The following is a 115343-nucleotide window of genomic DNA, read 5'->3' as shown; positions in this document are numbered from 1 at the left end:
CAAGCGCAGTTACATCAGTTACTGGTCAAAACCTTAAAAACGGATACATTAGCCTCGCAGCAAATGGTGTTGAAGCCGGACAGGCAAAAGCGGTTATCATTCCTTTTGACAACCACGAGAACCTGCTGAAAAATGCAGACGGCACGCCACAGGTGAACACGGTTCCCGGCAAAGCAAAAGTTGCGGGCACCCAGGTTGACGTAACCGTTCTGTTTACCTCACCAGTTGCACAGGGAACGCTGGTAAATACAGCTATCAACCCGTTCCTGATCAGCAACAAACGCCGCGGTTACGAGGTTCACCTGTCAAACTATGCGCCGACCGACAAAGCCGACAAGACTCTGTTCCGCACAGGTGCTGATAACAGCGTTCCGGCAAGCAACCGTTATTACATGGATGCCAACAACGCGCCATGGGCACTGAATTTCCCTGATGCCTTTGCCTACCCTACAGAAGCGAAGTCGATCAAAACAGCCTATCTGAACTTTGATGCATGGGCAAAATCAGGCGGCACACAGTTCACTGACTGGTATATTTCGACCGCAGCCGGATACCGCAACGACAGCAACCTCTTTAAATAGTTTCAATAGAGCCAAAAAAAATCCCCGGGCAGATTGCCCGGGGATTTTTTTATTTGTACATGATCAGCACGTATGGCGTAGGAAAAGGCAGTGCGTAGATGAGGGAAGACTGGAGATATGAGTAGTGAGACGCGCCTGTTCTTTCAGCTGATTATAGCCTGGTAGGCTGTTTCGCCCGTTGCCGGAGGATAGACTCCAGGCTCTGCGCCACGGTCTTTCATCTTTTTTCTTTTCTCCCTATTTTCTTTTCACACTGCCGGTTGCCGGCTACGCAAGTTTTGCAAGGTTCTCTTTCATACGCACCAGGTACTTTAGCCGGTAATGGCTGTCTTTGATCGATTGAAGCAGTGCGTTTTGCTCATTCGCATCGGCCGACGCGTCGTACCGCTGCGTAAGCGTCTGGAGCTCGCCAGTCATCTCCTCTTCAATCCCGGCTACCTGGGTACGGATACTTACTACCTTTTCGGCATCCGGATCAAACTGAAGGTCCATAATAGCTTCGTTTATTTCCATCATATCCATCAGGAAAGTTTGCGGAAGCACGTAATTCTCATTAGCAACAAGGACCCCTTTTAGCTCCAGCAGATATGCCAAACGCCGGGCGGGATCGCTCAGCGTTTTATAGGCATTTGTATTCAGCGTACTGAGGTGCAGCACCTCATCCTGCTTCTCTGCACTTTCATTAGCAAAAAAGTCGGGATGGTATTTGCGGCTCAGCTCAAAAAATTTCGTTTTTACAGCGGCAGCATCCAGGTTGAAAACGACCGGCAGTCCGTAAAAAGCAAAGTAATCTTCCATGTTATTTGCCCATAAAGGCCTTAAAGATGTCATTACCCAGCACAAAGACCATGAGCGACAGCAGGATCACGAAACCGGCGATCTGCGCACGCTCCAGGAATTTATCGCTTACCGGTTTGCCCTTAACCATCTCAATCAGCAGGAACACAACGTGTCCGCCGTCGAGGGCCGGAATTGGCAGGAGGTTCATAAAGGCCAGGGCAATGGAGATAAACCCGGTTGATGCCCAGAATCTTGCCCATATCCATTCGCCGCCATAAATTTTGCGCGCAATCTCAACCGGACCCGAAAACGCTTTCTGTGCCTGTACTTTACCCGTTATAACTTTCCAGATGCCCTTGGCATTGTCGCTGAACGTTTTCCATGCCTTGTCTGCTCCGATCGGCAGCGACTCAAGAAATCCGTAATTGAGGGTTTGTGTTCTGATCTCGTCTACATTGAATGCAACGCCAAAGACACCCGTTGCGTCAAGTTTTGCGGTCAGGTTAACCCTTTCGCCGGCACGGTCTACCACAAGCGGAACGGTCTTGTTTTTCGAAAGCTGAAGCTGATCAGTAAGCTGATCGCGGAACAGCGCGGGTTTGCCGTTTACAGACAACAGCCGGTCGCCGGCTTTTACACCTGCTTTTGCAGCCGGCGTATTCGGCGCCACTTGGCGGATGCGGGTACTGATACGCGGGTCCGGACTGATGAACTCAGCCAGGCCGAGATCAGAAACCTGATTCAGGATGTTGTCAGGCACACGAATATTGAGGGCCTTACCGTCGCGCATCACCGTCAGGGTGGTATTGCCCATTAGTACTTTCGGACTGATCACTTCCTCAAAGCGGATTACTTTCTTGCCGTTAATGGCAATTACTTTATCGCCGTCTTTCAGGCCAACTTCTTTACCAATGCTTCCCGGATGAATACCGTTCTGCACCGAACTGTTTGGAATAAACGTTTCCCCGTATCTGAACGTCAGCATCCAGAATATGATGATACCGACAATGATGTTTACAATGATACCGCCAAGCATTACGATAAGACGCTGCCAGGCCGGTTTAGAACGGAACTCCCAGGGCTGCGGCGGTAATTTCATCTGCTCGGTATCCATCGACTCGTCGATCATACCGGCAATCTTGACGTAACCGCCAAGCGGCAGCCAGCCAATACCATACTCCACATCGCCTTTTTTAAAACTGAACAGTTTTACACCCCAGGCATCAAAGAAAAGATAAAACTTTTCGACCTTGATTCCAAAGGCGCGTGCTGCAAGAAAATGTCCAAGCTCATGCAGGATAACCAAAATCGATAATCCCAGCAGCAACTGCCCCGCCATAATCAATCCATTCATAAATTTCTTCTGTTATAGTTTTTAAATTAGATGTACCTTCTGTTGCTTTGTTACCAAATCTGCGGCAAAGATACGGGTATGTTCATCAGTTTCTAAATAATTCGACAGTGATGGCTGCTGAACAAAAGGCAGGTCATCCATGCATCTTTCAACTACATCGCTCATTTCCAGGAAGCCAATACGTTTTTCCAGAAAGGCTGCTACAACAACCTCATTTGCGGCATTCAGCACGCAGGGCTTATTGCCACCGGTCTGAAGCGCCTGGTAGGCCAGTTTAAGATTGCGGAAGGTATCCATATCGGGTTTACTGAAACTCAGTTCCGGGTAGTCGAAAAAATTGAAACGCGGGAAATCGGTTTTTATTCTCTCGGGATAGGTCAGCGCATATTGAATCGGCAGCTTCATATCCGGAAGACCCATCTGTGCTTTGATTGAGCCGTCGCTAAACTGCACGAGCGAGTGGACGATAGATTGCGGATGAACGATCACTTCGATCTGCCCGGCAGTCAGCCCAAACAGCCAGCTTGCTTCAATGACTTCAAGCCCCTTGTTCATTAGCGAGGCCGAGTCAATGGTGATCTTGGCACCCATGACCCAATTAGGGTGGCGCAAAGCCTCGTCGCGCGTAACGGTAGCCAGAAAGTCCCTGCTCCGCCCGCGAAATGGGCCGCCGGAAGCTGTTAAAATGATCTTTTCGATCTCATTGCCGGTTTCGCCGCTCAGGCATTGAAAAATAGCGGAGTGCTCTGAGTCTACCGGCAGGATGTTGACGCCGTGTTTGGAAGCAAGTGCGGTAACAATTTCGCCCGCAACCACGAGTGTTTCTTTGTTGGCAAGGGCTATATCCTTCCCCGCTTGTATCGCCGCAATTGTGGGTTTTAAGCCCGCCGCCCCTACCAGGGCAGTTAGTACGATATCTGTTCCCGGCCACGCAGCCGCCTCAGACAAGGCTTCTTCGCCGCAAAGCACCTGGATACCTGTACCAGAAAGATCTGCCCGCAGCTGTCCATACAGCGACTCGTTGCCAATTACAACCAGCCCAGGCTTAAATTCCAGTGCCTGCTCAAGCAACAGGGTAGCATTGTTTTGCGCAGTCAGCACCTGAACGTTGAAACGTTCCGGATTGCTGCGTACCACCTCCAGCGCCTGCTTTCCAATCGATCCTGTGGCACCTAATATTGCAATGTTCTTCAATTCTTGTCAGTTATAATTTACAGCATCCAGCCTGAAAGTGCATCGGCAATTTTTCTGTCATTGCTTAACCTGGGAACCTTATTCTGGCCCCCCAGTTTCCCTTCCTGCTTCATGTAACCTACAAACGCATCTTTGGCCAGGCTGCGCATGACCAGCGGACGCAAAATCCTGCCGTCAATCAGGTCAAAATAGTAAATATTTTTCTTTTGAAGCGCCTCGTCTACCTTTTTGGCAAAAGCCTCAGGATTGGCGGGCGGAACGGAAAATTCAACAAACCATTCATGGTAAGGAAGTTCGCCTGCCGGCGGATTAACCTGCGGAGCTACCGTAAACTCGGTAATGCCAACCTGTTCTTCAGCTGCTACGCTCAGCAGCGCCTGCTCAACCTCCTCCCCGATCACGTGTTCGCCAAAGGCGGATATGAAATGTTTAATCCGACCCGTTACCACAATGCGATAAGGGTCTTTTGAAACGAACTTAACCGTATCGCCAATGCTGTATCCCCACAAACCCGCCGAGGTATTCAGAATAAGCGCATAATTTACATCCAGTTCTACGTCGGCAAGGCTTAAACGCGGCGGGTTTTCATCATAATAATTTGCGGCAGGGATAAACTCATAAAAGATCCCGGCATCGGCCAGCAACAGCAGCCCTTTCTCGGTCTGTGAGTCCTGGTAAGCAATAAACCCTTCAGAGGCAGGGTACGTTTCTATCGAATCCACACGACGCCCGATGCTCGCTTCAATCTTCGCCCGGTAGGGCTCAAAATTTACGCCGCCGTATACAAACAGGCTGAAATTGGGAAAAATGTCTTTGATTGGCTTTCCGCCGGAGACAGCAGTCAACCGGTCAAAATACATCTGCACCCAGGGCGGTATGCCTGAAATCAGCGTCATGTCCTCATGCAGCGTTTCCTTAACGATGGCGTCTACCTTCTCCTCCCAGTCTTCAATACAATTGGTCTGGTATGATGGCAGGCGGTTTCGCTGCAGGTATCCTGGCACATGGTGCGCAACGATGCCTGACAGGCGGCCTACAGAAATGCCATGTTTTTCGGTCATCTCCGGACTGCCCTGCAGAAAGATCATTTTTCCGTTAACAAAGTCGGCCTTCCCCGTTTCGTTAATATAGGTAAGTAAGGCATTTCGTGCAGCTTTGATATGCTCGGGCATCGATTCCTTTGATATGGGAATGTATTTTACACCCGATGTTGTACCTGAAGTTTTTGCAAAGTACAGCGGTTTTCCCGGCCAGGTCACGTCGCGCTCGCCATTTACCACACGGTCTATATAGGGCCTCAGCTGTTCGTAGTCGCGTATGGGTACCCGTACCCGGAAGTCTGCATGCTTATGAATAGACGCAAAATCATGATCGCGTCCAAATGCCGTATGTTTTGCTTTCTCAATCAGTTTGGCAAGCGTACGTTCCTGTGCAGCAACTGCATTCTTCTTCCATTTATTGATGCCCCTTACCACGAAGGCGGCGAGCGGCTTGCTTAAACTTGCTTTTATTCCCATGTCGGCGATAAAAAAATCAAACGGAGAAAACCCCGCAGGTAGCTAAACAACGTTCCTTAAACAATGTTGTGCAAGATATCGGGTTGGGCATCGCCCTTGTATTCCTGCATCATTTTGCGATAGGCAACCGTGAGGGAGACCGCCGATAAAGGCACTATGATAAATGAGCTGAGCACATTGATGATAAATGAAACAATGGGCCAGTGCAGGTAACTGAAGGCCAGGTACAACAGCTGGAAACCACCAAGCACCAACAGCAAGAGCAGGATCTTTGTAAAGTTACCTTTTGTTGTTGCCAGGCTGAGTTTGATTGATTCAAACGGCTGGGCTCCCTTGTCCAGAATAAAAAACGGGAAAAATGAAATACGCAGCCAGGTTATAAAAATAGCCAGGATTCCGATCGAGATAAAGATGCCGGAGATCAGATGAATGGTTTTTTGTGTCGTGATGACGTGCGTTTTGATCAGCAGAAATATGATTGGGAAGGGCACCAGTGTAACAAGCAGGTAAACGCCGATGATACACATCATGAAATAAAGCGTGGCAATCAGAAACCTGACAATCTGCAGCTTGGTGGGAATGGTGCCTACAATCGTAACATCGTTATCCTCATTGTCCAGCAGATGAAAAATGTACCGCAGCATGGAAAGGTTGATCGTAAAGTACATCAGGATAAACAAAAAAACCATCAGGATGCTCAGCGGCCGGCTCACTTCATTCAGAAAAAAAGCCATCAGGCTGCTCGCACTCGACGTAAGGAACATCAGAAAACACAGCGTGGCAATAGACAGGTAATGTTTTTTTGTAATTCCCCAGGCGCGCTGAATTACTTCATTAACTGCGAATGTGCTTTCCTTTAAAAACTCTATCATGATTGTTTAAACACAACTCTTTTGAAAAAGTCCTGAATAAAACCAAGACCATAGGCGACCAGTTGTGTAAAGGCCGCGATTACGCTCAAAAATGCAACTTTTAACGATTTATTTTGCAGCAGGGCGTGAAAAAATATCAACAAAAAATAAATACCAAATACGATATCGCCGGCAAGGGCAAGCGGCAGGTAGATGCCATGCAGCACCAGTACCCCGGCCAGGCCCAGCGTAAAAACAGCCGGAAAAAAATGTACCGCCTTAAGTTCGCCGGGGAAATGTTTGTAGATATTGATCCTTGCCCGGCCAAAGAAATGCAGTTGTTTATAAAACTGCCCGAAGCTTGTGCGCCGCTTGTGGTAAACATGCGCTTCGGGAATCAGCCCTATCTTAAAACCATTTTGCTGGATACGGATGCTGTACTCGATATCTTCTCCAAGCCTCGTTAAAATGAAGCCGCCGGTTTTCTCCCATACTTCGCGACTAAGCCCCATATTAAAACTGCGCGGATGAAACTGGCCGATGTGTTTTTTATTGCCTCTGATACCGCCTGTTGTAAACGGCGAGGTCATGGCGTAACTGATCGCCTTCTGAACGGGTGTAAAACTCTTATGTGCTGCATCCGGACCGCCGAAGGCGTCCAGGTCGTGTTCAAAAAGATAGTTACGTACCTTTTCAAGGTACTGTTTTGGGATCAGGCAGTCTGAGTCGAAAATGATAAAGTAATCGCCCTTTGCTTCGCGGAAGCCAAAATTCCGCGTGAAGCCCTGCCCTTCGTTCGGTTTATAAAAATACCGGATGTCCAGCTGACTTGCATATCCCTCCACAATCTCACGGGCGTCATGCGTTGAGCCATCTTCGATAACAAGCACCTCAAACTGCATATACGTTTGCCTGGTCAGCGTGTACAGCAGTTCTTTGATTTCCTGCGGACGGTTGTAGAGCGGAATGATGATCGAAAAGAACACGGCTGCTTGTATAAGGATTAATCGATCGTGGTCTCGATCAGGTATTCGTTTCGTTCAGGCGCATTCCGGGAAACCAGCTCGGCGATAAAGCCGGTCAGAAAAAGCTGCGAACCGACAACGATTGCTACCAGCGCGATATAAAAAAGCGGCTGGTCTGTGATGTCCCGTTTGTAACTAATGTGCGCTGAAAGATGGTACAGCTTTTCGCCGATGATCCACAGCGACATGGTGACACCGATAAAAAAGCTCAATACACCCAGGGTACCAAAAAAGTGCATAGGGCGCTTGCCGAATTTCCCTACGAAAAAGATAGACAGGAGATCAAGGAAACCGTTAATAAACCGGCTGAAGCCAAATTTTGTCGTGCCGTATTTCCGGGCCCGGTGTTCAACCACCTGTTCGCCGATACGGCTGAAACCGGCCCACTTAGCGATAACCGGTATATACCGGTGCATTTCGCCGTATACTTCGATGGTTTTGATCACATCGCTCCGGTAAGCCTTGAGGCCGCAGTTAAAGTCATTCAGCCTGATTCCGCTCATGCCACGTGTGGCCGCATTAAAAAGTTTCGTCGGAATGGTCTTGGTTATAGGATCATACCGTTTCTTTTTCCAGCCTGACACGATGTCGAACTTCTCCTCGCGAATGCGCCTGTAAAGTTCGGGAATCTCGTCCGGGCTATCCTGCAGATCAGCATCCATGGTGATTACTACATCACCCTGGCAGGCAGCGAAACCTACATTGAGTGCCGCCGATTTGCCGTAATTCCGCCTGAATTTAATGCCTTTCACCGAAGGATACGTTGCCTTCAGTTCGCCGATCACCTCCCAGCTCCGGTCTGTACTGCCGTCATCTATAAGCAAAACCTCATAACTGAACTGATTAGCCAGCATAACCTGGTCTATCCAGGCAACAAGTTCGGGCAGCGACTCATCTTCATTAAAGAGCGGTATGACGACAGATATATCCATTTTATACATAAAACTGTTTACAGGAACGTCCCTGTAAACAGTATATTTCTTTTGGCGCGAAGATCGTTAAAATTTTTGATTCGTGGTATGCAGCCGGCTCAGCCTTCAACAATGCGGTTGTTTTGCGTGTCGATATATACCGGGCGCTCCTTTTTGAAGATAGCCGCACCGATCAGGCTGATGATCGTACCAAAAAATGCAAGGAAGAGAATAACTCCGAAAGCAATCATCCAGATCATGTACTTACTCACCATTTCCACCTCCTGCTCTTCCTGCTCGGTTTTCGCGTTTGCGCGTGCTGTTTCAATGATTTGATCCATAGCACCGGGATCGAGCAATTTATAATAAAGCACCATCAGGATAGCCTGGAACAAACCAGCCAGCAGTGCCATTCTGAAGCCTGCAGAAAATGCCCGGCCAAAGGTCATAAAGCCGCCAAGCTCAGACTTGTGTTTCCATTGGGTGTAAAAAATAGCCAGGATAAACGGCACATACGTAAGCAGCGTGCTCAGCACCTTATGACCTATAGCGAGGTTTTTGTCTTGTGTGTCAATTCCTAATGCTTTAAATACGTACAGCAGGATGAGGGAATAGATCGCATAGATAACAGCAACCTGCAGGGCCAGCTGAGTTGGTTTTTTTTCAGATTCGATGATTTTCTGTTCCATAGTATGGTTTGGTTGAGTGGTTAACGGTTATAAGTGATAAGCAAGGCATAAACCGCGGTTTCGAACCCGCTGTTCCTGCTGTGGCTTGCCAGTTCTGCCAGGGCTTCTTCTCCGCCGTGCGGATTTTGGAAGAATGTCAGAAAGGGCACAAACAGCTCCTCCAGCTCTTCACCCTTGTCTACTTTTTCAGCAGCTTCACAGATTTGCCGGATATTGGTCTCTACAAGTTCCTGGTTACTGATCAGGCTTTCGTAAATCGCAAATTCGTCCTGAAACTCGTCATCTTCCACGAGCAGGAATTCTTTAAGAAAGTCGTCAAGTTCGGGACTGATGCCCTCATCCTGGCATTCCCTTATATATAGCAGAAGGTTAAGTAATTCTGTGCCGCGCTCAATGGTTTCCTCTTCGATGGCAGCCCACTCGTCACTTTCCAGGTAATCATCTTCAAGCTTTTGCACATCGCTGGCAAAAAAGTTGACCATCAGCAGGTCGAAGAATACTTCCCTTAAGGCCTCGAAGCGTGGGTGCTCGTCAAAAACGGCGTCAAACTTTTCGGTTTTTTCAAGAAAACCCTCGTCTCCCGAGAATACTGTCGTCAATTCGGCTTCCAGGTTTCCCGGCGCAGCACCTTCTACGGTAGCGAATCTGTTCAGGCTCGCTGCCAGTGTTGTTTTAATCTTATTATCCATTGCTATAAAGCTGATTGTTGTTGATAACTAGTTGAACCCTGCCCTGAAGCTCCTGTCCAAGCAACGGCGAGTTAACAGACAGCGAATAATTGTTGTCTTCGTTATAGGTCCACTTTTCTGTTGTATTGAACAGGGTAAGACTGGCTTTTGTTCCGGCGGCAATAGCGGGAACGTCGAGGCCAAGCACGTTCCGCGGACCTATAGCCAGACAGCGTACAATTTCTTCGGCCTTCAGTCCGGCCTTTACCAGCAGCGGAAGAACCGTTTGCAGCGCAATGATGCCATAATGAGCTATTTCGAACTCTACGTTTTTAAACTCCGTTTCTTCAGGCCGGTGTTGTGAACATACCGCATCTATTGTTCCGTCTTTCAGACCGGCAAGCAGCGCTTCGACATCAGCCTGACCACGCAGGGGCGGCTTTACTTTATAATGGCTGTCAAATTCGGCCAGGAGATCTTCGGTCATGCTCAGATGATGGGCCGCAACATCACAGGTGATACGAACCCCGTCCTGTTTTGCCTTGCGGATCAATTCTACCGAACCGGCTGTTGATACGGTGCTGATGTGTACACGCGCATCGTTATAGCGGGCCAAAAAGATATCGCGTGCAATTTGCATTTCTTCGGCAAGCGCCGGAAGTCCTTTCATGCCCAGTAACACACTGTTCGCACTTTCATTTATTTTTGCCTTACCGGCGATGGACCCATTCTCCGGGTAAACCATCAGCAAGCCATCAAAGCCTTTAAGGTATTGAAGCGCACGGCTCATAAAACCATCGTCTTTTACGGGACGGTCGCCGTCTGAAAACGCAATGGCCCCTGCAAGACGCATATCATACAGCTCGGCCAGTTCTTTGCCTTCCCGCTCCAGGCTTAGGGCGCCTACCGGAAAAATATCAGTCACCGCCCCCTTCGTCTTATTGAGGATGTACTGTACCTGCGACTTGGATTGCACCACCGGACTGGTATGTGGCATAAGCGCCACGCCGGTAAAACCTCCGGCCCGGGCAGCCGCCACCAGACTGTCTGTGTCTTCGCGGGTTTCAAAACCCGGATCGCCTGCAGCCGCGTTCAGGTCAAAAAATCCCGGCGAAAGGTACGCCCCGGCTCCGTCTATCTCCTGCTCATTGTTTCCGGCAACCAGCCCGCTGCCGATTTCGGCGATTATTCCGTTTTCAATGCGCAGATCTGCTTGCTGCCCGTTGTGACTGTTGCCGGGTTCGGTTATGATAACGTTTTTTAAAAGAAGGTTCATGAAGCTTTTTTGTTTCCTGAGTGGTTTAAAAATCTGATTAAAACGATTTCTGCAGCGATAAAGGCCAGCGCCAAAATTAGACAAAGTTTCCATAACTCTGTCCGGTTATTTTGGTCAGCAATGCCCGCAGACAGCGAATCGTTTCGCATATCTATCAATTGTATCTTGTTGTTGTTTCCCAGTCTGCGCAGTGTTTCATTGTCTGCATAGCGCATATCAGATTCATTTCTCCCTGTGTTGAAGGCGTACGCTGCGAGTGTTTCTGTATTGCGGCGCAGGGTGTAGAAATCCTGTTTCCGGGCCTGGTCGGCGATGTAAAGCGAAGTGTGTCCCGCCTGCCGCTGCAGCTCGGGCAGAATTTTAGTAGTTCCCGAAACCAGCTTGGGCATGTTTTTCTCTGACAGTGTAACCGGTGGCGCAGGCAGCGTGGCATCCCGACCCAGCGTATAATACAATGCCGGCCGGTGTCCGGCAGCAAGCGCCGTATTCAGCAGCATAGGCACAACAACCGGGTGGCGATAAAAGTCGCCGGCTTTTGGATCGGGGCTAACCAGACTCAGATAGACCCGTCCGCTGCCCTGGGGAAAAACGGAAAATGCCGGCCGGTTGCCAGGCATGGTCAATACATCTTCGCGGGCCATCCGTGTGTTCTCAAGCTGAAAAAAACCCTTTATTTCCGGCAACGACATATTTCGCGGCACTGCATCAAATACATTACTGAAAAGGGGATGTCTGAGGTTAATTGCTGTTACCCTTGTCGAACTTGTATCAACGCTCAAAAATCCAGGCAGTTTAAGTGCACGCAAAAATCCGTTATAAGTTTGAGGTGCCGCATCGGCGGCGGGTATAAGAAGCAGACTGCCACCCTGAGCAACAAAATCCCTGAGCCGTATGGCAAGGCCGTCAGATGGCTGCTGCACGCCATTGAGCACCACCAGGCTGTATATATTAAAATCGGCAACGTTAATCGCAGCTTCGCTGACTTCCGCAGTTTTAAAAAACGGCTCGGCAGCGAGTAAGGCACTGATCTGGCTACCCGCATTGCGACCCTGGATCTGCAACACAGACTGGCCCGACTTCACTTCAAACGTGAATAAAAAACGATCGTCGAAAGTGATTGGAAAATCTTTGATGATAAGTTCGCCGCGCTGCCAGCCCGCGCCAGGGCCGCTGAACGATAGGGTATCGGTTATGCTCTTTTCCGCAGGAACCGTCAGGCTGCTTACAGCCTTTTGTGTTCCGTTGAGAAGTAACCTCAACGGCACATGATCGGCGTTTCGTGTCCCGTAATTACGAACGCGCACAATGATCATCTCCGCTGCGGCGGGCCTGTGCACAGGCACTTCGGTCCATACGCTGTCGATAGCCACATTTGGCTGCGGATTGGCCTGCAGTTTTACAAACGCTCCCCGTGTGCCCGCCTCGGTTTGCATGGGTTTGGTACCGGTAAAGGTCTGTTGAAAATCTGAAAGGATATAAAGCTGGCGCGCTGCCCTACCCGAGAAAACAGCCTGCTGCCGGTTCAAAACCTGCTGCAGGGTTCTGCCTGCTGCACTGATCTTCACTTCATCTACGGCAGAAATGAATGCCTCCCGGCTAAGGAGACGCTGGTGAGCACCTTCAAAATCGTTTGTCAATAACTGGAAACGGTCATTCAGGTTGTATGATGCCGCAATTTCCTTTGCACGGCGTTTGGCCTCATCAAGCAGGCTGCCGTCTTTGTTCACGGCATCCATGCTGTAAGAATTGTCGATATAAATGCTTACGGAAATCCCTTCATCCGGACCCGGAGACTGCCCGGAATTTATAAACGGACGGGCAAAAGCCAACACAAGAAAAACGATCGACAGGATTCGCGCAGCAAGAACGAGCAGATTTTTTAGCTTTTCGCGCGACGCGTTGCGCTCTTCGATTTCCCTGATAAAGGCGACGTTGCTGAAATTTACTTTTTTAAATTTCCTGAAATTAAAAAGATGGATGATTACCGGAATGGCCGCCGCAAAGAGTGCAAAAAGAAAACCCGGATAGAGGAAATTCATCAAAAAACAAAGATATGATTTTTCGGGGTTAATGGCGCATTCGCGAAACATGGATTGAAAGCAATCGAGATTTGAGATGTGAGATTTGAGTCCTGAGACCTGCAGTCGTATATAGGCGTTCGTATTTAGACAGGGTGCAAAAACCCTCAGCCGGTTGTGGCGATGGAGGGGTGTGCGCCGCGGTCTTTCGTCCTGGCTCCATTTTCTTTGGTCTCATTCGGTTTCTGCGCCGCGGTCTTTCGTCCTGGTCCTTTTTCTTTGGTCCTCCTGCCCTCCTGCCTAACGGTCGCCGCTACCTCTTCGCAGGAGATCCCCCGCCGTTGCGTTTCAGCAAAAACGGTATGACGCAAACGCGCTTCGGGATGACGGCATGGGGAAACTCCGGTGGCGCTTGGCAAAATATGGGATTGGGCTACCTGGTCCTGACTCATGATTCACTGTTGTCCGGAGAAAGTTTTGCGAAAGCCTATAGTTCTTTGGTTGCCAACTAACGTGAAACTGTGGTATCGGACCGCTCACCGCCGCGGGGGTTCCTTCTTTTTGGCGAAAAAGAAGCAACCTGAGGCATAGCCGAAAGCGTTCGTACCTTTGAAAACCACACAAAAGAGACGAACAAACCGCTCCGGCTGTGTATCTCTTCTTGCATAAAAGCATCAAAAGTCCGACGGCGGCGGGAAAAGGCCCGGCTGTTCTCAGCCTTAGACGCAAAACGGCGTTATGAGTGGTTATGCGCCATGGTCTTGGTTCATGATTCATTGCTCCTTATTCCCAAAGAGTTCCCCTCCTTGGTTCCTCCCGACCTCCTTGGAACAGTGCAAGACTTTTAATACTTTTCTGCGGCGAGAAGATACAAGCCGGTTCGCACCTATCAGTGGCAATAATCAGGCAAAACCGTCATCAAAACCGCCGCCTGTACGTAAAACCCGCAGACATAGAATACAGGGGGGCTTGATCAGAAGACTCAGGCAAATACTGTTTTGAGACTGTTCAGAAGGATCTTATTTCATTAAGCCAATTTTTACCGGACAACAATGACTCATGGTTCATGGTTCCTGCCTTCCGTTGATCCACACAGAGCAGAGGTCGGAAGGATGTAACTGGGACTCTTCGCTGCGCGCTGAATGACCCGTGCGGGGATTCGTATGAGCGGGTTTACGACGCGGTCTTTCCTCCTTATTCTTTCTTCTTTGGTCACACTGAAAGTCCGGGTCTTGTCATTATTCCTGGTTCATGGCTCGACGGAGTCATTCCTACCCCGCAGCGTATTTCTTCAATGATCGCCAAAGAATTTCATCATGGCCATAAACATCCGGACGGAACTCTACCTTTCCATTCTGAGGCCATGCGGTCTGATAATTAATCAGCAGATAGACCGGTTTTTTTGTACCAAACCATTTTGGCCTGAGCTGGTAAGTGTTGGCTGTATCCCGCTTTCTTTCCTGCTTTTTACGGAATAGCGGCATCTTGTTGGTATCGAGCGGCGGCAGATCAACCTCCATTCGGAGGAGATCATATTGCGACTTGTTCCTCACAAGCAATTCAGCAAACTCAAGCGGTTTTTCAATACGTACACAGCCGTGGCTAATGGCGCGGTTACGCAGTTTAAAGCCATATTTATTATTCGTATCATGCAGGTAAATGCTCGACCCGTTGTTAAATATGAACTTAAATTTCCCAAGCGCGTTCCCTTCGCCCGAACCCTGCTTAAACTGATAGGGCAGTTTATTCCGTGGGTATTTGCTCCATTGAATGGTATCGGGCTCGCCAATTTCCACTCCCTTCCTGTACACTTTGATATTGCTGTTCGAGAGGTAATACGGATCTTTCAGCGCCTGGTAATAAATCTCGCTTTGCGCAATGCTGACAGGAATATTCCAGATCGGGTTGGCCTGTATCGAGTTGATGCGGCTTACAAGCAAAGGCGTCTCATGATTTTTAGGCTTGTCGTCAAGGCTGCCGCTCTTCAGGTATCGCTTGATTTTTTCTTCATACGCCCGTTCGCGCCGGCCACCCACACAGACCTTCATAAATGCCAGGGTATCTGTTTTATCAAACCAGGTAAGTGAAAAATCAGGAATATTGACCACGACCATTTCTTCGTCTTCGTTTTTTGGCAGCTGCCAGCGTAATCTTTCCAGATTAACTTTCATGACCTGCAGCGTATTCGCATCTGCGCCCGATCTCCGGTACGCCGCCAGGGCTGCCTGCATTTGCCTGTACTGTTCGCCAGCGGGCTGAACCGACTCAAGTGTTGCAAGAAGATTATCGGTCTGAAGCACCTTTTGCATAAAGGCACTGTCGGGCCTTCCGATCTTGATATAAAATCTGTTTAGCAGTTTGCGCGGGTTGACCGCACCATATTTCAGGAAATTACTGTATTTAAGTAGTCCTTCCGCCACGTTCAGTTCAAGGGCAGCCACAACAGGGTATACCTCGTCAATAGATGTAAAACGGTTGGCATTTAACTGCGACAGGAGCTTGTCGATCTGCTGCAGGCGAAAAATTTTTGGATCAAGTCCGTGTGTATCCGCCCGTTTGATGTAATCCCGAAGGGAATCCAGTCCACCGTCAGCAAAAAACGATTGTACAAGATGCGGTTCATACCCTTGCGATGCATAAACTTCGGCGATCGTTTTCGGGTTGGAAAAGTGTGTAGCCAGACTGTCAGCGATCCGCCTGAATACGGGAATGTAGGCAGCCGTATCAAATTTTTTGTACAGTTTATTATCAAGGTGTTCGGCAAGGACCACGCCAACTTCAGGCACTGGCTTAAACCAGTTACAGGCACTGAGACACAAGACAAGGGGAATGATTAAGCGTAAATTTCTATTCAAAACAGACAAAGATAAGTGACCGGAGGCCGCTCCTGACCTCCCCGCGGCGATTACTCAAATAAAATGCCATATTTTTTTGATTTTGGCCGTGTTTGGCTATATTTGCCGCCACCTACTTATTATTGATAGAGATAGCAGGAACATTAGATGAACCTTATTTTGAAACACCATTTGCATTTCCACCATCGCCGCCAGGCGATGTAATGTGTATGTTTTGTACTTCAAAACGGTTTATCAGAATATTTTCTTGTTTCAATCCATAATCAATATTTAGTGAAGACACTTAAAATTGCCATCCAAAAATCTGGCAGACTCAATGAAAAATCGGTAGAGATCCTTAAAACCTGCGGTCTTTCATTCGAAAACTACAAAAGCTCCCTTATTTCTACAGTTACCAATTTTCCGCTTGAAATCCTTTTCCTGCGCGATGATGATATTCCTGAATACGTACAGGACGGCATTGCCGATCTCGGCATCGTTGGCGAAAATGTAATCGAAGAGACAGGTGCCGATGTCCATTATCTCCAGAAACTCGGCTTTGGTAAATGCACCCTGAAAATTGCCGTACCTGCTACAGAAAACTACACCAGTATCGAACAGCTAAACGGTAAGGCGATCGCTACCTCTTACCCGGTCATTCTGGAAAACTTTTTGAAATCCAAAGGTGTCGAATCTCAGATCCGTGTAATCAGCGGTTCGGTTGAGATCGGTCCGGGCTTGGGTCTGAGCGATGCGATTTGCGACATTGTATCAACGGGCGGCACGTTGAAAAGTAACGGCTTAAAGCCTTTTGCAGATGTGATGCGTTCAGAAGCTGTGCTGATTGCGAACCGCTCGGTTCAGGATGCTCCGGAGGTTGCCGAGCTGCTGCAGCGCATCCGTTCTGTCCTCAAAGCAAAGTCCAATAAATACGTTGTTCTGAACGTTGAAAAGTATAACCTCGATAAAGTTGTCGCATTACTTCCCGGCGTTAAAAGCCCGACAATCGTTCCGCTTTTTGAAGAGAACTGGGTGGCGGTGCACTCCGTAATTGCGGAAGAAGATTTCTGGGATAAAATCAACAGCCTGAAGGCTGCCGGTGCAGAAGGCATCCTGGTAATGCCGATCGAAAAAATTATTGTTTAGATCCGGTTATCCGCCTGAAGCGGACTTAACTTAAAGTTAACTACTAAACTTAACAACTTGAAAATCTATAATTTTAAGGACTTATCTGAACAAGACATTAAGACATTATGTTCGCGCAGCCTTGACGATGATGAGCAGGTCGCAGAAACTGTTCGCGAAATCCTGACGGGAGTGAGCGATGAAGGCGACGCCCTGCTTTATAAACTTGCAGAGCGGTTTGATGGCGTAAAACTTAAGAGTCTGTTTCTTGATCACACTGAGCTGGCTGATATAGCTGCCGCTATCCCGGAGGAGGCACGCGCAGCAATCGATACCGCGGCGGCCAACATTCGCGCCTTCCATGCTTCACAACTGCACGTCGAAGGGAAAACGGAGACGATGCCCGGTGTGACCTGCTGGCGGGAAAGCCGGCCTATTGAATCGGTAGGCCTGTATATTCCCGGAGGTTCTGCCGTGCTTCCCAGCACTTTCCTGATGCTCGTTATTCCGGCTTTACTGGCGGGCTGCAAGGAAATCGTGGTTTGTTCTCCGCCGCAGGCTGACGGTAAGACGAACTGTTACCTGGCCTATTGCGCGGTGTTACTTGGCATAGAGCGAATTTACCTGGTCGGCGGTGCTCAGGCCATTGCAGCGATGGCGTACGGAACGGAAACTATCCCTGCCGTTAGCAAGATCTTCGGTCCGGGCAACCGCTTTGTCACCGCAGCCAAACAGCTTGTGCAGGATCGGGTGGCAATCGACATGCCCGCCGGACCGTCTGAGGTTCTGGTGCTCGCCGACGAGACTGCCAATTCGGCATACCTTGCTTCTGACCTCCTTGCACAGGCCGAACATGGCCCTGATTCCCAGTCAATACTGGTTGCTACTTCAAGTCAGATTTTAGAAGAAACAAAGATTCAGTTGTCGTTACAGCTTGCCTTGTTGCCAAGAAAAGACGTTGCAGCCAAAGCATTGGCAAACTCGTATATGGTACTGGTTGAAAGTCTTGAGGAGGGCATGATCTTCTCCAATCACTATGCGCCCGAGCACTTGATATTGGCAACAGATCGTTTTGAACGCGTTATTCCCATGATAGTCAATGCCGGGTCGGTGTTTCTTGGCAACCTGACCCCCGAAAGTGCTGGCGACTACGCGTCGGGTACAAACCATACACTGCCTACAAGTGGTTTCGCCAGAGGGTACTCGGGCGTATCTGTTGATTCTTTTTTAAAGAAGATCACCTTCCAGCACATTACCGCTGGCGGACTCAAAAATCTTGGTCCGACAGTCGAAACACTTGCATCAGCCGAAGGCCTGGAAGCGCATCGGAATGCCGTTCATATCCGCCTGGAGCGGCTCAGGAAAGCAGATAACAACGCTTAATATCATACACAATGAATATCAACGACCTCGTAAGAGAAAATATACAGAAACTCAGTCCCTACTCGACCGCCCGAGACGAGTTTAAGGGGCAGGCATCGGTATTTCTTGATGCCAACGAAAACAGCTTCGGCTCTCCCCTCCCGGCTGACTACAACCGCTATCCCGATCCATTACAACTCGACCTCAAAGAAGCGATAGGCCGCATTAAAGGAGTCCCGATAGAAAACACTTTCCTTGGAAATGGATCTGATGAAGCCATAGACCTGCTTTACCGTGCTTTTTGTAACCCGGGGAGAGACAACGTTATTCTCGTACCTCCAACCTATGGTATGTACGAGGTGTCAGCGAATATAAATGACGTGGCAGTCAGAAAAGTAAGCTTGTTACCTGATTTTCAGCTTGACCTGAACGGCATCGCAGAATCAATCGACGCAAATACCAAACTGATCTTCGTTTGCTCACCCAATAACCCTACCGGCAATTCAATTAACAGGCAGGATATTGAGACCCTGCTTACGAACTTCAAAGGCTTGGTGGTTATCGATGAGGCATACATCAACTTTTCAAGACAGCATACCTTTATCCGCGAATTGACTGAATATGCTAACCTGGTGATTCTGCAAACCTTCTCAAAAGCCTGGGGCCTGGCGGCGCTGCGTTTAGGGATGGCCTTTGCCTCATCACAGATCATTGATGTGCTCAACAAAATTAAGCCACCATACAACATTAACCAGGCCACGCAGGATCTTGCTCTTGAGGCGCTTAAGAATGTTGATCAGGTGAATGACTGGATTAAACAAACCGTAGCGCAACGTAATGCGCTGAGTGATGCGCTCACAACATTGCCGCTGGTTAAGCAGGTCTACCCTTCTGATGCAAACTTCATCCTGGTAGAAGTCACCGATCCCGGACGAATCTACGACCGGCTGGTAGACGACGGCATCATTGTGCGCGACAGATCAAAGGTAACGCTCTGCGAAGGCTGCCTCCGGATAACGGTCGGCACACCAAAAGAAAATGAGCTGCTGCTGGAGCGGCTGAAAAACTATTGATTGTTAGATATGAGATGTGAGATATGAGATGTTAGATATGAGACTGGGTGCAAAGCCCCTCGACTTTCCAAATTGGCGCGTTGATTTTAGGCGGTAGTCTCACATCTCAGGACTCAAATCTCAAGACTATTGTTAGATATGAGATGTTAGATATGAGATGTTAGATATGACTGGGTGCAAAGCCCCTCGACTTTCCAAATTGACGCAGGATTTTTAGGCGGTAGTCTCAAATCTCAGGACTCAAATCTCAAGACTGAATAACAGCATGAAAAAAATACTCTTTATAGACCGTGATGGAACGCTGATTCTCGAACCGGAGGATGAGCAGATCGACAGTTTTGCAAAACTGAAGTTCTATCCGAAATCGCTGCATTACCTGAGCAAAATTGCGCGTGAACTCGATTTTGACCTCGTTATGGTTACCAATCAGGACGGCCTTGGAACAAGCTCACATCCCGAAGAAAACTTCTGGCCGGTGCACAATTTTATCCTGGATACCTTTTCAGGCGAAGGCGTAGACTTTACGGAGGTAATCATTGACCGGACTTTTGCGCATGAAAATGCCCCTACACGTAAGCCGCAAACAGGGCTATTGTTACATTATCTGGCAGAAGGATACGACCTGGCTAACTCATTCGTTATCGGCGACAGGCTTAATGATGTGATCCTGGCAAAAAATCTCGGTGCCCGCGCTATTTACCTGCGTCAGAACGATCACCTGGGTAAACATGAACTTCTTGATAAATACGAAACACTCGAAGACATCATCGCACTTGAAACCACCGATTGGGCAGAGGTCTATACCTTTCTTCGCTCCGGCAGCCGCTGCATCAGTCACACCCGCGACACGAATGAAACGAAAATCAGTGTAAAGCTTGACCTCGACGGAACCGGTAAAGCTTCTGTCTCAACAGGCCTCCACTTTTTTGACCACATGCTTGACCAGATTGCCCGTCATGGCGGCATTGATCTTCACGTGGAGACAAAAGGCGACCTGCATATCGACGAACACCATACAATCGAAGATACCGGGATTGCGCTCGGTGAAGCGTTTGCCAGGGCCTTAGGCAACAAACTTGGCATTGAACGTTACGGTTTCTGCCTGCCCATGGATGATTGCCTGGCACAGGCGGCGATTGACTTCGGCGGCCGCAACTGGATCGTCTGGGATGCAAAGTTCAGCCGGGAGAAAGTCGGCGATATGCCCACCGAGATGTTCTTCCACTTCTTCAAATCATTCAGCGATGCTGCAAAATGCAACCTGAATATCAAAGCAGAAGGCGAAAACGAGCACCATAAAATCGAAGCGATATTTAAGGCATTCGCAAAAGCCATAAAAATGGCCATTAAACGTGATCCCGAAAAAATGGTCTTACCAAGTACAAAAGGATTGTTATAAACGTATCTGATATGATAGGCATTATAAACTACGGCGCCGGAAACATCTTTTCCCTTACAGCCGCACTGGACAGACTTGGTCTGCAGTTCGACATGGTAAATACTGAGGCTGAACTTGAAAGCTACAGCCACATTATTATACCCGGCGTAGGCCACGCGGGAGCCGCCATGCAAAAACTGCGGGCAACAGGCCTTGTTGAACCGATCTGCAGGCTGACCAAACCCGTACTGGGCATATGCGTTGGCATGCAACTGCTTACAGCGCATTCTGAAGAGGGCGACAGCGATCTGCTGAACATCATCCCGCTGCGTACCCGTTTGTTTGATAAAGAGCTGGGAATCAAAATACCACACATGGGCTGGAACACCGTTCAGCACCAAAACAATTTACTGTTTCAGGGTGTTGATGAATTTGCACAATTCTATTTTGTGCATTCGTATTTTATTGAATATAAGCCTATTTTTGACATCGCTTCGGTAACCTATGGAAACCGGTTCTCTGCGGCAATTAACAGGGATAATTTTTACGGCGTGCAGTTCCACCCAGAAAAGTCTGGTGCTGCCGGCGAGCAACTATTGAAAAACTTCAGCAACATAACTTAGAAAAATGTACATAATTCCCGCCATCGATATCCTGGACGGAAAGGTCGTTCGCCTGCGCGAAGGTGATTACAACCAAAAAACTGAATACGATGTTTCGATCGCAGAGATGATCGAGAAATACCAGTCAAACGGAACCGATTTTATCCATATCATTGACCTGAACGGTGCCAAAGGCGACTTTAGCAACCAGAAAACGCTTTTTGATATTATCAAAAAAACAGAAATGCGCGTTCAGTATGGCGGCGGTATCCGCACCATCGATCAGGTTACAGAGCTGCTTGACTCAGGTATTCAGCGCGTCATTGTAGGTACGCAGGCTATCACCAACCCTTCGTTTCTGGAAGAGCTGAGCCGGGAAGTCGGCAAAAAAGAAGACCATGCCAACCGCATCGTTATCGCCATCGACGTGCTTGACGAAGTGATCAAGTATTCAGGGTGGATGGAAAGCTCGCCCATCAAACTGATGGATTATGTTGACCGCTGTCTGCAACTGGGCTTTTTCAGGTTCCTTTGCACGGATATTAACAAGGACGGAAAACTGGGCGGCGCAGCCATAGAACTTTACGAAAAGTTATTAAACCACTCCCCTTTTATCAAACTGATCGCCTCCGGCGGAATCAGCTCCATGCAGGACATCGAAGATCTGGCAAAGCTGAACATTCGCAGCTGTGTTGTCGGTAAGGCGATCTACGAAAACCGTATCAGTATCGAAGAGATTAAAGCCTGGAATCTCAAGGCCATGACATCGCTCTAATGCTCAGTAAAAGAATTATCCCCTGCCTTGATGTAAAAGACGGGCGTACTGTAAAAGGAATCAATTTTGTCGACCTGCGGGATGCCGGAGACCCGGTAGAACTGGCCGCTCAGTATGCACAGCAGGGCGCTGATGAACTGGTCTTTCTCGACATTACAGCCACACACGAGAAACGCAAAACCACCATCGAGATGGTGAAGTCTGTAGCCCGGCAGCTGAACATTCCCTTCACCATTGGTGGCGGAATAAGTTCTGTTGCGGATGCAGAAGCGCTGCTCAGCGCCGGAGCCGATAAAGTAAGTATCAATTCGGCAGCAGTACGAAATCCGCAGCTCATTGAAGATCTCGCGGAGGCTTTCGGCGTACAGTTCGTGGTTCTCGCTGTCGATACCCGGCAGATTGAAGGCAAAAACCTCGTTCACCTGAACGGCGGCCGACTGGTTACAGCCATCGAGACCGAAACCTGGATCAAAGATGCTGAAACACGCGGTGCGGGCGAGATTCTCCTAACGTCAATGGATCACGATGGAACCAAACAGGGCTTCGATTGTACGCTGCTACGAAAGATCAACGACAGCATCAATATTCCGATCATCGCATCAGGCGGCGCCGGAAAAACGGCCGATTTTACAGATGTGTTTTTAAATGCAAACGTAGATGCCGCCCTTGCTGCATCGGTTTTCCATTATGGCGAGATTCTGATACCTGAACTAAAAAAAGAACTTAAGGCACATAACATTCCGGTCAGGCTGCAGCCTGATCGCATAATACAATAAAAATGAATATATTTTCCGGACCGGCTGAAGCAGATTGGAGCAAGGGCGAAGGCATGCTGCCTGCCGTTGTTCAGGATGCAAGTACCCTTGAAGTGCTGATGCTTGGGTACATGACCAGAGAGGCACTCGAACAAACCATCAGCGAGGGTAAGGTAACATTCTTTTCGCGTTCGAAAAACCGGCTTTGGACTAAAGGCGAAAGCAGCGGAAACTTTTTGCTGCTGAAAGACCTCTATCTCGACTGCGATCGGGATACGATCCTGATCAAAGCCGATCCGATTGGTCCGACATGCCATACCGGAAACCGGAGCTGTTTTGATACTCCATATAATCAGAACTTTGTTTTTGAACTGGAACGTATCATCGAAGACCGCTACACCAACCCTGCTGAAGGCTCTTACGTAAACAAACTGCGAAACAAGGGCCTGAATAAAATTGCCCAAAAGGTTGGCGAAGAAGGTGTTGAAACGGTAATTGCCGCCCTGGCTGAAACCGACGAGGATTTTATCAATGAGGCTTCAGACCTGGTGTTTCACCTTTCTGTGCTGCTGCGCGAGAAAGGCCGCAGCTGGAAAGATGTTGCCCTCAACCTGGAAAAAAGACACCGATAACCTACGCGCATGCTTCACCTGAAGAAAACATTGCCGGGACACCAAAACCCGGTTTATGCCCTGGCGGCAGATTCCTCCCGGCCTTTTTTTTATACGGCAGGGAACGACAAAGGCGTGGTTGAGTGGGCTGCAGACTCGCTTTCTTTTTCTAAGGTACTCATGCCGGTAGCGAGTTCCGTTTATGCCCTTCATGTGTATGAAAACAAATTATTTGCGGGCCAGAAAAGCGGTCTGATCGAAGCATTCGATTTTTCAACCGGCGGAACAACACAAATGCCCGCGCATAACAAAGCGGTGTTCGCCTTGCAGGGAATCCCGCAGAAAAACGAACTGGTATCATGTGGGGAAGACGGCATATTGACTGTATGGTCGGCAGATAGTCTACAGCATTTGTATCAGCTGCAGGTAAGCCCGGCCACAGCGCGTTGCCTGGCCCTGTCGCCCGGCGGACAGGAATTGGCTGTGGGCTCCAAAGACAACCTTATTCGCATCTATGATACGACAGACTACAGCCTGCGTGCAGAAATTGCCGGCCATCAGGGGCCGGTTACATCACTCAGGTACGCCCCGGACGGCACATGGCTGCTGTCGGGTTCCCGCGATGCGCAGGTAAAAAAATGGTCTGCCGGTAATTATGAGGAACTGACAAATCTCCCTGCACACCTCTTTGCCGTATATGGCATCGTCTTTCATCCCTCGCTCCCCTATTTCGCAACCTGCAGTCAGGATAAAAGCATCAAACTTTGGAGCGCTGACGATTTCAGGCTGTTGAAGATTCTTAGCATTGACAAAGCGGGTTCCGGCCATACCCACTCTGTAAACACAATATCATGGACTCCCGACGGAGATTCACTGCTTTCAACCGGCGATGACAAACTTGTCCAGGTCTGGACCTGGAACTAGCCACCGGGCACTCAGTCCCTATTGTATCCGCACGCTTTTTATCCCTTCCCGGCCATAAAAAACAGGGAAGTACATCATTTCGGCCTTCGCCGGATTTAAGACATACCGGCCCTGGTAGCGCGGCATAATCCTGATCTCGAAAGTATGATCGCCCTGTTTGAGCTTGCTGCAAAATATGGCCGTCTTCTCTTTGAAATATTCGCGGTGTGTCTCTTTGCTATAGTCAATGGTCTTATCCATGTACGAGCACCCGGCAGGCACCGGAACCTCAATCATAACATAATCCGCATCGGCACGCGCACTGACGCTTACACGCAGCGTAGCTGCCTCTCCGGCCCTAAGCTGATTTACAGGAAGCCCGTTCTGACACAGCGCCGTTCTTACCTCGAAATCTTTCTCAACACGCGCCGGCCTGGGATTCATTGCCTGCTGATAGGCCGTCAGGTAAACAGGAAGCCCCCCTGTCTTCGCCACCTTTAGCTGGTCAGCCGGAAGCACCGTACCCATGGCGGGAAATTCACCAAATAACTTACCATTCACCTCCAGCTTTGAGGGCTTTCTCGCGCCCGATGCGCCTACCAGATCGGGCAGGATGGTCTCGAGAATCAAAACCGACTCGTATGTGTTTCGCCAGGCGCCGTCGCGGCGTTGTTCAAGAAAGTATTGTCTGATCTTTTGGAGTTCCGCCTCCCTGCCGCCCTGCAGTTTCAGCATTTTGTAAACCAAGAGTGTGTTTTGTATACTGTTATCAAAAAAATGATGCCCGGCATTTCCCCAATAGATGCCGCCGAACATCGTATTTTTCTTCGCAGACAGCAGGCTTTCAGCTGAAATGCGTTCGCCGCCAAGTTGTTTAAAGCGCATCAGCCGGAGCCTTGCAGATGTGCTAACATCTTTCAGACCCTTTAATGCACTTTCTTCACGTTTCAGCCAGTCCTTCAGCGTATAGTGCGGATCAAGTTTATGAAGCAACTCAAAGAGGTGCATGCGTTCGCCGGCAGGGAGCCTGGTTAGTTCGCCCGTCAGCGTGCTGAAAAGTAATTTCCGGTCAAGCTTTGTTTTATAACCCTGTTCTTCAGCCAATAAAAACGCTTCGGCCGCATGCAAGGTGATCCACATACTATGAACCCCGTTTGGCCACCACGACCATGTGCCTTGCCTCAGCCTGTTTTTTTCCAGAAGTGTGATGATCTTCTCGATGTCCCGTTCAAAAGTAAACGGTTCGCCGAGCAGCTTGCGCAATTGTTTTTCCAGCAGCAGGGATTTCAGTTTTGAAGCCAGTTGTTCGTTGCAAAAATAGGGATAGTTCCTGATCCGTTCCATTTCGGCGAGAAGGACGGGAAACACGGAGGCTTCGGCACGCCATCTTACCGGTCCTTTATTCGCATCAAATGACCAGTTTACAACGGTATCAGACTGCAGGGCGGCAAAGTTGCCGGCTGTTTCAGTTACGCCGGCGGCGTAAACCGGAATTTTTCGGTCTTCGCCATCCAGATAGCCGTTTGCCTGTTCAAGCGTATACCGGAACCGCAGGCTGTCAGTGCCCTCGATAAGCACCATCATACTGTCCAGGTGTGCATTTTTTATGCGGATTTCTCCGCTCAGTTCTTCCTTGTCCCCTACCGCAAACTTACGCAGCCCCCTTTCCTCTTTCGGCGTGTAATTCATCACCTTGCCCATGACCTGCATACTGTCTCCTGCTATCGCAAACTGTGGTGACACAAAATTTGAACTCAGCGCTTTGAACGAGCGGATCGTTGTCTGGAGCTGCCCGGTTTGCCGCCGGCCTGTCATAGCCATTATCTGCGTATTCCAGCTTGTTATATCATCAGGAAATGTCACTTTGAACCGGGCCACGCCATCGCCGTCCGTGAGCAGATCAGGCTTGAAAAATCCCATGTCCGAAAAGTTGCGCCGAAGTCCGGACCCCGGCCCGCCCCCGGCCGGCAGTATGATTGAACTGTGTTTTGTTTTGATGATGACAACGCCGTTCGCAGCCATCGCCCCATATATGCCAGTTGCTTCTGCATCCCGAAGAACACTCATGTCTGCAATGTCGTCTGCGGCAATATCTGCAACCTTTCCATTGTAAGGAATACCATCCACAATCAACAGTGGTTCTTTGGAATGCGGTGCTGCTGACCCGCGAATCTGAATCCCGGCAAGCTTCCCCGACAAGGTTGAAACTGCCGATGTGAGATTTCGCTTGTATTGAGCGCCGTAACCTACTACAACCACCTCGTCTAACGCCAGCTGAGCCGCTCGTAGCTCAACCCCGAGATGGCTGCCGGGTCTGATAGAAATCTCTTCTGATTCGTAGCCCAGAGAACTGAATACCAGTCTGCCTTTTTCGGGTACGGCAATTGTAAACGAGCCATCCATGCGCGTCAAAACACCTGCAGAAAATCCTTTTACCTTTACAGCCACCCCGGGCAGGGCTGCATGATTGAGCGCGTCCGTTACCACACCCGTTATGCGAAAAGGGAAATCTGCGCGATTAAAGTGCTGATCATTAAACTGCTCTGCGATACGAACGGGAACAGGAGTGCGATTGCCGTTATCTGCAGCGTTTCTGATTGTATTCGGAATTTTCAGAAGCGAATCAATACCAAGGCTCATCAGATCAGGCTTATGCAGGTCCAGCTTGCTGAATAGAAAATAGTTGCTGCCGCCGGCCTTAACCAAAACCCGTTTAACGAGGTAATAACTATTGTCTTTCAGCAGAAACAGCACCCGGTACAGCCCCGCTGCAAACCGGCCTGAGAGCCCGCTGATCCCCGGCAGGATCCGGACGAAATCAGGTTCATCATGTTTGTAAACGACGACCGTTTTCAGAAAAGGCCTGCCAGCCGTCAACGCAGTGTCGAGCTCAATGGTCAGCGGTGTTGATTCTAAAGGACTGCGGCTCCCGGCAGGAAAAAGCTGGGTGGTCCTGCTTCGCAAATCCAGGTAATCGTTCCAGATGCTGTCCAGTTCCTGCGGCTGAAGCACATGCTGCCTGTAATCTGTATTTCCCCAGGCTGCATCCGGCCGGAGCACCCAATCTGGATTCTCAAACAGCGGTGCCGACTTTTGTCTGATCAGTCCCGGCGAAAAGGTGTAGCTGAAACCCGCCTCTTTCAAAAAAGGCATAGTGAGCGAGGGTCTGGAAAACGTGAGGTAATTTGCCGCTATGGGGCCGATGAGCAGATTTTTTTCATCCCGGCGGGGCATGCTTAACAGCATTTTGTTGCCGTCGTCGTCTTTAATGACCGTTTTCTCAGATTCGAAATTATCGTCTACGCGAAGCATATATTTCGATAGTTCGAACTGCTCGGCCTGATGAAGCTTTGCGGGCTGCACAACAACCCGCGCATCTTTATTTGAGGGATCGGCCAGTATGCTGATCACGTGCCGGTGGCCAGGCCTGATATCCGTAACAAAGTCAGCTTCGAAAGTACTGCTGCGCAGGATAATGCGGTGACGGCCAGGACCAATTTTAAAAGCATAACGCTGAAACTGATCGGACTGCGAGAAAAAAACAGGTACGCCATCCACATATACAATACTGACAGGCTCGATCGCCCCATTACGAACCAGGAACGGCAGCACGCTGGTTGTGCTGTCAGCACTGCGTTCTGCAAGTTCATACCGTGCAGTGGGGTACATAAACTTATAGTATTCAACGGTATCAATAGCGAGTCTTTTCGCCCAGCGCGGCCATTCAAGCGGCAGCTGCCCGCTGGTCAGATCAATGTTCTCACCTTCGAAAAACGAACGTGCTTTGAGTGCCGTATATCGCCGATCGCGGAAATAGGGCATAATAACAGTGTGCTGATCAAATTTTGTGGTATACGCCTGTGCGGTGAGGTCAGCATGGCTGACCGGGCGGTTTGCTGCATCTCTGACAGCAACCCGCATATTAACACTCTGCCCCGGAAAGATTACCTCCGGTGCATCCAGTTTTACGTCAAGAAGGTTTTTGTTATACTGGGTCATCTGCTCCACATGCTTTTCATCCTCGCCCCACCGAAAGCTGCCGCGAACGTGAACAGTTTTCCGGCCGGAAAAACGAATAGTCGTGTCCAGCTTCTGCGCGTAACCTTTAAATAGGGAACCGTTGCCGCTATAGACGGTGTACCACACCGGAATTTGCCGTGGATTGTTCAGCTGAACACGCAAGGAGTCGGCTGTTTGCGTTGCTACGAAAGAAACATCAGGTTCAAAATCTTCTACATCAATTTCGGCCCATAATTTCCCGGCTTTTATTTCAAACCCGGCGAAGCGTGGGTCAAAACCGCTTTTGTATGGCAGCGAAACAGCCAGGCTGTCTGCGTAGCTGCCATCAGGCAGAGAACGGTACAAAACTGCGGGAGCACGATGCGATTTTCCGTGTTTATAGTAATAAAAAGCGATTGAATCTCGTTCAAATCGACCGACAATCTGTTCAGCACCATATTTGTACGTCAGGTTACGTTCTTCCCGGCGGCTTTCATTATTGCTGTTTCTGAACTCGAAGCTAACCCTGAAGCTTAGATCTGCCTGGGGAAATACGTTATCAGGAATGACCAGCTTTGTTTCGCCAACGGGTTCCAGATTGATTTTTTTTTTCCAGAGCGTGTCTCGCACAAAGACCTCGCTGGCGCCGTAGACCTTGACTGCTCCGCTTGTAACGACCACCTCGACGCGGCCGTCGGGTACGGCCAGGCCGTTATCATCTATAGCCTTCATATAGATGGCGGCAGGATTTCCAGGCGACTGTTCAGTTTTGTCAGTACGAACAGCAAACTGGAGCGAACCAAGCTCGTAATCTTCGTAAGCAAAATATTTGGATACCATCGCACTGGCCGAGCCCGGTTTTCGTAGCTCCAGTGTATATTGCTGGTCCAGTTGCAATTTAAGTTTAGCCAGGGGAAACTGTCCGGAATAACTGCCGGCTCTTACGGGCTGAACTGTATCAACAACCTGGTCAGCTTCGCCTGGGCGTTTCAGAACAAGCTCGGCGGCTGTTGCCTGAATCGATCTGCCCTTCGTTGTAACAACCAGTGCCTTCCAGCGCAGCGTGTCAACAGGTTTATACCTGGGCTTACTGAATGTCATGTACCCTGTAAAGGCCGGCTTGCTGGCTTCGAATCTAACTTTCCGCCGGTGTCGTCCGTTAAAGATGTTTTTTACCGGCTGCCAGACATAGCGAAGCGGCTTACCGTAAATTATCTTTCTGAAAAAGCCGGGGCTATAATCACGCTCCTCCTGCGCCAATACAAAAAAGTTGCTTTGACCTTCATATTCAGCCTGGATTACCGCTTGTTTCAGCATACGGCGGGCAACATACAATTGCTGTTTCTCATCGAATCCAACTGTGCGGCGCTGCCCGATCCTGACCAAAGCATGGCTGACCGGCTTTCCCTGCGGGTCGGTCAGGATAAAAGCGGGTTTGCCTGACTGGTTTACGAAAAAAATATCGAGATTCTGAACAGCATGTAACCGGTAATCCAGCTTATTGTGCCGGGCGGTCACAAACAGGTAATGCCCTGGCGATAATTTCGCTTGGTAGGGCCTGTTTATTTGAAAAGAGTCAACCTGGTTATGAAAAAACGATGATGACCTTTTTCCTGTAGCAAAGAGGAACGTTTCAGCATCAGTAAGTTTATACACGCGGGTCAGGCTCGACGAAGTGAGACTGGAAGATAATTTTTGGCCTGAGGCACTTCCTATAACCAATAAAAGGATAAAAACAATATAAATCAGGCTGGTGCGCGCAGACACATTGAAAGAGAGCTTAGGCATAAGATTTCCGGTTTCTCAGATGATGCCGGCTTCTCCGCTATTCCACAAGACGTTTTATAATTCTCAACCTGTGACTATATTTGCCAAGTTCGGCGTTAAAAATTCCTTCGTCGTCTATACGGTCTATCCGTACTTTTCCGGAGGCATGAATGATCGTATCATTCCCCATCATTAGTCCTACATGTGTAATTCGCCCCTGTTCATTATCGAAAAATGCGAGATCGCCGTCGCGGGCTTCGGCCAGAAAAGCAACGAGCGAGCCGTGCTCGGCCTGCTGCGACGCATCGCGCCTCAGGCGGATGCCATTTAGCCGGTAAACCGCCTGGCAAAAGCCTGAACAGTCAATGCCTGAGATATTTCTTCCGCCCCAGAGATAGGGCGTATTTTGAAAAAATCTGGCTGTTTTTACAAGGTCGCTTAAGCCTGGTGTATGTGGTTGGAAGTCTACTGTGAAATGATGGCCGCCAAATTCCAGTTTTCCGTTATCATAAAACGGAAGCGGGCTGCCGGGACTGAGAAACGTTCTGCCCCACTGCGGATGGCTTACACTCAGGCCCGCCTGCAAGGGTACCAGCGGACTGCCGTTCTCAAGTTCTGTATACGTATCTTGAGAGACTGCTGCAAGTTGCCTGAAATCTATCCAACCCTCATACTGATCATATGCATTTCGAACAAGCCACCATTTTTCGGTTTGCCCGATTACTGCAACATGTTCACCGAATAAGACCTGTGACACCATCTCTGAGCGGTCCGATCCTTCTGCCCTGAGAGGTGCAACAGCAACGATACAAATAGCAAATCCTTGGTTTTGTGTTTCCATGTATAGCATCTAAGCTACAAATAATTGGCATGTGCGAACAATAGGCGGGAAACTTTTGTTGTAAATTCGAGGTAAAATCTAAAAAAAGAGTCATGGAATTTAAAAGAATCCTGATCGCAGTAGATAACAGTACGTGCTCAGAAAAAGCGGCGAAGGCCGGTTATGAAATGGCCCGCAGGTTTGGCGCCGAAACGGCCCTGGTCAATATTATTGAACCGGTGGCTGCAAACGTGAACCCCGATCTTACCCTCGCTCCCGTATTTCTTGAAACATACGACAACAGTGAGGAAAACAGTCACATTCTGCTTAAAGAGATTGAGCACAGATATGCAGATGGCGTAGAAACCACCTATCTGAGCACTGTAGACAGTCCCGCTCATGGCATTATTCAACAGGCTGATGAATGGGGCGCGGATCTTATTGTGATCGGCACATATGGCCGGACAGGTATTTATCATTTCCTGATGGGCAGTGTGGCCGAACATGTGGCAAGAAAATCAGCATGCCCGGTATTGATCGTTCCAAATAAGTGTGATGTTTAAAAAATCAATGCAATAAAAAAAAGCCGGTCTGCGCATGCAAACCGGCTTTTTCTGTATATCTTACGGCTATCCTTCCTGATGCAGCCAGGCTTTCTTGGCCAGCAGTTCATCTTCGGTTTCGCGGATGTCTTCATCATCAACACAGCAGTCTACCGGACAAACAGCAGCACACTGTGGCTCGTCATGGAAACCCTTACACTCGGTGCATTTGTCTGAAACGATATAATAAACTTCATCTGATACGGCATCGCGCGCAGCTTCAGCGTCAACCTCTTGTCCGCCAAAGTCAATAATACCATTTAAAGCGGTACCGTCTGAAAAACGCCAGGCCGTGCCTGCATCGTAAATGGCGTTATTCGGACATTCGGGTTCGCAAGCCCCGCAGTTGATACATTCGTCGGTTATTTTAATTGCCATTGTTTTCGTTCTAATCTTGCACTAAAGTTTACCTTTGCGCCTGCAAATATAACACATAAATAGGAAAAATGATTGCCCTAACCCACGAAAAAGTCATTTCCGCGCTCATCGCACTTGGCGATTTTTTCAGGCAGCCTGATGCCGGATGGATGGACCTGGCAGGGCGTGCGCAAAACCGCAATCCCTGGTTTACGCCCGCTGCTGTGAGCCGGGCCGCAGAGGGATTTGCTTCAATGCTGAACGAGGAAGACATCAGGATCTGGGCAAAAGACCTGCAGCTTGCTGCACAGCCCCGCCGGGTCGGACTTATCCTGGCAGGCAACATCCCAATGGTGGGCCTTCATGACCTGCTGTGTGTTCTGGCAAGCGGTCACCACGCACAGGTAAAACTTTCCTCTTCTGATGACTTGCTGCTTCCCTATGCGATACAACAACTTGTACATGCAGAGCCAGCCTTTGATGGTCGTATCCGTTATGTTGAGCGCCTTGAGAACTTTGACGCCGTCATTGCAACAGGAAGCAATAATTCTTCACGGTATTTTGATTATTATTTCGGCCGGGTGCCAAATATCATCAGGAAGAACCGGAACAGCGTCGCGTTGCTTACTGGAAAAGAAACCGATGCTGAGCTGAGCGCACTTGGCCATGACATATTCGACTTTTTCGGTCTCGGCTGCCGCAATGTTTCAAGGTTAATGGTACCGGGCGGTTATGACTTTGGCCAGCTTTTCCGGGCAATTGAACACTATCAGCCTGTCATCAACCACTTCAAATACAACAACAACTACGACTATAATAAATCCATTTTCCTTGTTAACCTGGTTCAGCATCTGGACAATGGTTTTCTGCTCGTAAAAGAAGACGAGGGCATGAGCTCACCGCTGGCTGTGCTGTACTACGGTGAATACCGGGATATTGATGAGGCCCTGGCCGAACTTCACGCACGCAGGGACGATATTCAGTGTGTAGCAGCAGGCATACTGTTGCCCGGGGTTGTAACTGTTGCGTTTGGGCAGACCCAGCAACCGAAGATCTGGGATTATGCCGACAATATAGATACGATGGCCTTTCTTGGTTCGTTGTAGCGCCTGGAGATATTGATGCTTTTACCCGGGAAATTCGTTTTGAAAATCCTATTTTTGAGCAAAATGTATGTAATCAAAGTAAAAGGTATCGCAAAGATTCCGGACTATGTGCAGCTGCGTGATGAGAAATTCACGTTACTTGCATACTTCCGGGTCGACAGGCCCGACAAGTCGCTGGAAAAACTTGGACTTGCAGAAAAACAGGATTACATCATGGAACTGATCAGGGATCTTCCTTTCGGACAGATTCAGAAACTAGAGATTTAACATGGCAGAACACGCAGTAATTCATTTAAAGAACGTAGATATTTTCCAACAGAAACACCTTGTATTATCGAATGTGAACCTTCACATTGATAAAGGTGAATTTGCTTTTCTGATCGGTCAGACTGGTTCAGGAAAAAGCAGCCTGCTGAAGATCATTTACGGAGACCTGCACATCGGCAATGGCGAAGGCATGGTAGCAGATTTTGATCTGAAGACACTCGCCGAAAAAGATGTTCCTTACCTGCGCCGTAAACTTGGCATTGTATTCCAGGATTTCCAGTTATTAACCGATCGCACCATTGAAAAAAACCTGGAGTTTGTACTGAAGGCTACGGGCTGGAAAGACAAGGCGCTGATTGCTGAACGCATCAAAGACGTACTTGATAAAGTAGGCCTGCGGTCGAAAATAAAAAAGATGCCGCACGAAATCTCTGGCGGCGAGCAACAGCGTGTGGTTATTGCGCGCGCGCTCCTGAATGATCCCGAGATCATTCTGGCCGACGAACCCACGGGAAACCTTGATCCGGATACCTCTGAGGAGATCGTGATTTTGCTGAGGCAGATCAGCCAGAACGGAACAGCTGTTCTGATGGCAACGCACGATTACCATATCATCCGCACTTTCCCCTCACGCATCATCAAATGCGAAAGCGGGGTGATCACCGATAACGTACAACTGGTCTGAACCTGACAGGTTTGACGAGGAGGTCCAGCCAGAAATACCAGGGCCTGGCCAAATTGGGTCAAAAAACTGACAGCATGTCGGCTTTTTGCTGCTGGCAAAAAAATTGAAGTTCCCCGAAACCGAAGCAAACGCATATAATCATGTTTGGTAAGAAAAAAAACCAAGAAGCTAAAGAAAGAGAGATGGACACGAATAAAGAGACTACAGACGAAGCATTGAAAGAAACGCAGGACCAGAACGAGGTGGCAGAAGCCCAGGAAGAGCAGGCACCGGTGGCAGAAGAACAATCGGCTGAAGAAAAGCTCAAGCTTGAAAATACGGCATTGAACGACAAGTATCTGCGTCTGTATGCAGAGTTTGACAACTACAAACGCCGTACGCAAAAAGAACGCGTAGAACTTTTGCAAACAGCAGGTAAAGACGTTATCGTTTCCTTACTAACCGTACTCGACGACTTTGACCGGGCGCTTAAAGCAACCGAAAACAGCGAGGACATCAAAGCGCTTCGCGACGGTATTGTGCTTGTACATCAGAAATTCAAGACCGCATTGTCTCAAAAGGGGTTGAAAGAGATGGAAAGCATCAACAAAGATTTTGATACAGATTTTCATGAAGCCATTACCAACATTCCGGCGCCTTCGCCAGAGCTGAAGGGTAAGGTGATCGATGAAGTAGAGAAAGGATATACATTGAATGATAATGTGATCCGCTTTGCAAAAGTCGTAGTGGGTGCATAAAAAATTTAAATGGTCATCTGATGAATGAAGTAACCGGATGTACCATTTGACCAGTAGAATAAGATGAGTAAAAGAGATTATTACGACGTGTTGGGCGTTGGCCGCAGCGCATCAGCGGAAGAAATAAAAAAAGCCTACCGCAAGCTGGCGATCAAATACCACCCTGATAAAAATCCGGGCGATAAAGTTGCGGAAGACAACTTCAAGGAAGCGGCAGAGGCCTATGAGGTGCTCAGCAACCCTGAGAAGAAACAACGCTATGACCAGTATGGCCATGCCGGCGTAGGCAGCAGTGCGGCCGGCGGCGGTTATGGCGGCGGCGGCATGAACATGGACGATATCTTCAGCCAGTTCGGTGATATCTTCGGTGGCCACAATCCGTTTGAAAGCTTTTTTGGCGGCGGCGGTGGCGGACAACGTCAGGGCGGCCGGCGTGTTGCCAAAGGTTCAAACCTCCGAATAAAGGTCAAACTCAGTCTTGAGGAAATTGCACATGGCGCTGAGAAGAAAATAAAGGTAAACAAGCAGGTACCATGTAAAACCTGCGATGGCACCGGCGCTAAAGATAAATCATCGGTTAGCACCTGCCAGACCTGCGGCGGCGCCGGACAGGTACGCCGGGTAACAAACACCATTCTTGGTCAGATGCAAACCACCTCGACCTGCCCTACCTGTAACGGTAGCGGCCAGCAAATCACGTCGAAGTGTAATGTCTGTCATGGCGATGGCGTAGTTCGCGGTGAAGAAACAATTACCATCAACATCCCTGCCGGCGTGAGTGATGGCATGCAGCTGAGCATGAGCGGAAAAGGAAATGCCGCACCAAACGGCGGTATTCCCGGCGATCTGATTATTCTCATTGAAGAGTTGCCGCATGAAACGCTTAAACGTGAAGGAAACAATATCGTTTATGACCTGCATCTGAACTTTATTGATGCCGCGCTTGGCATCACTGCCGAGGTGCCTACTATAGACGGGCGGGCGAAGATCAAGATCGATCCCGGAACACAGAGCGGCAAATTGCTGCGTCTGAAAGGCAAGGGACTTCCCGAGGTGAATTCGTACCACCGTGGCGATGAGATCATCCACGTCAACATCTGGACACCCAAGGCGCTTAGCAGTGAGGAAAAAATTATTCTGGAAAGACTGCGCGAGTCTCCCAACTTCAAACCACAGCCGGGGAAAAATGAAAAAAGTTTCTTCGACAGGATGAAAGAATACTTCGAATAAGACAAATGCCCCGGACGTTCGGGGCATTTGTCTTATAATGCCGAATCAGTTCTTGTGGCTGTTGTTTGGTAACAGGGTCGACAAAACGCCCATCTTCAGATCAAAGGTAGAAAGCCGGAGATTTCCGGGGTTAACCTGCTCAAGTACGTAGTCGGTAAGCAGCGACGCCACGACAATCATGTCCACCCGCAGCGGAATCATTCCTTTCATCCCGGCCCGTTCGGCATGACTGGCCTGCTGCAGTCGCCCGGCGAGTGTGCGGTAAGCCGGAATATCAATATCAGCGGTTGCAATTTCTGCAAGGTCTAAGGAAGTCCCCTGTTCTTCCGCAAGTAGTTGTGCAAAGGTCTCGAAAGCGCCCGCCGATCCGATGAGGGTTTCCGGGCGATGTTCCCGGCATACGGCAACCAGCTCATGCAGTTGTGGCACAAAGTGCGCCTGCATGGCCACTCGTTCCTCAGCCGACAAAGGATCTGAATGAAAGAACCGTTGCATAAGCCTTGCAGCCCCAAGATCGTAACTTTTCTTCCAGATCAGCTGCTCCCGCGTACACAGGATAAACTCTACACTGCCCCCGCCAATATCCATGATCAGGCTCGTGCCGCTGATCGCACCGGCCAGGCGTACGCCGCGATAGATAAACTCGGCTTCCTCATCTCCGCTAAGCACGCGTATCGTTATCCCCGCTTCTGCCTTCGCCCTGGCAACGAAAACACGCCCATTTTCAGCACTGCGCACTGCAGATGTAGCCGTAGCAACGACCTCGGTCACATCATAACTTTTTATGATTGCTGCAAAATTTATGAGCGCGTCGATGCCCCGCTGCATGGCCTCGGGAATAAGCAGGTTTTCATTGATGCGACCCTGCCCCAGTTTCACAGGAACATTTGTCTTAAAAAGCACCTCATATCCCGATGCTCTCGTATCAGCCACCAATAAGTGAAAGGTATTGGTACCCATGTCTATCACTGCTTTACGCATATGCTTTTTTTAGTCTTGAGATTTGAGACTTGAGATGTGAGACTACCGTCTAAAATCCCCGCGCCAATTAGAACGTTGAGGGGCTCTGCGCCCAGTCTCATATCTCATATCTAACATCTCATATCTTACAATAGTCTTGAGATTTGAGTCTTGAGATGTGAGACTACCGTCTAAAATCCCCGCGCCAATTAGAACGTTGAGGGGCTCTGCACCCAGTCTCATGTCTCATATCTAATATCTCATATCTAACAATAGTCTTGAGATTTGAGTCCTGAGATGTGAGACTACCGCCTAAAAATCCTGCGCCAATTTGGAACTTTGACGGGCTCTGCACCCAGTCTCATATCTCACATCTCATATCTCATATCTAACAATAGTCTTGAGATTTGAGACTACCGCCTAAGATCCTGCTCCTGGCTGGCGTATAGAGGGGCTCTCCACCCAGTCTCATATCTAACATCTCATATCTCATATCTTACAATAGTCTTGAGATTTGAGTCCTGAGATATGAGACTACCGCCTAAAATCCTGCGCCTGGCTGGCGTATAGAGGGGGGCTCTTCACCCATCTCATGTCTCATATCTCACATCTCATATCTAACAATAGTCTTGAGATTTGAGTCCTGAGATTTGAGACTACCTCCTAAAATCCTGCGCCTGGCTGGCGTATAGAGGGGCTCTGCACCCAGTCTCATATCTCATATCTAACATCTCATATCTAATTCCGGTATCCAAACCACCTCACCATCTCCCTGAAACTCGCTTTCTTTCCATACATCAGGATCCCCACACGGTAAACGCGTGCCGCAAACCAGACCGTTCCGATAAAACCCAGCACAAGAATGCCCATGCTCAAGGCAAGCTCCCAGACAGGAACACCGTAGGGCATGCGGACTACCATGGCGATAGGCGACGTAAACGGAATCATCGAGAGCCAGAAAGCAACCTGTCCGTACGGATCATTCGTTACTACACTCAGCGACAAGGCGTAACCGAACAGCAGCGGCATCATGACCGGCATCATAAACTGCTGCGTCTCCGTTTCACTGTCAACAGCTGAACCGATCGCAGCATAAAGCGAGCTGTAAAACAGGTATCCGCCAAGGAAAAAGAATACAAATACGGCCAGGATCTTCCCGACTTCAAGATTGGCCAGACTTTTCTGAATGTTTTGCATCGGTCCCTGTTTCACGACCTCCTGACCGGACATTTGTCCCGGCGGCCTGATCTCTGTCTGAGCCATTTTCTTTGCTTCATCTTTGTCAACGAACAATCCCACGGCAACCGTAGAAATTGAAAGCGTAAGAATAATCCAAAGTAAAAACTGTGTCAGTCCGACCAGCGCAATCCCAATGATCTTGCCCATCATCAGTTGAAAAGGTTTTACTGATGATATCATTACCTCGATGATGCGGTTTGTTTTTTCTTCAATCACCCCGCGCATTACCTGAACGCCGTACAACATGATGAACATAAACATCAATACCCCGGCAACAAAGGCAATGACAGTGCTGGCACCGGCACTCGAGTCTTCCTCGCTTCCGGCTTCGCCAAGTTTTTTGACATCTATACTAACACTACTTTTCAGGTTATCCAGCTGCTGCTGCGTAATGCCCGACTGTTTGAGCTTGTAGTTTCTGATCTGTGCTTCCAGATCGTCAGCAACACGGTTATTGAGCGATAGTCCGGCTTGTTTGCTGCCAAGTAACTGAACGCCTTCAGGCTGCTCGATATCAAAGTCCGGCAGATAAAGGATATAGTCAAAATCTTTCCCGTTGATCTCTTTTTTGAGTGCAGCCAGTGATTTCGATGAATAGGTGTAGCTAATATTTTTGTCGGACGGGAGCGGCTCGGTCAGTTTTTTGTTCTCGTTGACAACGACGATCCGGTCATAACTGTCTTTAATCTCCTTGTAAGAGAAATAAAAGATCATTCCATAGAAAAACGCAAAAATAACGGGGGTTAGAAAAGTCATAATAATAAACGACTTTTTTTTGACCCGCGAAAAATACTCCCGCCTGATGATAAGTGATATTTTGCTCATGATTACAGATCGGTTTGTGTTACGTTTTTGATAAATATTTCATTCATGGACGGGATAACTTCCTGCAGACTTTGAACACTAACCCGCGGGAGCAGGATGGCAAGCACATCATTGGTGCTGCAACCGGCTGCTAATTTTATCTTTAACTCCGTGCCGGTCTTCGTAACAGTGCTTTCAAGCAGTTCGAAAATGCCCTGCCCGGCCAGGGGATCTAAGTCCCCGGCGTACGATAAGGTATAGGTATTGTTCCTGTAGCGGTCGCGGATTTCATCAACAGGACCATCGAGGATTTTTCGTGATTTATTAATCAGCGCAATGTTATCGCAAAGTTCCTCCACACTTTCCATGCGGTGCGTCGAAAAAATAAATGTTGTTCCCTGCGCATTCAATTCCAGGATTTCGTTCTTAATAAGTTCAGCGTTTACAGGGTCAAAACCGGAGAAAGGCTCATCAAGAATGATGAGTTCCGGGCTGTGCATCACCGTAGCAACAAACTGAACTTTTTGCTGCATTCCTTTACTCAGGTCCTCGACCTTTTTATCCCACCAGCTACCCATGTCCAGCTTTTCAAACCAGAACCGGATACGTCGCGTGGCCTCGGCTGTACTCAACCCCTTCAGTTTCGATAGATAAAGAACCTGCTCCCCGATCTGCATCTTTTTATAAAGGCCGCGTTCTTCGGGCAGGTAACCAATCTTACTGATGTGATTGGCGTTTAAACGCTCGCCATTTAAAAGCACCTGCCCGCTATCTGGTGCTGTGATTTGGGTAATCACCCTGATTAATGAAGTTTTCCCTGCACCGTTCGGACCAAGCAGCCCGAAGATCTTGCCTCTTTCCACTTCCAGACTTACGTCATCCAGAGCGCGGTGTTCAGCATATTGCTTTACAATATTCTGTACGCTTAACATATTGTTCGTTTAGTTTGATGTTGGATGGGATGATCCGGTAAAAGTTACAGCTTTCTCAGCCTTGCTGCACAATTCCGGCAAAGCGGTTCAAAGCCGCATAGAGCTTTTCTGTTGGCAGCCCCATCACATTGGTATAGGAACCATTGATGCGTTCGACAACGACAAGGCCCCACCAATCCTGGACGCCATAAGAACCCGCCTTATCATAAGGCTGACCAACCGCAAGATAATAATCAATCTCGGCCTGGCTCACCCGCCTGAAATAGACCTCAGACCGGTCTGTAAAACTTTCCGTTTTATCCTGATAGACAAGCGTAACACCGGTGTAAACCTCGTGCATCCGGCCCGACAGGCTGTTAAGCATCCGGCTTGCATCTGCCGCGTCTGCTGGCTTACCAAGAATCGCCCCATCGAGCGCAACAATAGTATCTGAAGTAATAACCAGGCTACCGGCACTGTGTTCGGCAAAGGCAGCTGCTTTTTTGCCGGCTATATAAACGGCAACTTCATGCGGTTGAAGACCGGCGGGAAACTGCTCATCAACTTCTTTTAAAACGCTTTGGTAGGAAATGCCCATGTCGGCAAGAAGCTGCTGCCTGCGTGGCGACTTTGAGGCGAGAATGACAGGCGGAAGATTTTGAATCATGGCCAAAAATAAAAAGACCCGGCGGTTTTGAGAACCTCCGGGTCTTTTTTTTAGCTGCAGCACGTATTAGTTGCTGTTACCACCACCTTGCTGGCGGTTTTGCATGTTGGCACGTTGCTCTTCCCTCCACGCAGTGTATGCTTTTTTCTGATCATCATTCAACAAAGCCTGTACTTTGTCTTCGGTTTCTTTGCGCTGCTTCATCATAGCCTCGCGCATCTTGCTGCGGTCATCACCAGCCTCCTCACGCGCCTTCTGCATTGCTTTCCACTGGTCGGCATAGATGGCGCTTACTTTGGTTTTTTGATCTTCAGTAAGCTTCAGCTTTTCGCTCATCGTTTCAACCATCCTTTTCATACGGTCTTCCGGATTTCCACCGCCCTGCTGTGCATTTGCAAACGCCGTTACCCCAAGCAACAGCGCAAAGATCATTACAATTCTTTTCATGTTTAATGTTGTTTATGTTGACGGATTAGAGCCGGAGCCCGTAGAAAAGTTTAATCATGCTGCGTAACATCGCCGTTGCAATGTCACCTATCCTACTTTCCTGAATCTGCAGCATCAGGCCGGCGGTCAAACCACTGTTCTTGCGCGCGCAGTACTTTTTCAATGATATCCCTCACAGCGGTTCGGCCACCGGTATAGGGGGAAACATACATGGAAACAGCCTTTATTTCAGGAACAGCATCTGCCGGACAGGCGGCAATTCCGGCCAGTTTCATTACCTCAAGATCGGGTATGTCATCGCCCATGTACAACACCTGGTCGCTGCTGATCCCTTTTTCTTTAAGATAGGTTTTAAATAAGATGGTTTTATCGCCTGCTTCCAGGAAAACATCTGTAATCCCAAGACCTGCAAAACGTTTTTCCATCGCTTTGCCTTTCCCACCGGATATAATGCAAATGTTATAACCTTTTTTAACAGCGAGCTGCAGGGCATAACCATCTTTGATATTAAACTGTCTGAGGGCCTCCCCCGTTTCATTAACCAGGATATTGCCGTCTGTCAGAACACCATCTACATCAAATACAAATGTGCTGATGTTTTTGAGCTTTTGCAGAAACACAGCTCTATTGGTTGTCGCGCCATTCGTACACCCATGCAGACTGAATCTGTTCAAGGTGACCTTCATTACATTCCTCGCGGGTGCCCTTGAAGTTTGGCAGTTCAAGTACCCATTGCATCAGTTCAGTAAACCGGATGCGGTAAATTTTGGCTTCGTTAAAATCATCGCCATACTTCTCGTAAAGTTCCTGTGCGATGTCTTCATGATCCTGCCAGTAAATGGGCAGCGCAAATTTGTCCTGCATATTGTATATGTGTAGTAGTTTGAATATCTGTTAATGGCCCATAAAGCCAGACTGGTCGGGAATAGTAACTTCAATGTCGCCATTGATTACCACGCACTGACACCCCAGCCGGGAATTAATGCGGGGACTTTCGGCCCGGTCAATAAAATCTTCTTCTTTGTCTGAGATTTCCTGGATATTGTCCATACCCTTGTTCACGTAAACATGACAGGTACTGCAGCCACAAACACCGCCACAATTGTGCTGAAGTTCGATGCCGTTATCAAGCACAACATCAAGCACCGATTCGCCGGCTGCTATAGGGAGTTCTACCGGCTCGTGTCCTGCCTCCTGAAAGTTTATTTTAAGTTTATAAATACTCATAATTCATTGCAAAAGTAAGAACCTGATACCGCAATTACATCATTTGCCGGTCTTTTTAATGCTAGTGCTCAGGGCATCATAAAGTTGCGCCCATTCGGGCTTGTCCTGCAGCCATTCAAGATGTTTATCTATTGTTAGCTGATCATTACGCCGCGCAGGGCCCGTCTGCATAACAGCAGGAAGTGCTGTCTGGACCTTTGCGGCCGTTTCGAGTATCAACGGACGCAATATATCAAAAGGCAGGGCCTGACCTGCCAGCACCTCTTCGGCGATATGAAACAAGTGATTGGTAAAGTTATTGGCAAACACAGCAGCAACATGAAGCGCCTTCCGCTGTTCAGAATCCGTCTGAAATACCCGTGTGCTTAATTTGTAAGCGAGCTGCTGCAATACGCTCAAAGTTGACGGACTGCCGGCCTCGATACATATAGGCACGTTTGAAAAATCAACAGCCCGTGCTTTTGAAAAAGTCTGCAAAGGATAAAACACGCCATGCTCAGGCAAGCCGTTAAGTACGTTCATCAGGGTTGTGCCAGAGGTATGCACCACAATGGCATTGATGCCGGCAAGCGCTGCCGCTGCCGTTTCAATCGCTTCATCTTTTACGGCCAGAATATACAGGTCGGCAGCGCGGTCTATATCAGCAGGGGCCGAAACCGCCTCCGCATCTACTGTCCTGGCCAGCTCTTCCGCATGTAGCTGTGTCGGGCTCCAGATCTGCCTGATGCGGATACCCGCTTCATACAGGGCCCTCGCAAGATGCGTGGCTACATTTCCTGATCCGGCTATAACGACTTCCATCAGGCTGCCTTAATAGCTTCTTTCCGGCGGCGTAAAATAGACATGACAAAACCGACAATCATAACAACCGTTCCGGACCAGTAAAGATTAATGTAAGGGAAGACCTTAGCCGTAAATACGATCCAGTCTTTGGCCTGCTGCGGCTTTTCGTAAATCATCAGCTCGACCTTTTTCTGATCAGGAAGTACTTTTGAAAACCGCACTTTCAGACCAAGCTCATCGATCTTACGCGCAAAGTCAAATACGTTGTTGCCCTTCATCAGGAAGATAGGCTCCGCGCGATAACTTTTGCCTGCAACCGCCACCTCAACCGGTAGACCAAGCGCAAGGTCGCCCTTCGCAATGGTCAGATTTTTGGCGGTCGGCTGTTTGTTTAGTTCTTTCACCGTTAGGACACCGCTCCCGGTATGGATGGTATCGCCGGGCGCAACCTGCACAATTCGCGGCTGTTTGTAATTCTCATCATCGCTATGCCCTTCATGGTCCTGATGTTCCTCTTTAATTGCAGCACTTGTAATGTGGGTGTAAATATCCTTGGTGAGAAAATGTTTGGTATCGGGCGAGGCGATCAGACCCATGCTTTCATTTACCTGCACCTGAGGATGAAGCGTAAAACTTTCTTTAACTGCACCCGTCTTTTCATCGATTTCCCTGAAACTCAATTCATAGAAAGTATTCGGAGCAATGGTCGTATCACCGGTATAAGTTACGGTATACTTACCCATTTTTTTCGGCTCGTTGAGCACAAGCATAATGTTTTCACCCGGTTTTGCTGTTTTCTCAAAATCCTTAACAGGGATGAAGTTACTTGCGTTGATCGAGATGGATTCGCTTGTGGCAGCTGCTATCAGCGCACCTACCAGCAGCATGGCAAAACCGATGTGCGCCACTGCAGAACCGGCGAGTTTCTTTTTACCTCCTAATGCTTGTGTAAGGATCTGCGCATTGGCAAGAATGGCAAAGACACAGCTGAAGGTCAGCACGATGTACATTGTATTGGTGTATACCTTGGTGATATAGACCACGGCTGCGGTAATGACAACCGAAAAGATCAGGGCAGAGACAAGCTTGCTATAAAACAGGCGGGCATCTGTGCGGCGGTACTTAAGATATTGTGCGAAGCCCGAAACCAGGGTCACAATAACGGCGAAGGGTGCCTGCCATTGGTTGTAGTATTTAATTTTATCGATCGGCGGGGTAAAGTTTGTCCCGAATGCCTTGTTAAAAACAGGTACCGAAGTTGAAAAGATCACCTGGATACATGCTACAGTAAGCACCAGTGAGCCGATAAACAACCAGAACTCGCGTGAGTAAGTTTCCTCATCCTTGCTTGTGATGGGCAGTTCTTTCCATCTCAGCACCAGCAGCACAACCGGTATAGCCAGGAAAACGACATTATAAAGTACCAGGTGCCCGAACATGCCTAAATCGGTAAACGAGTGGACAGACGTTTCGCCCAATACCCCGCTTCTGGTCAGGAAAGATGCATACAGGACAAGCACGAAACTGATAAACACTAGCGCAATAGCGGTAAAATACGCGTGACCCGAATTTTTATAGGCGATCATCACATGTACAGCTGCGATCAGTGTGAGCCACGGAATCATAGAAGCATTCTCAACAGGGTCCCAGGCCCAGAAACCGTTAAAATTCAGCGCTTCGTATGCCCAGAATGAACCCATAATGATACCTGTTCCGAGGATCATCACTGCAAAAAGCGTCCATGGAAGCGCCGGTTTGATCCAGTCTTTATAACGTTTCTGCCACAACGCAGCTATACCGTAAGCAAACGGTACAATCATGCTGGCAAACCCGAGAAATAAGGTAGGCGGGTGAATAACCATCCAGTAATTCTGCAATAATGGATTCAGACCACGGCCATCTGTAATAAACTTCAGATAATTTTTAAGATTTTCAGGGTCAGCGAAAACGGCAGGCGCAAACTTTTTCAACTCCAGCGCTTCGCGCAGCAGGATAAATGGCGAGCTGCCCACACGACTTCCGAATATTTCAACGCCAAGCAGCATCGATGTCAGAAATGCCTGGGAAAAAGCCACCACCGCCATAACGGGGTTCTCCCAGCTTTTGGCTTTCCAGATGAGCAGGCCGCCTAATAAAGCCTGCCAGAAAGCCCATAACCAGAAACTTCCCTCCTGACCTTCCCAGAAAGATGAGATAATATAGTAGACCGGCAGCGCCTTACTGGAATGCGAGTAAACGTAATAATATTCGTAATAATGATTCAGAATCAGATAAAACAGGATTACGCCGATGCCAATTATAGCAGCCCAGTTCGTTAAAAATGAAATTCTGCCAATAAGCTGCCAGGAACGGGCACCTTCTTTATTTCCACTCGCAAAGTAATAGGCTATGGCCGATAAAAGGGAAGCCCCGAAAGCGAGTACAATAAAAAATTGCCCGAATTGCCCCGGTAAAAGTGTTTCTCCTGCGTACTGAATATCCATTAAATAGTTGATTATGATTTAGCTGTCCCGTCCTGATTTATCTCTACTAGTTCATTATTGTATTTTGATGGACACTTCATGAGAATTTTTGAAGCATAAAAGACGTTGTTTTCCATCTTGCCGATCAGCACCAGCTTTTCAGATTTTTCAAAATCCTGAGGTTTGGTTCCATTATAAATAACTTTGTTCACCTTACCTGTCTGGTCTTTCATAAAAAAACCAAAACTGTTGGCATCAACATGCGGGTCGTACTCCATTCCCTTTGTTTTCTCCCAATAGCCCATCACGTGTTCTTCGCGGTCGGAAGCCGCTGCCTCCGTGAAGTTAGCATAGGTATTGGTGTCTGCATTCAGGCTTACAAGGAAGCCGACACAAATGGCGATGGTGATCAATCCGATAATGGCGCTTTTCTTCATCTTAGTTAGAAATTTCGGCAACAAAGATAAAAAAACATCCCCAGCGCGGCGATTTAACGCTGTTCAATGGAACTTAATTGATAGTTCTCTGACAATGGCCGCGGAATGATCAGGATTGCGGTTTGACCAGCCCGGGAAACTTTTTGCGCAGCTTGTCGACTTTTGGTTTAGACACCCGCCTGATATATGGTTCATAGGTATGTGACCGGTAGTAATCCTGGTGTTCGGCTTCTGCCGGAAAGAAGCTGTCGAGCGGCGTAATTTCGGTCGCGACCGGATCAGGAAATGTTCCTGAGAGATCAATACTGTCCCGAAGTTCCCACAAAATTTTCGCTTCCTCCTGATTATTGAAAAAAGCAGCAGATCGGTAGCTTGCGCCAACATCGGGCCCTTGCCGGTCTGTCTGGGTTGGGTCATGCGCAAAGTAAAAGGCTGTAGCCAGACTGCGGTAGCTGATTCTTGCGGGGTCGTAATAAACAAGCACGCTCTCTGCATGCTTGTGCTGATGCGCCGCCACCGATTCATACGTGGGCCGCTCAGCGCCCCCGCCTGCATAACCGCTGATAACAAGATTGACACCCTTTAGCTGCAGCATACATTCCTGCGTAGCCCAAAAGCATCCGCCTGCAAAAACTGCCGTACGCTCGTTTGCGTGGGCCTTTCTCGCTACAGCAAAACCATTTTTAGCCGGTATGTTCTGGCCCTGCCGGCAGGACACAACCAAAATGCTCAAAATCAGGCACAACAAAACCACACTCAAATCCTTTTTCATCTACCTGAATATACGGAAACATACACCGGTGCGGATACGGAAACAGGCTATTTTATGTCTTTTTTTTGCTATTTTTGGAACCATTGAATTACAACCCCCGATGCCTTTCAAAACAAAATTTCTCGTGCTTCTTGGTCTGTCCATGATGCTGTTTACCGGTTGCTTCCAGGTTATTGAAGAAATCAACCTGCATGCCGACGGAAGCGGTTTGGCAACACTCACTGTAAACCTGAGCCAGAGTAAATCAAAAGTAGCATCAATCATGCTTCTGGACAGTGTAAATGGTTATAAAGTGCCAAGCCAGCAAAAAATCAGGCAGGAAATGTCTGAGGCAGTAGCCTATCTGAAAAAGTCGCCCGGCATCACAAACGTAAAAGGATCGACAGATTTTAGCAACTACATTGCAACGATCAGTTTTGAGTTCCGGAATGTTGCCAACATCAGCAACCTGACTAAGAATATACTGAACCGCATGAAGATTCGTGCCACAGACCAGTCGTCATATACATTCAACCCCGCAACGCTGCAGTTCAGGCGAAACTACCAGCATGTGGCGAGTGCCCGGACAGAATATGCCAAACTAAAGGCAAGCGACAAGGCCGTTTTTAAGGATGCCGTCTATATAGCAATTTACCGCTTTGAGAACCAGGTAACCAGCGCATCTAATCGGCAGGCCAGCATATCGCGTTCCGGAAAAGCGGTTATGCTGCGCAGCAATGTACTGGCACTGATTGATGGCCGAAGTAATATCTCAAATACTATTCAACTAAAGAAATAAACCTTCTACATGAAAAAAACCCTTCTTTTTGGCGCTCTCCTGTTCGCCTGCAACCTGCTGCATGCGCAGGATCTCCTGACGCGCATTCCGGCCCGGTCCACCGCTGTTGCCAGTTTTCGTGCGGGCAACTTCTTTAACTTGTTAAGCGCAGGAGAATTCAATGATTCTTTTATCGGAAAGGCAATATTTGACAAGACGAAAAATGATCCGGCTAAGCCGCACGCAATTTCTGATCTTGGGTTCAACTTAAAGGGTGAGGCCTATTATTTTTACCAAACCACTGACAGTGTTTCCTACCATTGCATCTGGCTTCCTATTGAAGACCGCAGCAGGTTTGAAAAACTTTTTACTGCAGACAAAGGCCGGACAACCCGGAACGGAAACCTGAGCAAACATCTGGCAGCAGACAGCAGTGCTGTGCTGACATGGAATGATCAACGCGTATTGGTCGTTACCCCGGGACTGCAATCAGATTTTTTCAGCGATAGCACCAAAGCGGCCAGATATGGCATTAAAGTGCTTAATTACCAGCCGCCCGTTATGGTTGACTCAGTTGCCGTACCTGAAATCTATGACGGAGAGGCAGATTCTGTTGAAGCAGTCTCTGATCCGGTGGTTGTTACGGTCCCCCCGCCTGTCAAATCCGGTGAGACCACCGATGCTGATGCTGCACAGAAAAAAGCAGATGAGTTATATGACACTTATACAAAGGCTTACGCCGAACAGGAGAACCGCAAAAAGGCCCTTGCGCTCAGTTGGGCAGAAGCCGAAGCAGTGAGGTTGTTTGATTTTAAAGGTGCGGGCATTTCCGGAGACTTGTCTTTTGCACGCTCTTCAGACAACAAAGCGGTAGCCAGTATCTGGGTACGAAATCTGAATGATGTGCTTGCACCGGCTTTCTCAATTTTCGGATTCAGGAATCCGCTCGGTTCAAGAAATATGATATCCGGGTTTAAAAGTCTAACCGGCCATCTTTACTTCGAGAAAGAGAAGATGCGACTCACTACTGCTATGGAAATGGATAAGGAAATGGCCAATAATTACAAACGAATTTATAGCCGTAAGCTGAATAAAAAGTTTCTTCGGTATGTAGACAGTCAGCAAACACTGGGCTTCCTGTCGTATGCTGTGAACACACAGGCTTATCTCGAAACAATGCCTGACCTGTTTAAACGTACGGTGCCGTTTTATCTGTTTGGCGAACAGACAGACTTTGCGGAACTGATTTCAGATGTTTTCTCGACCATACTTGATGAAAAAGCTGTGGGTAAAGTGATTAAGGGAGATGCCCTGTTCGTGCTGAATAACATCACCCAGCGTGAAGTGAAATATAAATCGTATGAGTATGACAACGATGATTATGAGACAGCGCCGGTCGAAAAAACACGTACCCAACCCTCACCTGAGTTTTTGTTCATGTTCAGTTCTGAAGACCACCGCATTTTCGACCGCCTGCTGATGATCGGCGAACGAAAAGGAGTCCTTCAGAAAAACGGCAATATCTATCAAGCTATTAAAGGCAATGACTTTGCCGATTTGTACCTGCTCATTCGCGATGGGATTGTTTTTGCCGGCACATCGCCAAGCCAGCTGGAAAAAATTGCGCAGGGATCGCTGAGGCTTAAGCCGTCTCCCAAACACCGGGCTCTTTTAAGTAAAAATGCAATGAGCGCGTTTTTTGGACCAAAAACAATCAGCCAGAAACTCGCTACAGAAGCCTGGATGAAAGACAAGACAATCCTTCGCTTTCAGGAAGTGCTGAAGGGAATGGGCGACGTCTATTTCCAGTCGAATGGTGTTCGCAACAATATCGTCACTGCTGAGCTGGTGGCTGAAAACGGTGCTGACCAACAAAACTCGCTGAAATACCTGTTCAGGTTAATCGAAACTGCTGCAAGATAATGCTTAGAAAGGCGCTGTCGGTCTTCCTTTTGCTGATTAGCCTTGCGCTCGCAGCAGTTCTCGTAATTTTTTATGCACGGTATCTGTCGGCCAGACAGACGCTTGTACCGCCTGAAGCAAAGCGCTTTGTCTCGGTCCATACAGATGAAATAGTCAGAAAACTATTTTTTGACCGGCTTTTCAACCGGCCGCGCAGCGAAACGTTGAATCGTTCTGGTCTTCAGATCCCGGCACGTCTCTACTTCTATGAACTGCGGGACGGTTGGTATACCCTTTTTGAATGCCAGGACGGCGAGGCGTTCGACCGCTTTATAAAAAATCGCCAAACGGGACTTTCGCAGCTGCCTGTCCCTATGCGGTGGTTCAGGCAGGGCAGCAAAGTCGCGCTGGTCGTATTTCCGGGCCCCGCTGCTGCGCGTATGGCACAAGACCTTCTGCAACGCAGCGACCTCCAGCCTGTGTCTGAAAGCATGGCCGGGCGGTTGGAGGGCGCAGACGTGGTGTTCGCGGACCAGAAGAATCGCGTGGTAATGGACAGCGGCGATGGGACGATCACATTTACCGCAGCACTCGCACAAGGTACGTTCGTTCCGCCGGACCACAGCCTTCACCGTGAATTCGCGCGTACGTCGGCCGTCAGATTTTGGCTGCAGGGGGACTTTTCGCAGCTTAACATGCCATCTGAAATAAAATTGGGGCGAAAAGTCTGGTCGAACACCTCGTCGTTGAGCGGACATTTGCCATCCTATATAGATGGTGAATGGTCAGGTACCGTCGTACAGGCCCAACAGGAGGTTCGGTACGTCTTTAACGACGATTTCGAGAAGGTAGCTGAGACTTTGCAGGTCCGCAAAAAGGTTCCTGCATTCTTCATATCGGCAGCGGCTGCCCCCGGAAAAAAGAACCTGCTTTATATGTTATTGGGCGATAAGCAGGCATTATCGCCTGCCGGCAGACTTGAGCAGGATGTATTTCCACTCTATGACCTGGAGTATAGAGACAACGGGCATTTTTACGGCTTGGGTACGGCCCCCGGTCTGTTTTCCCGGCCCAGGCTGGTTAAATCTACCGATTTTATGACCCTGGAAATTGACTTCGACCGCCTTGAAGCGTTAGCCCCTTCCATAAGGTCTGTAGCTGCACCTTTGAATGATTTCAGAATGCGCGGCTTTAAGACAAATGCAGGTATCACGCTGCAGGGCGTTCTTCGTTTCAAGGCTGCTGACAAGAACCCCTTAAACGCCATTTTCTAATCTCAAGCTACCTGCTGCGTCGTTTTTAACTGGATGTGCAAAAATAAACGCGCTGACAATCAGCGTGGTGTTTCAATTTGCCGTATAATAAAAAACAAACGGTTGCCGAGATTGCTTTTTGTAGCAAAACCAAATCGACATGCAGCATACAAACGTCCAAATCAGCGCCGATCTCCAGAAATTTATCAGCAAATTCGAGCCCTCAAAGTTCAAGCTTCTTGCTAAAGGAATCGAAGTTCGCGGAGCCAATAACCTGCATCGGGCGGTAGCAAGCGCCATAGAGTTAATAGACAAAATGAAACTGAACCTTCGCGTAAATCACACCGCAGAAATGGCCATTTATGGAAGTTTTGAAGTGATTGACGCCGCTCAGGCTGAAAATTAATCACTCTTCCAGTCTTGTGTCAAAAACAAAGTCAGTTGTATCAATAACGGTTACAAGCCGCATCTGCAATGACTCGGGATTGATGAGATAATTATATTCTTCGGGAACCAGGATTGAAGGTACACAGATACCGGCCAGTTCCTTGTTGTTAAGATAACGGGTGCCAAATTTCTTGGTAGATACGGGCGCCGGCATCTTTTTCCAGTTGCCGGGTAAGTCAGGCTCGTCAAATTTCAAAAATTGAGATGCATCAATTTCGTAGGTAGTCATGTGCAGCGCCCGTGGTATAAGCTCAAGTGCAGAATGAACAGCAAACTCGAGTACAGCCAGTGCCCGGCTTGAAGAAGTATAGATACAGGGTGTACCTTCAAAGTTCCACCTGCCGCCATATAACTTTGCTCCTACACCTTCAATGTCGCCCCGATATTTGCTTTTCGAAAGTCTGTACACCCGCATTTTATGAGTAAACTCCATGTTCAATACGGCCTATCAGGTTTTTCACTTCCTGCATACCGAAAAAAGTATCCATCAGTTTTAGTGGAACTTCCCCGCCCAAAGCCCTGTTTGGAGTCTGAACCCATTTGTTGAAAGAAGCGTTTTCTTCAAAAACTTCGTACCCATATCGAAATACATCCATGAGCGCAATGATCTTTTCGCTTACAGCCGGGCCAAAACGCTCGCCTTCCTGCTTTTTATGAAGTGTAGCTTTTGTGGTTCCCAAAACAAACGAGAGGCTGTCATAGTCTATACCAATTATATGTTTAAAAGAAACAAGCCTTTCCTTGCTCACACCAGACTTAACAGCTTCAATTTTTTCAAAGTTATCCAGATCTTTCAGGTCTGCGTCATCTTGCTTTAGCCTTTTGATTGCATGTATCGTTTTTCCCATGACTAAAATAAAAAGTATAAAATTATACTAATATATGTATAAAATTATACTTTTAAAATAGTATTTAAAAAAAAACCGGGACTTACTGCCCCGGTTTTTCTATGTACACTTTTTAAGTTAAGGCCAAACGCCAAGGTTCATATAAGATACAGCGATCTTATCAATTGAATTGACAAAAGCCGCTGTGCGCAACGTTTCAGTTGCTGGCTTAATCTTAAGTGTTTCTCTGATTTCGTGATAAGAATGGATCATCGTATCCTCTAAGCCCGAGTTTACAAGTTCCATCTCAGAGGCGCCTTTCACGATCATGAGTCTGTGCTCTGATGGAATGGTTTTGCCTGTAAGCGATTCGAGCGTATTGATCAGGTTGGCATTTGAGTTTTCAGCATACCTGTTTTCCATACGACCAAACGCAACGTGCGACAGGTTTTTAAGCCATTCAAAATAAGAAACGGTAACACCACCGGCATTACAATACATGTCGGGGATAATGATACCGCCCATCTCTGTAAAGATCGCTTCTGCTTCAGGTGTGGTTGGACCATTTGCGCCCTCAGCGATGATTTTGGCTTTGATGTTCCGAATGTTCGCTTCCGTAAATTGATTTTCGAGGGCGGCAGGGACTAGGATATCACAATCCTGCTCCAGGCCTTCCATAGAATTTTTGAATTCGGTTGCTCCGGGAAATCCAAGAATAGACCCGGTATTTTTGCGGTGAGCGAAAACCTCATCCACATTCAGTCCGTTGGCATTGTAGATAGCACCTTCAAATTCGCAAAGACCAACAATCGTTGCACCGAATTCCGCGAGGAATTTTGCGGAATGATAACCCACATTACCAAGCCCCTGAACAATGACACGTTTATCGCCCAGGCCGGTGGTCAGGCCAAGTTTCTGCATGTCTTCGGGAACATTGACGCATTCGCGCACGGCATAGGCCACGCCCCTTCCTGTTGCTTCTTTACGACCGCGTATACCATGCAGTGCGATGGGCTTACCGGTTACACAACCAAGCGCATCAAGCTGACCAGGATTCATGGTCATATAGGTATCAGCAATCCAGCTCATTTCGCGTTCGCCCGAACCATAGTCTGGTGCGGGAACATCGACTGCCGGACCAATAAAATTTTTCTTGATCAGTTCAGTGGTGTACCGCCTGGTGATGGTCTCAAGTTCGCCGATCGTATAGTTTTTTGTATTGATCTTGATACCGCCTTTTGCACCGCCAAAAGGGACGTTTACGATGGCACATTTATAGGTCATCAGGGCTGCAAGGGCCATTACCTCATCTTCATTGACCATATCGCTATACCGGATCCCCCCTTTGGTCGGGTTCATATGGTGCGAGTGTTCCACCCGCCAGGCATCGATCACTTCAAACCCGTTTCCCCTTCTGATCGGGAACTGAAAACGGTAAACGCTGTTACATGCTTTAATTTGACTCAATAAACCTTCCGGATGGGAGGTAAACCGGGCCGCGCTGTCAAAATTTTTACAGACGTCTGTAAAAAAATGAGTCTCTTCTGCTAAAGTAGCCATTGCAAGTTTTTATAATGAATAGATAAGTTTTTGTGTTAACGGGTGCAAAATTGCACTAAAAAGAATGAATAATGCAAACAGCATACCACTTAGTGTACCACAGACACTAAACGCATCAAGCTGCAAAAAATAGCCTTGGAAGCTTTAAAATTAGATTTTACCCGAAGAATTTTTTTCTAATTTTTTTAATCGCCTGTCGAGTGCGAAGAGGAAAGTGAGGAGCCCAAAGAGTACAACGAGTACACAGATCACAACCACATAAATTTTGCCTGACGCGCGAAGGCCATCGGCCATTTCGATACCGGCTTCCTGCGCAAGTGCCGGAATAGTAAGCAGAAGCATTAAAAATGAAACGGTTAACTTCTTCATGAGTTTCTTCTTCTATTATTTTTAATGAATGTTTTTGTTTTCCAGGATACGCAGTCTGAAGCGCAGGCTGTATACCCAGTAACCGACCAGGATCCAGCCCAGGCAGGCCGGATAAAAGACTGCCCGCATCCGGCTGTCAAGATCATAACTGTTAAATCCCGGGTTGCCACCGTTGCCGGGATGCAGCGAGTCCTGCAAACGTGGCAAGACAAAAAGCAGCACGACCATCATCGGGAAGGCAAAAATGTTGTAAATAGCTGATATTTTTCCGCGCTTTTGCTCTTCATCAATTGCATTTCGAAGAACAAAGTAGGCGAAGTACAGCAGAACGGCGATAGCAGCAAAGTTCTGCTTTGGATCAAAGCTCCAGAATTCGCCCCAGGTATAGCCAGCCCATAAGGCACCGGTAATTAGCCCTAGCAAACCAAAAACAATCCCTGCATTAGCGCTTTCTACCGCCCTGACATCGTCAGATTCGGCGCCCGTAGAGAGAAACCTCACACTGTACCAAACCGAGATACTGAATAAAACGATCATTGCAAACCACATGGGTACATGAAAATACAGGTTCCGGATTGTCTCATTCAGTATGGCCAGTCGCGGAACCGGCATCAGGAAACCTGCTACCGTCGAATAGATGACGAGAATGACTGCAAGAATTTTCCACCAGGATCTGTACATATAGTATTGAAATTAATCGCGGTAAAGGTAGGGAAATAACAGTAAAGAGACGCTAACGGCAAGTACATTTATGACCACCAGGATAGACACTTCGTCCATGCTGACGGCCCTGTCAAGGCCATCAATGGCATTTTTTGCAAGTTTGATCAGCATGATGAGCACCGGAACAATGACCGGAAAACTGAGTATAGCCATCAACATGCCGCCGTTGCCTGCCTTTGATGCGATAGCCGATACCATCGTAAAAATCGTTGAGAAACTGAGACTGCCAAGCAGCACCGCAACCAGGAACATCAGCAGGTCTCCAGGCACATAATGAAAAACCAGGGTATAAAAACCAAGCGCCACCAAGGTAAGGAACATCATCAGCGCCACGTTATAAATCATCTTTGACAGCAGAATGGCCGCCGGGCTTGTCAGAAAGTAACTATAGAGCTGCTGACCCCTGCTTTCCTGCAAAAAACTGCGGGAAACACCGTTTATTGATCCGAAAAGCATGATGATCCAAAAAAGTGCATTCCAGGTGATCTTATCAGGAATACTTACAAAAGACAAAAAACATACAAAAACCGTTGACACCACATAGAGCAGGATGCCGTTAATGGCATATTTTGATCGCCATTCAAGTATCATTTCTTTACGAACCAACTCTTTTACCTGTGTTGCCAGTTGCATAGCCGGCAAAGGTAATTGTTTATGTGTATTTTTGAGTGAGAACCCTCTGTTTATACTGATCCAATACCGAATATTGTTTTCTGATGATAAATACATACGCATCCCTTTATGGGTCGCCCATCGGACCCCTGCACATTTTTGCCACTGAAACATACGTCTATAAGGCCAGTTTCGCAGATCACGACCTGACAGGATTTACTGAAAATGAGCTTTCAGCCAGGGCAGCATCAGAATTCCGTGCATACTTTGACGGATCACTGAGAAGTTTCACGTTCCCGGTAGACCAACCTGGCACCGGTTTCCAGAAGTCAGTATGGAATCAGCTCCGCGAAATTCCCTATGCGGAAACGATCTCGTATGCTCGTTTTTCGGCAGACCGACCGCTCGCCATCCGGGCCATGGCGGCTGCGAACGGAAAGAACAATGTGATCATTGCTGTGCCCTGTCACCGGGTAATCGGAAGTGATGGAAAGCTTGTCGGCTTTGCGGCCGGACTCTGGCGTAAAAAGTGGCTGCTGCAGCATGAACGCGATGTTGCAGGAACGGGTCAAAGCACATTAAAGTTTTAAGATGGATACACTTACTGAAGCTGTTTCAGCGCAGCGCAGCATTGCACGTTTTTATGCTGGCTGCCATTCCGGGCGGTCATGCGCGAACACGGGGTGGAACACTACAAAAAAGTCAGGCTGGGCATGCTTGAACTTGACGGCAATAAAGCATTACAGGCGGCCCAAAAGAGCTGGTACAAACCCGTTTCAGGTGCCGCCATACCCGGAAGCGGCTGGTCCAAAATGCCTATACGTTTTGCGGCACCTGGTTACCGAGGTTGCGTCCGCGTTGTACGCTGAATAACATAAACAGCACGCCTACCAGCCATACAATCCAACCCCATTGGTAATGAATGGTCTTTGCCAGTAACCGGTCGGCAAACCCGAAATTGAAATAATGGTTTGATTTAAACCAGACTGCCGCCGCAGCCAATATGAACCATATAAAATGCACCCAGGCAGTAAAACGGAAAAAACCGGCCTTACGGATTACTACTGCAAAGACACCAAGCGCAATGATGGTGTACGTGATAAAAAAAAGCCTTGGGTCTGACTGGTAAAGATTCCAGTTGCCTTTAACAGGAACCTTCAGAAACGGACAGAATCCTGCAATTAAACAGAGAATCAGACCGAGAAAAGCGCGGAACTTATAGAGTGTCAGCATATTTATTTCTGTTCAATGTTCATCTTATCGGCGAAATGCGCACAATAATCGCGCAAATCCTCTACAATATTTTTCTCGCCTGTAGCTTTCAAAAAAGAGTCACCAAGTGTCTGCAGCGTTTCATAAAAAAAACGTTTCATTTCATCTACCGGCATATCTTTAGTCCAGAGGTCCAGCCGCATCGAGTTTTTATAATTATGGTCCCATAGCGCCATGAACATTGCTTTTACCGGCACCTTATCACTGGTCTTTGCATCGGTGCTTTCCCAGGTTATGGTTTCAGGTAGGTTGTGCGCGTCGAGCTCTACGGTAACTTTTACTTCTGCTGTTTTCATTGAGTTTGAACCGGCTACCAGCCGGCGTTAAATATGAGAATAAATATGATTGCCAAAATTATCAATGAAATTTCAATAATCCACAATCTTTTTGCCGACGATACCCGTTGCCTGAATACCAGATCTACAATAAAAAACACGAACAGCAAGAGTAGAAGTAATGCACCACGTAACAGGCTAAACTCACCGGACCTGCCTTCGAAAAGGCTCCAGCCTGCAAATACGATCAGCGCCGCCGCCAGGATATTGAACGGGCTTACCTTCATCGGTTTTTCGGCTTGTCAAAACGTTTATTTTTATGCTTGAGCTTTGGTTTACCGGTATTTACAGGCTTTTTCTGCTGGGTGTTGGCATGTTTCTTTTCATGGAAAGCACCTTTAAAATCCGGATCTTCCTTACGCTTTTGTGCATCTATTTCGCGGGCCATTGCCTGGCGTTCATCAAAGGGCGTTTCTTCCACAAAAACACCTTCCGGCATGGGTTCAACAGGTATCTGCTGGCGGATAAGCTGCTCGATCTTTTTAATGTAATATTTTTCAGCTTCAGTACAGAACGTCAGTGCATCACCTTTGGCGAACGCCCTTCCGGTGCGGCCAATGCGGTGCACGTAATCTTCGATAATGATGGGCACATCAAAATTAATAACGTGACTCACATTACTTACATCAATTCCCCTTGCGGCAACATCGGTAGCCACAAGCACGCGGATGGCGCCCTCCCGGAAATCGTTAATCGAGTTGATTCGCGTATTCTGACCTTTGTTGGCATGAATGACCCGAACGGCATCTGTACCAAAACGCCTTTCGATGAAACTGAAAATATTATCTGCTACCGTCTTGGTTTTGCAGAATATGATGAGGCGGTTAAAGTCCTCGTCGTTACGCAGCAGCTGCTGCAGCAGGTTGATCTTGGTTTTGAAGTTCGGAACGTAATAAAGCTTCTGCGAAACGTTAGATGCCGGCGTGGCCTGCGGGGCTACCTCGATATAGGTAGGAAACTTAAGAAAATCACCGGCAATCTTCTGCACCAGGTCGCTCATTGTAGCCGAAAAAAGCAGGTTTTGCCGTTTTCTCGGAACTACCTCCAGGATGCGATGGATCGAGCCGATAAAGCCCATATCCATCATTTTATCAGCCTCATCAAGCACCAGGAATTTCAGGTTTTTTGTATCGACCTTGCCCGCAAGGTAAATATCCAGGAAGCGGCCCGGTGTGGCAACCAGGATATCCACACCCCTGGCTATGGCTTCTGTTTGTACCTTTGGCCCAATACCACCATAAATCACGAGACTGCGCAGGTCTGTGTACTTGGCAAACACACGTACCTGTTCCTCGATCTGCATGGCCAGTTCCCGCGTAGGCGCCAGAATGAGGGCCCTTGGTGCGGTTTCCTGCGCGTATTTTAGCTTCATGAGCATCGGTAAAACATATGCCGCTGTTTTACCTGTGCCGGTTTCCGCAATTCCGAAAATATCCTGACCGGACAGCACAGGGCCGATGGCTTTCTCCTGTATAGGTGTTGCAACCTCATAACCGGCATCGGCAACCGCATTCAGGATCTGGCGGTTCAGTTTGAATTCTTCGAAACTCTTTGACATGGCGGCAAAGATACGGATTTGTGTTTAGCTCTGGTCTGCACGCAGCTATAAGCACTGTCCTGTATCAGATTAGCATACCAACGATTGCTAAAATGTGCATTTAATCCTAGCTTTGAAGCATGAACACAACCCTGATCAAAGGCGCCACACTTGTAAACGAAGGCAGGCAATTTATAGCTGATGTACTGATAAAAGACGGACTGATCGACAAGATCGGTGAAAACCTTTCTGCCGATGGGGCTGCAGAGATCAATGCTGAAGGCCTGCATCTGCTTCCGGGAATGATCGATGATCAGGTGCATTTCCGCGAGCCGGGATTGACTCACAAAGCCGATATCTTTACCGAGAGTATGGCTGCCGTAGCCGGAGGTATTACCTCTTTCATGGAGATGCCCAATACCGTTCCCAATACGCTCAGCCAGGATCTTCTCGCCGAGAAATACAACATCGCCGCAGAGACCTCCCTCGCCAACTATTCTTTCTATATGGGTGCTTCGAATGATAACCTTGATGAAGTATTACGCACCGATCCGAAAAACGTATGTGGCATAAAGGTATTTATGGGCTCATCAACCGGAAACATGCTCGTTGATAACGAAAAGACGCTCGAGAATATTTTCAGCAAGGCCCCGATACTTGTTGCCACACATTGCGAAGACGAACTCACCATTCGCAATAACCTCGCGGCTTTCAAAGGGCAGTATGGCGAAGCCCTCACAATTGATATGCATCCCCTTATCCGCAGCGCCGAAGCATGTTATAAATCATCTTCACTGGCGGTTGCCCTTGCAAAACAATACAATACAAGACTGCATATTCTCCATATCTCGACGGCGAAGGAGATCGGACTTTTTGATTCAGCTACGCCGCTGCAGGACAAGCGCATCACAGCAGAAGCTTGTGTACATCACCTTTGGTTCAGCGATGCGGATTATGCAGAAAAAGGCAACTTCATCAAGTGGAACCCGGCTGTGAAGACCGCCAATGACCGCTCTGCCATTCTCCGCGGGCTGCTTGACAACCACATTGACGTTGTGGCAACCGACCACGCCCCGCATACCATTGAAGAAAAAAACCAGCCATACGCGCAGGCACCGTCTGGTGGGCCCCTTGTACAACATGCTCTTTCCGCGCTGCTTGAACTCTATCACCAGGGAAAAATGACACTCGAAGACATTGTGCAGAAAAGTGCTCATAACGTAGCCACCTGCTTCAATATTGACCGTCGCGGTTTCTTACGCGAAGGTTATTGGGCAGACCTTGTGCTGGCAGATCTGAATGACCCCGTTCGCGTTACCCGGGCAAATACATTTTATAAGTGCGGATGGTCTCCGTTTGAAGGGCAGACTTTCCGGTCGGCGATTATATACACCTTTATTTCGGGAAATCTTGCCTACCATAAGGGACGGTTCACGACCAGCGAGACCGGCATGCGTTTACAATTTAACCGCTAGGCGCTCATGGCTGCGTTGCTGAAGCGCCCGGGCATGGCCGCCCTGCTGGTTTTGTTTCTGGCTGCCGCCTTTGTGTATTGCTGCGGCCTCTCGCCCCGCCTGGTGCAGGCCTACTATGTAGATGGGCTTTATCCGCCGGTGGCAAATACATTGCGCACACTGACGGGCTGGATCGGAATTTCCGTTGGTGATATTCTCTATGTTGTTCTGATTGTATGGCTGCTTGTTTCACTTTTCAGAACAGGATTAAAGTTGAAAAGAAATCCGGTCAGGCAACTGTGGTTAGCTCTCGGTATAAGGATAGTCAGAACAGTCCTTGTCCTGTACCTTGTTTTCAAAATCAGCTGGGGTTTGAATTACAGCCGGCCGCCCGTCTACCAGGCACTGCACATTGCAAATCATGACTATAGCCCTGAAGAGCTGGCACGGCTCGGCGCTTTCATGGTGCGAAAAACCAACGAAGCTAAATCTGCTGTAAAAAAACTCCCGGAGCTTTCCTGGGAGGATTTGAACCGGCGGGCCATTCAAGCCTACCGGCTGATGGAAAACAAAAACAGGCTTTTTCGTTACGACCATCCCGCCATCAAACCGGTAACCAGCGCATGGCTTATCAGCATGACCGGCGTTGAAGGTTATTATGCACCCCTTACGGGTGAAGCCAATGTAAACACTGCCATACCGACCTTTGTGCTACCCTTTGTAACCTGTCATGAGATTGCCCATCAAACCGGCATTGCTTATGAAGATGAGGCTAATCTGCTTGGGTTTCTGACTGCCGTAAACAGTCCCGATCCGCGCTTCCGGTACGCCGCGTGTTACCAGGCGCTACGCTATATTCTTTTGGAGATGGCCCTCAAATCAGATCCGAACTATCTTAAGCTTAAGACCATGATCCATGCAGATGTCCTTGCTGATTTTAAAAAGGAAAGCGATTTCTGGGAACAGTACAACAGCTCCATGTCAACATATATGTCGGCCACCTTCGACCGTTTTCTTAAACTCAACGATCAGAAGAAAGGGATAAAAAGTTACCAGGACATCGTAGTATGGCTTTGGAATCTGTACGGCCCGTTTTTGGCAGAAGGCCGGCCGAAAGCCTAAACTTCCGGAACGGTCTGTATATCAGCCCGGGCCCGCCGGTTGCGCACTACCCTGCTTACCCTGTAGATCAGAAAGATTGATAAGATCGAGATGGCTACCACACTGTAACCGACGATGTCGTAGTGTTCCAACGGACTCGTTTCCGTCTGCTGTCTAACGATCAGACCGGCAAAAACAGCGGCGATCCCACCTGCCACCTGCTGCAGCGAAGCGTTGATGCTCATGAATGCACCCCGGTCTTTCATCTCCGGAACTGCACTGGTAAGGGCCGTAGCGGGAACCATCCTGCTCATAATTCCAATCATCATCGTAACATTGAACACCATAACCAGCCAGAGCGGGGTAACTGAGAGATTTGTATAAAAGAGCACGACAATGATAAGCCATACCGACGCAATGGAAAACAGCAGAAATTTATCTATCTGATCACTAAATTTACCGATCAGCGGCATCACGACGAGGGCAGCAACACCAGACACCATGAATAACATCGGCAATTGCGTATGGGTAACATGCAGGTTGTTTATAGCGAATGCACTGCTAAATGGCATCATCATGAAACCGCCTACGGCCAGCAGCGCAGTTGCCGTAAAGCCAATGCGATATTCTTTGTTCAGGACAGTCTGCAGCAGGTGCCGGACGGCGGAGCCTTGACGCTGCACCTTCAGATGTTGCGTAAGCGGCTTCATGCGCAAAAAAATCAGAATAAGGATCAGGGCAGCAAGGCCGGCAATCATTAAAAACGTTGCCTGCCAACCCCAGGCGGTAGCCAGATATAGACCGATCGGTATACCCAATACCTGGCTGGCGCCAAAACCCATCTGCACAAAACCCATTACCCGGCCGCGCTGTTCAAGACTAAAGATGTCTGCAACAATAGCAAGGGTAATTGAACCGATTACGCCACCAAACAGGCCGGTAATGATTCGCGCAGCGATGAGCAGGTGATAGTTTACTGCAAGGCCGCAAAAAACAGTGCCGGCCACAAAACCCGTATAGAAAAATAACAGCAGTTTTTTCCGGTCAAAACGGTCAGCAAAGCCGGCTGTCAGCAAACCCGACGCGCCTGCGCTGAATGCATAAGCAGATACCGCCAGACCAAACTGATCGGGCTTGAGGCTGAGCGACTTCATCAGGATATCGCCCATGGGCGACATGACCATAAAATCAAGCACGACTGTAAACTGTGTCATCGCCAGAATGAAGATGACAAGTTTCTGATAGCCGCTTAAAGCGGCAGGTTTATTTGTGGTTTGCATAAATATCGGTAGATAAGCTTATTTGAGTTCTGCGCAGGCATGACCCGCACGGTTCAGGAGCGTAATAATTTCGTCGTGTGTAGCTTTGTATGAAACAACGCGAAGAACAAAATCCTCATCCCAAAGATCAACGTTCCACTGTTCAATATGTTCGAGAGAATCCAATACCGGCCTGATCAGATCAACGGCGCTGCGGCTGCTTAAGTCGGTCTTGAATAAGAGAATGTGATCAAAAGTTGTCATGATTGTAGGGATTAATAAAAAACATCAGATTCAAAGTTTGAGCGCCTTCATTACAAATGTGAACGTCTGCCAGAGTATGGCTTCATTTACCGTGAACGGCTGGCCAGCCATATTCCTGCCTTCTTCGTGAAACCGAAGTAACGCGTACAAGGGTGCAAAAGCAACACACCAGAACGTCTCAATAGACATCTGGCCGATCTCGCCCCGCTTTACCGCGCTCTTTACAAAGGCGCCCATCTTTTCTTTAAAGGCACGCGAAATATCCGGAATAACACGCTGCTGATAGCTTGAACTGCGAAACTGTTCGAGCAAACGTGTAATAACAGGCCGCTCAGTCATAAAACGGTAGCGGTTCTCCCATTGTTTACGCATGCCTGTCTCGAAATCTGCTTCAGGATCAAAATCGCCCAGCACGGCCTCGCTCATTTCCCGGAACTTCTCGGCTGCTATGCTTAAGATCAGGTCATCTTTATCCCGATAATAGATATACAGCGTGGCCACAGATATGCCACAGGCTCTGGCAAGTTTGTTCATGCTAAAACCCTCAAAACCGTCATTGACCAGCATATCAATGGCTTTAGTTTTCACGGCCTCTTCTTTTTCGGGATCCCTTTTTCGCATCGGTATGACTGTTCACTGCAAATATAAATGAATGTTCGCTTTTAAAACAAGTTATTTCTGCTTGTGCTTATGATGCTGTGCTGACCGAATTACCCGCACTTGCTTGCGCAGGGAGTAAAGTAATCTGTAACTTTGCTGCATGGCAAAAATTTCGATTAACCTCGCAACAGGATCGCTTCAGCAGGAAGAGCTTATTGTAGGTATTGACCTGGGCACGACCAACAGCCTGGTTGCGTTTATAAACCCCGAGAAACAACCTCAGGCAATAAATGATACCGGCAAGGGCCTGCTGGTTCCCTCCGTTGTTCACTTCAATGAACATGGCGATGCAGTGGTTGGAAATGAGGCCAAAGCCTTCCTGACTACAGATCCCGCGAATACGATATTTTCGGTAAAACGCCTGCTTGGCCGTTCATACCAGGACGTTGCTGATCATCAGGACCTGCTGTCTTACAAAATTATAGACGACAATACAGATGCCCTTGTTAAGATCAGGGCCGCTAACCGTTTTTACACGCCTGTGGAGCTGTCGGCCGAAATTTTAAAGGAATTGAAACATCGCGCGGAGCATGCTTTGAAGACGCCCGTAAACCGGGCGGTGATTACAGTACCTGCGTATTTCAACGACAGCCAGAGACAGGCTACCCGTGATGCGGGGAAACTTGCCGGGCTCGACGTACTCCGTATCGTTAACGAGCCTACTGCCGCAAGTCTGGCTTATGGAATCGGGCTTAATCCACAGGAGCAAAAGACAATTGCTGTTTACGACCTTGGCGGCGGGACCTTTGATGTGTCGCTGTTATCTATTCAGAATGGCATCTTTGAAGTGCTTGCAACAAATGGTGATACTTTTCTTGGCGGCGATGACTTCGACCGTGCAATCGTGGATTACTGGATCGAAAAAAATGATTTAGACCGCAGCGTTTTACAGGAAGACCAGGTCCAGATGCAGACGCTTCGTTTACAGGCTGAGCTGGCTAAAAAAGCACTTTCTACGCAAAACCTTTATAACGAAAAGGCGGGCGATATCTGGTACAGCATTGATCGTCAGACGTTTGAAAGTCTGATTTCTGAAAATCTTGAAAGAACGCTTAACAGCTGCAGGCTCGCTCTCTCAGATGCGGGGCTTACAGCGGCAGATATTGACGAGGTCATTCTTGTTGGCGGCTCTACGCGCACACCATATGTTAAGCGTAAGGTAGAGGAACTGTTTGGCAGGAAACCGCAGGACCATATCAATCCGGATGAAGTAGTAGCACTTGGGGCGGCTATCCAGGCCGATGTTCTCGCTGGCAATCGCTCAGATATCCTGCTTCTTGACGTGACCCCCCTTTCGCTGGGAATCGAGACCATGGGTGGCTTGATGGATGTGATCATCAGCCGCAACGCGAAAATTCCTACCAAGGCAGGCAGGCAATACACCACGTCTGTAGACGGGCAGGTGAACATGAAGATAGCAGTATTCCAGGGCGAGCGCGACCTGGTACAGGAGAACCGGAAACTTGCTGAATTTGAGCTGAAAGGAATCCCGGCCATGCCGGCGGGCCTGCCAAAGATTGATATCAACTTTATACTGAACGCAGACGGCATTCTTACCGTACAGGCTATAGAACTCAGGTCGGGCGTAAAACAGGAAATAGAGGTTAAGCCAAGTTACGGCCTGACCGACGATGTTGTCGAAAAAATGCTCATTGACAGCGTTACTCACGCGAAGGAAGATGTGCAGCAGCGAATGGTTATTGAGGCGCGCGGCGAAGGTGAACAACTCGCTTATACCGCTGAACGTTTCCTTGAGAAAAACAGCCAGTTCCTCAATGAAGAAGAAATTGAACACACCCGGCTGCTGATTGCTCAGCTTCGCCAGAGCCTGCAAACAGCTGACAAGGATACTATTCTTAAACACACCGATGCCCTGAACGAATACACCCGCCCATTTGCAGAACGTGTTATGGACATCGCAATTTCTTCAGCAATGAAGGGTAAAAAAATAGACGAATAACAAACGTCTAAGAATATTTCATTAACTTCAGGTTAATGAAATGGTTTATGTGTGCGCTTATTATGGGCGGTTTTTTTTGCTGTTCCTGGGGATTTTTCGCCCATCGGAAGATTAATACGATCGCCGTTTACAGCCTGCCTCCCGGGATGCTGCGCTTTTTTAAATCGAATGTTGCTTACCTGGCCGAGCATGCAACGGATGCAGATAAGCGACGTTACGCAGATACACTCGAGGCAGCCAGACATTACCTGGACGCAGAAGATTATGGTCCGCTTGACAGTGTTCCGAGGCGCTATAACTCCGCAAAAGAACGGTTTGGCCTTATGATGCTGCAAAAGAGCGGAATCGTTCCGTGGCAAATCCATTTTTCTTACCTGCAGCTTGTCGCTGCCTTCCGTGACCGGGATTCGCTCAAGATTCTTCGCGTTGCATCAAACCTTGGTCATTACATTGCAGATGCGCATGTACCCCTGCACATGACCAATAATCACAATGGCCAGCTGACAAATCAGCGGGGAATTCACGCATTCTGGGAGAGCCGGCTCCCTGAGTTGTTTTCAGGAGCCTACAATTTTTTTGCGGGGCAGGCGACTTATATCGAAAAACCGCTAGATGAGGCCTGGCGAATTGCAAAAAACACCAGATCAAAAGTAGACAGCGTGTTGTCTATTGAGGCTTCACTCAAAAAAAAATTTCCTTCAGACAGACAGTTCAGTTTCTATCGCCATAAGAACCAGGTTATCCGGGCGTATTCGGTAGACTATTCCCGTGCCTATCATGAGGCGCTGAACGGAATGGTGGAACGGCAGATGCGCGCATCCATTCGGGCTGTAGCCGCTTACTGGTATACCGCATGGGTGGATGCCGGGCAGCCCGCCCTGGAGAATATGCCTCCTGTTAAGCAGCAACAGGCAGCATCAACTCTGGAAGAGCAAACCGAAAAAGCTTATCAGAAGGGAAAAATACTCGGCCGCGAATATTAAACGACAGGTTTCTTGCTAAACTTAGCTCTGAATGCCGCGATAATGGCCGGCAAAAAGGTAAGTATACCAATTGTGGCAATCACAACAGTGAAGTTTTCTTTGATAACGGGAATATTGCCGAACAGGAAACCCGCAAAAAGAAACGCAACGATCCATGAGATGCCTCCAACTACATTAAATAGCGTAAAACGACCAAAGGGCATACGTGCCACACCAGCAACAAAGGGCGCAATGGTACGGAAAATGGGCAGGTATCTGCTGAATACAATCGCTTTCCCACCATGTTTTTCAAAGAAGGCATGCGTCTTATTGTAGTACTCCAGTTTGAGTATCCGGTTGGTGTCTTTAAATACCTTCACGCCAAAAAAGGTTCCCAGAAAATAGTTCAGTGAATTACCTGTTATCGCAGCGATGCACAGGAGCAGGGCCATTACATACACATCAAGTCCCGTTCCGCCTTTAGCCATGAGCGCGCCCATTGCAAACAGCAAAGAATCACCTGGTAAAAAAGGCGTGATCACCAGGCCGGTTTCTGCAAAAATGATCAGAAACATGATCAGGTAAGTCCAGGTCTGATAATCGTTTACAATCTCGACAAGATGTTTGTCGATGTGAAGAATGAAGTCGAAAAGCTGAGAGAAAATATCCAAAACGTGTGTTTGAGCGACAAAAATAAAAATATCACGTCAAAAGGCGTGATATTCTTTATGTTAAATTATAATGATCAGTTAGTTATGAACAACTATATGAGCTTCAGCATTCCCGTTAGCATTCGCGTTGATCCATACGGTATAAATTTTTCCCGCAGCAAAGGTTCCGGTTGGAATATCGGTAGCTGTTATTGCGCCAACGGGCGAAACCTTCAGGGCCGTATTAGGCGGAATCATGAAATACTGAGAAACGTTGCCAAACAAAAGACTGGAGATAAACTGATTGCCCCCGGCAATTTCAGTAACATTGACGCCGTTTGTAAAAGTTGCGCCCAGATTGAGAAATCTTACACGTGCCTGCGTTGATGGTGCTGGAGGGGTAAGATCGTCAAGCAGTGCCAGTACCTGACCGGTGCCCTGTGCATTTTTAACGTAATAGCTGGTAAAGTTCACATCAGCAGGGATATTTAATTGTGAAGATGCAGACAATGTTCCGCTCGTTTGATCTTTGAAAGATAAGGTACGTGTTCCGGCAGAAACGGTAAGATAGTCGCTGCTGTTGTTATATGCAACCGGCGCCGTTGAGACCTTCGTATCACCTATAAACGCCTCCTGGGGCTGCGAACCGGACTGCGCATTTACATACTTCATCTTCGCATTACCTACAACTTCAGGAACTTCGTCAGAAGATTTTTTACACGCATCCAGCGTTACAACAAAAAAGAGGGCCAGCGCCGCTAGTCCGCCTGTATATCTATATTTTTTGAAAAGATTCATCATAATTGGTTTTTCTGAGCTAAAGATAAACAAAAATTGACTTGGCCGGCGAAAACTGTCACATTATTGATATTCGATGAGATGATAACCCAGGTCAGTGGCACCACCATCTACCCAGACCGTATAAACCTTGCCGGATTGTATCTCTGTACCCGGAATCGTCTTCCTGTAAGCCTCTCCCCCGTTAGAATACAAGAGCAGATCAATACCAGGGTCGACGGCAAAATATCCGGATTCAGACTTATAAGTTTGATTGGTTACAAAGTTTATTCCTCCCGCCATGCCCGTGTTCAGACCCAGGAAAACGCCGTTGGCAAGATGCACAATACGAATCATAGCCTTACCCGGCTCAACAGCGCCCTGGCTGTCTCTGATGAGCATAAGTTCGGGTTTATTCTCGCGATTAATAATCGTAAAAGCAGTATAAGAAAAGCCGGGCACAAAGTTTACTTCATTTGATATGGCTACCAAACCATTCTCGGCAACCTGTGCTTTCTGCGGCCCTGATCCGATTTTCATGTAATCACTTGCCTGCCCGTAGGTGATTGCTGATGAGCTGATTTTTATATCGTCCGTATAAAATTCAGCTGATGCTGAATTTTTTGCTGCGTTGACCAGGCGTACTTTGGCTTCGCCTTTCACAACCGGATCGGGATCGACCTTTTTGCAAGACGTGGTGAACACGAAACAAAGCAGAAGAAAAGTCGATATGGCATCGGTCTTCCGCGAACAGAGCATTTTCATGAACGGATGATTTAAAACAAAATAGCCCGGTCAAAAACCAGGCCATTTAGTGTCAAAAAATTTTTTCCTGAGTTAATAACTGTTATTCAGCATGACCGGCATAACAAGCATCAAGACGTCTTCGTTTTCGTCATTGGTTTGAGGGATAAGCAAACCGGCACGATTTGGCGTTGACAGCTCAAGCGTTACCTCCTCGCCGCTCAGGTTGCCGAGCATCTCGATCAGAAAACGAGCATTGAAACCAATTTCAAGGTCTTCACCATTGTACTGGCAGCTCAGACGCTCATGGGCTTCGTTGGCAAAATCAAGATCTTCGGAAGAAATATTCAGTTCGCTTCCATTGATCTTTAGACGCACCTGATGCGTTGTTTTGTTTGCAAAAATTACCACCCGGCGAAGCGTGTTCAAAAATAAGGCCCGGTCTATGGTTAGCCTGTTCGTATTATTGCCCGGGATCACCGCTTCATAGTCGGGATACCTTTCATCAATTAAGCGACAAACAAGATTGATATTTTCGAAGCGGAAAAAGGCACTTGTTGCGTTATAATCTACCGATACATTCAGATCAGAAGCCGGCAGGGCATTTTTTAAAAGTGTTAGTGCTTTCTTAGGCAGGATGAAGGATGCGGCTTTTTCGGCTTTACTGTCTTTCCGCCGATAACGGACAAGCTTATGCGCATCAGTAGCTACGAATGTGATATGTTCGGTAGACAGCTGGCAGAAAACGCCGGTCATTGCAGGACGTAACTCATCGTTGCTCACAGCAAAAATTGTCTTCGTAATCGCTTCCGCCAATACAGAGGCCGGCAGATTAACAGAAGATGCATTTTCTACTATGGGAATTTTCGGAAAGTCATCTCCGTTTTCACCGCTTAGCTTGTATTTACCATCGCCGGCACTGATTTCTATAGCAAACGTATTGTCATCGATATTGAAGGCAATTGGCTGGTCGGGTAAGGTTTTCAGCGTATCAAGAAGAATTTTTGATGGTACAGCCACCTTACCTTCTTCCTTAGACTCAACAGCAAGCGAAGTAGTCATACTGGTCTGCAGGTCAGTTGCCGATATAACCAATTGGCCTTCTTTTATTTCGAACAGAAAGTTCTCCAGTATAGGCAATACCGTACTGCTGCTTGACGCACCATTAACGGTTTGCAGATGCTTTAACAATGTTGACGTAGATACAATAAATCTCATGATACGATTTGTAAGTGCTCAAAAATATAAAAATTATTCAGCGTGTTGATTGCGCTTCAAATAATGTTGAAAAATTCGAGCTATCAACATCGGTGGCAGGAAAAACGGACCGGAAAACAAAAAAGCCTGCCATCTGGCAAGCTTTCTCCGAAAAAATTGTATCGATTTTTAAAGACCGAAGTTGAATGCTGCACGAATGCCTACAAAACCATTCGTTCCGCCGTTCGCAGACCAGCCTTCGTAACGAGCACCAAGGTCGATCGAAGTTTTGTCAGATACCGGGAAATCTACACCAATGCCGGGTGAATAGGCAAATGCAGTCGTTGCGCCTTCATTCGTTCCGATGGCCGCGCCAAGTTCAGCAGCACCATAGAAATTTGGAACGAAGTAATACTTAACACCGGCTTTCAATGGAATAACGCCATAGTCATACGTAAATCCGGCGACTTCCTTACTTTTAAAATTGATAAAGCCAGCGTTGATCGTTCCGTACAATTTGCTGCTGCTGATCGGGATATGCATAATACCAGATCCGCCGAAGCCAAGATTCATACCATCAGACCAGTCGCCAACAGGTAAACCGAATTCAAGACCAACACCAAGCTTGTTGCCCGCCGCTGTCTGTGCTGAGGCGCCGAAAGACAGCAGACCTGCCAGCGCCGTGAGTAAAAATAACTTTTTCATAAGGGTTGTGTTTTAAAGTTTTTGAGTCCTTTTCAGACTATTCAACAAAAAACACAAACAAAGTTATTTTGTTCATGAAAAAATAAGTTTTCCTTAGAGCGGAAGAAAATAACCGATGCGGAGCCCTACGAAAGAGCGGGTAGAAAAGTGCTGATTGCCGTCAATCTGGAAATCCGAACGGCTTGTCCAGCCTTCATATCTGATACCGGCTTCCATTTTTGCTCGCGCAGAAACCCGGAACCTGGTACCGAAACCAGGCGACCAGGCATAAACCATTTTATTTGCTTCTGAAGCCGGCAGCGCTACGCCACCCTGCACTTCTGCAAACGCTTTTTCTGTAAAAAAGTACTTTAATCCGGCCTTAAGCGGAATATAACTGAAATCGGGCACGTTTACCCGGAAGGCATTCCTGCCAAAAAAGTTCATGTAACCTGCATTTGCGGTCAGCGCAAATTTCTCGCTCAGCCCTATATCGGCCTTTACCGATGCTCCCGCTCCAAAATTACTCGCATTCGAAAAATTACCCGATGGCAAACCAAGTTCTGCGGCGAAACTAAGTCCGGAATTACCATCCTGCGCTGTCGCAGAAAAGGCTGATATAAAGAGAAAAGAAAAAAAACCAATGGTGCGTAATTTAAGTGCCTGCATATGTTGTCTGCTTAAGTATATTTTTCAAATATGCTAAACTTCAATAAGAAAAAAAGGGCGTCTGCACATGCCGACACCCTTTTTACATTTTTTAAACCGGTATAAAAACCCTAATCCAGGTCGCGGTCTACTTTCCGGGCAGTACTTCTGCCAGGCAGATAGATCTGGAAACCGACACCCAGGTTCAGGTCGTGCGCATAAGCACTGCTGCCGAAACCAACAGTTCCTTCATACTTCAACAGCGCTTCAAGACCAATTGAACGGGTGATGAAATAGGTAAAACCAGGACCGAATGAAAAACCGAGGCCATTTGTAGAACCTCCGCCTGACAGATTTCTGCCTGCAACACCAACGGTCGCTTCGCCAAAGAACCTTGAACTTTTGATCAGTTCATTGGCACCAACCTGTCCGTAGTAACGGCCAAGCGCGCCAATTCCATAATTAATGGTGGTGCCAAGGCCTTTGCCGGGAGCTTCGAGGCCAAATTTCACGTCGCCACCCACAGCAACACCATCGTCAACGAACCAGGCTGCCTTGGGGTTAATGGCCAGGCTAAACGCGTTTGGCTTATCAAGTGAGAAATTAATGTTTGACAGGTTAGTTCCCACCATCACATTCCCTTGTTGAATCTGCGCCTGGGCAGAAGCCGCTACAGAGCCGGCAAATAACAAAGTAAAAATTAACTTTTTCATAAGTAAAAGAATAATAAATGATACCTATGTTTAACGCCAGTGATTCCTCTTTGTTCACAAAAGATGACATTTTCACCAAAAGAAAATCAACTATCTGACCTTCAATTCCTTTAAAGTCAGTTTTGATTTCGCTCTGAAGGCGTCTACCTCTTTACCCGCAAGAATCAACTCATCGGTCGATAAGACATCGACGCCAAGTTCAAGCAATCTCCCATATACCGGCCGGCCGGGACGGGCTTTTGCCTGATTGTCAATATTACCCATTGTGCCCATGATCGTTGTAATTCCCCTGCTATGCAGGAAATCATAAAGCGTCTTGTCTTTTGCAGCAGTTCCGGTAAACGCTACGATCCTGTTATCCGGAACGCCCATATTGTTCAGACGGTCCAGGTCTTCTTCGCGGCCGACTGAAGCCGAGATCATCAGATCAGGCGCCAGCCGGTGAAGCTCTGCAGCCTGGCCGGCATTATAGGTTATCACAATACTCCGGTCTTCTGCCCTGTTTCTTCTGATGGATGCGATGATCTTTGAATACGGAACCCCTTTTTTAAGGTCGATCGTAAAAAGAACTTTTCCTTTGCCCCACTGCAATACCTGATCTAAAGTGGGAATACGGAAATCTGTTACCCTACCGTTGTTATCTTTCAACCTGTATCGCTGCAGTTCGGCCAGCGTATAGTCACTCACAAGACCTTTGCCTGTACTTGTGCGGTCAAGCCGGTCGTCGTGCATGATGACCAGTGCCGAGTCTTTGCTCAGGGCAACGTCAAACTCGATGATCACAGGCTGCAGCCGCGCCGCATTTTCAAACGTTTCGATGCAGTTTTCTGGATAGCCGGGCATAGGCCCGCCCCGGTGCGCGCTAAGCAGCGGATAAGGTGTGGTTTTTCGCTGAAGAAAAGCCTTGAACGCGGCTGGGCTTTTAAACTTGATATGGTTGACTTTCTGCTGGGCGTAAATTGATGCAACCGTCAGGAGTAAAAAGAAAATCAGACTTATTTTTTTCATGTTCAAAAGTACGTTCTAACTGTCAGATCGCAAGGATCCGAAACTGCTAAAATGATGAGGAGGCAAATAAAAAAACGCCTTCAGGCCGGCCGGACACATGTGCAGGAGATTGTTATATTTGCAGCACTATGGCTAAGACAACTAACGACGAGCAATTTAAAAATGTCATCTCGCATGCAAAAGAATACGGTTTTGTATTTCAAAGCAGTGAGATTTATGATGGTCTCAGCGCCGTTTATGACTACGGCCAGCTGGGCGCAGAATTAAAGAACAACATCAAAACCTATTGGTGGAAGGCCATGGTGCAGATGCACGAAAACATTGTTGGTATTGACTCCGCTATCTTTATGCATCCAAAGATATGGAAGGCCAGCGGACATGTTGATGGGTTTAATGATCCCATGATCGACAACAAGGATTCAAAAAAGCGATACCGTGCCGACCAGTTGCTCGAGGATAAAATTGAAAAATACCGCAAAGACGGAAAAACAGATAAAGCCGAGTCTCTTCAAACCGCAATGGACGACGCCTTGAAGGCGGAAGATCTTCCCCGCCTGAAAGTCCTGATCGAAGAACATGAAATTGCCTGCCCTGTTAGCGGCACACGCAACTGGACGGAAGTGAGGCAATTCAACCTGATGTTCAGCACACAGTTCGGCGCCATGTCTGAAGATGCAGACGTTGTTTACCTGCGTCCGGAAACCGCGCAGGGCATATTCGTCAACTTCCTCAACGTACAGAAATCCGGCAGGATGAAAATTCCTTTCGGCATTGCCCAGATCGGCAAGGCCTTCCGTAACGAGGTGATTGCAAGACAGTTTATTATGCGCATGCGCGAGTTCGAGCAAATGGAAATGCAATTTTTCGTTCGTCCGGGTGAAGACCGCAAGTGGTTTGAATACTGGAAAGAGGCACGGTTAAAATGGCATAAGGCACTCGGAACAGATGCCGCAAAATACCGGTATCATGACCACGTTAAACTTGCGCATTATGCAAATGCGGCAACTGATATTGAGTTCGAGTTTCCGTTCGGCTTCAAAGAAGTTGAAGGCATCCACAGCCGTACCGACTTCGACCTCGGGCAGCACCAGGAATTCTCTGGGAAGAAAATGCAATATTTTGACAACGATCTGAATGAGGAAGGTAAACCGTATGGCAATTACGTTCCGTATGTGATCGAGACATCGATCGGTCTTGACCGCATGTTCCTGCTGACGCTTATCAACGCTTTCGAAGAGCAGGATTTAAGTACAGAAGAAAAGCAGGACAGCAGAACCGTTCTGCGCCTCCACCCCGCCCTGGCACCGGTTAAAGCTGCAATCCTGCCGTTGACAAAAAAAGACGGACTGCCTGAAAAAGCGCGTGCCATCATGGACAAGCTTAAATTTGACCATAACCTGATTTACGAGGAAAAAGATTCGATTGGCAAACGTTACCGCCGTCAGGATGCCATTGGTACACCGTTTTGTATCACGATTGATCACCAGAGCCTCGAAGACGAGACCGTTACGATCCGTCATCGCGACAGCATGGAACAGGAACGAGTTGCGATATCAGACCTCGAACATATCATCGGAGAAAAGGTAAGCTGGAAAAACCTTCTGCAGCAGGCTTAATCACCTTGCAAAATAAAAAACCCCGAAGTGCGCTTCGGGGTTTTTTATTATTTGACCGGCTTACCGGTGCTTGAATTGTAGTATTTTTTGGCCTCTGGCAGATCTCTTTGAATTTGTGCGATTCGTGTTGCATCTGCAGGGTGTGTACTGAGAAATTCGGGTGGTTTCTGACGGCCTTCGCTCGCTGCAGCCATACGTTGCCAGAAACCAACTGCATTAGACGGATCAAAGCCAGCCATAGACATAAAGATAAGTCCGAGGTGATCTGCCTCAAGTTCCTGTTTTCTCGAATTTGGCAGCAATACAAAACCCTGGGCGCCAATGCCGTAAACCTGGTTTATAATTTCCTGTGTAGCTTGAGATTTACCTCCGGTTGCTGCACCAAGCAAACCTCCGCCCACCTGCGCAAGCGCAGTTTGTGAAGCACGTTCAGCCGAATGCTGCGCAATGGCGTGTGCAATCTCATGCCCCATCACGGTAGCCAGACCGGCATCATCTCTCGTTACAGGTAAGATACCTGTATAAACAGCAACTTTACCACCAGGCATACACCATGCATTGATATCAGGGCTTTGGATCAGGTTAAACTCCCAGCTGTAATTCTGGATTTGAGCTCCATACCCATTTGCATTCATATACCGGGTTACAGCTGTCTGGATACGCTGACCAATACGCTTTACCCGGGCGGCATCCGCATTATTTAAAACAACGGTTTTTGGGTCTCTGATTAATTGCGAATAGCTGGCCGCTGCGGCCTGCTGCAGCTGGCTGTCGTCTACCAGGCTGACCCGGCTTCGGCCTGTAATCGGAACTGTTGAGCACGCAGATATACAAAGTACCGCAGCTGCGATACCCGACAAGTGAGTTAATTTCATAGGTTTTGTTTTTAGCTTTTTTTCTTCCTGAACAGGTAGACTTTGGATTCTTTGCCCTTCAGCAGCCGCTCGAGGTTTTTCTGGTGCGTAACCATGATCAGGACACAGACACACATGCCATATAACACCTCAGCTTTGATCGATGAATGAAACACGAACACAATGCTAAGTGGGAAAGTGAAACCCGCGCAGATTGAGCTCAGTGAAACATAATTTGAGATCAGTAAGACTACCACAAAGACAAGAACACAAAGCATCGCTGCCGGGAAGTTGACAGCCAAAACCATTCCAAAAAGTGTGGCGACACCTTTTCCTCCCCTGAAGCCGGCGAAAACAGGGAAAAGGTGACCCATGACGGCGGTAACGCCCAGCGCAAGTTCGTAATTAACAAATTGTACAGATGCGTGAGGCCCGGTAACAGACAGGCCGATGAAATAAGCAAGTTTTGTAGCGGTAAAACCTTTGGAGATATCCATCAGCATTACAATAATACCGGCCTTCTTTCCGAGTACCCGGAAGGTATTGGTAGCACCGGCATTACCGCTGCCGTACTCGCGGACGTCAATGCCATAAAAAGCTTGTCCGATCCAGACTGCCGATGGTATTGAGCCCAAAAGATATGCAAGAACCAATGCGGCGATGGAGTATACCGAGATCATATCCTACAATGATACAAAAAAAACACGTTTCAACTGGCTGAAAATTGCGTTAATATGCTTTCAGGCTCATGTCCAGGCTCTTCACGCTGTGCGTCAGGGCGCCCACAGATATGTAGTCGACACCGCATGCAGCATAGTCTGCTATATTCTCTTCTGTTATTCCGCCAGATGCTTCTGTGGTAAAGCGTCCGCCGATTTTACGGACAGCTTCGCGAAGATCTGCAAAGCTGAAATTGTCAAGCATAATACGGTCTGCGCCCCCGGCATCGATGGCCTGGTCCAGTTCCTGCAGGTTACGCACTTCTATTTCGATCTGCAACTGTTTATTTTTATCTTTCAGATAGTTCCGCGCCGCCTGAAGTGCATTGGCTATACCGCCGGCATAATCGACATGGTTGTCTTTGATCAGGATCATATCGTACAGGCCGATCCGGTGGTTAACCCCGCCGCCGATACGCACTGCCCATTTTTCGAGCAGGCGAAGTCCAGGGGTTGTTTTACGGGTATCCAGCAGTTTGGCCCGATGCGTGCCGATCAGCCCCTGCATCTTTCTGGTCTTGGTTGCGATCCCGCTCATGCGCTGCATGCAGTTCAGAACAAGCCTTTCAGCAATAAGGATGGAATGCGTACTGCCGGAAACGGTCAGTACAATATTTCCGGGTTCAACCTGATCTCCGTCTTTGGCAAGCATATCGACCTTGAGGGTATCATCTACAACAGCAAAAATTTCAGCAGCCAGTTGCATTCCCGCGAGAATCCCCGCCTCTTTGATGATCAGCCTGGCCCTGCCCTGCGTTGAAGCCGGAATGGTAGCCAATGATGTATGATCTCCGTCGCCAACATCTTCTGCGAGGGCGTTCTGTATAAATTGATGTAATTGCGGTCTGTTCAAACTCGGTAGTTTTTTCGGGCAAAAGTAATAATTTGGGCAGGGATATGTTAGTTTTTGATGGGCTCTATCTTAAGCTCAGAGATTTTGAACGCATTGTTGGTCAGCTTCAGTGTGGTTGCCACGCGAAAATTGCCATTGTTGGTGTTTAAAGTAATGACGGCGAACCGGTAACTTTTAGTCTCGTTTGACCTGTGAAAGATGGTGGCTTTGACAGGCGTATGTTTTGAGAAAAAATCTTTAAGAATCTGCTCACCCTGAGCCTTAGAGTACACATCTTCTTCTTCAAGAATGATCAGTTCTATAGTCGGCGCAAAGTTTGCGGCGACCTGCTTTGCATTCCCGTTACGGAAACTAACCAGCAAATCATCAACTATATCTGCCTGATAATTAATTGGTTGTAATACGCCAAGAAATAGAAACAGTGATACAAGTAGTGTCCTGGTCATTGCGTTTGTTTATAGCCTCCGAAGTGCCAAAATTATGCCATTTATAAATTAAAAATGGTAATAAAATTATTATAAAACAGCGAGAGACTTATATTTGCCACGTGGAAAACAAGAAAGCCGTACTTATTATCCTCGATGGCTGGGGATATGGCAATAAAGACAGATCTGACGCTGCCTACGCAGCAAACACCCCGTTTTTCGATTCAATGCTGGCCATGTATCCCAACTCCAGACTGGAGGCATCCGGCGAAGCCGTAGGTCTTCCTGCGGGGCAAATGGGTAATTCTGAGGTCGGGCATATGAACCTTGGCGCCGGACGTGTGGTTTACCAGGAGCTCGGCCGTATTAACAAATCCATCCAGGACCGCGAGCTGCATAACAATCCGGTGCTTCTTGACGCTTTTTCATACGCAAAGGCAAATAACAAGTCGGTGCATTTTATCGGCCTGGTTTCTGACGGCGGTGTACACGCACACATTGAACACCTGAAAGCGCTTTGCGATGCCGCAAAAGAACAGGCACTTGAAAATGTGTACATCCACGCCTTTCTCGATGGGCGTGATACCGATCCAAATTCCGGACTCGGCTATATCCGCGATCTCAACACACATCTTGCAAACAGTGCAGGCACCATTGCCACATTAACTGGTAGATACTTTGCCATGGACCGCGACAACCGCTGGGAACGTGTTAAAAAGGCCTACGATGTGATGGTTAATGCCGTTGGTACCCGCGCCATGCAGGCAGAAGTAGCGATCCAATCTTCATATGATCTGGGTGTAACCGACGAATTTATTGACCCGGTTGTTATAACGCGCCCGGATGGAGAGCCTGTTGCCACCATTAAACCCGACGATGTGGTTATCTGCTTCAATTTCCGTACAGACCGTGGCCGGGAAATCACAACTGCATTAACCCAGAAAGATTTTCCCGAACAGGGCATGCATAAAATGCCGCTGCACTATGTAACCATGACCTCTTACGATGATAGTTTCGAAAAGGTGAACGTCGTATTCAGAAAGGAAGATCTGACCGAAACGCTTGGCGAAGTGCTTGAAGCAAACGGAAAAAACCAGATACGAATCGCAGAGACGGAAAAATATCCGCATGTTACGTTTTTCTTCTCCGGCGGACGTGAAAAAGAATTCGAAGGCGAAAAGCGTATTCTCGTGCCCTCTCCAAAAGTAGCCACGTATGATCTGCAGCCCGAAATGAGCGCAGCAGCTATAACTGAGGCCATTGTTGCCGAATTGAAGGCAGGCTGGCCTGATTTCGTCTGCCTTAATTTTGCCAATCCTGACATGGTTGGTCACACAGGCGTTTTCAGCGCTGTAGTAAAGGCCGTCGAAACCGCCGATCGCTGCGCGGCAGAGGTGGTCCAGGCAGGCATTGACAATGGCTATTCTTTTATCATCCTGGCCGACCATGGCAATTCAGAGTTCATGGTGAACCACGACGGATCTGCGAATACAGCTCATACAACAAACCTGGTTCCCTGTATCTTGATCGATAAAGACTACAAAGAGATCAGGGACGGGAAACTCGGCGATGTTGCTCCAACTATTTTGAAACTGATGGGCCTTGATATTCCGGAGGCCATGACCGGCGACTGTCTCGTTTAATGCGAAAGGCGACTGGCATAATCATATTGTTAGGCGTTGTCCTCACCTCCTGCGTTGAAAAGCAGGCAGGTTCGGGCAACGCATATTTCAGCCTCAAAGATTATTTCAACGCGCAGGCCGCACAATTACAGCAAAGCTCACCATTAATCAGTAAACGCGTTGTTGTAAATGGTCTTTCTGAAGAAAAACGGCTAAAAATTGCTGACTGGAAAACGGAGCTAAGCACTTTCATCGATGCCGACATTAACAAGGCCGCATGGAGCGGGGCATTCCGTGTACAAAAAACGGATACTTCGGAACGCTATACATCATCTGACCCAAAGATTCCCGTCAGAAAAGTTGAGATCATGAAAAAAGCCGGCGAGGTTTCCCGGATTACGATCGTTTCTGTCAACGAAAATTATCTTTATCGCTCTTCAGACAGCCTCACGTATCTTCCCGGGTCTTACTACCGGATAGATAAAAAACAACATATCAGGCTTCTTAACCCAAAATCTTACCAGGTGACGGGTACGTTTGCTGAATAAAAATTTGAAATTCCAGAGGAATTTGACAAATAAAAAAGCCGGCGAAAACCGGCTTTTTTTATAATCTGCAAACACAAGTTATTTCAAACTGGTGATCTGCGCCTTTACATAATCAATCTGGGCAACAATGTCTTTGCGCTGCGGTTGGTTAAGCAGGACCTTTTCAAAATCTGCAATTGCATTTTTGAATATGGCAACGCACGCAGCTTTTTCGGCTTTTTTCTGGATCTTGTAAGATTTAAAGATTGCGTAATCTTTGTAGACAAGGCCACGATTTTGAAACAATTTGATGTCCTCCTCGCCGCTAAGTTCGATAGCTTTTGTAAAATCCTTAATTGAAGAAAGATAAAAGCTTTCGCGCATTTGGTTGAGCGACTCTTTCGGGTCGTTCGCAATATTCTGCCTGGCCTTACCGCGGTAGTAGAAGGCAGAAACATCATTCGATTTCAGGTCGATAAGCCGGCTGTAAGTTGAAATTGAGTTTTCAAAATCGCCTGACTGGTAGTATGAATACCCCAGCATTTTGAGCGTGTTGGCATTATTAGGATCTTTAGATGCCGCTTTTTCAAGTTGTGCAACGGCATTTTTGTAATCTCCTTTCATCCACGCCTGCATCCCCATTTTGAAATAGTTTGACTGCGCAATGCTTTGCTCAGCGGTAAAAATCATGAGGAAGAAGATCGTCTTTTTGAGGTAATTCATTGTGGATTGTTTAAGATTCAAATTTAGTATATCGGATGGGATTACAAAATTTTGGAACGGTTTGCAGGCAGGTGTTATCAAAAAATGAGTTTTAAAAAACTTTCAAACCGATCAGACAGTAATACCAGCATAACGTCTGCCCCGATTGATTTGATATATTTGCCGCAAAATTATTTTCACAACTGACGATTTTACAGAAGCCAATCAATTTACCGGTTTGGCACAACAGTTGAAAATAGCTCTCTGTATAAGATTTTAAAAACGGGGCCGGCAATCCTGTCAGTTTGTCGCCCTATAAAAATTACTTAATGAGTAAACAGGATCCATTCGATTTCAGCAATACATTACCGATCATAAACGAAGACACCGAGTTTTTTCCCTTGATGTCACAGCAGGACGAAGATGAGATGAATAATGAGGAAACGCCCGACATTCTTGCTATTTTGCCCCTACGCAACACCGTCCTTTTTCCGGGCGTGGTCATCCCTATCACTGTAGGCCGTGATAAGTCTATCAAATTGATCAAGGAAGCATACAGGGCGCATAAGATCATCGGTGTGGTTGCCCAGCGCGACGTTTCAATTGAGGATCCGACTTTCGAACAGCTGAATGATGTAGGTACAGTAGCCCATATTATTAAAATGCTGCAAATGCCCGACGGCAATACCACCGTGATTATTCAGGGCAAACAGCGTTTCAGACTTATATCAGAGATTCAAAACGAGCCCTATATCAAGGCTTCTGTGGCTAAGTTTGAGGAAACCAAACATAAAAAAGACAAAGAATTTAAGGCACTTGTAGATTCGATCCGGGAAATGTCTGCCCAGATCATCCAGCTCTCGCCCAACATTCCGAGCGAGGCTGCGATTGCATTAAAAAATATTGAAAGTACATCCTTCCTGATCAACTTCATCTCGTCAAATATGAATGCGGAGATGGCCGACAAACAGCAGATGCTGGAAATGGCCAATCTGCGTGAGCGCGCAGAGATGGTTATGGAACTGATGACTACCGAGTTACAGATGCTCGAGCTCAGAAACCAGATTCAAAGCAAAGTTCGTACTGACCTTGACAAGCAGCAGCGCGACTACTTCCTGAATCAGCAGCTAAAAACTATTCAGGAAGAGCTGGGCGGAAGCAGCGTCGATCTTGAGTTTGAAGCCCTGAAAAAACGGGGAGCGAAAAAGAAGTGGCCGGCAGAAACTAAAGGCCATTTTGAAAAAGAGCTTGATAAGCTGGGCAGAATGAACCCGGCAGCGCCAGATTATTCAATTCAGCTGAACTATCTTGAACTGCTTATTGACCTGCCCTGGAATGAGTTTACAAAGGATAATTTCGACCTTAAACGCGCGCAACGCATTCTGGACCGCGATCATTTCGGGTTAGAAAAAGTGAAACAGCGTATTATCGAGTACCTGGCGGTTCTAAAGCTAAAGAAAGACATGAAGGCCCCTATCTTGTGCCTTGTTGGTCCTCCGGGCGTTGGAAAGACATCGCTGGGTAAATCGATTGCCAAGGCATTGGGCAGGGAGTATGTCCGTATGGCCCTCGGTGGTATCCGTGATGAGGCCGAAATTCGCGGACACAGAAAAACTTACATCGGCGCGATGCCGGGGCGCATTATCCAGTCGCTCAAAAAGGCCGGGGCAAGCAATCCCGTTTTTGTGCTGGATGAGATTGACAAGGTGGGTTCCGATTTTCGTGGCGATCCCTCTTCTGCCCTGCTTGAGGTACTTGACCCGGAGCAAAACAATGCCTTTTACGACCACTATGTCGAAATAGATTACGATCTGTCAAACATCCTGTTTATAGCTACTGCAAATTCGCTGAGCAGCATTCAGCCGGCACTGCTTGACCGGATGGAAATTATCGAGGTCAATGGCTATACAATTGAGGAAAAAGTTGAGATTGCCCGGAAGTACCTGCTGCCAAAACAGAAAGAAAATCATGGCTTGTCTGCCAAAGACATTACGCTGAAGCCAGCGCTTCTCGAACGTGTTATTGAAGATTATACGCGCGAATCAGGAGTGCGCGGACTTGAAAAAAGAATCGGTTCGCTGGTTCGCGGCATCGCTACGAAAATTGCCATGGAAGAGCCCTACAATGCAACTCTTGTACAGGATGATGTTGAACGCATTCTCGGTGCTCCTGTTTATGATAAGGATTTGTATGAGGGCAATGAGGTAGCCGGCGTGGTAACCGGGCTGGCCTGGACGCAGGTTGGCGGTGACATTCTTTTTATTGAAGCCAGCCTTAGTCCCGGCAAAGGTCGTTTAACCCTTACAGGTAATCTCGGTGATGTGATGAAAGAATCTGCAACCATTGCACTGGCCTATCTGCGTGCACATGCTTCCAGGTTTGACATCGACCACCGGCTGTTTGATCAGTGGGACGTCCATGTTCACGTACCTGCAGGCGCAACACCGAAAGACGGTCCATCTGCGGGGGTAACCATGCTCACAGCATTAACTTCAGCGTTTACCCAGCGTCAGGTAAAAGAAAATCTGGCCATGACCGGAGAGATTACACTGCGGGGAAAAGTTCTTCCCGTTGGCGGCATCAAAGAGAAAATCCTTGCCGCAAAACGCGCGAATATCAAAGAAATCATTCTTTGCAAAAGCAACCGCAAGGATATTCTTGAGATTAAGGAACACTACATTAAAGACCTGAAATTTCATTACGTGAGCGAAATGAGTGAAGTGATCGATTTCGCCCTTTCGAAAAACAAGGTAAAACAGCCGCTTGATTTAACGGTCCGCGATCTTCCGCAGCCAGCTAATTAGTTGCTTAATAAATTAAAGAGGCTCCGGCCTCTTTTTTTATGGCACATGCCTGCGGGCGTTCAAGGGTAATTTTGACTATACTTGCGCACCATTAACTTCCGCATGAACTCTATATGTAAGCTGTTGGCCGCATGCGGCCTGGTGCTCGTTATATCACACCTCAAGGCCCAGACGCCCGCCGGGTCGTTTAAAAATGAATTCGGATTCAGGAGCGACAATGATGCCTATCTTTTTTATGGGCAGGACCGGTACTACACAAACGGGCTTTACATTCACTTCCGGCACGCCTCAGATCAGGAAAAGGCCGGTCAGAAGACAGAAAAGCGGATCTGGGAGTTTTCGGCAGGTCAGGGTATGTATAACCCGGTATCAGGATATAGTCCGCTGGCTGAACGCCAGGATCGTCCTTTCGCAGGTTACCTGTATGCCGGCGCCGCACTCAGCCAATTGTACAAAAACGAATCGGCGTTAAAACTGGGCCTTCAGGCGGGTGTGATCGGTCCTTCGGCATTAGGCCGTCAGGCACAGGAATTACTACATAAGATTGTTGGGTTTTACGAAATCAGGGGCTGGGAATACCAGATCCGGGATGAAGCGACCCTGAACCTGTCTGCAAATTACACGCGGTTGCTCTACAGGCCTGAGGATGCTGACTTTGACATTTCTGCAGAGGGCTATGCAAACCTGGGGAATGTCTTTAGCGGCGCGGGGGTTTCAGCAGTTTTTCGCGCAGGCCGGATAAACCAGCTTTTTAATTCAGCTTATCTTCAGGCTACGATTTCCAATCATGCGCAGCAAAAGCCGCTGCATCAGACTGAGTTCTACCTGTATATCAAACCTCAGCTTAATTTCGTTGCTTATGATGCGACGATTCAGGGCGGGTTGTTCAGTGACAACAATCCAGTTATATTTGGTGCGAAACCACTCGTGTTTGCGCAACAGCTTGGTGTTAATTACAGTTCAAGGCGATTCACGGCCGAATTCGGACTAACGTTTAAGTCGCGGGAGGTAAAAAGCCCGGCCAGGCCACATCAATACGGCTCAATCAGTCTCTATTACCGTTTCAACTGATTAATCAATTGATGGCTTACGGCGGGTTGATTTTTTATCTGCTGTGCGTTTTTTATAATCCAGCCGTCTGGCAATAACAGCCTTTGGTATGCGGGTAGGCTTGCGTGTTGCCGGAACGATCAGTGCCCTGCTGATCATGTTCAGAAACTTTTCTACAGCTGTTTCTTTGTTGGCCAGCTGGCTGCGCGATTCCTGGCTCACAACGTGAAGATTTCCTTCCTTATCAAGCCGGTGGGCCAGACGTAAACGCAACCGCTCCTTTTGCGTAGCGGACAAGGCAACCGAACCCTCCAGATTGAAAATAAGCTCAACTTTGGTACTTACCTTATTCACGTGCTGGCCCCCGCTGCCGCTGCTCCGGGATGTTTTAAACTGTATTTCCTGCAAGATCGCTTCGGGTACCTGTTCCATACAACAAAGTAAAAAAAATTGCATCGAACTTTAGTGCCAATTGGTGCCCCTTTTCAAATTCACGGAATATGCTATTAGATATCAGGTCGACTTACGGCATGGAATACCTGGTCTTTTCATCCGCCGAAGGGCGAAAAAAGAAAAAATAACATAGGCTTCACTTCTATGTCTTACCTTTGCTGCATGCGTTCAAACATTGTCGTAGCCATCGACGGTTACTCCTCTTGCGGAAAAAGCACCCTGGCCAAAGCCCTGGCCAAATCCCTGAACTTTATTTATGTAGACAGCGGCGCCATGTACCGGGCGGTAACACTTTATTTTCTTCGTAACCATACCGACATTTCCAATGAGCAGGCTGTTGCAGCTGCGCTGGATACGATCGAACTGAATTTCAACGCCCGGGACTACGAGTCGCATATTACCCTGAACGGAGAAGAGGTTTCTGAAGAGATCAGGGGCATGCTGGTTTCTGATGCTGTGAGCGAAGTTTCGGCGAATAAATGGGTACGTCATGCCATGGTTAAACAACAACAGCGCATGGGGCAGTCGAAAAATCTTGTAATGGACGGGCGCGACATTGGCACAACGGTGTTTCCCGATGCGCAAGTGAAGTTTTTTATGACGGCAGACCCGAAAATACGCGCAGAACGGCGTTACAGGGAACTGGCAGCAAAGCCCGGAAACCTGGTTACCCTTGAAGAGGTATTTGAAAACCTGGCTCACCGGGATTATGCAGACACAACACGCAAGGAAAGCCCGCTCATACGGGCAGATGATGCAATTGTTCTGGACAATACCGACATGACGCAGCAGGAGCAGCTGGATTTCGCTGCCGGGCATGTAAAGCCCTTCCTGAAGCAGGCTTAGCACACTTTCCTTTGGATGCATTTTTCTGTATCTTGGGCAGAAAATAAAGCATATATGAGAAGATGGTTTTTTCCACTGGCAGCGGTCATCCTCGTTGCCTGTTCAGCCTTTTTATTCTTCAAACCTTCTAACGACGGCTGGATTCAGCTTTTCAATGGCAAAGACCTGAAAGACTGGAACATTAAAATCGCAAAACACAATTACCGCGAAAATTACGCGAACACGTTCCGGGTGGAAAACGGAATGATGAAGGTCGGGTATGAGGGCTATGGCGAATTTGACCAGCAGTACGGACATATTTTCTATAAAAAACCTTTCTCAGCTTATGTGTTGCGGCTGGAGTACCGCTTTACCGGCGAACAGGCAAAAGGCGGCGAGGGATGGGCCTGGAGAAACAGCGGTGTCATGCTGCATGGACAGGATCCTGCGACTATGCTTAAAGACCAGGATTTTCCTATCTCTGTAGAAGGGCAGCTGCTGGGCGGCGATGGTCAGAAACCCCGGCACACCAGCAACCTTTGTACGCCGGGAACCAATGTAATCTGGAAAGACAAACTGTTTACCACGCATTGCCTGGATTCGAAATCAAAAACCTATCACGGTGACAGATGGGTGCGGGCCGACTTTGTTGTCCTGGCCGACTCAGTTATACATCACGTAGTGGAGGGAGATACTGTTCTGACGTATTATAAGCCGCAGATCGGCGGGGGAAGCGTTATCAATTTCGATCCGAAAATGAAAAAAGACGGCCAACTTCTGAAGTCCGGATACATTTCCCTGCAAAGCGAGAGCCATCCTGTTGAATTTCGCAAGGTTGCCTTGTTTAACCTGGAGCCTTACATGAAAAACAGGAAGAAGCTTGAAGCGGTGCTGGCCCGGCTGCGAAAAGAGGGCTGACAGACGATTTGAAATAGCTATCCTATTCAAAATCAGCATTATTTCTGTTAAAATTTCTTTTCATTAAATAAAAAGATTTTTATCTTTGCCGTCCCGATTGTATCGGGAAAAAGGAGATAAATTATTTAATGGCAAAAAAACAAGTAGCAGAAAAAGAACTAGCAGCAAAAAAAGCTGAACTTCAGGATGCAGGCGGACGTCTGTCGGAGAAGGAAACCATTGAATCAGAAGCTGATTCAGTGTCGATCGAAGCGATCAAATCATCATTAGCAACACCAGATCAGGATTTTGACTGGGATGCAGATGACAAAGTTTTCGGAAACTACAATGACTCAGACCGTAAAAAGTTTGAAGATATGTATGCCGGAACTTTCAACCAGATCAACCAGGGAGAAATCATTTCCGGTACCGTTGTTTCTATCAACAACAAAGATGTGGTACTGAACGTGGGCTTCAAATCAGACGGTTTGGTATCCACTTCAGAGTTCCGTGACACTCCAGACCTGAAAGTTGGCGATAAAGTTGATGTGTTTGTTGAAGCACCTGAGGATGCGAACGGCCAGTTAATTTTATCCCGCAAACGCGCTAAAACGCAACGCTCATGGGAATCGATCAACGAAGCCCTTGAGCAAGACAGAATCATCAACGGTTTCGTTAAGAGCCGTACTAAAGGTGGTCTGATCGTAGACATTATGGGTGTGGAAGCCTTCCTTCCAGGCTCACAGATCGACATCAAACCGATCCGCGACTACGATATTTACGTGGGTAAAACCATGGAATTCAAAGTGGTTAAGATTAACCATGAGTTCAAAAACGTGGTTGTATCACACAAAGTACTGATCGAAGACGATTTGGAAAGCCAAAAAGTTGAGATCGTATCTAAACTTGAAAAAGGACAGGTTCTTGAAGGAACTGTTAAAAACATCACTGACTTCGGTGTGTTCATCGACCTTGGCGGTGTTGACGGCCTTCTTCACATTACAGACATTTCATGGGGACGCATCGAGCATCCGAAAGAAGTACTTGCACTCGACCAGAAAATCAACGTCGTTGTGCTTGACTTTGATGACGAGAAAAAACGTATTGCGCTCGGCTTGAAACAACTTACCCCTCATCCTTGGGAAAGCCTTGACACCAATATCCAGGTTGGTTCGAAAGTAAAAGGTAAAATCGTAACTGTTGCAGATTACGGTGCATTCCTCGAAATCATTCCTGGTGTTGAAGGTCTGATCCACGTTTCTGAAATGAGCTGGTCACAAAACCTCAGAAATCCTCAGGAATTCCTGAAAGTTAGCGACGAAATCGAAGCAGAAGTATTAACCCTTGACCGCGACGAGCGTAAAATGAGCCTGGGTATCAAACAACTTTCTCAGGATCCTTGGCAGAACGTTGCTGCTAAATTCCCGATTGGAAGCAAACACAAAGCTGTTGTTAAAAACATGACCAACTTCGGTGTATTTGTTGAGATCGAAGAAGGTATCGATGGTCTGATCCACATCTCTGATCTGTCATGGTCTAAAAAAGTAAACCACCCGAACGAGTTTACCAAAGTTGGTGACACGCTTGACGTAGTTGTTCTTGAACTTGACGTTGACAACAGAAAACTGAGCCTGGGTCACAAACAACTCGAGGAAAACCCATGGGATACATTTGAAACCATTTTCACATTGGATTCAATCCACCAGGGTACTGTTGTTAAAGTAACTGATAAAGGTGCAGTTGTTGCATTGCCATATGGTGTTGAAGGTTTCGTGCCAACAAAACACATGGTAAAAGAAGATGGTACTTCAGTTAAGGCTGAAGAAACTAACGACTTCAAAATCATCGAATTTAATAAAGATGCTAAACGTATCGTTGTATCTCATGCCCGCATCTGGGAAGAAGCAAAAGCTGAAGCAGTAGCTGAAGAAAGAGCTTCTAAAAAGAAAGAGGCAAAAGCTGCAAGCAATGCGGTTAAAAAAGTGAAAGATTCTGTAGAGAAATCTACCCTTGGTGATCTTAGCGTCCTTGCTCAATTAAAACAGCAAATGGAAGGCGAAGAAAGCAAAGCGAAAAACGGATAATTCAGCTTTCAAGCAAAATGAAAAGCGCCCTGGTTTCAGGGCGCTTTTTTTTTAAATCATTCCTGCTACAGCCCTCTTCACCATTCCCCCTTTATGCTGCAGGCTGGAAAGTACCTATACAGATGATAACGCCGGATGCTGTATCTTCGTGCAAAAATAAAACACATGCAAGATCCACTTTCACTTAGTTCGGTTGCCGATTTTCATAAGACATTTAAACATCCCGTTCTGGATGAACCAACTATTCCATCGGCACAGCGTTGCCGGCTGCGTATTGATCTGCTCGCTGAAGAGCTCAAAGAACTCGAACAGGCAGTTGCTCAGAATGACATTATAGAGGTTGCTGACGCCCTATGCGATCTGCAATACGTACTTTCAGGTGCTATTCTGGAGTTCGGCCTGGGCAACCGCTTCAAAGAATTGTTCGATGAGGTTCAGCGCAGTAACATGAGCAAAGCCTGTAAAAGCGTTGAAGAGGCTGATGCGACCGTAGCTCATTATGCCAGTCAGGGGGTGAAGAGCTTTTATGAACGGGAAGGAGATCTTTTCCTTGTCTACCGGGAAGGCGACCACAAAACCCTGAAGTCTGTAAACTATTCGCCCGCCAATCTGGAGGCTATTTTAAGTCGCTAACGGCCGGTTTTCCTTATTCATTACTTTGTTCGAAAGAGGAACCTCTCAAACAGACAAAGGTATCGCGATAAAACGCGCTTTTTTTATCAAAAAGTTTGATAAATTTAATTTATTGTTTAATTTAAAGCAATAATTAAATCTTAAGGTTAAAATCATCCCTATTGGTTTTTATCCTGAGAGCGTTTTTAACATCCGGCTCCGGCTGTATTATGCGTTACTTATGGAAGAAAAATTTCATGCTGAAATCAGCATAAACGGAACGCTCGTTCCGGACTACGACCTGTGCGTGATCAAACAGGTTTTTAATGCTCATCATTTCTTTGAGATCAGGCTCAGGGAGCAGGCAGATCCCGAACAGGCCTTGCTGCAGCCCCCTCCTGCGGAATCATTCATAGGAAAAACTTTCAATGTATCTTTTGGAAAAGCCGGCAAGCCCCTTCAGCTTTTCAGGGGAATCATAACCGCAGCCGATCGTCAGCTGTATGGCGGGCAATACGCAAATTTGCGTCTGTCAGGCTACAGCCCGACAATTTTAATGGACGGCTCACCGGCTTTCGCATCTTTCAATGAATGGTCACTCGACAAAATCCTTTCCCAGGCAGGGTCAAAACTCGCTTCAGGCGACCTGGATATTGTGGTGAACCTCGACAGGCCGGGGCATACCGGGCACCAACTGCAATACCGCGAAACCGATTTCCAATTCCTGAACAGACTAGCTTCTTTCTATAACGAGTGGTTTTATTATACCGGCTCACATCTGCAATTAGGCAGGCCTGATTTACACGAAGAAATCAAACTGGTATATGGGCGTAACCTGAAATACTACGAACAGCAGTCTGCTGTTCTTCCTTTGGTTTCGCGAAGCTCCGGCTATCCGGGTGGGAAAGGATTTCTGGAGGCTGCAGATGCTGCGAACCGCCGCATAGAAGGAAACACGGCGGAAAAACTTCAGGATCTTTCAGCAAGCCTTTACCCGCCTGGTATTGCCACATATCCCTATCACGCGAACAGTCGCAGTGAGCTGGCTGAACATGCCGCCTCTGTTGTGTCACGTACCGGCGCGCGATTACTACAAATCTCAGCCGCAGGAGATGAGCCAGGTCTGCATCTGGGGAGTATTGTAAACATTGAACAGTCGGTTAGGCTGAGCAATAACACGATCAGCCATGTCCTGGGAAGCTTTTTTGTGACTGCTGTCACACATAGAATCAGCGGTACAGGCAAATATGAAAACGAATTCTGGGGTATGCGTGCAGATAGCGCGGTCGTGAACGGCTTTGGCGCAACGTGGCCCAGACCTGAACTGGAACTGGCTGAAGTGACAGATAATCTGGACCCCGCAGGCATGGGCCGTGTCCGGATCCGTTTCAACTGGCCGGCTGTAACCAACGACCAGTCGGACTGGATCAGGGTGGCTTCACCTCACGCAGGAGGTACGGGTACAGTTCAAAAAAACAGGGGTTTTGTTTTTGTTCCAGAAATTGGCGATCAGGTTCTGGTTGCATTTGAAGGAGGTCATATTGGCCGTCCGGTGGTTCTGGGAAATCTGTTTACCGGTAACAATGCAGCCGGTGGATTTGAAACAAACCGCAGAAAGGCGATCGCAACGCGATCAGGCCACATGATTGAGTTTGATGATGCTGAAGAGCAGCCAGCAATTACCATCAGCGACCGTAATCATAACTTTTTGCACATTGATACGCGGAATAATCACATTACGATCAGCGCAGTCGAAGACCTCAACCTCCACGGAAAAAATATTCATTTGAGAGCAACTGAAGATTTCCAGCTCCTGGTAGGGAGACATGCACGTACAGAGGTGGGCGGTGATCAGACCGTGCATGTTGCCGCCGCGTATAAGCAGACGGCCGGTACGTATGAAGAGACCGTCAATGAGAATAAAACAATAACCGTTCGGGGGGAAGTTATGGAATCGACGGGGAGCACGCACCACCGAACACTAGCCGGCGACCTCATTCTGCAGAGCTCTGGTACGGCTCAGTTGCTTGGCGCAATTGATGCGAAAGTTAATAGGAGTTGAAAAATGGACGCGTCTGCGAAACAGCGAACAGATGTCGATACCGGCATCAGTGCTTCTGGCTTCTCCGCCAGACAGCGGCATTTCTTTTGGGAAGAGTGTGTCTCATGCCCTGAAGGCTACCCTGTCCACATTGTATCCGGGAAGTTCAACCTCATGGACGGGTCGGTATGTTCGCTGGCCCTGGGCTTTTGCAGCGGATTGGAAGGCTGGGGAGCCCCCGGTTCCGGACTTTCAGCTTCAGTTCGATCCATGCCGGAACATATCGATGTAACCTGGTTTTCACTAGCTGAGAAAAGGTGCTATCACCTGCACGCAAAAATCAATACAGATTTGATTGGGCAGCTATTTGAAAAAGGTTATATCCATGACAAGGAAAATAGAAGCCCGCAACGTTTGACCTATGACATGATTAATGTCGGACTTGCGCCGGGTGGCCTGGTAGTCATCTGGCTTTGCGGACCAGGCAGACAAACCGAGGTTGGATGTTACGGTGCCGGTCCATGCCTTATCGAAGTGCGCGATTTAACGAAACTTCCGGCCGAATACCAGTATTTATTTGACTGGGATCAGATAGATGAACTGATGAATGATCTGGGTATCGTTAGTCCGGCAGGCGCGACGGCCGATATTCCATTTGATAAGTGGATGGGATATCGCAAACATCTCCAGTGGCGCCCGCAGTTCTTTGGGCCGGAAAGCCCGATAGTGACTGAGTTTGCCTGCCGCTTTTTCAACGGCGAGGAGGTCCGGCTGTCGGCGGCGGAAATTAGAAATGAGGTACTCCTGACCAGGTTGCCGGCTACAATCGAATACAATTGGAAAACCTCATCGGGAAGGCGATTCTGTGGCGCGATATGGTTCAACGAAACAGAGATTTTTAGCTTCTCATCATCCTCCGGGGATGAGGCCAGCGACTCATTTTCACTTGAGCTGGAAGTAAACCATGGGCTGACCGTTGTAATGACGCGATTCAAAAGATTTAAAGACGTCTATCGGCTAAAAAAAGCTGTGTCGTCGATAAGAGAACTTAACTAAGAAAAAATGGGAAAAGCATTTGTATACAATATGGCGAACAAGGATGCGCCCGACAGTTTAACAACGATGAACCTTGTCTTCGGCATTTTTATGGACGGCACGCTGAACAACAAGGATAACACGGGTCTCCGTCTGAAACGGGAGGAAGATGAAAAAACCCGTGGCGGTACCGCCAGATGGAAGGATGCGCCCCTGCTCCGTTTTATTGCTGACGTCGCCTCGTCCAGCCATAAAAATGATTACACCAACATCGCTAGGATGTGGCTCTGGTGTCGGAGCAGCTACAGAATTTATGTTGAGGGGCCGGGCACCGTCTCCGGAGGCCCCGATGCTGCCGACGGTTATCTGTTTGGTTCGGGAACGACAGGAATCAGGGCTAAGGTCAGGGAGGCTTGTGAAAGGCTGGCTGCTGTTGTTTCCCGGATCAGAAACCAGGCCGGGAACAAGAACAAACGGATAGACACCCTGACTATAGATGTGTTCGGATTTAGTCGCGGTGCAGCGGCCGCGCGTAATCTGTTATACGAAATCAATGTGAAAGGGCCGTATAGACCGCATAAAACACCTGCTGGTAAAGAATCCGATTTGCCTGTAGCCAGACTGAAAGCAGCAGTCAGACGACCGGATGCAGAGGCCGGAAATGAGCTTCGGGATGCAGACGGACTGGAAATCGATAAATTATTGCTTACAGATGGAATGTTACCTGGCATGGGTCACCTGGGCTATTGTTTATTGAAATCTGGAATGCCGACGGATGAATTAAAAAACGTCCGCCTCGCTGTCAGGTTTGTTGGACTATACGATACCGTCCTGGCCTATTACAACGACCGTGACGCTGCAAACGAGAGCACGATTAAAGACAGCCCCCTATTAGTGAAAACACTAAAACATTTGCAGCGTGGTGGCTTCGATCATTCGCCGGCAAAGCTGAAGCTGAATGACCTGGGGTTTTACCGTAAACTGGTACACTTCACCGCCGCTGATGAACACCGGAAAAACTTTGCTTTGAGCCGAATTGGCAGCTCAGACCGGGTTACGGAACGATCGTTTCCCGGAAGCCATAGCGATATTGGCGGTGGTTATGAAGAAGGGATTGAAGAGAACGAACTCGAATCATCACTACACTTCCCGAATGGTTACCTGGACGCGCTGCAGCAGACGCTCATTCAGTCAACCTGGTTCCGCTCGGACCAATTGACCATGGCAAACCAGGCGCGACATGCATTGTCTGCCGGACTGATACCAAGGAAAATCTGCAGCAAAAGGCTCGTCAGGAAAGAATACAGCTATATCATGTTGCATCTGATGCAGGATTACTGCAAGGCACACCTTGGCAGCATGCTGCTCGCAGATCTCAGGAAGACTTTTAGCCTGAAGGGCCACACCGTTCTGGAACAAGCCAGCTCTATATTGGCGACAAACCAGACTGCGGGAGCAAATACCGATGGGGCATGGTCAATCTTTGAGACTGCCCGGACAGCACGCGGCTTATTGAAGCCTTTAAGCGGATTGAAGGACGCGCACTATCAAAGGAACGAACCGAATTTTGCCTCCCATTTCCCGGTTATAAGCAGCGGAGCGGCAACCGAAAAGGAAGAAAAGGAAGTACTGAAAGCCATACGAAACACTTATCTCCATTGGTCTTCAAGTCGCACGGGCTGGGGCATGGAGCCGGAACAAAATCGAAAACGGACTATACACTAACTGAGCATGAGAACAATAAAGTTTGAAAAGAGAAATCAGGTCTTGCATCCAGAGAAGCCCTTCGAGTTAAGCTTTCGTTTTGAGACCATTTTTGAGCCACACGATCTAAAAAAGAAAGACGCTGCCACACACTTTATCCGGACAACCGAATTGCATTGCCTCGGAAAAGTTGAAGGACTATTCCGTTACGGTATCATCGTGGAGGATCTGGCCGGCAAGTCCTTTAATTACGATCCCTTTTTGAGAAAACTGGCATCTGCCTTCAGCACCATCGTCCTCAAGGTGTCTGCAGACGGCAAAATAATCGAGGTAAGTAACTTCTATCAGATGAAGGAACAGTGGGCCGAAATGAAATCAAATTTGCTTATTGATCACCACGGCCAGGAGTTTCAGCGCAGGCTGGCGGCCAATGATGAAGTTTTGTCCAGTGAACTGAAATTAATCAGCTTTTTGCAGAAACCAGAGGTCTTCGGACTTTATTTCAACGGGCTCTGGGGCTATACCGGCCAGGAATTCAAAACTGATCTCTGGACCACTGACATTCATAAAAAGTGGCTTGATGAGACCGGATTCCAACTCCACATTGCACCCCGGCAACACGACAATCCCCTGGACTATGGGGTGTACACCTACAATAACGGGACGCTGACAGATGCTCTGGTATATAAGGAAGGCGTCTATGGACACACAAAATTTATCGCGTCATGTTTAGGTTAGGCAAAGCTCGTGAAGCTCGGCAAAGCGACTGGTCTCAGCCGGGAGATCAGCACTTAAAGCCGGCTACCCTACAGGATGCGGAGCGAACGTTTGAACTCAAGGCAAATCAGGCAAAACTTGTTCACAGCAAACGGGAAACGGAGCTTGACGGATTAAAGCTCGTCATTGACGGCGCATCGCTGCAGTGCGATGGCTGTTCTAACCCGACGGGCCGTCTAAAGGTCAGGGCCGCCACGCCATCGACCCAGGAAAAAAGAACAGCAACAATCGCAGAGCGCGGGCCTGCCAGTCTCGTGTTTGAGGGTAATTGTTTAAGAAGTCCAAATGCCGCTGTGCCCTGCGCTTCATGCATGCAGCTCAGCACATGGAAAGACACTGCAACCGTTCTGTTTCAGGATAAACCAGCACTACTTCAAAAAAGCACAATAAACTGCCTGTACGGTGGCGCAACTATCCGCATTACTGATTCGGGTCAGCGAAACGAGCCGCCTGCAACAACGCCCACCGGCGGGCCGCTTCCGGTCTTACCAGGCATCATGAATGGCCATTATTATCTGGCTTCAGGTCATTTCATTGGCAAAATCGCACATGATGACTACACTGGAGAGCCTGAAGATGTGTACATATGCAAGCAACTTAAGGATGCCGGCGCAAACTCTCTTATAGATAAGATAGATGTTCCGGGTTCTATATTATTGAAAGATGAGGGCGAGGCCCTCAGGCACGAAGACTTCTGTTTTATAGCTTATGTGCTTGCACACGAAGCCGGCGGGCCCGATGCGATGGAACTAAAATGCCTTGCGTTTGCCAGCCATAATGAAGCTTTGAACAGGCGTATGGAAAAAAATCGCTGGAAACGCCTATTAAATACGGGTTATTCATCAGTCAGACCAAAAGGCAAATTGCTGCCAAGTTCTGTCCGCGAAATAGCCTTGCTTACCAGGCAAGCGATATTTGCTGTCTTAACTGGAGCAACGGACCCAACGTCCGGAGCCACATTCTGGGACGGAACGGATTTCTTAGCCCATGGGAATTCTGAACAAAAACCCGATAATAAGATCGGGTCAAATAAATTTGATGAGTACAAATTCATAGAAATACCTTTGGAAATCTACCTCAATTACTTAAATGCGAATGGAAAGCGCTACGTAACAGCAGACAAGGGCCGGCATAACACTGACGGAGATCAGGGAAATCATGTCCATGTAAAGAAAACAATCAGACGAAAACGTCTGCAAAAAAACGGGCAACCAGCGCTCACAAACAAAGGGACGATAATCTGGGACACAATAGAAATACCTCATAAGATTTCCTACCCTATCCCCGCGGCCGATTTTACAAACCAACAGAATTGGACCTCCGGCAACTTTTACTATCTCTGTGACAGTAAAAAGAGTGTCGGAATCTCAGCGACTGTGTCAGCTGGCAAAAGTATATTCTGGAAAACAACGAGAGTACGTCTCACTGCTGATCTGAAATGAAAAAGAGTATTTTGTTCATTATCACGTGTCTTTGCGCCATCGCCCAAATGGCATCGACACCCGGCATGAGCCCTGGCTACACGCTGTGTTATGTAAAAGAATATCTTCTTAAAGATGGCGAAACGGAAGAAACACATCACTTGATGATAACCCCTCCGCCGGGGCAAGATTCACTGATCATATACAGCTGGACCAAATCGCCGGCCTCTGCCGAGAAAACGGTTTACTCGATAGATAACAGAAACGGATTGGATTCTGTCGCCATCAATGGCATTGTCGTCCGGTTCCTGGTACCAGATAAAATACAAGTAAACAAAGACGTCTACGCCGTTACAACAGAGTTATTCCGCTACTTAAAAAATGAACTGATCGGTAACAGATCAATCCTGAACTTTAGCTATTTATTAAAGGCTGGTCTTGGAGATGATGAATACGGCATGGGGCTGCTGACAAATCTCAATTGGTCGACTTCGCAAAAACCGCAAAGCTATAAAATCATGCAGGCGAGGATTGCACATAAAAGTTCACAAAGTGAGCACGTTTACAATTGGACAGCAAGATTCATGTATACGCCGAGCGGTCACCTACAAAGTATTAAAGGTGATTGGATCAATCATCTCCTCACCAGAGAAACAAGCCATTATTTGGAGTATAAGGTTGAGCGGGAGTTCGATAGAGGTTCAGCGCTGTCTTTCGTTCGCAAAACAAAAAGTACGCTATGTGATTCCGTTTCCACCATATTTTTTCAGGATGCCACCGGTAAAGAAACGGCGTTCACAAATTATCAATCGGTGCCGAAGTCCTTCAGAAACCTGCCAAAGCCGGCTGACCTTCCGGACGCGATCAGAATCCTGCAGACCCGGGGGCTGCAACTCTGAAGAAGATATTTTTTGATGCAAAATTAGCAACGCCAAATACAGTCCATCACCCTATTAAAGCAGTTTATTTTACGGAACCATTGGAGTCTGCCAAAAATCCATTAAGGAATTTACCGACAGACAGTGACCTTTTAACCAGTCTGGCTTGTGTAGTAAGCCGGTATTACGACAAAGCACTATGCAAAGTCGAGACCGGCGACAAATTTTCCGGAGCGCTTTCGGGCAATATAGGTTAACGATTGGGTAAGCGGAACGCCACTTGGAGGACGGCCTCTTTGAGGTCTGATAACATAGTTAAGCGTTCAAAAAAAAGTTGCAGCTCGTTTGAAGTTTTGTCGGCGCAACGTGCACCCGACATAAATGGTGCAGCGCCCTGCTGCTTCTCCAACAATAAAACTTCCGATACTGTGCTGTTTTTTCTACCTTAGTCTGTCTAGTCCAGCATATGAAAATAACAATTTCAATTTTTGCTTTTATCAGCCTGTTGGCCCTGAAGCCTTCAATAAGCACAGCACAAATGAATGCAAAACCGAAAACAGTAATTAATCACGTTGCGCAATATGTTGTCGACCTGCAGGTCAGCACAGAATTTTACCAGAAAGTGATTGGACTCGATACCATTCCCGAGCCTTTTCATGACGGCAGGCACACCTGGTTCAGTATTGGCGACTTCGCACACCTCCACATTATTTCTGGTGCGAAAGGCAAAACCGATCATGATAAAAACAGCCACCTTTGTTTCAGCACCACAGATATGACCGCATTTATTGCTAACCTCAAACAGCGCAAGATTGGTTTCGAAAGCTGGGCCGGTGAAAAGAACGGGATTACAAAACGTACTGACGGGGTGCAGCAGATTTACTTTAAAGATCCCGACGGCTACTGGATTGAAGTTAACGATGATCATCGCTAGCCTGGTAAAATGCCGGTAATTTAAGCAACAGAGCCCTTCCCCTGCTTCAAACATTTTTCTATATTTGCCCCACGGAACAACACATGCAAAAGCGCACACTTCTTGACGGCCAGAAAATCCAGATCACCATCAAACGCCTTTGTCGCCAGTTGATCGAAAATCATGACGATTTTAAAGATACCGTACTGATCGGCATCCAGCCCCGCGGCATCTACTTTGCCGACAGAATCAGATCTGAACTGCAGCAAATCCTTCCTGACACAAACATTCTCAAGGGGAATCTCGATATTACATTTTTCCGTGATGATTTCAGGCGGAAAGACAGCATCGTGACTGCCAGCAGTAACTCCATAGATTTCATCATCGAAGATAAAAAGGTCGTTCTGATCGACGACGTGCTATGGACCGGCCGTACAATTCGTGCTGCTATGGACGCACTTTTGGCTTATGGCAGACCCCGAAAGGTGGAACTTCTGGTTCTTATCGACCGCAGGTTCTCCCGTCAACTTCCAATCGAACCAGATTATATCGGCCACCGGGTAGACACAGTTGGCCATCAACAGGTGCGGGTAAGCTGGAGCGAGACCGATCAGGAAGATAAAATTGTATTAATTTCAGAAAGCATAAAATAGAATGGCAGCAGACAGATTATCAAACAGGCATCTTTTAGGCATCAAATACATTGACCGAAACGATATTGACCTGATCCTTGATACTGCCAGGAATTTTAAGGAGGTTATCAACAGACCCATCAAAAAGGTACCTTCTCTGCGCGACATCACAATCGCCAACATTTTCTTTGAAAACTCGACCCGGACCAAACTTTCGTTTGAACTGGCAGAAAAAAGATTGTCAGCCGACATTGTCAATTTTGCTGCCTCATCAAGCTCGGTAAGCAAAGGTGAAACGCTGATCGATACCGTGAACAATATCCTGTCGATGAAGGTTGACATGGTCGTCATGCGGCATCCCTACCCCGGAGCGGGAGTGTTTCTCAGCAAACATGTCAAAGCTCAGATCGTAAACGCCGGAGACGGCGCGCACGAACACCCCACACAGGCGCTTCTTGATGCTTTCTCAATCCAGGAGCGGCTGGGTACGGTAAGTGGCAAAAAAGTCGTTATCGTTGGCGACATCCTCCACTCGCGCGTAGCGATCTCAAACATTCTGTGTCTGCAGAAACTGGGTGCCGAGGTGATGGTCTGCGGGCCTACCACGCTGATTCCGAAACATATAAGCAGCCTTGGCGTGCGCGTTGAACATGATTTGCGTAAAGCTCTTAATTGGTGCGATGTAGCAAATATGCTCCGCATCCAACTCGAACGGCAGGATATTAAATACTTTCCTTCCCTGCGCGAATACGCAATGATGTACGGTCTTGATAAAAAATTGCTCCAGAGCCTCGACAAAGAAATCATCATCATGCATCCGGGACCAATTAACCGCGGGGTGGAAATCACCAGCGACGTTGCTGACAGCGGCCAGTCAATCATTCTCGACCAGGTTGAAAATGGCGTAGCCGTCAGAATGGCCGTTCTTTATCTGCTCGCTGCGCAGAAAGAATAACACAACTAATTTTACGTTATCTATCAATTCCCTCGCTTTTCTCTGCCCATAAAAGGTTTTCATACCATTTTATCGCGGTCTGCGTTATAAGCACATTATTAACATTTGTTAATTACTTATAAGCACAGAGACGAAACGAAGATTTATTTTAGTACCAACCATAACTGAAACCTGATGCACAAAAGATACTTTTATATTCTGCCGGTGCTTGCCTGTACGTTTTCGAATGCTTTCGGACAAGTTAGCGAACTCGTCAGTCTGCACAAAAACTATCAGACCGGAATTGAACTTCTGGAACACGAAAAATACAATTCAGCTGCACAACAGTTCAAACTCGTTGAGCAGGTTCGTAACAAACCGAACGCCCAGCAAACCAGCAATGCCGAGCTCAGCCTGCTGAAAGAAAACGCACGATTTTACCTGGCAGTTTGTGCCTTAGAGTTGAATCATGATGACGCAGAAAGCCTGTTTAGAAATTTCATTCGCGATTATCCGCTTAATCCCAACACCAAACTGGCTTACTTCCATGTTGGAAAAGCTTATTTCAACCAGAAAAATTATAAGAAAGCGCTGGAGTGGTTCGAGAAGACCGACCCTTCTACCCTCTCGCGAAAACAACGTGTTGAATATCAATTCAAGCAGGGATACGCTTATTTCCTTGAAGAAAATTACGAAAAGGCCGAGCCGCTTTTTGAGGCAGTAAAAAAAGTTGAATCGCCTTATCAGGAAAGTGCGACTTATTATTTTGCGTACATCAACTACCTGAACAAAGAGTACAAGACGGCACTTAGCAATTTTGAAAAACTGAAGGGGTCGCCAACCTACGAGGCCAGCTATCCATATTACATTACATCAATGTATTACCTGGATGAACGGTATGACGATGTGCTGGCCTATGCCATCCCCATGCTGAAGCAAACAAAGCAGACATACGAGGCAGAAATGCAAAGTATCATTGCCGCTTCTTATTTTGCTAAAAACGACTTCAAAAGCGCAGAGCCTTATTTCGCAGCCTATTTTTCGCGCGAACCCAAGGTTCAGAATAACCTGCTCGTTTACCAGTATGGCTATACACTTTATCAGCTGAAGAAATATCGACAGTCTGCCAGTACCCTGGAAAAACTTAGTAACGACGATGTGTATCTTCAGAATGGCATGTATACGCTTGGGAAGGTACTTGTTGAGCTAAACGACAAGCCGAAAGCAAGAAGTGCCTTTTTCCGTTCCTCGCGTCTTGAGTTTGACAAAAATATCCAGGAAGAAGCCTGGCTGAGCTATGCAAAATTAAGTTATGAGCTTGATTTTCATCAGCAGGCACTTGAATCTGTACAGGGTTTCATTAAACAATTTCCACGCTCGAGGAAGATAAACGAAGCTAAAACACTGCTGGGCGAAGTGCTGCTCACGAACAAAAATTACCAGGCGGCGATCGATATTCTCGAACCGATTCAGGATAAAAACGCGGCTGCCCGCGAGGCCTATCAAAAAGTAACGTATTTCCGTGGACTTGAATTTTACAACGAACGTGCGTTCCCAAATGCATTATCAATGTTCCTGCGTTCGGAAAAGTTTCCCGAAGATAATGAGATTCTCGCCCTGTCTACATACTGGAAAGGAGAAGCCATGTATGAGCTTCGCAAGTACGGCGAATCTGTCAGTACTTTTGAGAAATTCCTGCAGCTGCCAGGTGCAGAAAAGACAAACGTCTACAATTTTGCTAATTATGCGCTTGCATACGCAGCTTTCGAAGATGAAAAATACAGCAAAGCAGCTACCTACTTTGAACGTTTCCTGAATGGCAATGACAAAGACCAGAAGACAATCGACGATGCAACCATCCGCCTGGCCGATGCCTATTTTGTGAACAAAAATTACGGCAGTGCGATGACCTATTACAGGCGTATCATCAGCCGGAAAAACTCAAGTGAGGATTACGCAATTTTTCAGACCGGTATGATCCAGGGGCTGGAGAACCAGCACGATGCAAAAATCGCGACCATGCAGTCCCTGCTAAAGCAATTTCCTAATTCCAACTATGCGGACGATGCTGGTTTCGAAACCGCATATACCTATTTCAACAAGGGCGATTTTGATAAATCCAAGTCAGACCTGATTGATCTTATCGCCAAATACCCGCGGAGCAGTTATGTGCCCCGGGCCCTCGTAACCATTGGCCTCGTTCAGTACAACCAGGACCAGGACGATGCGGCGCTTGAAACCTTCAAAAAGGTAATCCGTGAATACGAAAGCACCGACGAAGCAAAAACAGCGCTGGAATCTATCAAAAATATTTATGTAGACCGTGGCGATGCCAACGGCTTTATGTCGTACGCAGGCACAACCTCACTCGGCAATTATTCTACTGCTGAACAGGACAACATCGTCTTCCAGGCTGCGAAAAATCTATATCTGCAGGGCAATGCACAAGGCGCCTTCGAAGCAGTAAATGCTTATTTTGACAAGTTCCCGAAAGCTATACATGATAAGGAAGCGAAATTCATCCGTGCAGAGTCCCTTGTTAAAATGGGAAGACCGGAAGAAGCTGTTAGCGACTATGAATTTATTCTGAACGACTGGACCAGCGATTACACTGAACGTTCGTTACTTAGTATCTCGCGCCTGTATCTTGACCAGAAAAAGTACAATGAGGCGATCGTGTACCTGAAACGTCTGGAAACGACTTCCGACTATAAAGCACATTACAATTATGCCATCAATAACCTGCTGAAAGCTTACGATGCGCTGAATGCCGCAGATGATATGCTGAAATATGTCAAGCTGATCAGGGAGTCGGAAAAAGCCTCTGAAGAAGAAAAAAACAGTTCCGGCCTGTATGAAGGTAAAGCTTATCTTATCAAAGGTGATAATGAAGCTGCCCTTAAAGCATTTACAAACGTAACCAAAGTCACCAAGACAGTTGCAGCGGCAGAAGCCAAATACAATATTGCGCTGCTGCAATACAAAAAGAACGATTACAAAACCTCTCAGAAAACCTGTTTTGATGTCATCAATAACATGCCTTCGCATGATTACTGGGTAGCAAAGTCCTTTATCCTGCTTGCCGACAACTATGTCGCTTTGAAAGATAACCTGCAGGCGAAAAGCACGCTGCTCAGCGTAATTGACAATTACGAGGGTAAAGACGATATCATCCCTACGGCAAAACAGAAACTGGAAGAGTTAAACCGCAAATAACACCAAATGAAACCGAATAAGTTCTTATATACAACAATGCTTCTTATGGCCACGGGCGCGGTTACGCTAGCCCAGGACAAAAAAGAAGATGATAAAGATAAAAAGGTAGTTGCAGAAGAGATTGAGGTAGTTCGTCCCTATAAACCTATTCTTGCTGAAGCATTTAAATTACGCAGAAGTCCGAACCTCGACGATGTCAAAACTTATAAAGCCAGGCTCAACTACAGCCTCACAGACCGCAAGCTCGAGCTAAACAGCGACATTTTGAAATTGCAGGCCCAGCAGGTTGCAGACGAAAAAGCTACAGAGCTGGTCAACAACTATGTAAAGGGAGGCTTTGGCATGAACGCAACTTCCCTGCTTGAAGCTTACGTAGCCAATGGAAAAGACGAAGCACTGCAGGTTGGCGGTTATTTCCGCCATTTCGGACAGGGCGGTACCATCCGCGGCCAGCGGTTTGACAAACAGGAGCTTTCTGTTTTCGGACGCACCATTCTTGACATGGCAACCGTAAGCGGCCGCCTGAATTTTGAGCGAAACGGCCTCAACTTTTATGGGTTTAATCCGGATGCCCCGGTCGATCTCAATCCCGATCCGGCAAAACAGCGCTTTAATTTTTTTGAAGCTGAAGGCGAGGTAATCAATAAATTTACTGAAGACGAAGATGCGCTCAGTTATGCTGTAAAATTGAACGGTTACCTGTGGGGAGATCAATATGCGGCAAAAGAAAATTACCTGACTTTAAACGGTTACGTGAATAAACGCATCAACAGCTTCAATCTCGGGCTGGCAGCAGGCGGTGAGTTTGGAAGTACACGCGATGCACTGACCAGCGTTAAAAACAACATCCTGCGATTAAACCCGTACATACGCCTGCAGGCGAATGGTGTGAAAATTACAGCCGGAATCAACTTTGTACAGGAATTCGGCTTATACGAAAGCACCCGCCTCTTCCCGGCCATTACAGCAGACTTTACGCTGATTCCAGACTATTTGCAGATCTTCGGCGAAGTTAAAGGCGACGTGAACAGGAATTCGCTGAAGAACTTTACAGATGAAAATCCCTGGTTAAATACCAATATTAATATCAGGAATACGGTAGAAAAAATGAGCATAAGCGGCGGCATCAAAGGCACCGGCGGTCCGGGTTTTGGCTATAAAGCGCGCTTCTATCATAAAACGCTTACTGATATGCCCCTGTTCGTAAACAATTTCGATGACTTTAGCCGCTTTGATGTGATCTATGACTTCGGAAACATGAAACTTACCGGCATTGAAGGCGAACTTTCGGTGCAGGTTAGTGACGATCTGCGCTGGACCGGAAAACTGAATTTTGATAATTACAAACCGGCATCGGAAAGTGCAGCATGGTTCAAACCGCAGATGCGCCTGAGTTCAAACTTTTTATACAATATCACTGATAAAATATCTTTCAACGCTTCACTGGCTGTACAGGATGACAGCAAAGCGAAGATCTATACAACTGCGCCGGTTCCTGCCGGACAATATGTAGTACCCGATCCGGGGATCGAACAAACCGTTACCATCAGCGGATTTGCGGACATCGGTGCAGGTGCAGAATACAGGATCAATAAACAGTTCACGGTTTTTGCACGTGCAAACAACCTTTTGAACAACAAATACAGTAAATTTCTTTACTATCAATACAACGGTTTAAATATCTTTGGCGGTCTGACTTATTCGTTTTAAACAGCGAAGCCGGTACAAACCCAAATGATTAATGCGCATGGATCTCACCATTTACCTTTCTTCCCTTCTCAACCACCACAAAGAAGTTGGTGTTGACGGATTGGGTACATTTCTGAAACGAAAAGTTCCGGGAAGGTATGATGCCGCCCAACGCATGTTTGTTCCACCGGCATCTGTACTTGCATTCGTACCGGAACTCCAGGAAGATAAACTGCTTCCCGGCCTCCTCGCTTCAGAAAGACAACTTGACCAGGATTCCGCCCGGAAGGCCGTCGGGGAATTTTCCCGGCAGGTCAAAGAAGCTGTTCATACTTCGGGAGCGTATGTGCTTTCCGGACTAGGCATTCTTCGTATGGCCGGGAACGAAATAGTTTTCGAAGCCAATGCAGACGCGACTGCCTCAGAATTTTATGGCTTGCCGCCGATGGCAGAAACAGTGTTTGAAACACCAGCCGGAGATGAGGTGCCTTCTGCTCCGCAGGATGCCTTACAGGCCGCCGACAATTCGGAAGAGACCGACCCTGTGGTCGAATCGATCGATGTAAAGACTGGTGAGGAAGCTGTCACCGAAGGTAACGATGAATTACCGACAGAGGCCGCTGCCGAAGCTGATGAGCCGGAAACGAAGCCGGACACGTCAGCGGTAACTGATCAGCATGACGGTAAAGACGAAGCCGTTCCTGTAGCAACAGGTAGCAGTATGCCTACGGTAAACGAGATTCCAGCTACGGCCGGGCCTCAGGAACAAAATACGGCGACAACTGCCGGCGACCAGGAGTTACCGAAAAAAGCCTGGGTCTTTGACAAAGTAGAACCAACCGAGATCACAGAGCCGCCAGCTGCACCGCCGGTTTATACCGAGGACCGTAAGGGCATATCAACCGGTATGAAAATCCTGATCGGAATCCTGATTGTTCTTGCAGCCCTTGCTGCTGCTTATTTTCTAAAACCCGAATGGTTCGGCCTGAACAGGCCAGCCGAAACGACAAGCGAAATGAGCAGACCCGCTTTACCGCCGGTCACAGACAGCATTCCACGGGATACTGTCAGTGTACAAAAAGATACGGGAGCAATCAAAAAACCATCCGCTTCCGCTCCGGTAAAACCAAAGCAGGATACGGTAAAGACCGTCAAATCAAATGGACAGCCAAGTTACGAGGTCATTGCCTCAGCTTGGCAAACTGAAAAAAAAGCAGCCGCCTTTATTCAGCAAATGAAACAACGCGGTGTTAAAGCCCATATTGTTGAGATCGGCGGACCGATGATCCATATAAGCATAGGGTCTTTCAAATCCTATGCAGAAGCAGAACAAAACCTACCCGCGCTGCGTAAAAAATCAGGCAGTAACGGGGCCTATGTACACACAAAAAAACCAAATTAATTTAACACATGATTACATTTTTGCAAGGTGCCACCGATACCGTGAAGCAGGTCGTAGACAGCGCTCAGAGCGCAGCGCCAAATGTTTTATCCGCTCCGCCTGAAGAGCTTCGTTTTATTGACCTGATCATCAAAGGCGGTTGGGTAATGATCCCGATCGGGATACTTGCGTTTCTCGGTTTGGTTATTTTTATCGAGCGTTATCTCACCATACGCAAAGCATCGCGGAACGAAACCAATCTGATGGTGCAGGTGAAACAAAGCATCCTGTCGGGAAGGCTCGACGGAGCGATCGCGTTATGCAAAAACAGCAACACACCACTTGGCCGCATGTTGCAGAAAGGTCTTCTGCGCGTAGGCAGGCCTATCAAGGATATTGAAGGCGCTATTGAAAATATTGGTAAACTGGAAGTATCAAAGCTTGAGAAAAACGTAGGTATTCTGGGAATCATTGCGGGTATTGCACCCATGCTTGGGTTTGTGGGAACCATTATCGGTGTAATTTCAATCTTCCACCAGGTATCTATTAAGGGCGTAATCGAAATCGGTACAATTTCAGGCGGTCTATATACAAAGATGATAACATCAGCTTCGGGTCTGATCATAGGTATCGTTGCTTACGTGGGTTACCATGTGCTGAATATGATGATAGAAAAGATCATCCTGAAAATGGAGACCGATGCAATTGAGTTTATTGACTTACTTGAAGAACCCGGACGATGAATTTTAGAAAAAGACAAAAGGGAACTGTAGAGGTCAGTACGTCTGCCCTGAACGACATCATGTTCTTCCTGTTGTTGTTTTTCCTGCTGGCATCAGCTGTAGCCAATCCTGAAGTGGTAAAATTGCTGCTGCCCCGTTCACAATCGGGCGAACAGCTGGTTGCAAAAAAGACGATCACGGTTTCAATCGATGAAAACAAAAATTACTTCATCGAAAAGCAGCCTGTGAATTTGGAAAAGCTGCAAAGTAAGATCGAAGCATATACAAAAGAGGCACAGGAATTGACCATTATTTTGTATGTTTATAGGGATATTCCTACAGAAACGACCATCCAGATCATTGATATTGCCAACAAGGCAAAGGCTAAACTGGTGCTGGCTGTAGAACCGAAAAAGTAATGCAATACCGCGAAGAAAATAATTATCCGAAGGCACTTGCCATCTCTACCGGAGTATTTATCGTATTTCTGGCAATCAGCTTTCTATATCTTATCGGAACCCCTTTCACGCAGGAACAACTGGGTACAGGCGGTGTCATTGTCAATTTTGGCACATCGCCCGAAGGGATGGGCGACGATTATACAAGCATTGAGGAGCCTTCAATGGCGCCAAATGCGAACGGACAGATGCCTGATAAGGTAATTACCGAGCAGGAAACAAAGCCTACACCAAACACACAGGCGAGCGACAAAAATGTCGTTACGCAAGATAACGAAGACGCGGCAACCGTTAATACAAAAGATAACAAATCTAACGCTGCCCCGAATGCCTCCAACAACACCAAGCCTGTCGAGCAAACCATCAACCAGAACGCACTTTATAAAGGCAAAGCAAATAAAGGGATGGGCCGTGGCGATGGCACCGGCAGCACCCCAGGCAACCAGGGAGATCGCGATGGAGACCCGCTTGCAACCAATTATGGTGAAGGTGGTTCCGGCTTCGGCAACAAACCGATAGAACTGCGCAGCTTCACTAACCTCGTTGTGCCAAAAGATGATGGTCAGAAAACCGGTAAGATTGCCGTTCGTATCTACATCAATGCAGATGGCATTGTTACAAATGCACAGGCGGGGGTAAAAGGAACGACGCTGTCTGACAAGGCGTTGTGGGAAAAATGCCGGGAGGCAGTTATGGGCGCTACACTGACACGCTCAGCTTCCGGTAACAATCAGCAGGTCGGCGTTGTAGTCTTTAATTTCAAAGTGAAATAAGTTTATGCGCCCCCCGGCGCAGTTCATAACTTTGCAGTGTTTATGAACTACGATCAAACGCTTGAGTACCTCTACCGCAGGTTGCCCATGTTTACCCGGGTTGGCGCTGCTGCAATCAAAAAAGGCCTCGGCAATATCCTTGCGCTGTGCGAGGCACTGGGAAATCCACAACAAACCTTTCGTTCTATTCATATAGCAGGAACAAACGGAAAAGGTTCCTGTTCACATATGATGGCCTCCATCCTGCAGGAAGCAGGCTATCGGACCGGCCTTTATACCTCTCCGCACCTGAAAGATTTCCGCGAACGCATCCGTGTAAACGGAAAGATGATCGCCAGGCAGGACGTGGTCGATTTCATCGAACAGAACCGGCAACTCATCGAGGAGCTTGAGCCATCATTTTTCGAAGTTACGGTCGCACTCGCTTTCAGGCATTTTGCGCAATCAGGGGTAGAAATTGCTGTTGTCGAAGTCGGATTGGGCGGGCGACTGGACTCAACGAACATTATCCAGCCTGTTCTTTCTGTCATTACAAACATCAGCATGGACCATGTGGCGCTGCTTGGCAATACCTTGCCGCTTATTGCTGCAGAAAAGGCGGGCATTATCAAAAAAGGCATCCCGGTTGTCATCGGTGAAACGCAGGCTGAAACAACTGCCGTTTTTCTCCAGAAAGCCGCCGACATGCAGGCACCGATTTATTTTGCCGACCAGATGCTCAGCACATTCGGAGTAAGCAGGCAACAGGACCGGCTTAAGCTTTCAGTACGTCGTGATCTGGCAGATATTTATCCTGAACTGACCTGCGACCTCAGCGGAACCTACCAGGAAAAAAACATCCGCACAATCATTGCAGCTACCGAAGTGCTGCGCCAGTCTGCTCTTTGTGAGCTGCATGAACAGTCAATCAGAAACGGTCTGAACGCTGTAAAAAGCAACACCGGACTACAGGGTCGCTGGCAGACGCTATCAAAAGAGCCGCTGGTTATCTGCGATACGGGTCATAACGAGGCCGGGATCCGGGAGGTACTTCAAAATATATCAGATACGCCATACGAAAACCTTCATATGGTTTTCGGCATGGTAAGCGACAAGGACGTGACGGGTGTATTAAGCATGCTGCCAAAACACGCTAAGTATTACTTCTGTAGTCCGAAACTGGAAAGGGCACTCGCAGCTGAGATGCTGCAGCAACTGGCAGCTTTGCAGGGGCTGGAGGGCGAGGTGTTTGAAAGTGTGACTAAAGCGCGGGCAGCGGCCGAACAAAGTGCCGCGAGAAATGATCTGATTTTCATCGGCGGCAGTACGTTTGTCGTTGCCGAAGCAATTTGAGCAACAATCCTATAACGTGTTTTTTACAGGAAGTTTATATCAAAATAGCTAGTTTTAGCACTCAACCAAAACAAATGAAAAAACTTAGTCTCTTTGCTTTTTTAGCACTCGCATGTGTTTGTACACACCTGCGCGCTCAAAAGAAAACAGCAACAGCTCCTGCCTATCCGGCAAAGATAGCAAGACCTAAACTGGTCGTTGGACTTGTGGTCGACCAGATGCGCTGGGATTACCTGTACCGTTATTATTCGCGATATGGCAAAGGCGGCTTTAAAAGACTCATCAATGAAGGTTTCTCGGCAGAAAACACCTACATTCCTTATACACCAACTTACACCGCCTGCGGCCATACCTGTATCTATACCGGTTCTGTCCCGGCCATTCACGGTATCATTGGAAATGACTGGACAGATGCACAAACGTTGAAACGCGTCTATTGTGCCGGCGACACAAGTGTGCATACAGTTGGTAGCGCGGAATCGCCCGAAGGGCAAATGTCGCCCCGCAATATGCTTAGCAATACGATTACAGATGAGCTGCGTCTCGCCACAAACTTCAAAGGCAAAGTAATTGGCATTTCTCTGAAAGACCGGGGGTCCATTCTCCCGGCTGGCCATACGGCGAATGCAGCATACTGGTATGACGGCAAGTCTGGTAACTGGATAACCAGTACGTATTACATGAAGCAGCTGCCTATGTGGCTGGAAGACTATAACAAGATGAAGCTGGCTAACAAATTTTACGCAAAAAACTGGGAACCGCTTTATCCGATCGCCACATACACAAACAGTACGACCGATGAGAAGGCTTATGAAGGCAGAAACAGTACCTTTCCCCACATGCTTACCCAATTCGTAAACCGAAATTACGATGCGATCAGAGGAACTCCTTACGGAAACACCATCACGCTCGATCTGGCCAAACTTGCACTTCTTTCTGAAGACCTGGGCACGGATGATGTGACAGACTTTCTTGCAGTGAGCTGCTCGTCGACAGATTATATAGGACATCAGTATGGTCCTAACTCGATTGAGGCCGAAGATGCCTACCTGAGGCTGGACAAAGACATAGAAGAGTTCTTTAACTATCTTGATAAACAGGTTGGAAAAGGGCAGTACCTGTTTTTCATTACAGCAGATCATGGCGCAGCACACGCTCCGGGTTTTATGGCTGAAAATAAACTGCCTGCGGGGGTTATAAGCGACAGTGAAATTGCTAAAAACCTGAATGCTACGCTGGAAGACAGGTTCCGGCTGAAAAAAGCCGTTCGCGCGGCACAGAACAACCAGATTTTATTCGACAGAAAGGTGATTGCCGATGCAAAAGCCGATTACAAAGAAGTTCGTGATGCAGCGATGGATTTTTTAAGACGACAGGAAGGTGTTACCGACGTAGTTGATCTGAAAAATATCTCGGGCAGCACCCTGACCGATGTACAGAAAAAAATGATCACGAATGGGTACAATGCAAGACGTAGCGGGGACCTGTATTATATTCTAAACCCAGGGTGGTTTAACGGAAGCAGAACCGGAACAACCCATGGAAACTGGAATCCCTATGATTCACATATCCCGCTCGTGTTTATGGGCTGGCACGTGAAGCCTGGCAAAACAAATAAAAACCACTACATGACAGACATTGCTGCTACCCTTGCGGCGATGCTGCGCATACAGATGCCGAATGGTAATGTCGGGGAACCGATTACAGAGCTGACGCATCAATATTAAACATGGAGGTCCCGAAACGGGGCCTTTTTTTTGCCCGCAGATCGCTCTCATTCACCATATCCCGGCCATAAATAGTAACTTTAGGATTGTTAAGAGCCAAATATATCTGCATGGAGCAAGAGGAAATTTATAAACCTGAAAATAAGGTCCGGTTCGTTACTGCCGCCTCGCTTTTTGACGGGCATGACGCAACGATCAATATCATGCGTCGTATTCTTCAGGCTTCGGGTGCTGAGGTTGTACACCTGGGGCACAACCGCTCTGTCGAAGAGGTTGTTAGCTGCGCTATTCAGGAAGATGTTCAGGGTATCGCCTTAACCTCCTATCAGGGTGGTCATATTGAATACTTCAAATACATGTATGACCTGCTCAATGAGCTGGGGTCAGGACATATAAAAATTTTTGGCGGTGGCGGCGGCGTCATCCTGCCAAATGAAATCGACGAACTGCACAGTTACGGCATTGCACGGATCTATTCTCCCGACGACGGGCGAAAGATGGGGTTGCAGGGCATGATAAACGATATGCTTCGGCAAACAGACTTTGCTGTAGGTAATGTGGCGTCCCTCTCGGGGGAGGCTATTTTGGGCAGGTCGTTTCCGGCAATTGCGGCAGCCATCACCGCGTCAGAGAATGAACCTGAAAACGCAAGAGATTTCGTAAACAAACTGCGGAAAAAGCAAAACAAAAACACACCTGTATTGGGCATAACCGGCACGGGCGGCGCAGGGAAGTCGTCACTGGTTGATGAAATCGTAAGACGTTTCCTTATTGAGATCCCGGATAAAACGCTGGCAATCATTTCGGTTGATCCGTCGAAGCGGAAAACGGGCGGCGCCCTGCTTGGCGACAGAATCAGGATGAACGCCATTAGCGACCAGCGTGTGTATATGCGCTCGCTGGCTACACGTCAGGCCAATCTGGCGTTATCTAAACATGTCCAGGAAAGCATCGATATATGTAAGGCGGCAGGTTTTGATCTTATTCTTATCGAAACATCAGGTATTGGCCAGTCTGATACAGAGATTACAGAACATTGCGATGTTTCGCTTTATGTTATGACGCCCGAATTCGGTGCCGCCACGCAACTCGAAAAGATTGACATGCTTGATTTTGCAGACCTTGTAGCGATCAACAAATTCGACAAGCGCGGGGCGCCTGATGCTTTGAGGGACGTAAAAAAGCAATACAGGCGTAACCATCAGGCTTTTGATCTCCCTGAAAATGAATTGCCAGTATTTGGTACAATGGCCTCGCAATTTAACGACCCTGGAATGAACAATCTGTTCATGGCCCTGATCAGCAAGATCGCAGACAAAACAGGTGTGCAATTCGAATTAACTACAGCGCTTGTTACCGCCGAATCTGAAAAAACATATATAATCCCCCCGGAACGCATCAGGTACCTTGCAGAAATTGCAGAAGCAAGCGAAGCTTACGAAGCGTGGGTGGAAAGACAATCTGATGCCGCCAGAAAAATCTGGCAGTTGAATGATGTACTTGCTTTGCTTGACGAGGATGCCGATAAGGAAACCGCAACCCGGCTGAAGAGTCTCCTTGCCCTGCAGGATGAGCAACTTGACATACAATGCAAAAAAATGCTTCTGGCCTGGCCCTCTCTCTTCAGTGCCTACCAGCTGCCGGAATTCAGCTATCAGGTTCGTGAAAAAGAAATAAAGCAGCCTCTATATTACGAGTCTTTGTCAGGAATACACATTCCGCGGGTTTCGTTACCCCGGTTCAGGGACCATGGCGAGTTGCTTCGGTGGCTGCTGCGGGAAAACCTCCCGGGATATTTCCCTTACACCGCCGGCGTCTTTCCGCTTAAACGCGAGGGTGAAGATCCTACGAGAATGTTCGCTGGAGAAGGCGGCCCCGAACGTACCAACAAACGATTCCATTACGTGTCGCTGGGGCAGCCTGCTCACCGGCTATCAACAGCCTTCGATTCTGTAACGCTCTATGGCGAAGACCCGCATGTACGGCCTGATATCTATGGGAAAATCGGTAATTCAGGCGTAAGTATCGCTTCGCTCGATGACGCCAAAAAGCTTTATTCAGGCTTTGATCTGTGTGATCCCGCTACTTCGGTATCTATGACCATAAACGGGCCGGCGCCTATGCTGCTCGGCTTTTTCATGAACGCGGCGATCGACCAGCAATGCGAGAAATACATCCGCGAACATGGTCTTGAACAAGAGATGGAAACGAAGTTAACCGCCATTTTCCAGGAGCGCGGAGTAGCACGACCCATTTATGAAGGCGCTCTTCCCGAAGGTAATAACGGTCTTGGTCTGATGCTGTTAGGTGTAACCGGCGATGAGGTGCTTCCGCCTGATATATATGCCCGGATTAAGGCGCATGCCATGGCTACAGTGCGGGGAACCGTTCAGGCCGATATTCTGAAGGAAGACCAGGCGCAAAACACCTGTATCTTTTCGACCGAGTTCGCACTGCGCATGATGGGCGATATACAAAAGTCTTTTATTGAAAATAAAGTCAGAAACTTTTATTCCGTTTCCATTTCCGGCTATCATATCGCCGAAGCGGGGGCCAACCCGATTTCCCAGCTCGCCTTTACGCTGAGTAATGGATTTACGTTCGTAGAGTATTACCTCAGCCGCGGAATGCATATTGACGACTTCGCACCTAATTTGTCCTTTTTCTTCTCAAACGGAATTGATCCGGAATATGCGGTGATCGGGCGGGTTGCCCGGCGTATCTGGGCAAAGGCGATAAAGAACAAGTATAAAGGAAACGATCGCTCCCAAAAGCTCAAGTATCATATCCAGACCTCAGGACGTTCGTTGCATGCACAGGAGATTGACTTCAATGACATCCGCACAACGCTGCAGGCCCTGTACGCGATTTACGACAACTGCAATTCACTGCACACCAACGCGTATGACGAAGCGATCACAACACCTACAGAAGAATCGGTCCGGCGGGCCATGGCAATACAACTGATTATAAACCGGGAACTCGGATTAGCAAAGAACCAGAACCCGCTCCAGGGCGCCTTTATTATAGAAGAACTCACCGACCTGGTTGAGGAGGCTGTGCTGGCAGAATTTAAACGAATCAATGAGCGGGGCGGCGTACTCGGCGCAATGGAGACGATGTATCAGCGTGGCAAGATACAGGAAGAAAGTCTGCATTATGAAACGTTGAAACACACCGGGGCATTCCCTATTGTAGGTGTAAACACTTTTTTGAATAAAAATGGCTCACCAACCGTAACGCCCGGAGAGGTAATCAGGGCCACCGAATCAGAGAAAGAGACACAAATCCGCAACCTGGAGAATTTTAGAAAAGCACATGCAACACGCGCCGGCGAGGAGCTCAGCAAGCTGCAGCAGGCCGCTGTTTCGGGAGCAAATATTTTTGATCAGTTGATGGATGCATGCAAATGCTGTACATTAGGCCAGATCAGTCGCTCACTTTACGAAGTTGGCGGACAATACAGAAGAAACATGTAACCTAAAAAACCATGAAATACAAAATCATCTTAGCCATGCTGGCCATCGTGTTCATTGCTGCAGGCCTGCCTGAGAAAGGCTTTAAATCTATTTTCAATGGCAAGAATCTGAACGGCTGGACCGTACATGGTACCGAAAAATGGTACGTTGAGAACAAAGAACTTGTTTGTGAAAGCGGTCCTGATAAGAAGTATGGATATTTATCAACCACGAAAGCTTACGATAACTTCATCCTGGACCTGGATTTTAAACAGGAAGCCAATGGCAACAGCGGCGTTTTCATCCGCTCAGGCATAGAAGGAACGAAGATCAGCGGCTGGCAGGTCGAAGTGGCTCCTAAGGGTCATAGTACAGGCGGCATTTATGAGTCGTATGGTCGTGGCTGGCTCATCAAGCCAACAGCAGAAAAAGAGGAAGCTTTAAAACCAGGCGACTGGAATCATATGCGTATCCGTGTATCTGGTGATGAGGTTACAAGCTGGCTGAATGGAACAGAGATGGTAAATATAAAGGACGCCAAGATCGGCGCTGGTAAGGGATTTATCGCCTTACAAATCCATGACGGAGGAGGCATTAAGGTTCGCTGGAAAAATATAAAGATCAAACAGCTTTAAACACAAAGCCCGCTGACAAAAATCAGCGGGCTTTTTTATTGTTGAGACATGGGACACGAATGATCCGTCGTCTGATTTCTTTCTAACTTTTGTTTTGCACGCTAAGCCAGGATCCATTTGAATTTGTATTCCATAGTCGGATTTTTCATCCGCTCTGCAATGCGTGTCAGCCTGTCTGGCAGCGCAAGTAAATAATCACGCGCCTTTTCACCGGCATCATTCAGCTCACGGACCGCTTCGATATTCCAATCATTGATAAGCTGTTTAAGAATGTCGACGTAATCGGCTGAAGTATACACACCGAGGCGTTGCGCCGCATCTGTGAAGTGGCCAAATGTCTGCCCCATCTTGAGACCAATTTCTCGCAGGAAATGGGCGGGCATAACAATTTTCTTGCGCATCATATCTTCAAATGCAAGCATGGCCTCATTTGCATCTACGTCGAACACACGTGCAATAAAGTCTTTGTACGCTTTTGCATGGCGCGCTTCGTCAGAAGCAATGACTCCACACATTTTCGAAAGCAATGTATCACCGTCTTTTTTTGCCAGGCTGGCTACACGCCTGTGAGAAACATTTGTAGCAAGTTCCTGGAAAGAAGTGTAAATGAAGTTGCGATAAGGATCGCGGCCGGTACCAATATCGAACCCGTCAGCGATGAGGTATTGCGTAGAAATCTCCATCTGGCGCATATCCACACGGCCTGACAGGTAAAGGTATTTATTCAGCAAATCCCCGTGACGGTTCTCTTCAGCTGTCCAGTGGCGTGTCCATTTCATCCAGCCACCTTCTTCATCCAGCGATACGTCTTCAACGGTGGTCAGCCATGATTCATAGGTTGGCAGTGCTTCTTCGGTAATGGTGTCACCGATGAGAACAGCAACAAGATCGTATGAAAGTTCCTTTGCGCTTTGCTGAAGTTCTTTCACCTTTGAGAAGAAGTCATCGCGGCTGGCATCGGGAAGAAGGTCTGACGGCTGCCAGATTTCGTCGATGGGTTTCAGGTATTCGGGCATCTTCTCAAGCATATATTTTTCAATATGCTTCATAACCTCTTTTCTTTGCCCTAATCGAATATTCATACTTGCTAATTTCGCAACAAAGATACGGAAAAAGGTTTGGCTAACCTACCACTATTCCAAATAATGGACGGTAAACGGGTAAAACTGACGAGGATCAATTCTCCTGAAATGGGTGCCGGCGGTGGTCAGGCAGAAGTATCTGGATTTGTATAGAAACAAAAAGGCCTCAGCAAGTGAATGCTAAGGCCATATTGATAAGATTTGGCACCGACCTACTCTCCCACGTGTTACCGCAGTACCATCGGCTCTGGCGGGC

109 protein-coding genes (1 of these 109 running past the window's edge) are annotated in these 115343 nt (G+C 47.7%); 53 read left to right on the top strand and 56 right to left on the bottom strand.

Annotated elements, in window-relative coordinates:
* A protein-coding gene (locus EJV45_RS04910; RefSeq protein ID WP_240755199.1) for an LruC domain-containing protein crosses the window boundary here: on the top strand, positions 1-581 show its 3' portion. 1555 nt of this gene lie to the left of the window's left edge; 581 of the gene's 2136 nt are visible here — the last part of the coding sequence; its start codon lies off the left edge, out of view; it ends in the stop codon at positions 579-581.
* A 267-nt stretch (positions 582-848) separates the two neighbouring features.
* Here EJV45_RS04910 and hscB read toward each other — a convergent pair whose 3' ends face one another.
* The 13 genes from hscB to EJV45_RS04845 all read right to left on the bottom strand — a co-directional run bounded on the left by hscB (position 849) and on the right by EJV45_RS04845 (position 15719).
* On the bottom strand, positions 849-1379 hold the full coding sequence (gene hscB, locus EJV45_RS04905) for a Fe-S protein assembly co-chaperone HscB (protein ID WP_129714547.1): 531 nt from the start codon (positions 1377-1379) through the stop codon (positions 849-851).
* Position 1380: 1 nt separating this feature from the next.
* Positions 1381-2715: an RIP metalloprotease RseP gene (rseP, locus tag EJV45_RS04900; protein ID WP_129714546.1), complete on the bottom strand. Its 1335-nt coding sequence runs from the start codon at positions 2713-2715 to the stop codon at positions 1381-1383.
* 21 nt (positions 2716-2736) lie between these two features.
* Positions 2737-3909 (bottom strand): 1-deoxy-D-xylulose-5-phosphate reductoisomerase, encoded by a 1173-nt coding sequence (locus EJV45_RS04895; RefSeq protein ID WP_129714545.1) that lies wholly within the window; start codon positions 3907-3909, stop codon positions 2737-2739.
* A 17-nt stretch (positions 3910-3926) separates the two neighbouring features.
* Entirely contained in the window at positions 3927-5426 is a 1500-nt protein-coding gene (locus EJV45_RS04890) for a GH3 auxin-responsive promoter family protein (protein WP_129714544.1), read from the bottom strand.
* Positions 5427-5482: 56 nt separating this feature from the next.
* Entirely contained in the window at positions 5483-6298 is an 816-nt protein-coding gene (locus EJV45_RS04885; RefSeq protein WP_129714543.1) for a hypothetical protein, read from the bottom strand.
* Positions 6295-7263 carry a glycosyltransferase gene (locus EJV45_RS04880; RefSeq protein ID WP_129714542.1) on the bottom strand — a complete coding sequence of 323 codons (969 nt, stop codon included), beginning with the start codon at positions 7261-7263 and terminating at the stop codon, positions 6295-6297. Before EJV45_RS04880 ends, EJV45_RS04885 begins: the two co-directional genes overlap by 4 nt.
* Before the next feature lie 17 nt (positions 7264-7280).
* Positions 7281-8234 (bottom strand): glycosyltransferase family 2 protein, encoded by a 954-nt coding sequence (locus EJV45_RS04875; RefSeq protein WP_129714541.1) that lies wholly within the window; start codon positions 8232-8234, stop codon positions 7281-7283.
* Positions 8235-8332: 98 nt separating this feature from the next.
* Positions 8333-8902 carry a DUF4199 domain-containing protein gene (locus tag EJV45_RS04870; protein WP_129714540.1) on the bottom strand — a complete coding sequence of 190 codons (570 nt, stop codon included), beginning with the start codon at positions 8900-8902 and terminating at the stop codon, positions 8333-8335.
* A 20-nt stretch (positions 8903-8922) separates the two neighbouring features.
* On the bottom strand, positions 8923-9591 hold the full coding sequence (locus tag EJV45_RS04865; protein ID WP_129714539.1) for a hypothetical protein: 669 nt from the start codon (positions 9589-9591) through the stop codon (positions 8923-8925).
* Positions 9584-10846, bottom strand: a complete 1263-nt coding sequence (locus tag EJV45_RS04860; protein ID WP_129714538.1) for a dihydroorotase family protein — start codon at positions 10844-10846, stop codon at positions 9584-9586. Before EJV45_RS04860 ends, EJV45_RS04865 begins: the two co-directional genes overlap by 8 nt.
* Entirely contained in the window at positions 10843-12885 is a 2043-nt protein-coding gene (locus EJV45_RS04855) for a BatA and WFA domain-containing protein (RefSeq protein WP_165304979.1), read from the bottom strand. The genes EJV45_RS04860 and EJV45_RS04855 overlap by 4 nt, the downstream gene beginning before the upstream one ends.
* Positions 12886-13031: 146 nt before the next feature.
* Complete coding sequence (locus EJV45_RS04850) at positions 13032-13316, bottom strand: hypothetical protein (RefSeq protein ID WP_129714536.1); 285 nt, start codon at positions 13314-13316, stop codon at positions 13032-13034.
* Between the two features lie 819 nt (positions 13317-14135).
* On the bottom strand, positions 14136-15719 hold the full coding sequence (locus EJV45_RS04845; protein ID WP_129714535.1) for a L,D-transpeptidase family protein: 1584 nt from the start codon (positions 15717-15719) through the stop codon (positions 14136-14138).
* A 273-nt stretch (positions 15720-15992) separates the two neighbouring features.
* On the opposite strand from EJV45_RS04845, the gene hisG reads away from it, so the two are divergent.
* The 9 genes from hisG (at position 15993) to EJV45_RS04800 (ending at position 24303) form a co-directional block, all read left to right on the top strand.
* Positions 15993-16844 carry an ATP phosphoribosyltransferase gene (gene hisG, locus EJV45_RS04840; RefSeq protein WP_129714534.1) on the top strand — a complete coding sequence of 284 codons (852 nt, stop codon included), beginning with the start codon at positions 15993-15995 and terminating at the stop codon, positions 16842-16844.
* A gap of 57 nt (positions 16845-16901) precedes the next feature.
* Complete coding sequence (gene hisD / locus EJV45_RS04835; RefSeq protein ID WP_129714533.1) at positions 16902-18206, top strand: histidinol dehydrogenase; 1305 nt, start codon at positions 16902-16904, stop codon at positions 18204-18206.
* An 11-nt stretch (positions 18207-18217) separates the two neighbouring features.
* The gene (hisC, locus tag EJV45_RS04830; protein WP_129714532.1) at positions 18218-19258 is read left to right on the top strand and encodes a histidinol-phosphate transaminase; all 1041 of its coding nucleotides are present in this window, start codon (positions 18218-18220) and stop codon (positions 19256-19258) included.
* Between the two features lie 265 nt (positions 19259-19523).
* A complete protein-coding gene (gene hisB, locus EJV45_RS04825) occupies positions 19524-20657 on the top strand; it encodes a bifunctional histidinol-phosphatase/imidazoleglycerol-phosphate dehydratase HisB (protein WP_129714531.1) in 1134 nt (377 codons plus the stop codon).
* Between the two features lie 11 nt (positions 20658-20668).
* Complete coding sequence (hisH, locus tag EJV45_RS04820; RefSeq protein WP_129714530.1) at positions 20669-21259, top strand: imidazole glycerol phosphate synthase subunit HisH; 591 nt, start codon at positions 20669-20671, stop codon at positions 21257-21259.
* 4 nt (positions 21260-21263) lie between these two features.
* Positions 21264-22013, top strand: a complete 750-nt coding sequence (hisA, locus tag EJV45_RS04815; RefSeq protein WP_129714529.1) for a 1-(5-phosphoribosyl)-5-[(5-phosphoribosylamino)methylideneamino]imidazole-4-carboxamide isomerase — start codon at positions 21264-21266, stop codon at positions 22011-22013.
* Positions 22013-22789 carry an imidazole glycerol phosphate synthase subunit HisF gene (hisF, locus tag EJV45_RS04810; RefSeq protein ID WP_129714528.1) on the top strand — a complete coding sequence of 259 codons (777 nt, stop codon included), beginning with the start codon at positions 22013-22015 and terminating at the stop codon, positions 22787-22789. The genes hisA and hisF overlap by 1 nt, the downstream gene beginning before the upstream one ends.
* 2 nt (positions 22790-22791) lie before the next feature.
* Entirely contained in the window at positions 22792-23400 is a 609-nt protein-coding gene (hisIE, locus tag EJV45_RS04805; RefSeq protein ID WP_129714527.1) for a bifunctional phosphoribosyl-AMP cyclohydrolase/phosphoribosyl-ATP diphosphatase HisIE, read from the top strand.
* A 9-nt stretch (positions 23401-23409) separates the two neighbouring features.
* Positions 23410-24303, top strand: coding sequence for a WD40 repeat domain-containing protein (locus EJV45_RS04800; protein WP_129714526.1), 894 nt, complete (start codon positions 23410-23412; stop codon positions 24301-24303).
* 18 nt (positions 24304-24321) lie between these two features.
* Here the strand turns inward: EJV45_RS04800 and EJV45_RS04795 are convergent, their stop codons facing one another.
* Together EJV45_RS04795 and EJV45_RS04790 are read right to left on the bottom strand one after the other, a co-directional pair.
* Complete coding sequence (locus EJV45_RS04795; protein WP_129714525.1) at positions 24322-30069, bottom strand: carboxypeptidase-like regulatory domain-containing protein; 5748 nt, start codon at positions 30067-30069, stop codon at positions 24322-24324.
* Between the two features lie 37 nt (positions 30070-30106).
* Positions 30107-30889, bottom strand: a complete 783-nt coding sequence (locus tag EJV45_RS04790; protein ID WP_129714524.1) for a C40 family peptidase — start codon at positions 30887-30889, stop codon at positions 30107-30109.
* A 92-nt stretch (positions 30890-30981) separates the two neighbouring features.
* Between EJV45_RS04790 and EJV45_RS04785 the strand changes: the two genes are divergently transcribed.
* Positions 30982-31431, top strand: a complete 450-nt coding sequence (locus EJV45_RS04785) for a universal stress protein (RefSeq protein WP_129714523.1) — start codon at positions 30982-30984, stop codon at positions 31429-31431.
* A gap of 66 nt (positions 31432-31497) precedes the next feature.
* Here the strand turns inward: EJV45_RS04785 and EJV45_RS04780 are convergent, their stop codons facing one another.
* On the bottom strand, positions 31498-31848 hold the full coding sequence (locus tag EJV45_RS04780; RefSeq protein WP_129714522.1) for a 4Fe-4S dicluster domain-containing protein: 351 nt from the start codon (positions 31846-31848) through the stop codon (positions 31498-31500).
* Positions 31849-31916: 68 nt separating this feature from the next.
* On the opposite strand from EJV45_RS04780, the gene EJV45_RS04775 reads away from it, so the two are divergent.
* The 5 genes from EJV45_RS04775 to dnaJ all read left to right on the top strand — a co-directional run bounded on the left by EJV45_RS04775 (position 31917) and on the right by dnaJ (position 35852).
* A complete protein-coding gene (locus tag EJV45_RS04775; protein ID WP_129714521.1) occupies positions 31917-32933 on the top strand; it encodes an acyl-CoA reductase in 1017 nt (338 codons plus the stop codon).
* 63 nt (positions 32934-32996) lie between these two features.
* Positions 32997-33200, top strand: coding sequence for a fructose-6-phosphate aldolase (locus tag EJV45_RS04770; protein ID WP_129714520.1), 204 nt, complete (start codon positions 32997-32999; stop codon positions 33198-33200).
* A 1-nt stretch (position 33201) separates the two neighbouring features.
* Positions 33202-33885, top strand: coding sequence for a cell division ATP-binding protein FtsE (locus EJV45_RS04765; RefSeq protein WP_129714519.1), 684 nt, complete (start codon positions 33202-33204; stop codon positions 33883-33885).
* A 182-nt stretch (positions 33886-34067) separates the two neighbouring features.
* Complete coding sequence (locus EJV45_RS04760; protein WP_240755198.1) at positions 34068-34622, top strand: nucleotide exchange factor GrpE; 555 nt, start codon at positions 34068-34070, stop codon at positions 34620-34622.
* Positions 34623-34685: 63 nt separating this feature from the next.
* Positions 34686-35852, top strand: coding sequence for a molecular chaperone DnaJ (gene dnaJ / locus EJV45_RS04755; protein ID WP_129714517.1), 1167 nt, complete (start codon positions 34686-34688; stop codon positions 35850-35852).
* Positions 35853-35897: 45 nt separating this feature from the next.
* On the opposite strand, the gene EJV45_RS04750 is transcribed toward dnaJ, so the two are convergent.
* The 12 genes from EJV45_RS04750 to msrA form a co-directional block, all read right to left on the bottom strand.
* The gene (locus tag EJV45_RS04750; RefSeq protein WP_129714516.1) at positions 35898-36833 is read right to left on the bottom strand and encodes an exopolyphosphatase; all 936 of its coding nucleotides are present in this window, start codon (positions 36831-36833) and stop codon (positions 35898-35900) included.
* 717 nt (positions 36834-37550) lie between these two features.
* A complete protein-coding gene (locus tag EJV45_RS04745) occupies positions 37551-38876 on the bottom strand; it encodes an ABC transporter permease (protein WP_129714515.1) in 1326 nt (441 codons plus the stop codon).
* A gap of 2 nt (positions 38877-38878) precedes the next feature.
* A complete protein-coding gene (locus EJV45_RS04740) occupies positions 38879-39787 on the bottom strand; it encodes an ABC transporter ATP-binding protein (RefSeq protein ID WP_129714514.1) in 909 nt (302 codons plus the stop codon).
* 55 nt (positions 39788-39842) lie between these two features.
* Positions 39843-40433, bottom strand: coding sequence for a nucleoside triphosphate pyrophosphatase (locus tag EJV45_RS04735; protein WP_129714513.1), 591 nt, complete (start codon positions 40431-40433; stop codon positions 39843-39845).
* Positions 40434-40499: 66 nt separating this feature from the next.
* Positions 40500-40880: a Spy/CpxP family protein refolding chaperone gene (locus EJV45_RS04730; RefSeq protein WP_129714512.1), complete on the bottom strand. Its 381-nt coding sequence runs from the start codon at positions 40878-40880 to the stop codon at positions 40500-40502.
* A gap of 92 nt (positions 40881-40972) precedes the next feature.
* Positions 40973-41500 carry an HAD family hydrolase gene (locus tag EJV45_RS04725; RefSeq protein ID WP_240755197.1) on the bottom strand — a complete coding sequence of 176 codons (528 nt, stop codon included), beginning with the start codon at positions 41498-41500 and terminating at the stop codon, positions 40973-40975.
* Positions 41501-41504: 4 nt separating this feature from the next.
* Entirely contained in the window at positions 41505-41744 is a 240-nt protein-coding gene (gene iscX, locus EJV45_RS04720) for a Fe-S cluster assembly protein IscX (protein ID WP_129714510.1), read from the bottom strand.
* A gap of 30 nt (positions 41745-41774) precedes the next feature.
* Positions 41775-42107 (bottom strand): 2Fe-2S iron-sulfur cluster-binding protein, encoded by a 333-nt coding sequence (locus EJV45_RS04715; RefSeq protein WP_129714509.1) that lies wholly within the window; start codon positions 42105-42107, stop codon positions 41775-41777.
* Between the two features lie 39 nt (positions 42108-42146).
* The gene (locus tag EJV45_RS04710; RefSeq protein ID WP_129714508.1) at positions 42147-42908 is read right to left on the bottom strand and encodes a Rossmann-like and DUF2520 domain-containing protein; all 762 of its coding nucleotides are present in this window, start codon (positions 42906-42908) and stop codon (positions 42147-42149) included.
* Positions 42908-45373: a heme lyase CcmF/NrfE family subunit gene (locus EJV45_RS04705; protein WP_129714507.1), complete on the bottom strand. Its 2466-nt coding sequence runs from the start codon at positions 45371-45373 to the stop codon at positions 42908-42910. Before EJV45_RS04705 ends, EJV45_RS04710 begins: the two co-directional genes overlap by 1 nt.
* Positions 45374-45384: 11 nt before the next feature.
* On the bottom strand, positions 45385-45789 hold the full coding sequence (locus EJV45_RS04700; protein ID WP_129714506.1) for a cytochrome c maturation protein CcmE: 405 nt from the start codon (positions 45787-45789) through the stop codon (positions 45385-45387).
* A gap of 109 nt (positions 45790-45898) precedes the next feature.
* On the bottom strand, positions 45899-46561 hold the full coding sequence (gene msrA / locus EJV45_RS04695) for a peptide-methionine (S)-S-oxide reductase MsrA (protein WP_129714505.1): 663 nt from the start codon (positions 46559-46561) through the stop codon (positions 45899-45901).
* A 100-nt stretch (positions 46562-46661) separates the two neighbouring features.
* On the opposite strand from msrA, the gene EJV45_RS04690 reads away from it, so the two are divergent.
* The 4 genes from EJV45_RS04690 to EJV45_RS04675 all read left to right on the top strand — a co-directional run bounded on the left by EJV45_RS04690 (position 46662) and on the right by EJV45_RS04675 (position 50879).
* On the top strand, positions 46662-47339 hold the full coding sequence (locus EJV45_RS04690; protein WP_129714504.1) for a hypothetical protein: 678 nt from the start codon (positions 46662-46664) through the stop codon (positions 47337-47339).
* A gap of 9 nt (positions 47340-47348) precedes the next feature.
* Complete coding sequence (locus EJV45_RS04685) at positions 47349-49241, top strand: hypothetical protein (RefSeq protein ID WP_129714503.1); 1893 nt, start codon at positions 47349-47351, stop codon at positions 49239-49241.
* Positions 49241-50494, top strand: a complete 1254-nt coding sequence (locus EJV45_RS04680) for a hypothetical protein (protein WP_129714502.1) — start codon at positions 49241-49243, stop codon at positions 50492-50494. The genes EJV45_RS04685 and EJV45_RS04680 overlap by 1 nt, the downstream gene beginning before the upstream one ends.
* Before the next feature lie 139 nt (positions 50495-50633).
* Positions 50634-50879: a hypothetical protein gene (locus tag EJV45_RS04675; RefSeq protein WP_129714501.1), complete on the top strand. Its 246-nt coding sequence runs from the start codon at positions 50634-50636 to the stop codon at positions 50877-50879.
* Here EJV45_RS04675 and EJV45_RS04670 read toward each other — a convergent pair whose 3' ends face one another.
* The 6 genes from EJV45_RS04670 to EJV45_RS04645 all read right to left on the bottom strand — a co-directional run bounded on the left by EJV45_RS04670 (position 50880) and on the right by EJV45_RS04645 (position 55032).
* A complete protein-coding gene (locus EJV45_RS04670) occupies positions 50880-51353 on the bottom strand; it encodes an RES family NAD+ phosphorylase (protein ID WP_129714500.1) in 474 nt (157 codons plus the stop codon).
* A complete protein-coding gene (locus EJV45_RS04665) occupies positions 51337-51768 on the bottom strand; it encodes an antitoxin Xre/MbcA/ParS toxin-binding domain-containing protein (RefSeq protein ID WP_129714499.1) in 432 nt (143 codons plus the stop codon). The genes EJV45_RS04670 and EJV45_RS04665 overlap by 17 nt, the downstream gene beginning before the upstream one ends.
* Before the next feature lie 117 nt (positions 51769-51885).
* On the bottom strand, positions 51886-53307 hold the full coding sequence (locus EJV45_RS04660; protein ID WP_129714498.1) for a Glu/Leu/Phe/Val dehydrogenase: 1422 nt from the start codon (positions 53305-53307) through the stop codon (positions 51886-51888).
* Positions 53308-53457: 150 nt separating this feature from the next.
* Positions 53458-53676 (bottom strand): CcmD family protein, encoded by a 219-nt coding sequence (locus EJV45_RS04655; protein WP_129714497.1) that lies wholly within the window; start codon positions 53674-53676, stop codon positions 53458-53460.
* A gap of 21 nt (positions 53677-53697) precedes the next feature.
* Positions 53698-54357 carry a cytochrome c biogenesis protein CcsA gene (gene ccsA / locus EJV45_RS04650; RefSeq protein WP_129714496.1) on the bottom strand — a complete coding sequence of 220 codons (660 nt, stop codon included), beginning with the start codon at positions 54355-54357 and terminating at the stop codon, positions 53698-53700.
* 12 nt (positions 54358-54369) lie between these two features.
* Complete coding sequence (locus tag EJV45_RS04645; protein WP_129714495.1) at positions 54370-55032, bottom strand: heme exporter protein CcmB; 663 nt, start codon at positions 55030-55032, stop codon at positions 54370-54372.
* A gap of 83 nt (positions 55033-55115) precedes the next feature.
* Here EJV45_RS04645 and EJV45_RS04640 point away from each other — a divergent pair, with 83 nt between their 5' ends.
* Positions 55116-55601 (top strand): methylated-DNA--[protein]-cysteine S-methyltransferase, encoded by a 486-nt coding sequence (locus EJV45_RS04640; RefSeq protein WP_129714494.1) that lies wholly within the window; start codon positions 55116-55118, stop codon positions 55599-55601.
* A 226-nt stretch (positions 55602-55827) separates the two neighbouring features.
* On the opposite strand, the gene EJV45_RS04635 is transcribed toward EJV45_RS04640, so the two are convergent.
* From EJV45_RS04635 to EJV45_RS04620, 4 genes are read right to left on the bottom strand one after another with little or no spacing between them, the layout of a single operon-like run.
* Positions 55828-56244, bottom strand: coding sequence for a hypothetical protein (locus tag EJV45_RS04635; protein ID WP_129714493.1), 417 nt, complete (start codon positions 56242-56244; stop codon positions 55828-55830).
* 2 nt (positions 56245-56246) lie between these two features.
* Complete coding sequence (gene gldC, locus EJV45_RS04630; RefSeq protein WP_129714492.1) at positions 56247-56579, bottom strand: gliding motility protein GldC; 333 nt, start codon at positions 56577-56579, stop codon at positions 56247-56249.
* A 14-nt stretch (positions 56580-56593) separates the two neighbouring features.
* Positions 56594-56845, bottom strand: coding sequence for a hypothetical protein (locus EJV45_RS04625; protein WP_129714491.1), 252 nt, complete (start codon positions 56843-56845; stop codon positions 56594-56596).
* Positions 56842-58176 (bottom strand): DEAD/DEAH box helicase, encoded by a 1335-nt coding sequence (locus EJV45_RS04620; protein ID WP_129714490.1) that lies wholly within the window; start codon positions 58174-58176, stop codon positions 56842-56844. The genes EJV45_RS04625 and EJV45_RS04620 overlap by 4 nt, the downstream gene beginning before the upstream one ends.
* Before the next feature lie 119 nt (positions 58177-58295).
* On the opposite strand from EJV45_RS04620, the gene EJV45_RS04615 reads away from it, so the two are divergent.
* Together EJV45_RS04615 and EJV45_RS04610 are read left to right on the top strand one after the other, a co-directional pair.
* Complete coding sequence (locus EJV45_RS04615) at positions 58296-59630, top strand: dihydroorotase (protein ID WP_129714489.1); 1335 nt, start codon at positions 58296-58298, stop codon at positions 59628-59630.
* A 6-nt stretch (positions 59631-59636) separates the two neighbouring features.
* Positions 59637-60731: a DUF3810 domain-containing protein gene (locus EJV45_RS04610; RefSeq protein ID WP_129714488.1), complete on the top strand. Its 1095-nt coding sequence runs from the start codon at positions 59637-59639 to the stop codon at positions 60729-60731.
* Here EJV45_RS04610 and EJV45_RS04605 read toward each other — a convergent pair.
* Genes EJV45_RS04605 through EJV45_RS04595 form a run of 3 tightly spaced genes read right to left on the bottom strand, consistent with a single transcriptional unit; the run spans position 60728 to position 62854 of the window.
* On the bottom strand, positions 60728-61990 hold the full coding sequence (locus EJV45_RS04605; RefSeq protein ID WP_129714487.1) for an MFS transporter: 1263 nt from the start codon (positions 61988-61990) through the stop codon (positions 60728-60730). The genes EJV45_RS04610 and EJV45_RS04605 overlap by 4 nt on opposite strands.
* 18 nt (positions 61991-62008) lie before the next feature.
* Complete coding sequence (locus EJV45_RS04600; protein ID WP_129714486.1) at positions 62009-62233, bottom strand: hypothetical protein; 225 nt, start codon at positions 62231-62233, stop codon at positions 62009-62011.
* Positions 62234-62263: 30 nt separating this feature from the next.
* Positions 62264-62854: a TetR/AcrR family transcriptional regulator gene (locus tag EJV45_RS04595; RefSeq protein ID WP_129714485.1), complete on the bottom strand. Its 591-nt coding sequence runs from the start codon at positions 62852-62854 to the stop codon at positions 62264-62266.
* A gap of 139 nt (positions 62855-62993) precedes the next feature.
* Between EJV45_RS04595 and hscA the strand changes: the two genes are divergently transcribed.
* Both hscA and EJV45_RS04585 read left to right on the top strand, forming a co-directional pair.
* Complete coding sequence (gene hscA, locus EJV45_RS04590; RefSeq protein ID WP_129714484.1) at positions 62994-64853, top strand: Fe-S protein assembly chaperone HscA; 1860 nt, start codon at positions 62994-62996, stop codon at positions 64851-64853.
* 35 nt (positions 64854-64888) lie between these two features.
* Complete coding sequence (locus tag EJV45_RS04585; protein ID WP_129714483.1) at positions 64889-65836, top strand: zinc dependent phospholipase C family protein; 948 nt, start codon at positions 64889-64891, stop codon at positions 65834-65836.
* On the opposite strand, the gene EJV45_RS04580 is transcribed toward EJV45_RS04585, so the two are convergent.
* The 8 genes from EJV45_RS04580 to EJV45_RS04545 form a co-directional block, all read right to left on the bottom strand.
* Positions 65833-66486 carry a DedA family protein gene (locus EJV45_RS04580; RefSeq protein WP_129714482.1) on the bottom strand — a complete coding sequence of 218 codons (654 nt, stop codon included), beginning with the start codon at positions 66484-66486 and terminating at the stop codon, positions 65833-65835. The two genes, EJV45_RS04585 and EJV45_RS04580, sit on opposite strands and share 4 nt — an antisense overlap.
* A 78-nt stretch (positions 66487-66564) precedes the next feature.
* On the bottom strand, positions 66565-67266 hold the full coding sequence (locus EJV45_RS04575; RefSeq protein ID WP_129714481.1) for a DUF4397 domain-containing protein: 702 nt from the start codon (positions 67264-67266) through the stop codon (positions 66565-66567).
* Between the two features lie 60 nt (positions 67267-67326).
* Positions 67327-68007, bottom strand: coding sequence for a DUF4397 domain-containing protein (locus EJV45_RS04570; RefSeq protein WP_129714480.1), 681 nt, complete (start codon positions 68005-68007; stop codon positions 67327-67329).
* 72 nt (positions 68008-68079) lie between these two features.
* Positions 68080-69204 carry a DNA polymerase III subunit beta gene (gene dnaN, locus EJV45_RS04565; RefSeq protein ID WP_129714479.1) on the bottom strand — a complete coding sequence of 375 codons (1125 nt, stop codon included), beginning with the start codon at positions 69202-69204 and terminating at the stop codon, positions 68080-68082.
* Between the two features lie 168 nt (positions 69205-69372).
* Positions 69373-69888 carry an outer membrane beta-barrel protein gene (locus tag EJV45_RS04560; RefSeq protein WP_129714478.1) on the bottom strand — a complete coding sequence of 172 codons (516 nt, stop codon included), beginning with the start codon at positions 69886-69888 and terminating at the stop codon, positions 69373-69375.
* 93 nt (positions 69889-69981) lie between these two features.
* Positions 69982-70536 carry a hypothetical protein gene (locus EJV45_RS04555; RefSeq protein ID WP_129714477.1) on the bottom strand — a complete coding sequence of 185 codons (555 nt, stop codon included), beginning with the start codon at positions 70534-70536 and terminating at the stop codon, positions 69982-69984.
* Positions 70537-70646: 110 nt separating this feature from the next.
* On the bottom strand, positions 70647-71228 hold the full coding sequence (locus EJV45_RS04550) for an outer membrane beta-barrel protein (protein WP_129714476.1): 582 nt from the start codon (positions 71226-71228) through the stop codon (positions 70647-70649).
* A 90-nt stretch (positions 71229-71318) separates the two neighbouring features.
* Complete coding sequence (locus tag EJV45_RS04545; protein ID WP_129714475.1) at positions 71319-72236, bottom strand: glycerophosphodiester phosphodiesterase family protein; 918 nt, start codon at positions 72234-72236, stop codon at positions 71319-71321.
* Positions 72237-72364: 128 nt separating this feature from the next.
* Here EJV45_RS04545 and EJV45_RS04540 point away from each other — a divergent pair, with 128 nt between their 5' ends.
* Positions 72365-73852: a glycine--tRNA ligase gene (locus tag EJV45_RS04540; protein WP_129714474.1), complete on the top strand. Its 1488-nt coding sequence runs from the start codon at positions 72365-72367 to the stop codon at positions 73850-73852.
* 47 nt (positions 73853-73899) lie between these two features.
* On the opposite strand, the gene EJV45_RS04535 is transcribed toward EJV45_RS04540, so the two are convergent.
* Genes EJV45_RS04535 through EJV45_RS04520 form a run of 4 tightly spaced genes read right to left on the bottom strand, consistent with a single transcriptional unit; the run spans position 73900 to position 76724 of the window.
* Positions 73900-74727, bottom strand: coding sequence for a M48 family metallopeptidase (locus EJV45_RS04535; protein ID WP_129714473.1), 828 nt, complete (start codon positions 74725-74727; stop codon positions 73900-73902).
* Between the two features lie 11 nt (positions 74728-74738).
* The gene (gene plsY, locus EJV45_RS04530) at positions 74739-75386 is read right to left on the bottom strand and encodes a glycerol-3-phosphate 1-O-acyltransferase PlsY (protein ID WP_129714472.1); all 648 of its coding nucleotides are present in this window, start codon (positions 75384-75386) and stop codon (positions 74739-74741) included.
* Positions 75387-75435: 49 nt separating this feature from the next.
* Complete coding sequence (nadC, locus tag EJV45_RS04525; protein ID WP_129714471.1) at positions 75436-76278, bottom strand: carboxylating nicotinate-nucleotide diphosphorylase; 843 nt, start codon at positions 76276-76278, stop codon at positions 75436-75438.
* A gap of 47 nt (positions 76279-76325) precedes the next feature.
* Positions 76326-76724 (bottom strand): DUF4783 domain-containing protein, encoded by a 399-nt coding sequence (locus tag EJV45_RS04520; protein ID WP_129714470.1) that lies wholly within the window; start codon positions 76722-76724, stop codon positions 76326-76328.
* A gap of 101 nt (positions 76725-76825) precedes the next feature.
* Between EJV45_RS04520 and gpmI the strand changes: the two genes are divergently transcribed.
* The gene (gene gpmI / locus EJV45_RS04515; protein ID WP_129714469.1) at positions 76826-78346 is read left to right on the top strand and encodes a 2,3-bisphosphoglycerate-independent phosphoglycerate mutase; all 1521 of its coding nucleotides are present in this window, start codon (positions 76826-76828) and stop codon (positions 78344-78346) included.
* A gap of 26 nt (positions 78347-78372) precedes the next feature.
* Positions 78373-78873, top strand: coding sequence for a hypothetical protein (locus tag EJV45_RS04510; protein ID WP_129714468.1), 501 nt, complete (start codon positions 78373-78375; stop codon positions 78871-78873).
* Between the two features lie 78 nt (positions 78874-78951).
* On the opposite strand, the gene EJV45_RS04505 is transcribed toward EJV45_RS04510, so the two are convergent.
* A complete protein-coding gene (locus EJV45_RS04505) occupies positions 78952-79575 on the bottom strand; it encodes a tetratricopeptide repeat protein (RefSeq protein ID WP_129714467.1) in 624 nt (207 codons plus the stop codon).
* A 308-nt stretch (positions 79576-79883) separates the two neighbouring features.
* Here EJV45_RS04505 and lon point away from each other — a divergent pair, with 308 nt between their 5' ends.
* Both lon and EJV45_RS04495 read left to right on the top strand, forming a co-directional pair.
* Positions 79884-82358: an endopeptidase La gene (gene lon, locus EJV45_RS04500; RefSeq protein WP_129714466.1), complete on the top strand. Its 2475-nt coding sequence runs from the start codon at positions 79884-79886 to the stop codon at positions 82356-82358.
* Positions 82359-82460: 102 nt separating this feature from the next.
* Complete coding sequence (locus EJV45_RS04495; RefSeq protein ID WP_129714465.1) at positions 82461-83429, top strand: lipid A deacylase LpxR family protein; 969 nt, start codon at positions 82461-82463, stop codon at positions 83427-83429.
* Here EJV45_RS04495 and arfB read toward each other — a convergent pair whose 3' ends face one another.
* A complete protein-coding gene (gene arfB / locus EJV45_RS04490) occupies positions 83430-83840 on the bottom strand; it encodes an alternative ribosome rescue aminoacyl-tRNA hydrolase ArfB (protein ID WP_129714464.1) in 411 nt (136 codons plus the stop codon).
* A 183-nt stretch (positions 83841-84023) separates the two neighbouring features.
* Between arfB and cmk the strand changes: the two genes are divergently transcribed.
* The 23 genes from cmk to EJV45_RS04375 all read left to right on the top strand — a co-directional run bounded on the left by cmk (position 84024) and on the right by EJV45_RS04375 (position 114005).
* The gene (gene cmk / locus EJV45_RS04485; protein ID WP_129714463.1) at positions 84024-84707 is read left to right on the top strand and encodes a (d)CMP kinase; all 684 of its coding nucleotides are present in this window, start codon (positions 84024-84026) and stop codon (positions 84705-84707) included.
* Between the two features lie 54 nt (positions 84708-84761).
* Positions 84762-85604, top strand: coding sequence for a DUF1080 domain-containing protein (locus EJV45_RS04480; protein WP_129714462.1), 843 nt, complete (start codon positions 84762-84764; stop codon positions 85602-85604).
* A gap of 128 nt (positions 85605-85732) precedes the next feature.
* Entirely contained in the window at positions 85733-87667 is a 1935-nt protein-coding gene (rpsA, locus tag EJV45_RS04475; RefSeq protein WP_129714461.1) for a 30S ribosomal protein S1, read from the top strand.
* Positions 87668-87832: 165 nt separating this feature from the next.
* Positions 87833-88300, top strand: a complete 468-nt coding sequence (locus tag EJV45_RS04470) for a nucleoside triphosphate pyrophosphohydrolase family protein (RefSeq protein WP_129714460.1) — start codon at positions 87833-87835, stop codon at positions 88298-88300.
* A 220-nt stretch (positions 88301-88520) separates the two neighbouring features.
* Complete coding sequence (locus EJV45_RS04465; RefSeq protein WP_129714459.1) at positions 88521-90341, top strand: type VI secretion system Vgr family protein; 1821 nt, start codon at positions 88521-88523, stop codon at positions 90339-90341.
* Between the two features lie 3 nt (positions 90342-90344).
* The gene (locus EJV45_RS04460; RefSeq protein WP_129714458.1) at positions 90345-91376 is read left to right on the top strand and encodes a DUF2931 family protein; all 1032 of its coding nucleotides are present in this window, start codon (positions 90345-90347) and stop codon (positions 91374-91376) included.
* Between the two features lie 6 nt (positions 91377-91382).
* A complete protein-coding gene (locus EJV45_RS04455; RefSeq protein WP_129714457.1) occupies positions 91383-93080 on the top strand; it encodes a phospholipase effector Tle1 domain-containing protein in 1698 nt (565 codons plus the stop codon).
* Between the two features lie 6 nt (positions 93081-93086).
* Positions 93087-93797: a hypothetical protein gene (locus tag EJV45_RS04450; protein ID WP_129714456.1), complete on the top strand. Its 711-nt coding sequence runs from the start codon at positions 93087-93089 to the stop codon at positions 93795-93797.
* On the top strand, positions 93785-95278 hold the full coding sequence (locus EJV45_RS04445; RefSeq protein WP_129714455.1) for a DUF4280 domain-containing protein: 1494 nt from the start codon (positions 93785-93787) through the stop codon (positions 95276-95278). The genes EJV45_RS04450 and EJV45_RS04445 overlap by 13 nt, the downstream gene beginning before the upstream one ends.
* A complete protein-coding gene (locus EJV45_RS04440; protein ID WP_129714454.1) occupies positions 95275-96156 on the top strand; it encodes a hypothetical protein in 882 nt (293 codons plus the stop codon). The genes EJV45_RS04445 and EJV45_RS04440 overlap by 4 nt, the downstream gene beginning before the upstream one ends.
* A gap of 517 nt (positions 96157-96673) precedes the next feature.
* Positions 96674-97069 carry a VOC family protein gene (locus tag EJV45_RS04435; RefSeq protein ID WP_240755196.1) on the top strand — a complete coding sequence of 132 codons (396 nt, stop codon included), beginning with the start codon at positions 96674-96676 and terminating at the stop codon, positions 97067-97069.
* Positions 97070-97152: 83 nt separating this feature from the next.
* Positions 97153-97701 (top strand): bifunctional pyr operon transcriptional regulator/uracil phosphoribosyltransferase PyrR, encoded by a 549-nt coding sequence (gene pyrR / locus EJV45_RS04430; RefSeq protein ID WP_129714452.1) that lies wholly within the window; start codon positions 97153-97155, stop codon positions 97699-97701.
* Between the two features lies 1 nt (position 97702).
* The gene (locus EJV45_RS04425) at positions 97703-98635 is read left to right on the top strand and encodes an aspartate carbamoyltransferase catalytic subunit (protein ID WP_129714451.1); all 933 of its coding nucleotides are present in this window, start codon (positions 97703-97705) and stop codon (positions 98633-98635) included.
* Between the two features lie 174 nt (positions 98636-98809).
* Positions 98810-101830, top strand: coding sequence for a tetratricopeptide repeat protein (locus EJV45_RS04420; RefSeq protein ID WP_129714450.1), 3021 nt, complete (start codon positions 98810-98812; stop codon positions 101828-101830).
* Positions 101831-101836: 6 nt separating this feature from the next.
* Complete coding sequence (locus EJV45_RS04415) at positions 101837-103540, top strand: hypothetical protein (RefSeq protein WP_129714449.1); 1704 nt, start codon at positions 101837-101839, stop codon at positions 103538-103540.
* A gap of 37 nt (positions 103541-103577) precedes the next feature.
* The gene (locus tag EJV45_RS04410; RefSeq protein ID WP_205942326.1) at positions 103578-104921 is read left to right on the top strand and encodes an SPOR domain-containing protein; all 1344 of its coding nucleotides are present in this window, start codon (positions 103578-103580) and stop codon (positions 104919-104921) included.
* Between the two features lie 8 nt (positions 104922-104929).
* Positions 104930-105643, top strand: coding sequence for a MotA/TolQ/ExbB proton channel family protein (locus tag EJV45_RS04405; RefSeq protein WP_129714447.1), 714 nt, complete (start codon positions 104930-104932; stop codon positions 105641-105643).
* Positions 105640-106041 (top strand): biopolymer transporter ExbD, encoded by a 402-nt coding sequence (locus EJV45_RS04400; protein ID WP_129714446.1) that lies wholly within the window; start codon positions 105640-105642, stop codon positions 106039-106041. Before EJV45_RS04405 ends, EJV45_RS04400 begins: the two co-directional genes overlap by 4 nt.
* Positions 106041-106853 carry an energy transducer TonB gene (locus tag EJV45_RS04395; protein ID WP_129714445.1) on the top strand — a complete coding sequence of 271 codons (813 nt, stop codon included), beginning with the start codon at positions 106041-106043 and terminating at the stop codon, positions 106851-106853. The genes EJV45_RS04400 and EJV45_RS04395 overlap by 1 nt, the downstream gene beginning before the upstream one ends.
* A 42-nt stretch (positions 106854-106895) precedes the next feature.
* Positions 106896-108185 carry a folylpolyglutamate synthase/dihydrofolate synthase family protein gene (locus EJV45_RS04390; protein WP_129714444.1) on the top strand — a complete coding sequence of 430 codons (1290 nt, stop codon included), beginning with the start codon at positions 106896-106898 and terminating at the stop codon, positions 108183-108185.
* Between the two features lie 74 nt (positions 108186-108259).
* Positions 108260-109912 (top strand): alkaline phosphatase PafA, encoded by a 1653-nt coding sequence (gene pafA / locus EJV45_RS04385; protein ID WP_129714443.1) that lies wholly within the window; start codon positions 108260-108262, stop codon positions 109910-109912.
* 110 nt (positions 109913-110022) lie between these two features.
* Positions 110023-113391 carry a methylmalonyl-CoA mutase family protein gene (locus tag EJV45_RS04380; RefSeq protein WP_129714442.1) on the top strand — a complete coding sequence of 1123 codons (3369 nt, stop codon included), beginning with the start codon at positions 110023-110025 and terminating at the stop codon, positions 113389-113391.
* Positions 113392-113402: 11 nt separating this feature from the next.
* Positions 113403-114005 (top strand): DUF1080 domain-containing protein, encoded by a 603-nt coding sequence (locus EJV45_RS04375; RefSeq protein WP_129714441.1) that lies wholly within the window; start codon positions 113403-113405, stop codon positions 114003-114005.
* A gap of 101 nt (positions 114006-114106) precedes the next feature.
* On the opposite strand, the gene EJV45_RS04370 is transcribed toward EJV45_RS04375, so the two are convergent.
* Positions 114107-115087 carry an acyl-ACP desaturase gene (locus EJV45_RS04370; protein WP_129714440.1) on the bottom strand — a complete coding sequence of 327 codons (981 nt, stop codon included), beginning with the start codon at positions 115085-115087 and terminating at the stop codon, positions 114107-114109.
* Positions 115088-115343 lie beyond the last annotated feature (256 nt).

It is taken from the genome of Pedobacter sp. SYP-B3415, assembly GCF_004138205.1.
Lineage (GTDB): Bacteria > Bacteroidota > Bacteroidia > Sphingobacteriales > Sphingobacteriaceae > Pedobacter.
This window is presented reverse-complemented; position numbering and strand designations above follow the sequence as displayed.

What these genes read in the sequence shown, in the direction of transcription:
- rpsA (WP_129714461.1), top strand. Translation starts at nt 85,733, where the DNA reads ATGGCAAAAAAACAAGTAGCAGAAAAAGAACTAGCAGCAAAAAAAGCT.
- hscB (WP_129714547.1), bottom strand. Translation starts at nt 1,379, where the DNA reads ATGGAAGATTACTTTGCTTTTTACGGACTGCCGGTCGTTTTCAACCTG.
- EJV45_RS04640 (WP_129714494.1), top strand. Translation starts at nt 55,116, where the DNA reads ATGATAAATACATACGCATCCCTTTATGGGTCGCCCATCGGACCCCTG.
- EJV45_RS04735 (WP_129714513.1), bottom strand. Translation starts at nt 40,433, where the DNA reads ATGATTCAAAATCTTCCGCCTGTCATTCTCGCCTCAAAGTCGCCACGC.
- EJV45_RS04470 (WP_129714460.1), top strand. Translation starts at nt 87,833, where the DNA reads ATGCAAGATCCACTTTCACTTAGTTCGGTTGCCGATTTTCATAAGACA.
- EJV45_RS04560 (WP_129714478.1), bottom strand. Translation starts at nt 69,888, where the DNA reads ATGAAAAAGTTATTTTTACTCACGGCGCTGGCAGGTCTGCTGTCTTTC.
- pyrR (WP_129714452.1), top strand. Translation starts at nt 97,153, where the DNA reads ATGCAAAAGCGCACACTTCTTGACGGCCAGAAAATCCAGATCACCATC.
- EJV45_RS04555 (WP_129714477.1), bottom strand. Translation starts at nt 70,536, where the DNA reads ATGCAGGCACTTAAATTACGCACCATTGGTTTTTTTTCTTTTCTCTTT.
- hisIE (WP_129714527.1), top strand. Translation starts at nt 22,792, where the DNA reads ATGAATATATTTTCCGGACCGGCTGAAGCAGATTGGAGCAAGGGCGAA.
- EJV45_RS04625 (WP_129714491.1), bottom strand. Translation starts at nt 56,845, where the DNA reads ATGAAGGTAAGCCCGTTCAATATCCTGGCGGCGGCGCTGATCGTATTT.
- EJV45_RS04890 (WP_129714544.1), bottom strand. Translation starts at nt 5,426, where the DNA reads ATGGGAATAAAAGCAAGTTTAAGCAAGCCGCTCGCCGCCTTCGTGGTA.
- EJV45_RS04870 (WP_129714540.1), bottom strand. Translation starts at nt 8,902, where the DNA reads ATGGAACAGAAAATCATCGAATCTGAAAAAAAACCAACTCAGCTGGCC.
- EJV45_RS04730 (WP_129714512.1), bottom strand. Translation starts at nt 40,880, where the DNA reads ATGAAAAGAATTGTAATGATCTTTGCGCTGTTGCTTGGGGTAACGGCG.
- EJV45_RS04770 (WP_129714520.1), top strand. Translation starts at nt 32,997, where the DNA reads ATGTATGTAATCAAAGTAAAAGGTATCGCAAAGATTCCGGACTATGTG.
- EJV45_RS04550 (WP_129714476.1), bottom strand. Translation starts at nt 71,228, where the DNA reads ATGAAAAAGTTAATTTTTACTTTGTTATTTGCCGGCTCTGTAGCGGCT.
- hisH (WP_129714530.1), top strand. Translation starts at nt 20,669, where the DNA reads ATGATAGGCATTATAAACTACGGCGCCGGAAACATCTTTTCCCTTACA.
- EJV45_RS04575 (WP_129714481.1), bottom strand. Translation starts at nt 67,266, where the DNA reads ATGATGAATCTTTTCAAAAAATATAGATATACAGGCGGACTAGCGGCG.
- EJV45_RS04585 (WP_129714483.1), top strand. Translation starts at nt 64,889, where the DNA reads ATGAAATGGTTTATGTGTGCGCTTATTATGGGCGGTTTTTTTTGCTGT.
- EJV45_RS04750 (WP_129714516.1), bottom strand. Translation starts at nt 36,833, where the DNA reads ATGCGTAAAGCAGTGATAGACATGGGTACCAATACCTTTCACTTATTG.
- EJV45_RS04375 (WP_129714441.1), top strand. Translation starts at nt 113,403, where the DNA reads ATGAAATACAAAATCATCTTAGCCATGCTGGCCATCGTGTTCATTGCT.
- EJV45_RS04875 (WP_129714541.1), bottom strand. Translation starts at nt 8,234, where the DNA reads ATGGATATATCTGTCGTCATACCGCTCTTTAATGAAGATGAGTCGCTG.
- EJV45_RS04800 (WP_129714526.1), top strand. Translation starts at nt 23,410, where the DNA reads ATGCTTCACCTGAAGAAAACATTGCCGGGACACCAAAACCCGGTTTAT.
- EJV45_RS04545 (WP_129714475.1), bottom strand. Translation starts at nt 72,236, where the DNA reads ATGAAAAAAATAAGTCTGATTTTCTTTTTACTCCTGACGGTTGCATCA.
- lon (WP_129714466.1), top strand. Translation starts at nt 79,884, where the DNA reads ATGAGTAAACAGGATCCATTCGATTTCAGCAATACATTACCGATCATA.
- EJV45_RS04775 (WP_129714521.1), top strand. Translation starts at nt 31,917, where the DNA reads ATGATTGCCCTAACCCACGAAAAAGTCATTTCCGCGCTCATCGCACTT.
- pafA (WP_129714443.1), top strand. Translation starts at nt 108,260, where the DNA reads ATGAAAAAACTTAGTCTCTTTGCTTTTTTAGCACTCGCATGTGTTTGT.
- EJV45_RS04675 (WP_129714501.1), top strand. Translation starts at nt 50,634, where the DNA reads ATGCAGCATACAAACGTCCAAATCAGCGCCGATCTCCAGAAATTTATC.
- EJV45_RS04635 (WP_129714493.1), bottom strand. Translation starts at nt 56,244, where the DNA reads ATGCTGACACTCTATAAGTTCCGCGCTTTTCTCGGTCTGATTCTCTGT.
- dnaJ (WP_129714517.1), top strand. Translation starts at nt 34,686, where the DNA reads ATGAGTAAAAGAGATTATTACGACGTGTTGGGCGTTGGCCGCAGCGCA.
- cmk (WP_129714463.1), top strand. Translation starts at nt 84,024, where the DNA reads ATGCGTTCAAACATTGTCGTAGCCATCGACGGTTACTCCTCTTGCGGA.
- EJV45_RS04780 (WP_129714522.1), bottom strand. Translation starts at nt 31,848, where the DNA reads ATGGCAATTAAAATAACCGACGAATGTATCAACTGCGGGGCTTGCGAA.
- EJV45_RS04505 (WP_129714467.1), bottom strand. Translation starts at nt 79,575, where the DNA reads ATGAATTACCTCAAAAAGACGATCTTCTTCCTCATGATTTTTACCGCT.
- EJV45_RS04450 (WP_129714456.1), top strand. Translation starts at nt 93,087, where the DNA reads ATGAGAACAATAAAGTTTGAAAAGAGAAATCAGGTCTTGCATCCAGAG.
- EJV45_RS04665 (WP_129714499.1), bottom strand. Translation starts at nt 51,768, where the DNA reads ATGGGAAAAACGATACATGCAATCAAAAGGCTAAAGCAAGATGACGCA.
- rseP (WP_129714546.1), bottom strand. Translation starts at nt 2,715, where the DNA reads ATGAATGGATTGATTATGGCGGGGCAGTTGCTGCTGGGATTATCGATT.
- EJV45_RS04855 (WP_165304979.1), bottom strand. Translation starts at nt 12,885, where the DNA reads ATGAATTTCCTCTATCCGGGTTTTCTTTTTGCACTCTTTGCGGCGGCC.
- EJV45_RS04370 (WP_129714440.1), bottom strand. Translation starts at nt 115,087, where the DNA reads ATGAATATTCGATTAGGGCAAAGAAAAGAGGTTATGAAGCATATTGAA.
- EJV45_RS04400 (WP_129714446.1), top strand. Translation starts at nt 105,640, where the DNA reads ATGAATTTTAGAAAAAGACAAAAGGGAACTGTAGAGGTCAGTACGTCT.
- EJV45_RS04460 (WP_129714458.1), top strand. Translation starts at nt 90,345, where the DNA reads ATGGACGCGTCTGCGAAACAGCGAACAGATGTCGATACCGGCATCAGT.
- EJV45_RS04390 (WP_129714444.1), top strand. Translation starts at nt 106,896, where the DNA reads ATGAACTACGATCAAACGCTTGAGTACCTCTACCGCAGGTTGCCCATG.
- EJV45_RS04765 (WP_129714519.1), top strand. Translation starts at nt 33,202, where the DNA reads ATGGCAGAACACGCAGTAATTCATTTAAAGAACGTAGATATTTTCCAA.
- EJV45_RS04425 (WP_129714451.1), top strand. Translation starts at nt 97,703, where the DNA reads ATGGCAGCAGACAGATTATCAAACAGGCATCTTTTAGGCATCAAATAC.
- plsY (WP_129714472.1), bottom strand. Translation starts at nt 75,386, where the DNA reads ATGATCTCGGTATACTCCATCGCCGCATTGGTTCTTGCATATCTTTTG.
- EJV45_RS04685 (WP_129714503.1), top strand. Translation starts at nt 47,349, where the DNA reads ATGAAAAAAACCCTTCTTTTTGGCGCTCTCCTGTTCGCCTGCAACCTG.
- EJV45_RS04790 (WP_129714524.1), bottom strand. Translation starts at nt 30,889, where the DNA reads ATGGAAACACAAAACCAAGGATTTGCTATTTGTATCGTTGCTGTTGCA.
- gldC (WP_129714492.1), bottom strand. Translation starts at nt 56,579, where the DNA reads ATGAAAACAGCAGAAGTAAAAGTTACCGTAGAGCTCGACGCGCACAAC.
- EJV45_RS04540 (WP_129714474.1), top strand. Translation starts at nt 72,365, where the DNA reads ATGGCTAAGACAACTAACGACGAGCAATTTAAAAATGTCATCTCGCAT.
- EJV45_RS04885 (WP_129714543.1), bottom strand. Translation starts at nt 6,298, where the DNA reads ATGATAGAGTTTTTAAAGGAAAGCACATTCGCAGTTAATGAAGTAATT.
- EJV45_RS04420 (WP_129714450.1), top strand. Translation starts at nt 98,810, where the DNA reads ATGCACAAAAGATACTTTTATATTCTGCCGGTGCTTGCCTGTACGTTT.
- iscX (WP_129714510.1), bottom strand. Translation starts at nt 41,744, where the DNA reads ATGCAGGACAAATTTGCGCTGCCCATTTACTGGCAGGATCATGAAGAC.
- msrA (WP_129714505.1), bottom strand. Translation starts at nt 46,561, where the DNA reads ATGAAAAAGGATTTGAGTGTGGTTTTGTTGTGCCTGATTTTGAGCATT.
- EJV45_RS04660 (WP_129714498.1), bottom strand. Translation starts at nt 53,307, where the DNA reads ATGGCTACTTTAGCAGAAGAGACTCATTTTTTTACAGACGTCTGTAAA.
- EJV45_RS04850 (WP_129714536.1), bottom strand. Translation starts at nt 13,316, where the DNA reads ATGAGTCAGGACCAGGTAGCCCAATCCCATATTTTGCCAAGCGCCACC.
- hisC (WP_129714532.1), top strand. Translation starts at nt 18,218, where the DNA reads ATGAATATCAACGACCTCGTAAGAGAAAATATACAGAAACTCAGTCCC.
- EJV45_RS04435 (WP_240755196.1), top strand. Translation starts at nt 96,674, where the DNA reads ATGAATGCAAAACCGAAAACAGTAATTAATCACGTTGCGCAATATGTT.
- EJV45_RS04455 (WP_129714457.1), top strand. Translation starts at nt 91,383, where the DNA reads ATGGGAAAAGCATTTGTATACAATATGGCGAACAAGGATGCGCCCGAC.
- EJV45_RS04670 (WP_129714500.1), bottom strand. Translation starts at nt 51,353, where the DNA reads ATGGAGTTTACTCATAAAATGCGGGTGTACAGACTTTCGAAAAGCAAA.
- EJV45_RS04415 (WP_129714449.1), top strand. Translation starts at nt 101,837, where the DNA reads ATGAAACCGAATAAGTTCTTATATACAACAATGCTTCTTATGGCCACG.
- EJV45_RS04440 (WP_129714454.1), top strand. Translation starts at nt 95,275, where the DNA reads ATGAAAAAGAGTATTTTGTTCATTATCACGTGTCTTTGCGCCATCGCC.
- EJV45_RS04405 (WP_129714447.1), top strand. Translation starts at nt 104,930, where the DNA reads ATGATTACATTTTTGCAAGGTGCCACCGATACCGTGAAGCAGGTCGTA.
- hscA (WP_129714484.1), top strand. Translation starts at nt 62,994, where the DNA reads ATGGCAAAAATTTCGATTAACCTCGCAACAGGATCGCTTCAGCAGGAA.
- EJV45_RS04610 (WP_129714488.1), top strand. Translation starts at nt 59,637, where the DNA reads ATGGCTGCGTTGCTGAAGCGCCCGGGCATGGCCGCCCTGCTGGTTTTG.
- EJV45_RS04740 (WP_129714514.1), bottom strand. Translation starts at nt 39,787, where the DNA reads ATGTTAAGCGTACAGAATATTGTAAAGCAATATGCTGAACACCGCGCT.
- EJV45_RS04495 (WP_129714465.1), top strand. Translation starts at nt 82,461, where the DNA reads ATGAACTCTATATGTAAGCTGTTGGCCGCATGCGGCCTGGTGCTCGTT.
- EJV45_RS04710 (WP_129714508.1), bottom strand. Translation starts at nt 42,908, where the DNA reads ATGGAAGTCGTTATAGCCGGATCAGGAAATGTAGCCACGCATCTTGCG.
- EJV45_RS04760 (WP_240755198.1), top strand. Translation starts at nt 34,068, where the DNA reads ATGGACACGAATAAAGAGACTACAGACGAAGCATTGAAAGAAACGCAG.
- EJV45_RS04785 (WP_129714523.1), top strand. Translation starts at nt 30,982, where the DNA reads ATGGAATTTAAAAGAATCCTGATCGCAGTAGATAACAGTACGTGCTCA.
- EJV45_RS04795 (WP_129714525.1), bottom strand. Translation starts at nt 30,069, where the DNA reads ATGCCTAAGCTCTCTTTCAATGTGTCTGCGCGCACCAGCCTGATTTAT.
- EJV45_RS04655 (WP_129714497.1), bottom strand. Translation starts at nt 53,676, where the DNA reads ATGAAGAAGTTAACCGTTTCATTTTTAATGCTTCTGCTTACTATTCCG.
- EJV45_RS04680 (WP_129714502.1), top strand. Translation starts at nt 49,241, where the DNA reads ATGCTTAGAAAGGCGCTGTCGGTCTTCCTTTTGCTGATTAGCCTTGCG.
- EJV45_RS04535 (WP_129714473.1), bottom strand. Translation starts at nt 74,727, where the DNA reads ATGAAATTAACTCACTTGTCGGGTATCGCAGCTGCGGTACTTTGTATA.
- EJV45_RS04645 (WP_129714495.1), bottom strand. Translation starts at nt 55,032, where the DNA reads ATGCAACTGGCAACACAGGTAAAAGAGTTGGTTCGTAAAGAAATGATA.
- EJV45_RS04480 (WP_129714462.1), top strand. Translation starts at nt 84,762, where the DNA reads ATGAGAAGATGGTTTTTTCCACTGGCAGCGGTCATCCTCGTTGCCTGT.
- EJV45_RS04705 (WP_129714507.1), bottom strand. Translation starts at nt 45,373, where the DNA reads ATGGATATTCAGTACGCAGGAGAAACACTTTTACCGGGGCAATTCGGG.
- EJV45_RS04465 (WP_129714459.1), top strand. Translation starts at nt 88,521, where the DNA reads ATGGAAGAAAAATTTCATGCTGAAATCAGCATAAACGGAACGCTCGTT.
- EJV45_RS04595 (WP_129714485.1), bottom strand. Translation starts at nt 62,854, where the DNA reads ATGCGAAAAAGGGATCCCGAAAAAGAAGAGGCCGTGAAAACTAAAGCC.
- arfB (WP_129714464.1), bottom strand. Translation starts at nt 83,840, where the DNA reads ATGGAACAGGTACCCGAAGCGATCTTGCAGGAAATACAGTTTAAAACA.
- EJV45_RS04745 (WP_129714515.1), bottom strand. Translation starts at nt 38,876, where the DNA reads ATGAGCAAAATATCACTTATCATCAGGCGGGAGTATTTTTCGCGGGTC.
- EJV45_RS04380 (WP_129714442.1), top strand. Translation starts at nt 110,023, where the DNA reads ATGGAGCAAGAGGAAATTTATAAACCTGAAAATAAGGTCCGGTTCGTT.
- ccsA (WP_129714496.1), bottom strand. Translation starts at nt 54,357, where the DNA reads ATGTACAGATCCTGGTGGAAAATTCTTGCAGTCATTCTCGTCATCTAT.
- EJV45_RS04600 (WP_129714486.1), bottom strand. Translation starts at nt 62,233, where the DNA reads ATGACAACTTTTGATCACATTCTCTTATTCAAGACCGACTTAAGCAGC.
- EJV45_RS04520 (WP_129714470.1), bottom strand. Translation starts at nt 76,724, where the DNA reads ATGACCAGGACACTACTTGTATCACTGTTTCTATTTCTTGGCGTATTA.
- EJV45_RS04395 (WP_129714445.1), top strand. Translation starts at nt 106,041, where the DNA reads ATGCAATACCGCGAAGAAAATAATTATCCGAAGGCACTTGCCATCTCT.
- dnaN (WP_129714479.1), bottom strand. Translation starts at nt 69,204, where the DNA reads ATGAGATTTATTGTATCTACGTCAACATTGTTAAAGCATCTGCAAACC.
- EJV45_RS04860 (WP_129714538.1), bottom strand. Translation starts at nt 10,846, where the DNA reads ATGAACCTTCTTTTAAAAAACGTTATCATAACCGAACCCGGCAACAGT.
- EJV45_RS04700 (WP_129714506.1), bottom strand. Translation starts at nt 45,789, where the DNA reads ATGAAGAAAAGCGCCATTATCGGATTGATCACCATCGCCATTTGTGTC.
- EJV45_RS04605 (WP_129714487.1), bottom strand. Translation starts at nt 61,990, where the DNA reads ATGCAAACCACAAATAAACCTGCCGCTTTAAGCGGCTATCAGAAACTT.
- EJV45_RS04715 (WP_129714509.1), bottom strand. Translation starts at nt 42,107, where the DNA reads ATGAGTATTTATAAACTTAAAATAAACTTTCAGGAGGCAGGACACGAG.
- EJV45_RS04620 (WP_129714490.1), bottom strand. Translation starts at nt 58,176, where the DNA reads ATGTCAAAGAGTTTCGAAGAATTCAAACTGAACCGCCAGATCCTGAAT.
- hisF (WP_129714528.1), top strand. Translation starts at nt 22,013, where the DNA reads ATGCTCAGTAAAAGAATTATCCCCTGCCTTGATGTAAAAGACGGGCGT.
- EJV45_RS04615 (WP_129714489.1), top strand. Translation starts at nt 58,296, where the DNA reads ATGAACACAACCCTGATCAAAGGCGCCACACTTGTAAACGAAGGCAGG.
- EJV45_RS04570 (WP_129714480.1), bottom strand. Translation starts at nt 68,007, where the DNA reads ATGAAAATGCTCTGTTCGCGGAAGACCGATGCCATATCGACTTTTCTT.
- EJV45_RS04865 (WP_129714539.1), bottom strand. Translation starts at nt 9,591, where the DNA reads ATGGATAATAAGATTAAAACAACACTGGCAGCGAGCCTGAACAGATTC.
- hisB (WP_129714531.1), top strand. Translation starts at nt 19,524, where the DNA reads ATGAAAAAAATACTCTTTATAGACCGTGATGGAACGCTGATTCTCGAA.
- EJV45_RS04410 (WP_205942326.1), top strand. Translation starts at nt 103,578, where the DNA reads ATGGATCTCACCATTTACCTTTCTTCCCTTCTCAACCACCACAAAGAA.
- hisA (WP_129714529.1), top strand. Translation starts at nt 21,264, where the DNA reads ATGTACATAATTCCCGCCATCGATATCCTGGACGGAAAGGTCGTTCGC.
- EJV45_RS04690 (WP_129714504.1), top strand. Translation starts at nt 46,662, where the DNA reads ATGCCTTTCAAAACAAAATTTCTCGTGCTTCTTGGTCTGTCCATGATG.
- EJV45_RS04445 (WP_129714455.1), top strand. Translation starts at nt 93,785, where the DNA reads ATGTTTAGGTTAGGCAAAGCTCGTGAAGCTCGGCAAAGCGACTGGTCT.